Annotated in this window: 92 protein-coding genes and 4 pseudogenes (2 of these 96 running past the window's edge); 51 read left to right on the top strand and 45 right to left on the bottom strand. The window is 63.4% G+C overall.

Annotation, left to right across the window (positions count from 1 at the left end; translation table 11 throughout):
• A protein-coding gene (locus MU558_RS17015; RefSeq protein ID WP_246969586.1) for a hypothetical protein crosses the window boundary here: on the bottom strand, nt 1-94 show its 5' portion. 1,229 nt of this gene lie to the left of the window's left edge; the window shows 94 of its 1,323 coding nt (coding positions 1-94); its start codon is at nt 92-94; its stop codon lies off the left edge, out of view.
• Between the two features lie 340 nt (nt 95-434).
• Between MU558_RS17015 and MU558_RS17010 the strand changes: the two genes are divergently transcribed.
• The 3 genes from MU558_RS17010 to MU558_RS17000 all read left to right on the top strand — a co-directional run bounded on the left by MU558_RS17010 (nt 435) and on the right by MU558_RS17000 (nt 6,339).
• A complete protein-coding gene (locus tag MU558_RS17010) occupies nt 435-2,219 on the top strand; it encodes a hypothetical protein (RefSeq protein WP_246969583.1) in 1,785 nt (594 codons plus the stop codon).
• Nucleotides 2,220-3,145: 926 nt separating this feature from the next.
• Entirely contained in the window at nt 3,146-4,090 is a 945-nt protein-coding gene (locus tag MU558_RS17005) for a hypothetical protein (RefSeq protein ID WP_246969580.1), read from the top strand.
• Nucleotides 4,091-4,533: 443 nt separating this feature from the next.
• Nucleotides 4,534-6,339: a hypothetical protein gene (locus tag MU558_RS17000; protein ID WP_246969565.1), complete on the top strand. Its 1,806-nt coding sequence runs from the start codon at nt 4,534-4,536 to the stop codon at nt 6,337-6,339.
• 53 nt (nt 6,340-6,392) lie between these two features.
• Here MU558_RS17000 and MU558_RS16995 read toward each other — a convergent pair whose 3' ends face one another.
• A complete protein-coding gene (locus MU558_RS16995; protein ID WP_246969563.1) occupies nt 6,393-7,883 on the bottom strand; it encodes a flippase in 1,491 nt (496 codons plus the stop codon).
• 183 nt (nt 7,884-8,066) lie between these two features.
• Here MU558_RS16995 and MU558_RS16990 point away from each other — a divergent pair, with 183 nt between their 5' ends.
• Both MU558_RS16990 and MU558_RS16985 read left to right on the top strand, forming a co-directional pair.
• Entirely contained in the window at nt 8,067-9,038 is a 972-nt protein-coding gene (locus tag MU558_RS16990; protein WP_246969552.1) for a hypothetical protein, read from the top strand.
• A gap of 248 nt (nt 9,039-9,286) precedes the next feature.
• A complete protein-coding gene (locus tag MU558_RS16985) occupies nt 9,287-10,444 on the top strand; it encodes a glycosyltransferase family 4 protein (RefSeq protein ID WP_246969549.1) in 1,158 nt (385 codons plus the stop codon).
• A gap of 175 nt (nt 10,445-10,619) precedes the next feature.
• On the opposite strand, the gene MU558_RS16980 is transcribed toward MU558_RS16985, so the two are convergent.
• On the bottom strand, nt 10,620-11,213 hold the full coding sequence (locus MU558_RS16980; RefSeq protein WP_246969546.1) for a DUF7344 domain-containing protein: 594 nt from the start codon (nt 11,211-11,213) through the stop codon (nt 10,620-10,622).
• 791 nt (nt 11,214-12,004) lie between these two features.
• On the opposite strand from MU558_RS16980, the gene MU558_RS16975 reads away from it, so the two are divergent.
• Nucleotides 12,005-12,958 (top strand): transcription initiation factor IIB, encoded by a 954-nt coding sequence (locus MU558_RS16975; RefSeq protein WP_246969543.1) that lies wholly within the window; start codon nt 12,005-12,007, stop codon nt 12,956-12,958.
• On the opposite strand, the gene MU558_RS16970 is transcribed toward MU558_RS16975, so the two are convergent.
• Nucleotides 12,951-13,127, bottom strand: a complete 177-nt coding sequence (locus MU558_RS16970; protein WP_246969540.1) for a hypothetical protein — start codon at nt 13,125-13,127, stop codon at nt 12,951-12,953. The two genes, MU558_RS16975 and MU558_RS16970, sit on opposite strands and share 8 nt — an antisense overlap.
• Before the next feature lie 357 nt (nt 13,128-13,484).
• Here MU558_RS16970 and MU558_RS16965 point away from each other — a divergent pair, with 357 nt between their 5' ends.
• Complete coding sequence (locus MU558_RS16965; RefSeq protein ID WP_246969537.1) at nt 13,485-15,353, top strand: DEAD/DEAH box helicase; 1,869 nt, start codon at nt 13,485-13,487, stop codon at nt 15,351-15,353.
• A 38-nt stretch (nt 15,354-15,391) separates the two neighbouring features.
• Here MU558_RS16965 and MU558_RS16960 read toward each other — a convergent pair whose 3' ends face one another.
• The 3 genes from MU558_RS16960 to MU558_RS16950 all read right to left on the bottom strand — a co-directional run bounded on the left by MU558_RS16960 (nt 15,392) and on the right by MU558_RS16950 (nt 17,622).
• Nucleotides 15,392-16,210 carry a universal stress protein gene (locus MU558_RS16960; RefSeq protein WP_246969534.1) on the bottom strand — a complete coding sequence of 273 codons (819 nt, stop codon included), beginning with the start codon at nt 16,208-16,210 and terminating at the stop codon, nt 15,392-15,394.
• 40 nt (nt 16,211-16,250) lie between these two features.
• On the bottom strand, nt 16,251-16,577 hold the full coding sequence (locus tag MU558_RS16955) for a hypothetical protein (RefSeq protein ID WP_246969532.1): 327 nt from the start codon (nt 16,575-16,577) through the stop codon (nt 16,251-16,253).
• Between the two features lie 475 nt (nt 16,578-17,052).
• Complete coding sequence (locus MU558_RS16950) at nt 17,053-17,622, bottom strand: DUF2703 domain-containing protein (RefSeq protein WP_246969529.1); 570 nt, start codon at nt 17,620-17,622, stop codon at nt 17,053-17,055.
• A 128-nt stretch (nt 17,623-17,750) separates the two neighbouring features.
• Here MU558_RS16950 and MU558_RS16945 point away from each other — a divergent pair, with 128 nt between their 5' ends.
• The 5 genes from MU558_RS16945 (at nt 17,751) to MU558_RS16925 (ending at nt 23,456) form a co-directional block, all read left to right on the top strand.
• Nucleotides 17,751-18,134, top strand: a complete 384-nt coding sequence (locus tag MU558_RS16945) for a winged helix-turn-helix transcriptional regulator (protein WP_246969526.1) — start codon at nt 17,751-17,753, stop codon at nt 18,132-18,134.
• Between the two features lie 129 nt (nt 18,135-18,263).
• Entirely contained in the window at nt 18,264-19,967 is a 1,704-nt protein-coding gene (locus tag MU558_RS16940) for a helicase HerA domain-containing protein (protein WP_246969523.1), read from the top strand.
• A 97-nt stretch (nt 19,968-20,064) separates the two neighbouring features.
• A complete protein-coding gene (gene epsC, locus MU558_RS16935) occupies nt 20,065-20,625 on the top strand; it encodes a serine O-acetyltransferase EpsC (protein WP_246969520.1) in 561 nt (186 codons plus the stop codon).
• A 199-nt stretch (nt 20,626-20,824) separates the two neighbouring features.
• Nucleotides 20,825-22,444 (top strand): alkaline phosphatase family protein, encoded by a 1,620-nt coding sequence (locus MU558_RS16930; RefSeq protein ID WP_246969517.1) that lies wholly within the window; start codon nt 20,825-20,827, stop codon nt 22,442-22,444.
• Nucleotide 22,445: 1 nt separating this feature from the next.
• Nucleotides 22,446-23,456, top strand: a complete 1,011-nt coding sequence (locus MU558_RS16925) for a lipid II:glycine glycyltransferase FemX (protein ID WP_246969514.1) — start codon at nt 22,446-22,448, stop codon at nt 23,454-23,456.
• A gap of 106 nt (nt 23,457-23,562) precedes the next feature.
• Here the strand turns inward: MU558_RS16925 and MU558_RS16920 are convergent, their stop codons facing one another.
• Nucleotides 23,563-23,826, bottom strand: a complete 264-nt coding sequence (locus tag MU558_RS16920; protein WP_246969511.1) for a MarR family winged helix-turn-helix transcriptional regulator — start codon at nt 23,824-23,826, stop codon at nt 23,563-23,565.
• A gap of 6 nt (nt 23,827-23,832) precedes the next feature.
• The gene (locus tag MU558_RS16915) at nt 23,833-24,135 is read right to left on the bottom strand and encodes a PadR family transcriptional regulator (protein WP_246969508.1); all 303 of its coding nucleotides are present in this window, start codon (nt 24,133-24,135) and stop codon (nt 23,833-23,835) included.
• Between the two features lie 277 nt (nt 24,136-24,412).
• On the opposite strand from MU558_RS16915, the gene glmM reads away from it, so the two are divergent.
• The gene (gene glmM, locus MU558_RS16910) at nt 24,413-25,726 is read left to right on the top strand and encodes a phosphoglucosamine mutase (protein WP_246969504.1); all 1,314 of its coding nucleotides are present in this window, start codon (nt 24,413-24,415) and stop codon (nt 25,724-25,726) included.
• A gap of 92 nt (nt 25,727-25,818) precedes the next feature.
• Here glmM and MU558_RS16905 read toward each other — a convergent pair whose 3' ends face one another.
• Nucleotides 25,819-26,028 carry a DUF7563 family protein gene (locus MU558_RS16905; RefSeq protein WP_246969473.1) on the bottom strand — a complete coding sequence of 70 codons (210 nt, stop codon included), beginning with the start codon at nt 26,026-26,028 and terminating at the stop codon, nt 25,819-25,821.
• Between the two features lie 399 nt (nt 26,029-26,427).
• Between MU558_RS16905 and glmU the strand changes: the two genes are divergently transcribed.
• Nucleotides 26,428-27,609 (top strand): bifunctional sugar-1-phosphate nucleotidylyltransferase/acetyltransferase, encoded by a 1,182-nt coding sequence (gene glmU, locus MU558_RS16900; protein WP_246969470.1) that lies wholly within the window; start codon nt 26,428-26,430, stop codon nt 27,607-27,609.
• Nucleotides 27,610-27,661: 52 nt separating this feature from the next.
• Here glmU and glmS read toward each other — a convergent pair whose 3' ends face one another.
• Both glmS and MU558_RS16890 read right to left on the bottom strand, forming a co-directional pair.
• A complete protein-coding gene (gene glmS, locus MU558_RS16895; protein ID WP_246969467.1) occupies nt 27,662-29,476 on the bottom strand; it encodes a glutamine--fructose-6-phosphate transaminase (isomerizing) in 1,815 nt (604 codons plus the stop codon).
• A 498-nt stretch (nt 29,477-29,974) separates the two neighbouring features.
• A complete protein-coding gene (locus MU558_RS16890; protein WP_246969464.1) occupies nt 29,975-30,367 on the bottom strand; it encodes a DUF5518 domain-containing protein in 393 nt (130 codons plus the stop codon).
• Between the two features lie 116 nt (nt 30,368-30,483).
• Here MU558_RS16890 and MU558_RS16885 point away from each other — a divergent pair, with 116 nt between their 5' ends.
• Nucleotides 30,484-30,666 (top strand): DUF5786 family protein, encoded by a 183-nt coding sequence (locus MU558_RS16885; protein ID WP_246969461.1) that lies wholly within the window; start codon nt 30,484-30,486, stop codon nt 30,664-30,666.
• A gap of 19 nt (nt 30,667-30,685) precedes the next feature.
• On the opposite strand, the gene MU558_RS16880 is transcribed toward MU558_RS16885, so the two are convergent.
• The 6 genes from MU558_RS16880 to MU558_RS16855 all read right to left on the bottom strand — a co-directional run bounded on the left by MU558_RS16880 (nt 30,686) and on the right by MU558_RS16855 (nt 37,745).
• A complete protein-coding gene (locus MU558_RS16880) occupies nt 30,686-31,339 on the bottom strand; it encodes a DUF7504 family protein (RefSeq protein WP_246969458.1) in 654 nt (217 codons plus the stop codon).
• Between the two features lie 158 nt (nt 31,340-31,497).
• Nucleotides 31,498-32,193, bottom strand: a complete 696-nt coding sequence (locus tag MU558_RS16875; protein WP_377071353.1) for a helix-turn-helix domain-containing protein — start codon at nt 32,191-32,193, stop codon at nt 31,498-31,500.
• Nucleotides 32,194-32,432: 239 nt separating this feature from the next.
• On the bottom strand, nt 32,433-35,543 hold the full coding sequence (locus tag MU558_RS16870) for a bacterio-opsin activator domain-containing protein (protein WP_246969452.1): 3,111 nt from the start codon (nt 35,541-35,543) through the stop codon (nt 32,433-32,435).
• 224 nt (nt 35,544-35,767) lie between these two features.
• Entirely contained in the window at nt 35,768-36,442 is a 675-nt protein-coding gene (locus MU558_RS16865; RefSeq protein ID WP_246969449.1) for a cytochrome c biogenesis CcdA family protein, read from the bottom strand.
• 3 nt (nt 36,443-36,445) lie between these two features.
• A complete protein-coding gene (locus MU558_RS16860; protein ID WP_246969446.1) occupies nt 36,446-37,033 on the bottom strand; it encodes a TlpA family protein disulfide reductase in 588 nt (195 codons plus the stop codon).
• 1 nt (nt 37,034) lies between these two features.
• Nucleotides 37,035-37,745: an SCO family protein gene (locus MU558_RS16855; protein ID WP_246969443.1), complete on the bottom strand. Its 711-nt coding sequence runs from the start codon at nt 37,743-37,745 to the stop codon at nt 37,035-37,037.
• A gap of 184 nt (nt 37,746-37,929) precedes the next feature.
• Here MU558_RS16855 and MU558_RS16850 point away from each other — a divergent pair, with 184 nt between their 5' ends.
• The 3 genes from MU558_RS16850 to MU558_RS16840 all read left to right on the top strand — a co-directional run bounded on the left by MU558_RS16850 (nt 37,930) and on the right by MU558_RS16840 (nt 41,202).
• Nucleotides 37,930-39,360: a hypothetical protein gene (locus MU558_RS16850; protein WP_246969428.1), complete on the top strand. Its 1,431-nt coding sequence runs from the start codon at nt 37,930-37,932 to the stop codon at nt 39,358-39,360.
• Between the two features lie 145 nt (nt 39,361-39,505).
• Complete coding sequence (locus tag MU558_RS16845) at nt 39,506-40,636, top strand: DUF7350 domain-containing protein (RefSeq protein WP_246969425.1); 1,131 nt, start codon at nt 39,506-39,508, stop codon at nt 40,634-40,636.
• Nucleotides 40,637-41,019: 383 nt separating this feature from the next.
• Nucleotides 41,020-41,202, top strand: a complete 183-nt coding sequence (locus MU558_RS16840) for a hypothetical protein (protein ID WP_246969422.1) — start codon at nt 41,020-41,022, stop codon at nt 41,200-41,202.
• Nucleotides 41,203-41,423: 221 nt separating this feature from the next.
• Here MU558_RS16840 and MU558_RS16835 read toward each other — a convergent pair whose 3' ends face one another.
• Entirely contained in the window at nt 41,424-42,560 is a 1,137-nt protein-coding gene (locus MU558_RS16835; RefSeq protein ID WP_246969420.1) for a M24 family metallopeptidase, read from the bottom strand.
• A gap of 141 nt (nt 42,561-42,701) precedes the next feature.
• On the opposite strand from MU558_RS16835, the gene MU558_RS16830 reads away from it, so the two are divergent.
• Complete coding sequence (locus MU558_RS16830) at nt 42,702-43,316, top strand: nitrous oxide reductase accessory protein NosL (RefSeq protein WP_246969417.1); 615 nt, start codon at nt 42,702-42,704, stop codon at nt 43,314-43,316.
• A gap of 108 nt (nt 43,317-43,424) precedes the next feature.
• A complete protein-coding gene (locus MU558_RS16825; RefSeq protein ID WP_246969414.1) occupies nt 43,425-45,347 on the top strand; it encodes a NosD domain-containing protein in 1,923 nt (640 codons plus the stop codon).
• A 2-nt stretch (nt 45,348-45,349) separates the two neighbouring features.
• Here MU558_RS16825 and MU558_RS16820 read toward each other — a convergent pair whose 3' ends face one another.
• Nucleotides 45,350-45,946: a nitrous oxide reductase accessory protein NosL gene (locus MU558_RS16820; RefSeq protein ID WP_246969411.1), complete on the bottom strand. Its 597-nt coding sequence runs from the start codon at nt 45,944-45,946 to the stop codon at nt 45,350-45,352.
• Between the two features lie 87 nt (nt 45,947-46,033).
• The gene (locus MU558_RS16815; RefSeq protein WP_246969408.1) at nt 46,034-46,477 is read right to left on the bottom strand and encodes a hypothetical protein; all 444 of its coding nucleotides are present in this window, start codon (nt 46,475-46,477) and stop codon (nt 46,034-46,036) included.
• A 324-nt stretch (nt 46,478-46,801) separates the two neighbouring features.
• Between MU558_RS16815 and MU558_RS16810 the strand changes: the two genes are divergently transcribed.
• The 7 genes from MU558_RS16810 to MU558_RS16780 all read left to right on the top strand — a co-directional run bounded on the left by MU558_RS16810 (nt 46,802) and on the right by MU558_RS16780 (nt 54,861).
• Nucleotides 46,802-48,229 (top strand): nitrous oxide reductase accessory protein NosL, encoded by a 1,428-nt coding sequence (locus MU558_RS16810; protein ID WP_246969406.1) that lies wholly within the window; start codon nt 46,802-46,804, stop codon nt 48,227-48,229.
• An 81-nt stretch (nt 48,230-48,310) separates the two neighbouring features.
• Entirely contained in the window at nt 48,311-49,282 is a 972-nt protein-coding gene (locus MU558_RS16805; RefSeq protein ID WP_246969403.1) for a nitrous oxide reductase accessory protein NosL, read from the top strand.
• An 18-nt stretch (nt 49,283-49,300) separates the two neighbouring features.
• Complete coding sequence (locus MU558_RS16800; protein WP_246969400.1) at nt 49,301-50,443, top strand: signal peptidase I; 1,143 nt, start codon at nt 49,301-49,303, stop codon at nt 50,441-50,443.
• Nucleotides 50,440-51,603 (top strand): DUF5305 domain-containing protein, encoded by a 1,164-nt coding sequence (locus tag MU558_RS16795; protein WP_246969396.1) that lies wholly within the window; start codon nt 50,440-50,442, stop codon nt 51,601-51,603. The genes MU558_RS16800 and MU558_RS16795 overlap by 4 nt, the downstream gene beginning before the upstream one ends.
• Nucleotides 51,604-51,692: 89 nt before the next feature.
• Entirely contained in the window at nt 51,693-53,369 is a 1,677-nt protein-coding gene (locus MU558_RS16790; RefSeq protein WP_246969393.1) for an alpha,alpha-trehalose-phosphate synthase (UDP-forming), read from the top strand.
• Nucleotides 53,370-53,374: 5 nt separating this feature from the next.
• Nucleotides 53,375-54,223 (top strand): trehalose-phosphatase, encoded by an 849-nt coding sequence (otsB, locus tag MU558_RS16785; RefSeq protein WP_246969390.1) that lies wholly within the window; start codon nt 53,375-53,377, stop codon nt 54,221-54,223.
• Between the two features lie 290 nt (nt 54,224-54,513).
• Nucleotides 54,514-54,861, top strand: coding sequence for a winged helix-turn-helix domain-containing protein (locus MU558_RS16780; protein ID WP_246969376.1), 348 nt, complete (start codon nt 54,514-54,516; stop codon nt 54,859-54,861).
• A gap of 76 nt (nt 54,862-54,937) precedes the next feature.
• On the opposite strand, the gene MU558_RS16775 is transcribed toward MU558_RS16780, so the two are convergent.
• Both MU558_RS16775 and MU558_RS16770 read right to left on the bottom strand, forming a co-directional pair.
• Nucleotides 54,938-55,672, bottom strand: a complete 735-nt coding sequence (locus tag MU558_RS16775) for a zinc metalloprotease (RefSeq protein ID WP_246969373.1) — start codon at nt 55,670-55,672, stop codon at nt 54,938-54,940.
• 100 nt (nt 55,673-55,772) lie between these two features.
• Entirely contained in the window at nt 55,773-56,036 is a 264-nt protein-coding gene (locus MU558_RS16770; RefSeq protein WP_246969371.1) for a hypothetical protein, read from the bottom strand.
• Between the two features lie 444 nt (nt 56,037-56,480).
• Between MU558_RS16770 and hutU the strand changes: the two genes are divergently transcribed.
• The 4 genes from hutU (at nt 56,481) to hutH (ending at nt 62,211) form a co-directional block, all read left to right on the top strand.
• Nucleotides 56,481-58,226: a urocanate hydratase gene (gene hutU, locus MU558_RS16765; RefSeq protein ID WP_246969368.1), complete on the top strand. Its 1,746-nt coding sequence runs from the start codon at nt 56,481-56,483 to the stop codon at nt 58,224-58,226.
• On the top strand, nt 58,223-59,203 hold the full coding sequence (gene hutG / locus MU558_RS16760; RefSeq protein WP_246969364.1) for a formimidoylglutamase: 981 nt from the start codon (nt 58,223-58,225) through the stop codon (nt 59,201-59,203). Before hutU ends, hutG begins: the two co-directional genes overlap by 4 nt.
• Complete coding sequence (gene hutI / locus MU558_RS16755) at nt 59,200-60,453, top strand: imidazolonepropionase (RefSeq protein ID WP_246969361.1); 1,254 nt, start codon at nt 59,200-59,202, stop codon at nt 60,451-60,453. Before hutG ends, hutI begins: the two co-directional genes overlap by 4 nt.
• Nucleotides 60,454-60,582: 129 nt before the next feature.
• Nucleotides 60,583-62,211 (top strand): histidine ammonia-lyase, encoded by a 1,629-nt coding sequence (gene hutH, locus MU558_RS16750; RefSeq protein ID WP_246969358.1) that lies wholly within the window; start codon nt 60,583-60,585, stop codon nt 62,209-62,211.
• Between the two features lie 319 nt (nt 62,212-62,530).
• On the opposite strand, the gene MU558_RS16745 is transcribed toward hutH, so the two are convergent.
• A complete protein-coding gene (locus MU558_RS16745) occupies nt 62,531-64,573 on the bottom strand; it encodes a bacterio-opsin activator domain-containing protein (protein WP_246969355.1) in 2,043 nt (680 codons plus the stop codon).
• A 532-nt stretch (nt 64,574-65,105) separates the two neighbouring features.
• Here MU558_RS16745 and MU558_RS16740 point away from each other — a divergent pair.
• From MU558_RS16740 to MU558_RS16730, 3 genes are all read left to right on the top strand, one after another.
• Complete coding sequence (locus tag MU558_RS16740) at nt 65,106-66,635, top strand: transposase (RefSeq protein ID WP_246969338.1); 1,530 nt, start codon at nt 65,106-65,108, stop codon at nt 66,633-66,635.
• A gap of 1,349 nt (nt 66,636-67,984) precedes the next feature.
• Entirely contained in the window at nt 67,985-68,371 is a 387-nt protein-coding gene (locus tag MU558_RS16735; protein WP_246969335.1) for a DUF5805 domain-containing protein, read from the top strand.
• Entirely contained in the window at nt 68,364-69,365 is a 1,002-nt protein-coding gene (locus tag MU558_RS16730; protein WP_246969332.1) for a tyrosine-type recombinase/integrase, read from the top strand. Before MU558_RS16735 ends, MU558_RS16730 begins: the two co-directional genes overlap by 8 nt.
• Before the next feature lie 327 nt (nt 69,366-69,692).
• On the opposite strand, the gene MU558_RS16725 is transcribed toward MU558_RS16730, so the two are convergent.
• From MU558_RS16725 to MU558_RS16715, 3 genes are all read right to left on the bottom strand, one after another.
• A complete protein-coding gene (locus tag MU558_RS16725) occupies nt 69,693-71,315 on the bottom strand; it encodes an alkaline phosphatase family protein (RefSeq protein ID WP_246969329.1) in 1,623 nt (540 codons plus the stop codon).
• A gap of 91 nt (nt 71,316-71,406) precedes the next feature.
• The gene (locus MU558_RS16720) at nt 71,407-72,417 is read right to left on the bottom strand and encodes a lipid II:glycine glycyltransferase FemX (protein ID WP_246969325.1); all 1,011 of its coding nucleotides are present in this window, start codon (nt 72,415-72,417) and stop codon (nt 71,407-71,409) included.
• Nucleotides 72,418-72,643: 226 nt separating this feature from the next.
• Nucleotides 72,644-73,261 (bottom strand): metal-dependent hydrolase, encoded by a 618-nt coding sequence (locus tag MU558_RS16715; RefSeq protein WP_246969323.1) that lies wholly within the window; start codon nt 73,259-73,261, stop codon nt 72,644-72,646.
• Between the two features lie 116 nt (nt 73,262-73,377).
• Here MU558_RS16715 and MU558_RS16710 point away from each other — a divergent pair, with 116 nt between their 5' ends.
• From MU558_RS16710 to MU558_RS16690, 5 genes and pseudogenes are all read left to right on the top strand, one after another.
• Nucleotides 73,378-74,559, top strand: a complete 1,182-nt coding sequence (locus MU558_RS16710) for a DUF1616 domain-containing protein (RefSeq protein WP_246969319.1) — start codon at nt 73,378-73,380, stop codon at nt 74,557-74,559.
• A 117-nt stretch (nt 74,560-74,676) separates the two neighbouring features.
• The gene (locus MU558_RS16705; RefSeq protein WP_246969316.1) at nt 74,677-76,488 is read left to right on the top strand and encodes an MFS transporter; all 1,812 of its coding nucleotides are present in this window, start codon (nt 74,677-74,679) and stop codon (nt 76,486-76,488) included.
• Nucleotides 76,489-76,807: 319 nt separating this feature from the next.
• Nucleotides 76,808-78,445, top strand: coding sequence for an alkaline phosphatase family protein (locus MU558_RS16700; protein ID WP_246969313.1), 1,638 nt, complete (start codon nt 76,808-76,810; stop codon nt 78,443-78,445).
• Nucleotides 78,445-79,995, top strand: coding sequence for a flippase (locus MU558_RS16695; RefSeq protein ID WP_246969310.1), 1,551 nt, complete (start codon nt 78,445-78,447; stop codon nt 79,993-79,995). The genes MU558_RS16700 and MU558_RS16695 overlap by 1 nt, the downstream gene beginning before the upstream one ends.
• A 178-nt stretch (nt 79,996-80,173) precedes the next feature.
• A pseudogene (locus MU558_RS16690) lies at nt 80,174-80,618 on the top strand (IS5/IS1182 family transposase); the annotation flags it as partial.
• A 305-nt stretch (nt 80,619-80,923) separates the two neighbouring features.
• On the opposite strand, the gene MU558_RS16685 reads toward MU558_RS16690, so the two are convergent.
• Nucleotides 80,924-82,096, bottom strand: coding sequence for an ISH3 family transposase (locus tag MU558_RS16685; RefSeq protein WP_246969307.1), 1,173 nt, complete (start codon nt 82,094-82,096; stop codon nt 80,924-80,926).
• Nucleotides 82,097-82,264: 168 nt separating this feature from the next.
• Between MU558_RS16685 and MU558_RS16680 the strand changes: the two are divergent.
• The 4 genes and pseudogenes from MU558_RS16680 to MU558_RS16665 all read left to right on the top strand — a co-directional run.
• Nucleotides 82,265-82,381 (top strand): annotated as a pseudogene (locus MU558_RS16680) (IS5/IS1182 family transposase); the annotation flags it as partial.
• 271 nt (nt 82,382-82,652) lie between these two features.
• On the top strand, nt 82,653-83,855 hold the full coding sequence (locus MU558_RS16675; protein WP_246969304.1) for a sulfatase-like hydrolase/transferase: 1,203 nt from the start codon (nt 82,653-82,655) through the stop codon (nt 83,853-83,855).
• 23 nt (nt 83,856-83,878) lie between these two features.
• Nucleotides 83,879-84,436, top strand: a pseudogene (locus tag MU558_RS16670) (IS6 family transposase); the annotation flags it as partial.
• A 174-nt stretch (nt 84,437-84,610) separates the two neighbouring features.
• A complete protein-coding gene (locus MU558_RS16665) occupies nt 84,611-86,206 on the top strand; it encodes a hypothetical protein (RefSeq protein ID WP_246969301.1) in 1,596 nt (531 codons plus the stop codon).
• Between the two features lie 82 nt (nt 86,207-86,288).
• Here the strand turns inward: MU558_RS16665 and MU558_RS16660 are convergent, their stop codons facing one another.
• A complete protein-coding gene (locus MU558_RS16660) occupies nt 86,289-87,458 on the bottom strand; it encodes a glycosyltransferase family 61 protein (protein WP_246969298.1) in 1,170 nt (389 codons plus the stop codon).
• Nucleotides 87,459-87,996: 538 nt separating this feature from the next.
• Between MU558_RS16660 and MU558_RS16655 the strand changes: the two genes are divergently transcribed.
• Nucleotides 87,997-89,595 (top strand): alkaline phosphatase family protein, encoded by a 1,599-nt coding sequence (locus MU558_RS16655; RefSeq protein WP_246969295.1) that lies wholly within the window; start codon nt 87,997-87,999, stop codon nt 89,593-89,595.
• Nucleotides 89,596-89,762: 167 nt separating this feature from the next.
• Here MU558_RS16655 and MU558_RS16650 read toward each other — a convergent pair whose 3' ends face one another.
• The 4 genes from MU558_RS16650 to MU558_RS16635 all read right to left on the bottom strand — a co-directional run bounded on the left by MU558_RS16650 (nt 89,763) and on the right by MU558_RS16635 (nt 95,102).
• A complete protein-coding gene (locus MU558_RS16650; protein ID WP_246969292.1) occupies nt 89,763-90,977 on the bottom strand; it encodes a carboxylate--amine ligase in 1,215 nt (404 codons plus the stop codon).
• 445 nt (nt 90,978-91,422) lie between these two features.
• The gene (locus tag MU558_RS16645) at nt 91,423-92,457 is read right to left on the bottom strand and encodes a GNAT family N-acetyltransferase (RefSeq protein ID WP_246969289.1); all 1,035 of its coding nucleotides are present in this window, start codon (nt 92,455-92,457) and stop codon (nt 91,423-91,425) included.
• A gap of 123 nt (nt 92,458-92,580) precedes the next feature.
• Nucleotides 92,581-93,747: a glycosyltransferase gene (locus MU558_RS16640; RefSeq protein ID WP_246969286.1), complete on the bottom strand. Its 1,167-nt coding sequence runs from the start codon at nt 93,745-93,747 to the stop codon at nt 92,581-92,583.
• Nucleotides 93,744-95,102: a prenyltransferase/squalene oxidase repeat-containing protein gene (locus tag MU558_RS16635; protein WP_246969283.1), complete on the bottom strand. Its 1,359-nt coding sequence runs from the start codon at nt 95,100-95,102 to the stop codon at nt 93,744-93,746. The genes MU558_RS16640 and MU558_RS16635 overlap by 4 nt, the downstream gene beginning before the upstream one ends.
• Nucleotides 95,103-95,252: 150 nt before the next feature.
• Here MU558_RS16635 and MU558_RS16630 point away from each other — a divergent pair, with 150 nt between their 5' ends.
• Complete coding sequence (locus MU558_RS16630; RefSeq protein WP_246969280.1) at nt 95,253-96,410, top strand: DUF354 domain-containing protein; 1,158 nt, start codon at nt 95,253-95,255, stop codon at nt 96,408-96,410.
• Nucleotides 96,411-96,419: 9 nt separating this feature from the next.
• Here the strand turns inward: MU558_RS16630 and MU558_RS16625 are convergent, their stop codons facing one another.
• The 10 genes and pseudogenes from MU558_RS16625 to dph2 form a co-directional block, all read right to left on the bottom strand.
• Nucleotides 96,420-97,763: a PGF-pre-PGF domain-containing protein gene (locus tag MU558_RS16625; RefSeq protein WP_246969277.1), complete on the bottom strand. Its 1,344-nt coding sequence runs from the start codon at nt 97,761-97,763 to the stop codon at nt 96,420-96,422.
• Between the two features lie 4 nt (nt 97,764-97,767).
• A complete protein-coding gene (locus tag MU558_RS16620; RefSeq protein ID WP_246969274.1) occupies nt 97,768-98,772 on the bottom strand; it encodes a polysaccharide deacetylase family protein in 1,005 nt (334 codons plus the stop codon).
• A gap of 2 nt (nt 98,773-98,774) precedes the next feature.
• Nucleotides 98,775-99,833: a non-hydrolyzing UDP-N-acetylglucosamine 2-epimerase gene (gene wecB / locus MU558_RS16615; RefSeq protein WP_246969271.1), complete on the bottom strand. Its 1,059-nt coding sequence runs from the start codon at nt 99,831-99,833 to the stop codon at nt 98,775-98,777.
• Nucleotides 99,830-100,861, bottom strand: coding sequence for a glycosyltransferase family 2 protein (locus tag MU558_RS16610; RefSeq protein WP_246969268.1), 1,032 nt, complete (start codon nt 100,859-100,861; stop codon nt 99,830-99,832). The genes wecB and MU558_RS16610 overlap by 4 nt, the downstream gene beginning before the upstream one ends.
• Before the next feature lie 145 nt (nt 100,862-101,006).
• Nucleotides 101,007-102,290: a polysaccharide deacetylase family protein gene (locus MU558_RS16605; protein WP_246969265.1), complete on the bottom strand. Its 1,284-nt coding sequence runs from the start codon at nt 102,288-102,290 to the stop codon at nt 101,007-101,009.
• 442 nt (nt 102,291-102,732) lie between these two features.
• Nucleotides 102,733-103,656, bottom strand: coding sequence for a phosphoribosyltransferase HisG-related protein (locus MU558_RS16600; RefSeq protein ID WP_246969262.1), 924 nt, complete (start codon nt 103,654-103,656; stop codon nt 102,733-102,735).
• Between the two features lie 127 nt (nt 103,657-103,783).
• The gene (locus MU558_RS16595; protein WP_246969259.1) at nt 103,784-105,568 is read right to left on the bottom strand and encodes an AAA family ATPase; all 1,785 of its coding nucleotides are present in this window, start codon (nt 105,566-105,568) and stop codon (nt 103,784-103,786) included.
• Nucleotides 105,569-105,641: 73 nt separating this feature from the next.
• Nucleotides 105,642-106,475 (bottom strand): MBL fold metallo-hydrolase, encoded by an 834-nt coding sequence (locus MU558_RS16590; RefSeq protein WP_246969248.1) that lies wholly within the window; start codon nt 106,473-106,475, stop codon nt 105,642-105,644.
• A 212-nt stretch (nt 106,476-106,687) separates the two neighbouring features.
• Nucleotides 106,688-107,737 (bottom strand): annotated as a pseudogene (locus MU558_RS16585) (NAD(P)/FAD-dependent oxidoreductase); the annotation flags it as partial.
• A 108-nt stretch (nt 107,738-107,845) separates the two neighbouring features.
• Complete coding sequence (gene dph2 / locus MU558_RS16580) at nt 107,846-108,895, bottom strand: diphthamide biosynthesis enzyme Dph2 (protein WP_246969245.1); 1,050 nt, start codon at nt 108,893-108,895, stop codon at nt 107,846-107,848.
• Nucleotides 108,896-109,015: 120 nt separating this feature from the next.
• Between dph2 and MU558_RS16575 the strand changes: the two genes are divergently transcribed.
• The 3 genes from MU558_RS16575 to MU558_RS16565 all read left to right on the top strand — a co-directional run bounded on the left by MU558_RS16575 (nt 109,016) and on the right by MU558_RS16565 (nt 111,568).
• Nucleotides 109,016-109,390: a YlbF/YmcA family competence regulator gene (locus MU558_RS16575; RefSeq protein WP_246969242.1), complete on the top strand. Its 375-nt coding sequence runs from the start codon at nt 109,016-109,018 to the stop codon at nt 109,388-109,390.
• Nucleotides 109,391-109,487: 97 nt separating this feature from the next.
• A complete protein-coding gene (locus MU558_RS16570; protein WP_246969239.1) occupies nt 109,488-110,414 on the top strand; it encodes a cell division protein CdpA domain-containing protein in 927 nt (308 codons plus the stop codon).
• Nucleotides 110,415-110,539: 125 nt separating this feature from the next.
• A complete protein-coding gene (locus tag MU558_RS16565) occupies nt 110,540-111,568 on the top strand; it encodes a disk-shape morphogenesis protein volactin (RefSeq protein ID WP_246969236.1) in 1,029 nt (342 codons plus the stop codon).
• Between the two features lie 61 nt (nt 111,569-111,629).
• On the opposite strand, the gene MU558_RS16560 is transcribed toward MU558_RS16565, so the two are convergent.
• The gene (locus MU558_RS16560; protein ID WP_246969234.1) at nt 111,630-111,812 is read right to left on the bottom strand and encodes a zf-TFIIB domain-containing protein; all 183 of its coding nucleotides are present in this window, start codon (nt 111,810-111,812) and stop codon (nt 111,630-111,632) included.
• A gap of 193 nt (nt 111,813-112,005) precedes the next feature.
• Here MU558_RS16560 and MU558_RS16555 point away from each other — a divergent pair, with 193 nt between their 5' ends.
• Both MU558_RS16555 and MU558_RS16550 read left to right on the top strand, forming a co-directional pair.
• Entirely contained in the window at nt 112,006-112,407 is a 402-nt protein-coding gene (locus MU558_RS16555; RefSeq protein ID WP_246969231.1) for a DUF7961 family protein, read from the top strand.
• A gap of 10 nt (nt 112,408-112,417) precedes the next feature.
• Nucleotides 112,418-113,038 (top strand): METTL5 family protein, encoded by a 621-nt coding sequence (locus tag MU558_RS16550; protein WP_246969228.1) that lies wholly within the window; start codon nt 112,418-112,420, stop codon nt 113,036-113,038.
• 386 nt (nt 113,039-113,424) lie between these two features.
• Here MU558_RS16550 and MU558_RS16545 read toward each other — a convergent pair whose 3' ends face one another.
• Nucleotides 113,425-115,233, bottom strand: coding sequence for a rhomboid family intramembrane serine protease (locus tag MU558_RS16545; protein ID WP_246969225.1), 1,809 nt, complete (start codon nt 115,231-115,233; stop codon nt 113,425-113,427).
• Nucleotides 115,234-115,334: 101 nt separating this feature from the next.
• Here MU558_RS16545 and MU558_RS16540 point away from each other — a divergent pair, with 101 nt between their 5' ends.
• Nucleotides 115,335-115,343, top strand: the 5' end (the start) of a protein-coding gene (locus MU558_RS16540; protein WP_246969209.1) for a DNA-directed RNA polymerase subunit L. It continues 276 nt past the right edge of the window; only the first 9 of its 285 coding nucleotides appear in the window; the start codon lies at nt 115,335-115,337; its stop codon lies beyond the right edge, outside the window.

Genomic DNA, 115,343 nt, shown 5'->3' with positions numbered 1-115,343 from the left:
GCTGCAGGTCGGGTGTACACCGGACCTCACACTCGAGGTCCGTCCCGTCCGCGTCGATTCGGTCGATGAGTATCGATGGCGAGGAAGGTCGCATGCGTGAATTGGTCTGTCGATCGATCGGTTGTCGATCCGGTACGTCGTGTGCCGTGCATCACGAACTGGTACAAAAAGTGTCCGAATCGTTAGATCGAGCACATCGACGGTAACGTGTTCGAACACCGCACTGACAGCCGTTTGGACACGTACCGGACGAGCAGCGATCGGTACGTGAAGTCGCACGCGGATCGTCGTCCGTCACGTCAGAGACCGAGAACGAACAGCGAGACGAGCCTCGAGGATAAGGAGCCGTATAACAAACTCCGATATCGCCGACCGAGACGACATATGACGCTCGATAGCCTGCCGGCCAGGGACGCCAGACGGGGGAACACGAGATGAGGCGCTCCGCGCTGAACGTCGTTCTCGCCGTCGGCTTTCTGGCCCTCTCGGTGGCAGTTCTGCTGGCGAGAGCGACGCCGGCGACCGGATACGAGGCGTCGATCTACGCCGCGACGCCGACGGGAACGTGGGTCGCGCTCGCGGTCGCGTTCGCGGTCGCGATCGGCGTGACGCTCGTCGCTCGCGGACGCTATCAGGCGCTCGGGATCGTCCTCGGTTCGACCGCGGTGACGACTGTCGTCGCCCTCCCAGTGATCCGGAACTACCGATATATGGGCATGGGTGACGCCCTCACTCACCTCGGCTGGACGAAAGACTTTCTCAGCGGGGCGATGTTGCCCCACGAACTGCTCTACCCCGGGATGCACAGCCTCGCCACGCTCCTCCATCTCACCGGCGGCGTCTCGCCCGACCGAGGGCTTTTGCTGGCTGTCGTGTTCGTCTTCGTGCCGTTCGTCGTGTTCGTCCCGCTCATCGTCCGCGACGTGACCGGCAATGCGACCGCGGTCGGGTTCGCAGCGATCGTTTCGTGGTTCGTCCTTCCGGTCAACAAAGTCGCGACGCATATGGGTATCCACACGAACTCGAACGCGCTGTTTTTCGTTCCCGTCGTCGTCTTCGCAGTCGTCGCGTACACGCGGCGGCGGGCCGCCCTCGAGGCGCTGCCCGTCGGCCTCTCGCCGTACACCGTGCTCGTGATCGTCGGCGGGGCCGGGTTGCTACTCATCCATCCCCAGCAGATGGTCAACGTCGTCATCGTCCTCGCGGTGATCTCGCTCGTCCAGTACGCCGCTCGACGGCGACTCGACGACCACCCGATCCTCGAGCATCCGACGACGTACGCCCACACGTTCGTTCTCGGGACGCTCTTCGTCGTCTGGGTCGCGAGCAACGAGCGGTTCCGAAACGCGTTCCTCGGGTTGATCTACGGGCTTTTCGCACGAGATATCGGGGCCGGGGGGGAGGTCGACCAGCGTGGCTCGTCGCTCACGGAGATCGGCGGCAGTCTGACGGAACTGTTCGCGAAGATGTTTCTCGTGAGCGCGGTCGTCGGACTCGTCGTCGGGCTGTTCGTCCTGTTTACCTGGCTCGGCTGGACGAGTCTCGACCGCGAGACGAAGGCCTTCGTCACCTACTTCGGCGTCGCTCTGTTCCCCCTGACGGCGATGTTCGTGGTCTACTTCGTCGGAACGCCGACCATGGCGTTCCGACAGGTCGGGTTCGTTTACGTGCTGATCACGATTCTCGCGGGCGTCGCACTCGCCCACCTCTTCGGCTGGCTCTCGGGGCCGATCACGACGCCGGGAGCGAACGCGCTCGCGGCGGTGTTCCTCGGGGCCTGTCTCGTTCTCGGCCTGCTGACGATCTTCACGTCGCCGTTCATCTACTCGCCGACACAACACGTCACGGATCAGAAGATGAGCGGATACGAGTCGGCGTTCGATCGCACCGACGGGCGAGCCTACGCCGGGTTCGGCTTCGGCGTCGAACGGTACGGTGACGGGATAAACGGCGTCGAAGGGGCAGAAAACGTAACGTACGCCGGTGAAGGCGAGGGTGTCGTCGACGTCGACGAGTTCGAAAACGAGAGTTACGGCAGCGCCTACGACGGCGAATACTACTTTGTCGCTACCGAGTACGACGTCGAGCGAGAGATCGAGGTGTACCGGGAACTCCACCACAGCGAATCTGCTCTCCGGGGGATCGACACGTACCCCGGTGCGAACAAGGTCATCTCGAACGACGAGTTCCGTATGTACTCCGTCGAGAGTGCCGCCTGATCCGTTCCTGCGTCAGAGTCGTTGCAGCAGCGTACTTCGAGGAGGCCACTGCGCGTCGCTGTACACCTCCCACCTCCGAAACGGCGGCCGAGATCGGCGATCATTCTTCCGACTACCGCCAACGCCGGGTTCGCAACTGCGTCTCGGCTCTCGAACGATCCTGGTCTGTCGGCCACTTCCGCGCAGTCTGTGCAATCTCGACTCGAGCGGACGCCCTCCTACGATCGCAGGCGTTCTCCCGCTGTGGAACTGCGCGTCTGAAGTCAGGAGATCACCGGCGGGACGGCACGACTCGGGACCTGCCCTCGAGTGGTTCGACGCGCTCGTGGGCGCGTGCGTCGTCACCTGACGACTGCACGACTCCAGCGACGCAGTCGAGTCTGATCTCGGCGTCCAGCCCGGCGCAGCCGCCGTCGAGTCACGGTGCCGATTCGAGTGTGGGCTACGGCCCCGGGTAGCCCGTCATGGACCGTGTGACCGCCGACCCGACGAACGAGATCGAGGGAGACGCCGAGGTGACATGGAGTGTACACTCGCGTGCGACACTGCCATCCAGCAGTAATACGTTGTTCACAGCGTAGTCACGACGTCCGCCTCTGTTTCTCGAGCGGTAACAGACTGTTTCCCGGCACTCCATCACCGTCAACACAGGCGTGTCAACTGAAACCGTCACGCTTCGACCAGGCGCACGCTCGCTCGAGTGCACAAAATTAGCCACTGTCACGCCGCTTCTCGCGGTGTTCGACGGGTAATACCTACTTTTCGTCACAGTTGGCGCGTGAGTCGACTCTGTGTGACAGTCTTGTATTCGTTATATATTGCTGAAAATATCCTACTAATTCAGTGGTGTTATATTTAAACTCAGTAAATTTAATCGGCGGTGATAAGGAAAAGTTTATGCTGACAACTCCGGGTTAACCGAATGCATGGCGCAGAATCCCCGCACTACCGAGAACGATACCGCACCCGAAACGCGACGTAATTCCCGGTTAACGCGCCGGAACTACGTTAGATCACTCGCTGCGGTCGCCACTGCGGCGACCTCCGCGGCGGCGATCGGTACGGCGACGGCCGACGAGTCCTACGAGACGATCGAGATCTCGTCCGGCGAGGACCGTACGATCGAGGTCGGGAGCGGTGAGACGTTCGAGAACAAGCTCATCGACTGCACCGCGTCCGGTGCCCGCGCGACCGTTACCGCGTACGGGTCCGACTGGACCATCCGGAACGTGGCAGTCAAAGGCCGACTCGACGTCGGCAAGCCGGGGGCCGTCTTCGGCCTCGGCGACACCGGCAACGGCTCGAGTACGTTCGAGAACGTCTATCTCGGTGACGGCAGTACGAACGCCGGTCACGCGACCGCCGAGACTGCCGTCTGGGTCACGCCCGAACACAACGGCCACATCGACTTCAAGCACGTGAACGTCCAGGAGTTCTCCGACAACGCGATCTACGCGTCGGCCCCCGCCGGAAAGGGCGGTGGGACGATCCACATCGACGAGTGTTTCGCGGCAAACTGCCGCGTCTCTCACTTCCGGATCGGCTCGGCCGGCAGCAAGGTCACGAACTCGAGTGTCCTCCTCGACGACAACGGCTACGACGGCCGCGCGGTCTGGGTCTGGTCACCCGGTCCGTGTGAGATCGAGAACTGCCAGATCGAGACGAACGGTCGCCATTACGCGATCAACGCGGGCGCAAACGGCAGCGGCTCGACGGCGAACGTCTCGAACACCGACTACGACACCGGCTTCCACGGCGGGATCAAGAAGCTCCCCGGCGCCGAGGTCAACGAGAACGACGTCGGCAACGACCCCGAGGCGTTCGTCCCAGACGGTGTCCCGACGAGCGCCGAAGACGCCGTCTCGAACTAAACGACCCAGTCCGTATCCGCTGACGGCGGCCCTCCCCGCCGCCGGCGCGTCGTCGCCGGTCGGCGGTGCCCTCCACACCTGCCCTCCACCACGATTTTTACTGACTTCGGTTCGACGCACTCTCGATCGGTAGACAGCGCCGGCGAGACGTCGGCGGGTCACAGCTGACCCGCATCGACGTGACATTCGATCGAACATAGTGGCACGAACGGAGTGAAACGGTCACGAGCTGCAGACTGTCGGGACCTATTGTCAATTTATTCGGTGCTCGAGTTTGGTAATATTCTATTAACCCAGCGACGGCGGCGAGGTCGAATATATAAATTCGTGTACGAACGTAGAAGATTGACTGATAGAGAATACAGTAACAATTTAAACTCCGTAAATTTAACTGATGATAGAGGAGAAAGGTTTATGGAGGTATCGTCAGATTACCCGAACGCATGGCACGCGACTCTTCGGTACTGGACGACGACGAAACGGTTTACTCTGCGGACGAGACGACAGGAGACGATCGTAATAACGGATTACTCCACCGACGATCGTACCTGAAGATGGCGAGCGCGGCCGCGGCCGCGGCCACGGGTACGGCGGCGGCGACCGGCACCGCGCTGGCGGACGACTACGACGTGATCAAGCTCAAGGCCAACGAGCGGCGCGTGATCACGGTCGGCAGCGGTGAGACGTTCGAGAACAAGCTTATCGACTGTACGGCGCCCGGCGCGCGAGCGGTCATCGACGCCAAAGGGACGAACTGGACCGTTCGTAACATCGGTTTCAAGGGCGCAGTCGGCGACGACGCCTACTTCGGCGTGGCCGACACGGGTGGTAACACGAGTACGATCGAGAACGTTTACCTCGGCGATGGAGCCGAGCGCGGGTATCGATCCGGACTGGGCATCTGGGTCGCGCCCAAACACAACGGCCACCTCGACATCAAGCGGGTCAACATCCAGGAGATGGGCGACAACTCGTTTTACTGCTCTGCACCCGGCACCGGCGGTGGTGGCACGGTCCACATCGACAGGTGCTACTCGAAGAACTCCTGGGTCACGCACTTCCGGCTTGCAGAGGGGAAGGTGACGAACTCCGTCGCGGTCAACGACGCCGAGTTCCAGAAGGACGGCCGCGGTCTCTGGGCGTGGTCGCCCGGCCCGATCGAGGTCGATAACTGCCATTTCGACATGAACGGACGGCACTACTCGATCGCCGCCGGCGCGAACGGCCGCGGCTCGAGAGTTACCGTCACCAACACGCAGTACAACACCGGCTACCACAGCGGCGTCAGGAGAGCCAACGGTAGCACCGTTAATTTCCGCAGCGGAAACGGAACGAACCCGAAAGATTTCGTCCCCGACGGCTGTCCGACGTCGGCCGAAGAGGCCGCCGCAGGGAAGCGTCAGTCGAACGGCAACGCGAGTGGCTCTGGTAATGGAGACGAGGGCGACAACGAACTCGAGAACGTCATCCTGTTCGACGGCGACGGTGCCGAGCAGGCGACGCGCTACGAGTTTTCGGTCGACGGTGCCGTCGAGCAGGCGACCTACGAGGGTGCCTCGATCGACGGCGAAGAGGAAATCGACGGCGGTAACGCCCACGGCGTCGTCGCGAACTGGCGCGACGCCTTCCGGTTCAGCGGCAACCTGGAGCAGCTGACCGTCGACGGTCCGGCGACGGTCTCGGTCAACGGCGAGGAGATCGACCCCGCCGACTACGGCGAGCAGTTGCCACACGTCCTCGAGGTCGTCGGCCAGGGGACGCCCTCGAGTTTCGAGGTTACGGTCGACGGTGAGATCGAGTTCGCTGACGGCGACGCACCGACGGACGACGCGACGATCGTCTCGGGGACGACCGTCGAGAGTTCGATCACGGACGGCACACAGCAGTTCCGCTTTGCCGGGACGATCGCTGACGTGACGTTCACCGATGGAAGCGCCCGCGTCTCCGTCGACGGCGAGGAGATCGACCCCGACGAGTACGGCGACGCCGAACTCCTCCCGCACGCGCTCGTGATCGACGGGACGGAGTCGTCCGACCCCAGTTCCTACTCGTTTACCGTCGACGGCAAGGTCGTCAAGTCCGACTACAGCGGTGCCTCGATCGACGAGGGTGACGTCATCGAGGGCTCGGCCGTTCGCGGGACCGTCGCAGGCTGGCTCGACGCCTACTGGTTCGACGGCGACATCACCGACTTCAAACTGCTCGGCGACGCGAGCGTCGACGTCGAGTACAACGCACGCGACCAGTAACCACGACTGCCGATCGCATTCTGCGCCTTTCGTTCGAGTCCGATAGCGACGGCTTACGACATCAACTCGAGGTAGTCGCCCGCAAGTTCGACGTCCCGTTGTGCGAGCCCGAACTGGTAGAGGCTGGCGAGAAACGCGAGCGCACCGGCAGCGCTGCCGACGACGAACAGTACGTATCCGTCGAGGTACAGCCCCAGAACGACCATCGTGGTGGCGGCGACCGTGGCGGCGGCCAGCGGCTTCCAGAGGGCCGTCGAGTAGGCGAACAGGCCCTCGAGGTACCAGACCTCGACGACACGGACGACGTTCAGCGACGCCAGCACGCCGGCAGTCGCGAGTGCCGCGCCGATCAGCCCGAACTCGAGAATGAAGAGGTAGTTCAGGACGACGTTCACGACGCCGAAACAGAAGTGATTCGCCATGACGAGGTACTGGTGGTCGGTCATCGTCAGGAGGTCGTTCGCCGGGCCAGCAGCGGCGTTGAACAGCTGGCCGGCGATGAACAGCGCGACGACGCCCGTTCCGACGACGAACTCCGGGCCGAACAGCGAGAGCACCTCTGCCCGGTAGACGAAAAGCGGCAGTGCGAGCAGCAGCGAGGCCGTGATCGACCACCGCGTCACCGTCGCGTAGACGTCCTCGAGTTCGTCGCGGTCGCCGTTGGCGTGGAGTCGGGAGGCGACCGGGGGAAACAGCTGGTTGATCCCGCCGAGTGGCATCGCGATAACCGTCGCGAGCAAGACGGCGACGTTGTAGACGCCGACGCTCGCGGAGGCGAGGAAGATCCCGACCATCAGCACGTCGACGCGTTTGAACAGGAACGAGGCGGCCTTCGACAGCGTCAGCGGGGCCGAGTAGTCGTAAAATGCCGTCACCTCCTCGCGGCGGAGGTCCCACTCGGGACGGAGGTCGGTTCTCGCCAGCGCATACGAGAGTGCAGCCAGAAACGCCAGCAGGCAGGCGACGGCGTAGGCGGCCGCGACGCCGAGCAACGAGTAGCCCACGAGTATCGCAGAGACGACGACGAGCAACCGGAGGACGGGTCCGAGCACCAGGACGACGGTCTTCCCGACCGCCCGCTCGAGGCCCCGGAACGTACTCGAGACGACGCGAGTTAGTGCCTGAAACGGGAGCGCGATCGCGAAAATTCGCAACGCGGGCGTAAACAGCGGCTCCTCGAGCGTGTAGGCGTTGATCGCCGGCGCGGCGAGGTAGAGGGCGGTCGCAGCGAGCAGGCTGACGACGGCCGTCGTGAGATACGAGAGGCCGAGAACGCGGTTCTGGTAGGCCTGATCGTTACGGTTCGCCGACAGGTACCGCGTCGTCGAGACGTCGGAACCGAGGTTCGCGAACGTAAGCGCCGAGGAGATCACCAGCGTCCCGTAGGCGTAGATGCCGTAGACGCTGGCACCGAGTGTTCTCGTCAGCGCGAGGTTCAACAGGAAGCCGACGGCGTTGACGACGACAGTGCCGACGTAGTGAAGCGTCGCCCCGTCGGCGACGGACCTGAGAGAGGAGAGTTTCGACGAACTGTCCGTTGCCATCCACGGCGACGTTCTAGTGGCCGCCATTTAGTAGTCCGTCGATTACTCGAGTCGACCGACTGGGTCGCGTCGGCCTGCCGCGACCGGATCGAGCGTCGACTGCTGCGCGTCTCGGAGTAGGGCGGTGATATCGTCCGTTTTCGCGCGTATAACAACGTCACCGCCTCGAGAGCGTCCCTCCACATGAATCCGCTGGCTCTCCTGCCGGACAGGTACTCCGCCGAGAACGTCCGCCGGGTGCTCCGGAATCCCCGACTGCTCCGGCGAGAACTGTTCACCGTCGCGCTGACCGCCAACTCGAGAACCCGGGACGTCCTGAACGCACTCGAGAGAACGGACGACGGGATCGACGTGATCGCCGCCGACTGGGACAACCTCCTGATCCTCGACGCCTGTCGCTACGACCTCTTCGCGGCGCGGGCGACGCTCGAAGGCGACCTCCGCGAGGTCCGATCGAAAGGCAGCGACAGCGGCGAGTTCATGCAACGGAACTTCGCGGGACGGACGCTCCACGACACCGTCTACGTCACGGCCAACCCCCACGTCCACCACCTCGAGGACGGCGTGTTCCACGCGGTCGTGGACCTCCTCGAGGATCGGTGGGACGAGGCAGCCGAGACGGTTCGACCCGAAGCCGTCGTCGAGGAGGCCATCGCTGCACACGAACGGTTCCCGGAGAAACGTCTGATCGTCCACTTCATGCAACCGCACTTCCCGTTTCTGGGACCGACGGGACAGACATTCGCCCACCAGGGGATCGACGCCGACCTCGAGAATCGAGACCCAGGGAAGGCGAACCCGTGGTTCCGGCTGATCTACGACGACGACGTCGACGTCGCGACCGTCCGCCGGGCCTACCGGGAGAACCTCGACCTCGTCTTACCGCACGTAGAGGACCTTCTCGAGGCCTTGTCGGGCAAGAGCGTGGTGACGGCCGACCACGGCAACCTGATCGGCGAGCGAGGGTTCCCGGTCCCCGTCCCGATGTACGGCCACCCGCGCGGCCTGCACCGTGACGACCTCCTCGCCGTCCCCTGGCTCGAGGTGGCGTCTACGGACCGTCGTCGGGTCCTCCCGGAACCGCCTGTCGACGGTCGAGACAACCCGGACGAGGACGTCCTCGAGCGACGACTGACCGCTCTGGGGTACGCGTAGTCGCGTTCGACCGGCGAGTGAGTCAGTACCACGTCCGTACGATTCTGTTCGCACGCGCTATCTCTCGCGCGCAGTCGAACGTCGTCCGGTAGGGGGCGCACCGAACGGTGGATGAGAGCTGTTACCAGAAATTAAATTCACTTCGACCGTTTGAATCACTAATAGTCGCCGAGATCACGTCAGTTTCTCGAGGGTGAGAATCGCTAAGAGAAAAATAACGAAACCGATAGGTAGACGACCCTCGGCGTATGCGAATCGGGTTCTATCACGAGTCTGCGGGGACGCGGCACGCGGGTGGGATCGCCGTCTACACCCAGCACGTGGCCGCCGAACTCGCGAAGCGCCACGACGTGTACGTGTACACGCAGGCGGGTGACACGGCGGAACTGTTACGACGATCGGACGTGGAGGTGGTCGAAACGCCGTCGTTTGCTGATCGAATCCCGAACGGCGTCACGACGATCCTCCCGGTGAACACGCAAGATCTGGCGAAAGTGGCGATGACCGTCTGGTCGCGTCGCAACGGCGTCGTCGACCACATCGAAGAGCACACCGATCTCGTGTTCACGTTTCAGTTCCTCGACGATCTGCTACTGTCGAATCTCGTCGACGTGCCCACAGTGTACGGCTTTCACAGCCTGGCGAGCGTCGGACTCGGCGCACGGTTGCGCGAACGCTTTTCGCAGACCGACCTGATCATCGCCAACTCCCACGACACCGCACGCCAGGTGAGCGACGAGTTCGGCTACGAGGTCGACGACGTGGTGTATCCGGGCGTCGACGTGGACCGGTTCCAACCGGACGTTTCCCCCGCGTTCTCGAGTGAGGTCCCCGTGATCCTGTACGTCGGCCGGTTCGTCGACCGGAAGGGGATCGACGACCTGCTCGAGGCGTTCAGCAGACTCGACGAGCCAGCCGAGTTACGGCTCGTCGGGCGGGGAGACACCGATGCGATTCGGGAACGGTGTCGAGAACTCGACGTCGGCGAGTCGGTGACGGTAGACGGCGAGGTCCCCCACCTCGAGTTACCGGGGTACTACGTCGCCGCCGACGTCTTCTGTCTCCCGTCGTACACGGAAAGTTTCGGGATGGTCAACCTCGAGGCGATGGCCTGTGGGACGCCCGTGGTGACGAGCGACCTCGAGGCGATCGAGGCGTACGTGACGGACGGAGACGAGGGGCTGTTGATCTCACCCGGCGATTCCGACGCGCTCGCCGCCGCGCTCTCGAGGCTCGTCACCGCACCTACTCGTCGCGAGGCGATGGGCAAACGGGCACGCGAGCGGACGCGATCGTTCTCCTGGGAGGCACAGGGGAAGCGCCTGGAGGCGTTCTGTGCTGACGTTCTCGGCGAGTCACTAGAACGGGCGCGTCGCGGACGGCCGACGCAACTCCAGTATCCCTGAGACTGCTAGTTGACACTGGTTCCCGGAGCGCCACGGCTGAACGGATCGGTCGTATTCAAAAGGCGGCTCCCGCGCCGGGAGCAGGTTGCTGGCACGCGAACTACTCCGGTACTGGAGACGGTCGTCGGGAGCCACGTGATTCTAGGGAATCGATCGACAAAAACCCTTCTCTACGCTATTCAATGCGCGAAAGTTTCCCGTTGACGGTCTGTTGAAGCCGGTGGTTCACGAAAACGTGTGCGATCGACAGGCCGAGAAACGCGACGACGACGGCGGCGGCCACGGCGATCGTGGGAACGAGCGATACCGGCGGAACCTCGAGATACGCCGCGGTGACGGCCGCCACGCCGACGACGCTCAACAGCGCGTACCAGCGATCCCACCGGTCCGTCTGGTGCGTATCTGTATCGAGGTACATCATCAGCAGGTCCGCGTTGTCCGAGAGGCTAATCAGCCCGCGGTCCTGGTCGTACTCGATGATGCCCGCGTCGTCCATCTTGGGGAGATGCGTCTGGTAAAGAGCGACGTACACCCGCTTTCGTTGATCGGAACTCAACGCGTTGACGTCCGTGTCGTTCTCCCAGGCGGCGATCTGTTCGGCCAGTTCTCCCAGCGTCACCGTGTCCTCCGCCTCGAGCAAGTACGTGAGGACTTCTCGTCGCCGCCGGTTTTTCAGAAGTTCGAAGATGACGTCTTTCGAGAGTCGATCGTCCTCGTCCTCGGTGACGGACGTGATCTCTTCCGGGAGCGACGTATCGATCGACGACATCAGTGATAGACCCCGTCGTAAACGGTCGTTATCATTCGATTGCCGGCACCCTCCGATAGCTCTCCCCACGGTAGCATCGGCAGCGCCCGCTGTTTCGGCGAAAGGTAGCTCGCGGTCACGGTTGACACACCAGTTTGTAGGGCAACGTAGAAACTATTAAACACGGTCACGTTTCGCATAGGCTGCGAACCCGGTACGTGTTGGCTTCCATCGGCAGTACTGTGGTTATCAGACACTTCGCGTGACTGTCGGCCGGCGTCGATTACGGCCGGATCTCTGTAATGTGTGTGGGGATCGATACCGACCGGTTTCGTGTGCGTATCTGGGACGTACGGCGCGGGGGGGTGATACATACTGGCTGGGGGTGCTATTTTGGGGGGTCTGCCAGACGCTACGGCCGTCGGCTGGACGTCGTCCACGCTGACTGATACGTCACGTTCGACGGACTCAACATAAAGACAAACGACAGTTTGTGCGGCTAAGCTCTTTTTACGCACCGAATGTCGGCGTTTACTCCGACGGGTTGCTGTAACGGTACGCCAGTTTCATGTCCTACGTTCACATATAATATGTCGGGTCGGGGTGGCCCGACGTGGCCGCTTCGCCCACCGAAAGCGATGGGGCGCGGTACCGGCACAGTCGTCGTCCGCCACGGGACAGCGGCCGAAAACGCCAGTGTCGGCCTCTCTCTACTCTCCTTTAAGGAGTCGAACACGCGTCCGGTAAGATCCTCTTTCCGTCGAAACCATGTGAACACCTTACAGTGACGGCGGCGGTCCCTGCAGTCACCGATGACGCAGTCGATCACCAATCACGTCGAACAGGAATCACAGGCGGCCGAGACAGGTCGGTGTCCCGACTGCGAGACCGACACGATCGTCCACGATCCAGACCGCGGTGAACGGGTCTGTCGAGAGTGTGGGCTCGTCCTCAGCGAAGACCCGATCGACTACGGACCGGAGTGGCGGGCGTTCAACGCTCAGGAACACAAAGAGCTCTCGCGCGTCGGCGCCCCACTCACACAGTCGATGCACGACCGGGGACTGACGACGACGATCGACTGGCGAAACCGCGACGCCAACGGACACTCGATGTCTGCCGACAAACACGGCCAGCTTCACCGTCTTCGGGTCTGGCAGGAGCGAATTCGAACCAAAAACGCCGGCGAACGAAACCTGAAGTACGCGCTCTCGGAGATCGATCGAATGGCCAGCGCCCTCGGCGTTCCCACGCCAGTCAAAGAAACCGCGAGTGTCATCTACCGACAGGCTCTCGAGCAGGATCTCATTCGCGGCCGATCGATCGAAGGCGTCGCGACGAGTGCACTCTACACCGCCTGCAGGAAAGAGGGAATCCCACGCAGCCTGGAAGAAGTCACCGCCGTCGCTCGAGTCGACCAGCGCGAGATCGGCCGCACCTATCGCTACGTCGCCGACGAACTCGACATCAACCTCGAGCCGACCAACCCACGCCAGTTCGTCCCGCGATTCTGTTCGGAACTGGACGTGAGCAAAGACGTCGAGACGACCGCCGTCGAGATCATCGACGAGACCACTCGCCAGGGCCTCCACTCCGGAAAGTCACCGACTGGATACGCCGCTGCTGCTATCTACGCTGCAGGACTCCTCTGTGAGGAGACGGTCCCCCAGCGAGCGGTCGCCGAGACCGCACAGACGACCGTCGTCACCGTCAGAAACCGCTACCGCGAGCAACTCGAGGCGATCGACCGCTCGCCCGCTACATGATCGAGCGTTCGTCTGCGGCGTAGACGTCCTCGTTGAGCAGCGCGTGGAGGTTGTTGTACGGGACGAAGGCGATGAACTCGTCGTCAGCGTTGTAGAGTTCGAGCCCCTCGTCAGTATTCTCGTACCGATCACAGAGGATCTGACCTTCCGGAAGGATCGCACGGAACATGCAAAATCGTACGTCGGCCACCTGCATATAGTATACTGACAGACGAGACGGGACCGGCGTCTGTGACTCGAGTCGCCGCCAGCGAATCCGACGCCGGTCACGGGTACCCGTGCCGGGGTATATTTCGCGTCGCTACTGGTATCGACGTCGACTGGACCACGATAGACGTGACCATCATCCAAATTGTTATATTTGCCGACATCATAGCCGAGAGTGGCGCATACGTGCCACCACCTACCGACGTTGCGCCCGGTCGCCACCGCGCGACCGCACCACCATTCGATTTCTCGCCGACGTCTCGAGCGGTCGAGAGACCGAACGTAACCGGTTTATCCGCGACGGCGATACCTGTATCCAGTGACGGACGAGCGCTACTCTGACTCGAGTGACGATTCCGACGAGCGCCGCAACGCCGAGTCGACGGACGGGGACGGGCCGCTCTCGCTGTCGTCGTTCCACGACGTCTGCCAGCGGGAGGGCCGTCCCGTCGTCACCGCCGGTGCGGTCGCCCGCGCTCTCGACGTGACCCACGACGAGGCGAGCGACTACCTCGAGGAACTGTACGAGCGTGGTGAAGTCGAGCGGATGAGCGTCTCGACCGACCCCGTCGTCTGGTATCCGAGCGAACTCGAGGACCTCACCGAGCGCGAGCGCGTCGTCGTCTTCCCCAAGCGGCGCGAGATCGTCGTCGACCGGCCGAGTCAGTTCACCCGGGCCCAGCTCACCCAGTTTGCCCACCACGCGGACACGAACGGGGAGAGCGGCTACCGGTACGTCGTCAGACCGGAGGACGTCTGGCAGGCCCCACACGACACGTTCGAGGCGCTCGCGCGAACGATGCGACAGGCCCTCGGCCAGCGGTCGGCCGCCCTGGAGGAGTGGGTCGAGAGTCAGTTCGACCGTGCCCGTCAGTTCCGTCTCGTGACGCACCCGGACGGCTACACCGTTCTCGAGGCCCGCAGCCCGGAGGTGATGGGCAACGTCGCTCGCCAGAAACTCGACGAAGAACACGTCCACGCGCCGATCTCGGAGACCGAAGACTGGGTCCGCGAGGGCTCGGAGGCGGCGATCAAGCGGATCCTCTACGAGGCGGGCTACCCCGTCCGGGACGAGCGCGACCTCGAGTCCGGCGACGACCTCCCGATCGACCTTCGCGTGCGCCTGCGCGACTACCAGCAGACGTGGGTCGACAGGTTCGACGAGGCCGGCGAGGGCGTCTTCGTCGGCCCGCCGGGCAGCGGCAAGACGGTCGCCGCGATGGGCGCGATGGCCCGCGTCGAAGGCGAGACGCTCGTACTGGTACCCAGCCGCGACCTCGCCCGCCAGTGGGAGGAGAGTCTCCTCGAGTTCACGTCGCTCGAGGCGGACCAGATCGGCCAGTACCACGGCGGCATCAAGCAGGTTCGGCCCGTGACGATCGCGACCTACCAGATCGCCGGGATGGACCGCCACCGGTCGCTGTTCGACGACCGCGAGTGGGGACTGCTCGTCTTCGACGAGGTCCACCACGTCCCGAGCGACGTCTACTCGCGGAGCACCCGCCTCCAGTCGCGCCACCGCCTCGGGCTCTCGGCCAGCCCGATCCGGGAAGACGACCGCCAGGCCGAGATCTTCACGCTCGTCGGCCCGCCGATCGGCACCGACTGGGAGGCGCTGTTCGAGGCTGGCTTCGTCGCCGAACCCGAACTCGAGATCCGCTACGTCCCCTGGGGCGACGACGAGCAGCGAAACGCCTACGCCTCGGCGGAGGGCCGCGAGAAGTACCGGATCGCCGCCTCGAACCGGGGCAAAGTCGACGAGGTCCGCTACCTGCTCTCTGCACACCCGCAGTCGAAGGCGCTGATCTTCGTCGACTATCTCGAGCAGGGACGCGAACTCAGCGACGCGCTCGGCGTGCCGTTTCTGAGCGGCGAGACGCCCCACCACGAACGACGGCGACTGCTCGAGTCGTTCCGACGCGACGAGCGAGACCTGCTCGTCGTCTCTCGCGTCGGCGACGAGGGGATCGACCTGCCGACGGCGGATCTGGCGATCGTCGCCTCGGGACTCGGCGGGTCGCGTCGACAGGGAACCCAGCGGGCGGGACGGACGATGCGGCCGACCGGCGGCGCGCTGGTCTACGTGCTGGCGACGCGTGGCACGCGAGAGGAGGACTTCGCGCGGCGACAGCTCCAGCACCTCGGCCGGAAGGGGATGACCGTTCGAGAACGAACCGTCGAGCGGTAGCGGCGTCGGTCTCGATACTGCGCGACGGCAGCAGCCGGCTACTCCTCGAGCGTCCGGACAGTCAACACGGGCGTCGTGGCGTTCGGAACGACGCGCTGGGAGACGCTTCCGATCACCAGCCGCTCTATGGTGGACTTGCTCTCGGTGCCAATGACGAGCAGGTCGACGTCCTCCTCGTCGGCGTAGGCGAGGATCGTCTCGTGGGGTTCGCCCCGTTCGACCGTCCGCGTGGCCTCGATCCCGCGCTCTCTGGCGCGATCGACCACGTCCATCGTCGTCTGCTTGCCGTGTTCTTCGAACGACTCGAGGACGCCGTCCAGCGCTGGACTCACGTCGACCGCGTAGAGGGCGTGCAACCGGGCGTCGAACGTGTCGGCGAGCGCGAGTGCCTGTCCGGTCGCCGCGGCCGACCCCGACCAGCCGTCGGTCGCGACGAGCACGTCGTCGATCTCCCGGGGCACGTCGCTCGCGTCCGCACTGACCGTGAGCACCGGCAGACGTGCCTGGCGGATCACCTCGAGTGCGACGCTGCCGAGCAGGGTCTGTCGGATGCCCGTTCGGCCGTGGGTCCCCATGGCGAGCAGGTCGACGTCCTCCTCGTCGGCGTAGGCGAGGATCTCTCGCGCCGGTCGGCCTTCCCGGACGACCGATTCGACGGGGCAGCCGGCGTCGGCGGCGTCGCTCGCGACCGATTCGACGAACGCCTCGTGACGACTTCGGTCCGTGTCGCTTCGAGTGGCGACGACCGAGACGACGTGAACGGTCGCGCCGACGGCGTCCGCGATTGCGATACCCTGTGTCGCTGCAGTCGTTGCGACGTCGCTGCCGTCGGTGGCGACCAGAACGTCTTCGTACATGGTCGGCCGGTACGGCTGCCACCGTCTTGAAACGAGACGGTCACGCGGTCGCGCTTTCGCGTGCAGGCGGGGCATCGGGCTCGACCGCCTCCACGTCCTCGACGTCTCGAACGCCGACGCCGGCGGCGAGCGCTCGATCTGCGGCCGTCGCCGTCTCTCGCTCGCGAGCCAGCGTGAGGCGAACCTCGAGGTCGACGACCGTGTCGTTCAGACCCGGCGTCAGACCGCAGACGGTCAGCTCCTCGACCCGGTCGACCGCGTCTACTCGTTCGACGATGCGCGTCGCGCCGTCGGCGAGGCTGCCTGCAGCGTTCACGGGAACGCGCACGGCGAGCGTCGCCTCGACGGTTCGTATGTGCTGTGCCATGAGTCCCCCGCCGAGAGTCGAACTCGAGGGGCGGGACGTACCCGCGCGTCGGTGGCCAGTCACACCACGGGGGAACCCCCCGCGCCGGACGATCGCTTCCCCGCCGAGACGAACGACAGAGCCGTCCACGGGCTACGGAACGTGAAACGGCGAGAGAGTCCGTCCGGCCGAGAGAAGGGACCTATGCGGCGCGGACGGACGTGCCGACGTGAGTCGGCGACGGATACCGACTCGAGACCCGTCCACGCTCGATCGAACTCCCGGACCGATTGTCCGGTTTGGAGACTCCCGTCCCGGCGCGTGCGAACGACGGAGATGGAGTCGGATCGAGCGTGGTCGTGGTCATGGGTCGGATGCGGTCGCGTCGTGTCGCGACCTGTCGTTCACGTCATTCGGTCGAAATAACATAATCGTTTCCCACGTGTGCGATAGAGCGACACGGACCGGCGGCATCTCGAACCCGGAACCGGCTTCGCTAGCACCCACACCCGCAGTCGGTTTCGTCCGCCGAGTCGGGCGACGTCTCCGCGAAGAACCGCTCGAGGTTCTCCGGGAGTCGGTCGTCAGCCTCGGACTGCTCCGACTGCGTCGTCGCAGTGCCGACGGCAGCACGGAGGAGCCCCTCGAGCAGCAGTTCGACCGGCGGCGTCGTGTGCTCTCGGCCGTCGTACGTCCATATCCGACAGTCGACACCGCCCTCGCAGTCACAGAGATCGCCGCACGACTCGCAGGTGCTCTCGCGATAGGCCGGTTGCAGGTCGCGCCCGTCGACGCGGATCGTCGGCGACACCTCGAGTCCGACCCGCCGGGCGTCCGCCGCGCTCTGGACGTGGACCGTTCGGACGGCGACGTCGACGCCGAGGTCGGCCAGAAGGGGCGCGACGCGCTCGAGCGCGTCCCCGAGTGCCGCCTCGGTCCCCCGACAGCGCGAACAGACCTCGCGGTCGAGATAGAGGAAGTCGACCGTGAGGGTACGCTTCGCGTACTCGTCGGCCGACAGCGCTTCGACGGTGACGTTCGGATCCGAGACCGATAGTGCTGACATCGTACCGTTAGCTACGCCACGGGCACACTTGTACGTAGCAGTATTCTTATACGAAGGTGGTTTCGGCGCTGAAAGTACCGTCGTCTACCGACAGCGTTTCACAGGCACCGGGCGTAGGCGGCCACGAGATGAGCGACACCGACTGGCAGGCGACGTGGCACTCGCTCCGGGAACTTCTGGGTTCGAAGTGGTCGTTTCACGTCCTCAGACTGCTACGCGGCGGCAGCTACGGGTTCAACGAGATGCAACGGGAACTCGACGGCCTGACCGCCGCAGTGCTCTCCCGCCGGTTGAAAGAACTCGAGTGTCACGGACTCGTCGACCGGTCCGTCGAGGCGACGACGCCGCCGACGACGACCTACCGGCTGACCGACAGCGGGCAGGAGGTCACGCGGCTGCTCTCGGAACTGGAAGACCTCGTCGACGTGCGAGACTGCGAGCGCGACGAGGCGAGTCCGTGCCGGGGAGTGCGCGAGGACGCCTGCGTCACGGTCGCCGACTGCTGTGACTGACCCATTCCTCGAGCAGCGACCGACGAACGCCACCCGCCGCGTCGACGCCAATATTCAAGTTCTCCTGCCGAAAGTACCAGATAGGATGATCGTATCGCGAGCGGACGAGTCGAACCGGGTGAACGATCCGTGAGCGAGCAACGCGAGATCGTCGTCGGCGAGACGGAAGACGGCCACGACGTGACGCTGCCAGTCATCGAGATTCTCACCGGACGCGGCTTCGCGACCGGCAAGAGTGGGAGCGGAAAGTCGAACACTGCGTCCGTCGTCGCCGAGGAACTCCTCGAGGCCGGCTACCCCCTGCTCGTCGTCGACACCGACGGCGAGTACTACGGGTTAAAAGAGGAGTACGAGATGCTCCACGCGGGGGCCGACGAGGAGTGTGACATCCAGATCGGGCCCGAACACGCAGAGCAGATGGCCTCGATCGCCCTCGAGGAGAACGTCCCCGTGATCCTCGACGTCTCGGGCTACCTCGACGAGGACGTCGCGGACGAACTGCTGCGCGAGACGGCGCGACAGCTGTTCGTCAAGGAAAAGAAGCTCAAAAAGCCCTTCCTGCTCGTCGTCGAGGAGGTCCACGAGTACATTCCCGAGGGCGGCGGCGTCGGCGAGACGGGGAAGATGCTGATCAAGATCAGCAAGCGCGGGCGCAAACACGGCCTCGGCATCCTCGGGATCAGCCAGCGGCCCGCCGACGTCAAGAAAGATTTCATCACGCAGGCGAACTGGCTCGTCTGGCACCGGCTGACCTGGGACAACGACACGAAGGTCGTCGGCCGGATCATCGACTCCGAGTACGCAGAACGGGTCTCCGAACTCGACGACGGACAGGCGTACGTCCAGACCGACTGGACCGACGTCGGCGTCCGCAAGGTCCAGTTCCGTCGCAAACGCACCTTCGACGCCGGCGCGACGCCCGGTCTCGACGACTTCGAGCGGCCCGAACTCAAGTCCGTCTCGGACGCCCTCGTCGGCGACCTCCAGGAGATCAGTGAACGAAAACAGCGAGAAGAAAGCCAGATCGAGCAACTCGAGGCCGAACTCGAGAAACGCGACTCGCGTATCGAGGACCTGAAAGACGAACTCGCCTCGGCCCGGGACGTCTCCGACGCGGCCAGACAGATGGCCGAAGCGCTCAGTGAACCGGAGACGGTCCAGTCGCAACTGCCGGGCTCGAACGAGGAACTGCGACGGCTCCACGACGAGGTCGTCTCCCTCGAGGACGAACGGGACGAACTCCGGGCGAAACTGGACGAGCGCGACGACGAGATCGCCGATCTCGAGCGTCAACTCGCCGACCTCGAATCCGAACTCGCCGACCGCGAGGAGCGAATCGAGACGCTCGAGGGCGAACTCGAGTGGCTCCGACAGTCGTTCCGTGAACCCGAGAGCGAGCCTGGAGAGCGCGGAGCGAACGCGGAGTCGACCGAGATCCTGCAGGCCGGCGGCGACGAACTCGAGTTCGGCTACACGCCCGTCGACGACGGCTCGGCAGCGGACGGCAAGGAGGGCGAGCTGGTCGTCGCCGACGAGCAGCAGTCGCTCGAGGAGTTACTCGAGATGCCGGGGGTTCGCGAGTCCGTCGAACGGGCGGCGGCGGATTCGCGCTGTTCGGAGGCGACCGCACGGGAGGTGATCGCCGTGCTGGTACGCGAGGGGCCGTTGCGGACGGACGCGGTCGCCGCTCGCGTCGATCGGTCCGCAGTCGCCGTCCAGAGTCTGCTCTCGGAACTCCGGACCGAGGCGATCCTGGATCGCCCCGACGAGCGGACGTACGCGGTTGGCGACGACGTGCTGTCGGCGCTGGCGATCGACGACGAGCGAGCCTGATAGCGGGCGAGCAGCCGCCACGAGCGGGGTGGTTCGGCCGGCCGTTCGAACGCTGCGCCACCTTCTTGGTAACGGAACCCATACCGTCGGTACGAGAATGTTGAACCGGCTCAGAGAGGACGTCAGGACCGCGATGAAGAACGATCCCGCCGCACGGCATCCGCTCGAGGTCGTCCTGTGTTACCCGGGACTGCACGCGATCTGGTTCCACCGGATCGCCCACGCCGTCTGGCACAGCGGTCACTACATCGTCGCCCGCGTGCTCTCGCACCTCTCGCGGTTTCTCACGGGGATCGAGATCCACCCTGGCGCGGAGATCGGCCGCCGGTTCTTCGTCGACCACGGCAACGGCGTCGTCATCGGCGAGACCGCCGAGATCGGCGACGACGTGATGATGTACCACGGCGTGACCCTCGGTGGCGACACGATGAAACGCGAGAAACGCCACCCGACGGTCGAGGACGGTGCGACGATCGGAGCCGGCGCGACGGTCCTCGGCCCGATCACGATCGGGAAGGAGGCGAAAGTTGGCGCAGGTTCCGTCGTCCTCGAGTCGGTTCCACCCCACTGCACCGCGATCGGCAATCCGGCTGAACTCGTCGGTGAGTGCGAACAGACCACCGGCGAGTGGGAAGAACAGCTCGGCGAAGACGACTGATACTGTCTGACGACACGGTCCACACGCCAATCGCACGCGAGATACCCTCGCCGGCTGTGGCAGGTGTGGCTTACAGCCAGTGGCGACGATCGCCGACAGCCGTCGCCGTGTCGGACGGTCGGCACCACCGCGATGAAACTGTTGGCTACAGGCAGACAGACCTCGCATAACAAAGCCTGGAACGACCGATTCCACGTTCATGAACTGTTCGGACGACGACTTACAGCTCCTCGTCGTCGGTCTCGACGCTGGTTGTCTTCCGATTCTCGAGCCGCTGTTCGAGTCCGGCGAGACGCCAACGTTGCGCCGGCTGTTCGATATCGGCGCGAGCGGGCCACTGGAGTCACAGATCCCGCCGTGGACGGCGAGCGCCTGGCCGTCGCTGTACACCGGGAAGAACCCCGGCAAACACGGCGTCTTCGACTTCCTCTCGTTCGACGGCTACGACTGGGACGTGGTGAACTCGACGCACGTCCGGGAACGGGCCATCTGGGAACTGTTGAGCGATCACGGACTCTCGAGCGTCGTCGTGAACGTGCCGGTCACGCACCCGCCGCGGGAGTTCGACGGCGCGTTGATTCCAGGGCTGACCGCGCCGGAGGACCCGGACTGTCATCCCGAGGGAATCCTCGAGGAGATCGAGGCGAACTGCGGCGGCTACCGGGTCTATCCCCAGGCCGGGCCGGAGCCGTATCGGTCGATCGAGGGTTACGAGCGGACGATCGAACTCCGGGGGAAGGCGTTCCGGTACCTGCTCGAGCGATTCGCACCCGAGTTCGGGTTCGTCCAGTTCCAGCTGACGGATTCGGTCTTCCACGAGCGGCCGGGTGACAAGAAGGCCATCGAGGCGGTCTACCGCGCGGTCGACCGCGAGGTCGCGGCGACGATCGAGGCGTTCGATCCCGAGAACCTCCTCGTGGTGAGTGATCACGGGATGGGCAAGGTCCGAGGACGGGAGTTCCGGGTCAACGAGTTCCTCCGGGATCGGGGCTACCTCGCCGCACAGAGCGGCGGCGAGGGAATGCCGACCTGGTCGCGCGCCTACCAGAACGACCTGCTCGAGGGCGACGACGCGGGCGACCACGAACCCGGCGCGCTCGAGCGCGCGATCGAGGTCGCGGCGGCGTTCGGCATCACGACCCAGCGCGTCGCGAGCGCGCTCGATCTCGTCGGACTGAAAGAGCCGATCGGGCGACGCGTCCCGAACGACGTGATCCGAGCGGGCAGCGAGCAGGTGGACTTCCCCGAATCGACGGCGTACGTCCGTTCGAAGAGCGAACTCGGCGTCCGCATCAACCTCGAGGGACGAGAGCCGAACGGGCAGGTGTCCGAAGACGAGTACGAGGCGTTCCGGTCGGAACTCATCGAGGAACTCTCGGCCGTTCGGACGCCGGAAGGCGATCCAATGTTCGACGCGGTCGAGCCCCGGGAACGATACTTCGAGGGGCAGGAGGTAGAGCGCGCGCCCGACGTGGTGACGGTTCCGGCGGCGTTCGACAACGCGATCGTCGCGGAACTGACCGGGGAGCGGTTCGGCGATCCGGTCGAACCGTGGAACCACAAACGCATGGGCGTCGTCGCCGCCGCCGGCACGGACGTCGACGAGAGCGCGTCGCTCTCGGGTGCGACGATCTTCGACGTCGCGCCGACGATCTGTGCCCTGTTCGACGTTCCGGTCGACGAGGCGATGGACGGCGAGGAACTCCCGATCGTCGCACCGAGCGAGAGACGCCAGTATCCCGCGTACGATCCCGAACCGATCACGGCGACCGACGACGCCGGCGTCGAAGATCGGCTCTCGGATCTGGGTTATCTCTAACATGGGGATCGACGTCACCGAACTCGACCGCCACGCAGACGAGGACGAGTGGGATCGCTACGTCGAACGAGGCCGACACACGAACCCCTTCTATCGAGCGGCCGCACTCGAGTTGCAGGCCGAAGACACCGGCACGACGCCACACCTGCTCGCCGGGTTCAAAGGACAGGAGGTCGCCGGTCTCTTCCCGATCTTCGAGTACCGGAAGGGACCGATCGTCGGGGCGTTCTCGCCTGCCCCGTACTCGTGGTCCGTCTACCTCGGTCCCACGATGGTGAACGTCGAGAAACTCAAGCAACGAAAGGCCGACCGTCGCACTCGCCAGTTCGTCGAGGGCTGTCTCGAGTGGGTCGAGACGGAGCTGTCACCACACTACACCAAGTTCGTCGCCGCCGAGTTCGACGACGTGCGGCCGTTCACCTGGAACGACTACGAGGTCACGCCCGGATACACCTACGTCGTCGACCTCGAGGGGTCCGAGGAGGAGTTGCTAAACCGGTTCAGCAGCGACGCCCGGAGCAACGTTCGCAACGCGAGCGAAGCGGACTACGTCGTCGCCGAGGGTGACGGCGACGACGTCGAACGGATCGTCGACCAGGTGCGAGCGCGCTACGAGAACCAGGATCGACCGTTCCAGCTGTCGACGGCGTTCGCCCGCAGAATGTACGAGACGCTTCCCGAGGGGGCGATCCGACCGTACACCTGCCGCGTCGACGGCGAGTTCGTCGGGGGCATTCTGGTCGTCGAGTCGGACACGACCCGGTACCGGTGGCAGGGTGGCGTCAAGCCCGACGCCGACGTCGACCTCTCGATCAACGATTTGCTCGACTGGCACGTCATGCGCGATGGCCTCCGCGACGGCCTCGAGCGTTACGACCTCGTCGGCGCGGGCGTCCCGAGCATCAACCGCTACAAGGCGAAGTTCAACCCTCGCCTCGAGACCCACTACACGATCACGTCCGGTGCGTTCGGGCTCGACGTACTCATCGATCAGTATCGGAAAGTCCGGTGAACGGCGACGGTGGCCACCGGTCGGCAGACGGACCGCTGTACGTCAGTTCGAGAGTAACCGCGAGCCGTCTGGCGGTCACCCTGGAAAACAGCCACAGCAGACCGTATCAGTCGACGAGTCGGTAGATCGACTGTCGTGCGTCCTCGAGGTTGACGCGACTGGTCACCGTTCCGTGGTGCTCGAGTTTTCCGAGTGCGTACCTGACGGTCCGGGGACAGAGCCGCGATTCGGCGGCGATCTCCTCCTGGGTCATCGGCCCCTCGTACTCGAGGACCTTGTAGACGAGTTTTGCACTCGGCGAGAGGTCGTCGACGCCGACGTCCGTCTCGGGTGCCGTGGTCGCGTCCGACTGCTGGTCTGTCGCGTGCATGGTGGGCTAGAGCTTCGCAGGGTGCGTATTCGGCCTGACGTACTCCGTCTGCCAGTCGTACCTGGTGGCGATCGCTTCTTTGCCCCGTTCGGTGATCGTATACTGGTTCGTGCGGCCGTCTTCCTCTCCTTTCTCGACGTAGTCGTCTTCGACGAGCGTGTCGAGGTTCGCGTACAGGCGGCCGTGGAGTATCTCCCGCTCCTGTGAGTTTTCGAGTTCCGTCTTGATCTCCTGGCCGTTCGGCGACTCGAGCCCGGCGATGACGAACAGCAGATCGCGCTGGAAGCCGGTCAGATCGTGTACTGGCATCTCTTCACCTCCGGTGTCGAGGGGACCATATAAGTACGTCACAGACCGTTTAGAAATATAGGGAGTTATTAACTCGTTACATTGGCGGAAACGACAGTCTCGAGATCCGCCGTCTCTCCCGCGATCGAGGTCGAAACCGCCGATTCGACGAAAATCGGTTCGATCGGTCGTCCGATCGACGGGGTCGTCTCGCATCGCTCGCTCGAACGGCGTGAATCGGCAGTGATCGACGTTTAATACAGACATAATAACCGTCTCTCTCGTAACACGCTAGTGTATGTTTGGAACGAGTGGCATCCGTGGTGCGGTGGGGAGGGATGTAACTGCCGAACTCGCGCTGTCTGTCGGCCGTGCCGTCGCCTCGGACGGGTACGACCGGGTCGTCGTCGGCCGCGACGTCCGCGAGAGTGGCGTCGTGTTACTCGACGCACTGACCGCGGGGCTACGAGAGTGTGGAGCGGACGTCCTCGAAATCGGCGTCGCGTCGACGCCGACGATCGCCCGTGCCGTCGGGCGGTTCGAGGCCGACGCCGGCGTCGTGGTGACGGCGTCGCACAACCCCGCGACGGACAACGGGATCAAACTCTGGACGCCCTCCGGAAAGGCGTTCGGCCCCGACCGACGAGCGGCGATCACGGAACGCGTACAGAGCGACGACTACGACCTGCAACCCTGGGACGGCCTCGGCTCGCGCCACCGCCGCGAGGGTGCGATCGACCACCACGCGACGGCGTTGCGGGAGGCGGTGTCGATCGACGACCCGCCGAGCGTCGTCGTCGACGTCGGCAACGGTGCAGGCGGGGTCACCGCGCGTGTGCTGCACGATCTCGGCTGTGAAGTCAAGACGTTAAACGGCCAGCAAGACGGGAGTTTTCCCGGCCGGCCGAGCGAACCGAACGAGGAGACGCTCGAGACGCTCGCGACCGTCCTCGAGAGCACCGACGCGGCGGTGGGGATCGCTCACGACGGCGACGCGGACCGGATGATGGCCGTCGACGAGACCGGCACGTTCGTCCCGAAAGACGTCCTGCTGGCGCTGTTCGCGCGAAACGCCGCGGACGACGGCGATCGAGTCGCTGCGCCCGTCGACACGAGTCTCGCCGTCGACGACGCACTGGCAGAGGTGGGCGCGTCGCTGACCAGAACTCGAGTCGGCGACGTCTACGTCGCCGAACGCGCCACCGACGACGACGTCGTCTTTGGCGGCGAACCCAGCGGCGCGTGGATCTGGCCGGACGAGACGCTCTGTCCCGACGGACCGCTCGCGGCGTGTAAACTCGTCGAACTGGTCGCCGACCGCGGTCCGCTCTCGGAACTCGCCGCGAGCGTCGAGACGTACCCGATCCGACGTAACTCGGTCGAGGTCGCGGACAAGGACGCCGTCATGGATCGGGTTCGCGAGGCCGTGGCGGACCGATACGACGACGTCGACACCTTGGACGGCGTCCGCGTCGACGCCGGCGACGGCTGGTTCCTCGTTCGAAAGAGCGGGACCCAGCCGCTCGTACGGATCACGGCGGAGGCCCGCGACGAAGGCCGGACCGAACAACTGTACGCCGACGCGACGGAGATCGTCACCGACGCGACGTGAGACGACTGGACAGTACACCGATCGCGACTCGACGCCTGTCGCCTGGCGAACCGCCGGCAGAAAGAGAAGAAGTGGTCGACGAGAGTCCGCGTCTAGCGGACTTCCTCGGGGATGTAGTCGGACGTCTTCATCTCGCGGTAGGTCGAACACTCGGGACAGGCGTGGACGACGTCGCGATTGTCGCCGAAGACGCGGGCGAACTGTCGGGTGACCTGATGGCCGCAGTTGACACAGCGAGGGGCGGTCGTCTGGGAACGGGACGTCATCGGCGTCCACTTCGTGTCGGATGATTCCGTCGACATCGTCAACTGGTTGCGATAGAACACTATTTACTATAGACTGCATAACGCCGAACGCGAAAGTGAAAAACGCTGTTCTGTGATCGTGCTCGAGCATGTGTCCTCACTCACAAGGCAACAGCTACCACAGTCACGTCCGGTAGAAATTCACGATTTCCGTAGCGTAACGATTCGTTTAGACGGCGTGTCGCGATCGAGGCGGCGACAGTTCGCCCGTACTCGGTTCCGGACGCAGACGAACGGGACGACCGTCCGCTCCAGGAGGAATCGAACGCGAGTGGCTCGAGCCGAGCGAGCAGCGGTCAATCACGAACACGACTCGGGTACGGAACGCGAACACGGGGTCGAACGACATTATCATCCGTATATTTATCCACGGGGTTTCGCTACTGTGAAGTATCGATGAAAGCCGTGGTTCTCGCAGCAGGCGAAGGGACGCGTATCCGACCGCTGTCTGCGTCTCTTCCGAAGCCGATGCTTCCCGTCGCCGATCGACCGCTCGTCGCACACACTGTCGACGCGGCGATCGACGCCGGTGCAGACGAGATCGTCCTCGTGATCGGGTACGAGGCAGCGACCGTCCGGGAGTACTTCGGTGAGACGTACCGGGACGTCCCGATCAGCTACGCCGTCCAGGACGAACAGGCCGGGACGGCACACGCGGTCAACGCCGCGAGCGGCCGCCTCGACGGCCCCTTCGCGGTGCTCAACGGAGACAACCTCTACGATCCTGACGCGATCGCCCGGCTCTTCGAGGAAGCGCCGGCCGTCTGCGCGATCGAGGTCGACGACCCGAGCAATTACGGCGTCCTCAGCACTACCGACGGCACCGTCACGGACATCGTCGAGAAACCTGCCGACCCGCCGACGAACCTCGCCAACGCCGGCGCGTACGCCTTCCCCGAACGCGCTCGCGAGTGGCTCGAGGTTCCCCAGAGCGAACGCGGCGAACACGAGATCACCGACGTCCTCGCGAAAGTGATCGACCAGTACGCCGTCACGCCGATCACGCTCGAGCGCTGGCTCGACGTCGGCCGACCGTGGGAGTTGCTCGAGGCCAACGAGTGGAAACTCGGCGACCTCGAGCGCCGCATCGACGGCGACGTCAGCGACGAGGCGACCCTCGAGGGCGACGTCGTCGTCGAGGAGGGCGCGACGGTGCGATCGGGCGTCGTGATCGAGGGGCCGGCACTGATCCGCTCGGGTGCGACCGTCGGGCCGAACGCCTACGTTCGGAGTGCGACCCTGATCGACGAGGGGGCGAAGGTCGGCCACGCGGTCGAGGTGAAAAACAGCGTCCTCTCGCCGGGTGCGACCGTCAGCCACCTCTCGTACGTGGGCGACAGCGTCCTCGGTCGAGACGTCAACTTCGGCGCGGGGACGACCGTCGCGAACCTCCGTCACGACGATGCGAGCGTGAAGTTCACCGTCAAAGGCGAGCGAGTCTCGACCGGCCGGCGCAAGTTCGGCGTCGTCGCCGGCGACGGCGTCAAGACGGGGATCAACACGAGCCTGACGCCGGGGCTGAAACTCGAGGCCGACGCCCGGACGCGACCCGGCGAGACGGTCGACCGGGACCGCTGACGGGTCCGGGCTGGACGGCGAGCAGAACGAACGCAAAAGCCGACGGAGCCGGCTACTCGACGGTGACGCTTTTCGCCAGGTTCCGCGGCTTGTCGATCGGCCGTCCGAGCAGGTCGGCCGCGTGATACGAGACGAGCTGGAGCTGGACGTTCGCGAGCAGTCCGGCGAGTTCGGGATTGGTCGGGGGAATCTCGAGGTGGGCGTCGGCGACCTCGGTCGCCCTGTGGTCGTCCGGACAGACGGCGACGACGGGCGCACCCCGGGTCTGGGCTTCCTCTGCGTTTTTCAGCGTCTTCTCGTCCTCCTGTCCGGTGAACACCGCGAACACCGGCGTCTCCGGCGTCACGAGCGCGAGCGGGCCGTGTTTGAGTTCGCCCGAGGCGAAGCCCTCGGCGTGCTCGTAGGTGATCTCCTTGAACTTCAGCGCGCCCTCGAGTGCGACCGGGTAGCCGAGTCCGCGGCCGATGAAGAAGTACGACTGACTCCCCTGGTATCGCCGGGCGATCGCTCTCGCGTCGGTGGACTCGAGGAGCCCCTCGAGTCGGCCGGGGAGCCGATCGAGTTCCGGCAGGAACGACTCGAGATCGAACGGCGAGGTGCCGAGCACGTCACACGTGAGACGGTGTGCGAGCAGTTCGAGGACGACCGCCTGCGAGGAGAACGTCTTCGTCGCGGCGACGCCGATCTCCGGTCCGGCGCGGATGAGCAGCGAGTCGTCGGCCTCACGGGCCGCCGTCGAACCCATGACGTTCGTGACTGTCAACGTCTGTGCACCCTCGGCCGTCGCTTCCCGGAGCGCAGAGAGCGTGTCGGCGGTCTCGCCGCTCTGGCTGACCGCGACGACCAGCGTCTCCTCGTCGACCGGCGGGGCACAGACACTGTACTCGTTCGCCAGCAGCGCTCGCGAGGGGATGCCGGCCTGGTTCAACACGAGCGAGCCGTAGAGGGCGGCGTGATACGAGGTGCCACAGGCGATCAACTGGACGGTCTCGACGCCGTCGAACGTCCCAGGGCCGAACCCCTCGAGGTGGACCGCCTCCGTCTCCGGGTCGGTTCGTCCCTCGATGGCCTGGGCGAGCGAGGTCGGCTGTTCGAAAATTTCCTTGAGCATGAAGTGGTCGTACTCGCCCTTGCCGGTCTGTTCGGGGTCCCAGTTGACCGTCTCCAGGTCCCGACTCACCGGGTTGCCGCCGAGGTCCGTGAACTCGACGCCGTCTGGACGGACGATCGCGACGTCACCGTCCTCGAGATAGACCACCTCGTCGGTGTACTCGAGGAACGCAGGGACGTCGCTGGCCAGGAAGAACTCGTCGTCTTCCACGCCGACGACCAGCGGCGACCCCCGCCGAGCGGCGTAGAGGGCGTGTTCGCCCGACACCATCACTGCGACGGCGTAACTCCCCTCGAGTTCGTCGATCGCTCGCCGGAAGGCGGTCTCGTTCTCGACGCCCTCGTCGAGGTACTGCTGGATGAGATGCGGGATCACTTCGGTGTCGGTGTCGCTGGTGAACTCGTGGCCCTTCCGTTCGAGACGTGCCTTGAGTTCGGCGTAGTTCTCGATGATCCCGTTGTGGACGACGGCGACGTCCGTAGTCGAGTTCGTGTGTGGGTGGGCGTTCTCGTCGGTCGGCGGGCCGTGCGTGCTCCAGCGGGTGTGCCCGATCCCGACCCGCCCCTTGAGCGGTCTGTCCTCGATCGACTCTTTCAGTTCCGAGACCCGTCCGGAGCGTTTCTGTATCGCGATTCCGGAGCCGTTCTGGACGGCGACGCCGGCGGAGTCGTAGCCGCGATACTCGAGGTTCTCGAGTCCGGTGATGAGCGTGTCTATCGCGTCACTGTCGCCAACGTGGCCGATGATACCGCACATCAGGGACTCACCCCCGTCACCGGTTCGAGCGCGTTCCAGTCGTCTCGAGAGACGGCAACGTCGATAGAGGGCGAAGCGACGGATACACCGGCAGCGGCTGGATCCCACGTCGTAGTCGGCCGACCGTCGGTGAACGTCGGTCGAGACGGCAAGCGGTGCACTGACATGATAGCATCCAGCGGTGCTCGACCCATTACTATAGACGGGCTAACACGGACGGTAGCATCGAAGTAATCTGGTTACATCATTCGTCGGACGTGTCCTCGAAAGCGTCGCGGATACGGTCGTTTGTCGGTCCGTAACGAAACGCGCGTTCACTTTCACGGCGCGAGGCCGACCGAGAGCGGACGGCTACTGTGAGACGACGGCGTACGTCGAGCGAACAGCCAGCCACTCGCAACGTAAGCGGAGCCAACTGGCCGGAAACCAGTACGAACGAGCCGTTGGGCAGCGCCTACGTCGTCTCGAGTGGCCCCAGCGGAGCCGGCGCAGACGACCTCACCTGCGATCGTGCGGGGAACGAGCGGACGGCCGATCCAGGTCGTCGCGGAACTCGTCGGCGAGATAGACACCGACGTAGCCACCGAGCGCACTCAGTCCGATCGAGTACAGCAACCCGAACGGAAGTGCGATCGCCGCGAAGAAGACGAAGAACCCTGGTGCACCGGTCGCGAAGAACCCGAAGAACCCGACGAACAGAAACGCCAGTGTCACCAGTGGAATCGCGGCGATTGCGCCCGAGATCGCACCCACGCGGAGACCGTCTCGCCGCTCGAGATAGCCCGCCACGGCACCGCCGACGATCGGCGAGAACGCCAGAAACGACAGGACGACGGTCACGACTGCGCCGACGACCGCGTTGACGAGTGTGTTCGAGGTATCGTCTGACATGCGTGTTTGTTTCAAATTGTCAGTGATATGTTTTTGCATCGTCACGGACAGTCGAGTGGGATCGGTCGTCCGTCAGCAATCGAAGCTTCTTTGTTCGCGTTCCCGCTAACTGGAGTATGGGTTTTGGTAGCTACGACGAATCCGAGCAGCAACAGCAGACCGCCACCGACGACGAGGACGTCGAAGCCGTCAACGTACACGAGAACGCACACGAGGGAGAGATGACCTTCGAGTCCAACGCGTCGACCGACGAACTGGTCTCACAGCTCGGCGCGATGAAAGATCGCGACGACGACTAACCCTCGGCGCACGCACACGTCACCGACGACTTCTCGCCGACCGATACTCGAGTGCGAGCCCGCCGTCCGGCTGTGGTTCCACCCAGACGACGCCGTCGACGACTGCCGAGAGCGAATCCATCGTCTCCGCGTCGTGGCGGGTGTACTCGAGGCCGACCGTCGCGACGCCATCGCCGCGGTCGATCGCCGTCAGAAACGACTCGAGGACGGCCGCAGCCGACCTGTCGACGTCTTCGACGATCGGCGAGAGCGACGTGATCGACAGGTGCAACCGGTCGGAACAGGGAAACGACTGCTGGAGTTCCGAGAGGGCGACCGTCGTCCGCTCGATGTCGCCCGGAACGGGCGTGTAAACCGTCGGCACCGGACGGTAGAGGGCGGTCAACCGTTCACCCGCCGTCGTGTCGACGACGCCCACGCCAGCAACGTGCTCGCGTGTGAGGTGCTCGATCGTCGGCTCGAGTGTAGCCGTCTCCCCCTGGCGGCTCGTCACACAGATCGCACAGTCCTCGGGTGCGGCGTACCGGGCGAGTAACTCGAGTGGGAGCGAGGGAAGCTCGATCGAGTCGGGGACGGCGACGAGTATCGTCGCTCCTGGCGGGAGATCGGCCGGAAGCGACCGGTCGTCGACTGTCGATTCACCCAGCGTCGGTCGATGGTTCGTGGAGGTCATGGTGGAAAGTGGTTCCAGCTGGCGCGAGGGGCCGTTCTCGTCGGCAGACGGCGAAAGGATCTGTCGATCGGCGATAGCCTCGAACGGAGACGAACGGGAGGAACCGGAAAGTCAGGTCGGTAGTTCGACCGCGCGGGTAAAGTACGTTTCGTTCGCGCCTACGTGAGCGTCTCGCGGCAGAGTTCGGCGAGCGCTCGGCGCAGGCGCTGGGAGATCGCGGACTTCGAGACGTCCAGTCGCTCCGCCAGTTCGCTCTGTGAGATCCCCCGCGGGACTTCGAAGTAGCCCTCCTCGTAGGCGACGGTGAGCAGCTCCTGTTGTTTCGTGGTGAGGCCGACGACGCCGTCTTCCCCGTCGTCGGCTTGCTGTAAGTGGTTGACCTGGAAGGTAACGTCCCGTTCCCGGCAGTACTCGTTGAACGCCACGAGCGCCTCCCTGTCCGGCAGCCGGAGCTGGACGATCCACCCGTCGCGACAGCTCGTACACTCGAGGACTCGGCCGCCGATCTCGGCCGTCTTCGGCGTGTACGTGATCGCGCGGTCGGTGAGTTCGACGCGGTAGACCCGCCGATCGGGGTAGCGGTCGAGCAAAACCGGATCGGTGACGGTCGGGTCGACGTCGACGGCCGCCTCGAAGTCGTCGAACGCGTTCCCGTAGGCGGTGACGTACAGCAGCGTCCGGTCCGGCTCGACGGCCGTCCGATACTCCGGCTCGATCGTGACGTCAGGTGCCCGGCGAATGGTCGGGCGGAGAAAGAGATCGGGGTGATCGAGACGGATTTCGGCGACGATCCCTCCCTCAGCACGCGACCGGAGGACTACTCGCTCGGAGCCAACGGCGTCAGTACTCACGATACCACCACCGCCCAGCCCGGGTGGCCGCGGTAATCACTACTTACAGGGGACACACGCATTCGTTTCTTCCCTTGTCATCCCCGGTATCTGGAACGTCACGCTACACACGTAAACTGTCGTCCGAACTGACGCTATATGTATTCACGAATCAACGATCGAGAACGTCGAAACGGCAGAGAAATACAGTATTTACCCGGACGACGTTGGCGCGATCCCGGAGTTCGTCGCGAAATATCGTCTTATTCCCGGTCGCTTCCGACGGTCCCCTCGTCGAACAGTAGCGTGTACAGCTTCCGTTCGGCCGTCCGAAAGTGCCGATTGAACGTCGGCTGCGAGACGCCGAGCGAGCTGGCTATCTCCTCGCCAGTGCTCTCGCGAGGCCACTCGAAGAAGCCGCCGTAGTACGCGGCCTCGAGCGCCTGCAGTTGCTGATCGGTGAGCCGATCCCGGAGTTCGTCGCGAAACGCGCGTCTCGTCCAGGTCGACCGGTCGCGTTCGTGCCGGACGAGCAGTTCCGTCGGCCGGTCGCGTCGAAGCCGCTGGACGAACGCCCGAACGTCCGCCCCGCGCGGGAGTTCGACGACGAGTCGCGTCCGCTCGGCGGCGGCCGACACCGACCGAACGACGCCGCCGTGGTCTGCGACCGTCGTCGCGATCGTCTCCGCCTCGAGCGTCAGTTCGAACAGCGACTCGTCGTCCCGCTCGGCGATCGACCGCACCGACGCGACCGACTCGAGGTCGACAGCGGCGTCGCGAACCGCGTCCGCCGGCGCGTCCGAAACGGTGGCGAAAACTGTCGCCCGGTTCGACGACAGGGGGACGACGGTCTCCAGCTCGAGCGTGCAATCTACACGCCGGGTGAGGGCGGCGAGCGGGTCGTCCTCGTCGTCTATCGCGAGTTCGAGTTCGGTGACGCCGTCGACCAGCAATGCCCGCCTGGTCTCGACGGCGTTGATCGCGTAGGCGATCGTCTCACCCAGCTCGACGAACGCATCTCGAGTGCCGTCGAACACGGCCGGCCGATCGGCGTACGCGGTGAGCGTGCCGTAGATCGACCCGTCGTACGCGAGCGGGACGCCGAGAACCGAGCCGAACTCGCGATCGAGCGCCGCTCGTCGCCACTCGAGGTTCCGATCCTCGCCAACGACGTTCTCGATCTCGATCACGTCCCGGGTGGCCGCAACGCGGCCTGCAGGTTCCCCATCCTGGTCGAGGTCGACAGTGATCGCCTCGAGGTAGTCGTCGGCCTCGCCCGCCCACGCACGCGGCGAGACCGTCTCGGTCGCGACGTCGACCTCGCCGATCCAGACCAGTGCGAGCCAGTCGATCGCGGCCAGTTCCTTGCAGACGAACCGTTCGATCTCCTCGCGCGTGTCGGCCCGGACGAGCCGACGCGTGATGGCACGCTTTCGCTCGTCGATCGCGGCGAGGCGATCGAGGCGCGCCGACTGCCGGGAGAGGTCGCGCTCGCGCTCGAGTCGCGTTACCGTGACGGCGGCAAGGACGGCGACCGTCTCGACGAACTCGACCTCGCGGTCGCCGAAGGCCGTCGGATCGGTCGTCGTCGCGATCACGACGCCGTCGTCACCGACAGGGACGACGAGGACGCGTTCGGCGCGGACCCCGACGCCGTCGAAGAGCGACTCGAGGGCCGATCGGTCGTGTACTGACGCGTCGCCAGTCTCGAATGCCTCGGCGAGGGCCGTCTCGCCGACCTCGAGGGTCGGAAGTTCGAGCGCCGACGACTCGTCGACGCCGGGGGTCGCGAACGTAGTCGGTTTGAGGCTGTCGTCGTCGCGCAGGTATCCGCCGACGACGTCCACCGCGAGCACCTCGGCGACGGCGTCGACGACCGCCTGGTAGATCTCCGGTCGGGATTCGGCGTCGACGAGGACGCCCCGGAACTCACGGATCGTCGACAGCGCCGCCCGGACGGCCACTCGGTCCGTCGCGTCGCGGATTACACAGACGGCCCGGTCGGCCTCCGGAAGCGGCGTCACCGAGATGGCGACAGGTCGCTCGTCGCTGATCGTCGTCTCGATCGGCTCTCCCAGCCGAACGGGCGAGAGAGCGCGCTCGTGGATCGACTCGGCGAGGTCGTCGTCGAACAGGTCGGCCAGGTCACGACCGACCACGGTGTCGGCGTCTACCAGATCGAAGACCGCCGCGTTCGCCAGCGAGATAGCCGTTCCCTCGACGACGAACACGCCGTCCTCGAGCGCGTCGACGACCGACTCGAACAGGTCGAGGCGATCCCGTCCCTCGCCTGCGGCCACCTCGCGCGCGGAGACCGTGACGCCCGACTCCGAGGGGTAGACCGTCACCTCGAGTCGCGTCTCGAGGGGCGGATACGCCGTCTCGAACTCGACGACGTCGTCGGTCGTCTGTGCCTCGTGGAATCGCTCGTAGAACGTCCCGGCGACCGACTCCGGCAGGAGTTCCCAGACGACAGTCCCGACGAGTTCGCCGACGGGCTGATCGAACAGCCGCCGCGCCACCTCGTTGACCTCCGTCAGTTCCCAGTTCGAACCGAGCGCGAAGAAGGGACGATCCAGCCGGTCGATCGCCGCCTGCAGCCGTTCGTCGGCTGCCTCCGTGAGTTCGGTCGGTGTGATCGTGACGACGACGCCCTCGACGGCCGGATCGTCGAGACGGTTCGTGACGGTCACGTCCGAGACGTACCAGGTGCCGTCGACGCGCGCGATTCTGGCGGTCGAGCGAGCGGTCGCGCCGAGCGACCCCGACGTCACCTCGGCGACCATCTCGCTGACGTCCTCGCGGTCGTTCGGGTGGACGAACCGCGAGAGGTCTCCGCGCTCGAGGTCGTCGGGCGTGTAGCCCGTCTCCGACTCGATCGACGGACTCGCGTACGCGACGTCGCCGTCTTCGTCGACGACGACCACGAGCGCGTTCGACGCGTCGAGCACCGCCCGGTACCGCCCTCCTTCGGTCGCTCTCGAAGACAGACGGAATCGTTCGACGGCGTGTCTGACTCGAGCGGCGACGACCGCCGGTGGATCGTCCGAGGACAGCACGTCGGTCGCACCCGCCTCGAGCGCGTCGGCAGCACCGTCGTCGACCAGCGCGAGGACAGGGAGGTCGGGAACCTGTTCCCGGATCGTCTCGACGGTCGCCGTCTCCGCCGCGTCCGACTCGAGGTCGCAGACGACGCAGTGGACGTCCTCGTCCGCGAGCCGATCCAGCGCGGTCGTCGTCGTTCGCGCGGTCAGAACCGACGGCCCTGAAAAGGCCGCCTCGAGTGTCGCCGTCGCGTCGTCGGTCCGCGTCGAGTCGCCGACCACGAGCACGCGGACGACGTCGCCGACGGCGACGGGGCGACTCCCGCTCACGGAGCGATCACCTCGGTCGCGAAGACGAGTCCGCGCCGGGCCGACCGTACTCGAGGCTGCGGCCGGACTCGAGAGGTCGTTCCCGTCGGCACCGCAACGGCGTGAGAAGTCACGTCGAGACGTGACTCACGTCGGCGAGCGGTTAAGTATCGACAGCGTATCGGCGAGTAGCGACCGATTGGAACTCGCCAGAGTCTCGAGCAGCGGACGAAAACCGGTCTGCTCTAGGCGGCCGCAGAGACGAAGAACGCGACGTAGAGCTGGCCGATGCCGGCGATCGCCATCACGACGCCGGCGATCCGCTTGATCGTCCCCGCGTACGCCGCGAGACTCCCGGCACTGGCGAGCAGGCCCATCCCGGTCGCGACCGTCACCGAGACCATCAACAGTGCCATCGCACCAGCGTACGTCGCCAGCACGAGCGTCGCCTCCGCCGTCGACAGCGAGATCGCCCGTCCGACGACCGCCAGAAACATCGGTGCGACGCAGGCCGCCGCCGCGAGCGCGTAGCCCGCCCCGAAGATGCCGAAGCCGGCCACGCTCGAGCGCCGTTTCGGGAGCGTCACGGAGAGCGAGGGGGCCCGGTCGACGGCGACGAGGACGCCGAAGACGACGAGGAAGCCGCCGACGATCGGCTCGAAGATGGCGACGTTCGAGAGCGTCGCGTGGCCGACCCAGAACGTCACGCCCGCAAGCAGCGTAAACGTCGCGAGCACGCCCGTCCCCGCGATCAGCCCACGCGAGACCGCACCCCCCAGCGACGCCTCCTCGCCGTCGGTCTGGCTCACGTAAAAGCCAACGTACCCCGGCAACAGCGGGTACGCACACGGCGAGAAGAACGTCGCGAGGCCGGCGGTGAACGCGAACGCCAGCGTCGGTGTGATCGACGCGTCGACCATCGGTTATGCCTCCGTCCCCGTTTCCGCGCGTGCGGTCTCGACGGCCTCGAGGAGGTCGTCGACGCTCTTTCGACCGGTGTTGTACCACCGGACCGCGCCGTCGGCGTCGATGATGATCGTCGTCGGGTACTGGAGGGCGTCGTAGCGTTCGGCGAGTTCGACCGTCGGATCGAGGCCGACCGGCCAGTTGCCGTCGTGTTCGACCCACCAGTCGGCGACGTCCTCGCGCGAGAGCGACCGACCGACCGGTTCGTTCGTCACCGACAGGAACGCGACGTCGTCGTCGACCTCCGCTCTCGCGTCGGCGAGGTGGGGCATCTGTGACTCACAGATCGTACACCAGGTCGCGAAGAAGTCGATCAGCATCAGCCCGTCGCCGGGGACGCGCATCGTCCCCGCCTCGCTCCCTGGCGCGTCGATCGTCTCGATCTCGAGTGGGTCGGCCGAGGCCGGGTCGGCGGACTCGTCTCCCGATCCTCCGTTGCCCTGATCGTCGACCTCGAGGGCGGACGGGCCGCGCGTGGCGAGGACGCCAGCGGCACCGATCACGCCCAGGCTGCCGACGCCAGCGAGGACGTCTCGGCGGCGCATACTACCCGTTCACCACCGTTTCGAGGTCGGAGACGAGTTCCGACGGCTCGACGCCCGAGGGAGCCGTCACGTTCTGGTAGGCACGCTCGACGATTCCGCGCTCGTTGACCAGCAAGATCAGACTGACGTGTGCGAACAGATACTCGAGGCTGCCGTGATTCTCGTGGCCCTCGACGTTCTCGGGGTCGACTTTCTCGACGACCACCCCGAACTTCTCCTCGAGCAGATCCCGTGCGGCCTCGTAGCTCTTCGGGCGCAGGAAGTGCCAGTTGTCCGCCTCGGGGTCGGCACCCCGTTCGTCGGCGTACGAACGAAGTACGTCTGCCGTGTCGCGTTCCGGATCGACTGTCATCGTGAGGAACGCGACGTCGTCGCCGTAGCCGCCCGCCGCGGCCGCTTCCTGTGCCCGGCGCAAGCGTAACAGCAGCGCCGAACACACGCCGTCGGGACACGACGTGTAGAGAAACGTCACCAGCAGCGATCGCTCGCCCTCGAACTGCTCCGAGGCGATTTCCTCGCCGGCGATCGGATCGGGCAGACTGAACGACGGCAACTCCTCGCCGTGGATCGGATAGACGGGATCGCCGCGAGTCTTCTCCGGCGGACCGAGAACCGTCTGGCTCCCGCCCGTCCCCGGGAGCGACTCGAGACAACCCGCCGCGGCGACAGCACCCGTCGCGCCCAGCGAACGAAGGTACGTACGCCTGTCCATGCCCGAATCGACGAAGTGAGCGGCCAAGTGTTCGTTGGTTCTATCGTCGAACGGACACCGGTGAAACGAGCGATGCCGGTGAAGCGAGCGACGCTGCGGACCGTCGATCGCGACCGCCGGTCGTCTCTCCGCCAGCGAAGCCACGGGATAGATAGACCACACTGGACGTCGTCGCTCGCAGTGAATGCGTCGCGACGGAATTTGCGTCTCGGTCGCGGTCGGTACGCTTGGAGCCGCCGTACTCGGCGCAGTCGCGTTCGCGGACACCGCAACCGCGTCGAACGTCGCGGCAGGCCTCGGCGACCAGCGCGACCTCGAGGTGCCGACGTGGCTCTACCTCCTCACCGGCGGCACTGCGATCGGCGCGTCCGGACTCCTCGCCGCCCTCGTGACCGATCGGACGTTCGTCGACGCGATCCACGAGTGGTCGGTTCCTCTGTTCGGCCCTCGCGAGACGCGCTCGACTCGCCGATTCAGCGCGCTTCTCGGCAGGACGGGCGGCGTCGCTCTCTTCGCGGCCGTCGTCTTCGTCGGACTGGTCGGCCCGCCGGTACCGACCGCGAACCTCGCCGTTCTCGTGACGTTCGTCGGCGTCCGATCGCTGCTCCCGATCGTCGCCGTCCTCGTCGTCGATCCCTGGCCGACGGTCGATCCGTTCCGGACGGTCGCGACTGCAGCGGATGCCGTCGTTCCCGATCGACTCTCCGACGCGCTCGAGTATCCCGATCGGCTCCGTACCTGGCCCGCAGTGGCCGGGCTGTTCGCGCTCGTCTGGCTCGAACTCGTCCTCCCGATCACGACAGACCCCGAGGCGCTCGCGCTGTTCGCGCTCTGTTACGCCGGTTACGCGGTCGCCGGGGCGCTCGCGTTCTCGCCCGAGGCGTGGTTTCGTCACGGCGATCCGCTGGCCGTCCTCTTTCGACTCTACGGTTCGGTCGCGCCGATCCAGCGCGACGACGGCGGATACCGACTCGTCCTGCCCGGATCGTGGCTTCGCCGACCGGACGTCGTCGCCGACTCGAGCGAGGTCGCGTTCGTCCTGCTGATCGTCTGGGAGCTGACGTTCAGCGGGTTCGTCGTCACGCCGCCGGGAGCGCGGACGATCGAGGCGGTCGTGTTCGCGGGCGTGCCACCGCGCAGCGCGTACCTCCTCGTTTTGTGCGTCGGCTACGCGCTCTTTCTCGGAGGATACCTGTTCGCGGCCGTCGCCACCAGGCGGACGGCACCGACCTACCTCACCGGTCGCGTCCTCGCGGTTCGGTTCGCGCCGCCGCTGCTCGCGATCGCCGCTGGATACCACCTCGCCCACTACGTCGCGTTCTCGCTCAACCTCGCTCCCGCGCTCGTCGCCACTGCGGCGAACCCGCTCGCGCCACCGGTCAATCCGACTACGCTCGCGCTCCCCGCGTGGGTCGGCGCGCTCGAGGTAGCCACCGTCGTCTGCGGGCACCTGCTCGCGATCTGGACGGCCCACGCGACCGCCTTCGACCGGTTTCCCGGCCGCCTCCAGGCGATCCGGAGCCAGTACCCGTTCGTCGTCGTCATGATCTGGTACACGGTCTGTAGCCTGTGGATCCTCTCGCTGCCCGCGTCGTCGCCGCCGTTCGTCGCCTGACGATGGCAGTCGTGACTGGTTCCGACCCACCAGACGGTTCGCGGTTGCATCGCTACCGACTCACGACAGCAGTCACGAGAGGCTCGAACGCACGGGCGGGCAAACGACCGGAAAGCGTTTTTGCGATACGTTCGTACTGCCGTCAATGGATCGCCGTGCGTTTCTCCGGTCGACTGGGGCCGTCGCTGCCCTCGGTCTCGCCGGCTGTCTCGAGCGACTCGGCTTCGAAGAGCAGTCGGCCTGGCGCGATCCGCCGCTCGTCGAGGACCGACCGGACGCGGTCTACGTGCCGGCCTCGAGCGAGGAGATGGGCGTCTACGGCCGGGCGACCGACTGGGAATATGGGGTCGAACTCTCCTACACGTTCCCCCACCGGTTCTGGACCGTCTCGGGGACCGACCGCAACCGCGTCGTCGTCGGTGCCGACGACACGATGCACCTCATGGTCACGCCCTGGGACGCCGAGACAGACACCGTCCTCCCCCTCGAGATGCGCGTCGACCTCCTCCAGGACGGCGAGCGCGTCGCAAGCGAATTCAGCCCGCCCTGGCCGATGATCTCTCAGCGGATGGGGTTTCACTACGGCAACAACGTCGTCCTCCCCGAGGAAGGCGAGTACACCGCGCGAATCTCGGTCGGTCCGGTCTCCGTCCGTCGAACCGGCGAACTCGAGGATCGGTTCGACTCGTCGGCGACGCTCGAGATCGAGTTCGTCTACGACCGTTCGGACGTCCACGACCTCGAGTTCGTACAGATCGAACCAGATCGTCACGGCGAGCGGGACGCGCTGTCGCTGATGGACCACGACACCCACGATCACGGCGGCCAGACCGACCCCGACTCTCACGTCGCGATGGAACTCGGTCCCACACCCACGTCCCAGGGACCGCCGGTCGAGGACCTCCCGGGGACCGTGCTCGGAACGGAACGCAGCGGCGACGCGATGGTTTCGGCGATCGAAACCGACCGCGACCGCTTTACGGACGGCGACGGCACCTACCTCGCCGTCACACTACGGACGCCGTACAACGGCGTCGTCCTCCCGTTTACGGCCCTGACGGCGACGGTCGAACGCGGTGGGGACGCGATCCTCGACGCGGAACCACTCGTCGAGACCGTCGACCACGCGTTCGGCCACCACTACGGCGTCGGCGTCGACGCGCTCGAGGGCGGCGACAAAGTGACGGTCTCCGTCGACGTCCCACCCGGCGTCGCGCGACACGACGGCTACGAGACGGCGTTTTTCGAGTTCGACGACGTCGAATTCACCATCTAACCCGCCGCTAAGCGGTTTTTCTCGCAATTCTACGCTACCCTCGAAAAGAACCGTGACCGTCGCTCGCGCAACCACATTTAGTATATCATTATAAAATTTATACGGCCGGTATGCGACACGTACGACGGTGACCACGTGACGACAGACTGATGTGATTCGGCTCGATTTCAAGGAATCGCCGACGAACGTTGGCGTGACTCGAGGGCGTCGATCCCCGACTGGCCCCAGCATCGTAGCGCGGGCGTACCGCCGGTGGGCACGCAGTCAACCCGTGACGAACGCGCGAAAACGTCGTTCAACGCCGTACTGTTTGCGGGACATACTGCGTTTCCGGACGCTTATGACTGTGATAACTATCCAGTGTGCTGGACTACGGAGAGCGCATGTCACAATCGAGCCACCCAGACGTCAGTATCGGCTGCCCGCGGTGTGACGCGACGGTGAGCGCGTCCGTTCCGCCGGGACCCGGCATCGCCGACACCGACCTGGGCGAGACGAACCGCCTCCAGGGGAAGGAAACGCGATGTCGAAACTGCGGGCACGAACTCGAGTTATACTACTACTGATACTGCCGGACAACACGGTGCAGCCGTCGATCGCACTCGAGACGCTGTCGTCGCTGACGACAGCCGTCGAGACGCGATCGGGCAGTCACTGACTGTTGTCCGGTAGTATGACCCGCTCGAGTCCGTCTCGACAGCGTCGCGTTGTTTCTCGGTTCAGCGGGTTCGCCTCGTCGGGAGAATCGGATCGGAGCCACGAGAGCGAACGCCAGAACGACGCCGAATTACGTTTCGCTTTGCCAGCCACGCGGCGAGTCGTTGAGCGGCTCTGCCCCGTCGTCGGTGACGACGACGAGGTCTTCGATCCGGACGCCGAACTGCCCCTCGAGGTAGATCCCCGGTTCGACGGAGAAGACCATGCCGGGCTCGAGTTCGCGGTCGTTGCCGTCGACGATGTACGGCGGTTCGTGGACCTCGAGGCCGACGCCGTGGCCGGTCCGGTGGACGAACGCGTCGCCGTAGCCCGCGTCCTCGATCACCGACCGGGCCGCGCGATCGATCTCGCCGGCAGTGACGCCCGGTTCGACGGCCTCGACGGCTGTCTCCTGTGCCTCTCGAACGACCTCGTGGACCTCGCGGTACTCAGCGGAGGGCTCGCCGCCGAAGACGATCGTTCGCGTCTGATCGCCCGGATAGCGTGCGGTTCCCGACTCGAGGTCGGCGTCGACGAACGCGCCGAAGTCGAGTACGACCGGATCGCCGGCCTCGATCTCGCGGTCGCCGCTGTGGTGGTGTGGACGTGCGCCGTTCGGCCCCGAGGCGACGATGGTCTCGAAGGCGGGATCGCCGCCGTCGGACGCGGCGAGCAGCCGCTCGATCTCGGCGGCGAGGTCCGCCTCGGTCGTTCCGATGACGTCTTCTCCCCGTGTCCGGATCTTGGCCGAGACCCGGTCTGCGATGTCGCCAGCGCGGCGAAGCGCCTCGAGTTCGGTCTCGTCCTTTCGCAGCCGGAGGTCCTCGAAGACGACGCTCGCGAGGTCAAACTCGGCGTCGGGGAGAACCGACCGGAGGTTTTGGGTGAACAGCGCCCACATCCTGTCGTCGACGAGCACGCGGCCGCCGTCGACGTCCAGATCGGAGAGCGTCTCCGCGACGAGCGAGACCGGGTCGTCACCGTCGTCCCAGAGTCGGACGTCGTCGATCGGCGTCGCCGCGAGTTGGTCGGCGTACATCGCGGGGGCGACGAACGCCGGCTCGCCCGCTCGCGGGACGAACAGCAACAGGTGGCGTTCGGACGGCGACTCCTCGAACCCGGTCAGGTAGGTGAGATTCGGACTCGGGAACAGGACGGCGGCTTCGGCCGCTGTGTCCTCGAGTCGCCGTCGGCAGTCGTCGATGCGCTGGTCGAACGGGTCGGTCATGTGAGCGCGTTCTCGCCAGGGGCGCATAGTCGTGGCGACGAGTCGTTCGTGAGGAGTCATCGAGGCACCGCTCGGGTGGTGTCGGCCGAAGTTCGGATATCGTACCAGAGCGAATATATTAGCTAGCGATCACGTTCGAATATGGATCGACACGACGTAACGGAGAGGTTGCATCGAGATCCACGGTGGGCGACGAGGAGGTCGTTTCTCGCGACGACGGGCGTCGCCAGTGCCGGCGTCCTCGCTGGCTGCGTCGGCAGTGGCGACGACAGCGTTCCGGAACCGGCCGCGATCGAAGACGGTCACAGCTGCTGGGTCTGTAACATGATCGTCGTCAACCACCCCGGCCCGTCGGGACACGCGATCTACCCCGAGGGCGAAGACGTTCCGGGCGAGCAAGACGGCATCGTTCCCTACTGTAGCAGCGCCTGTGCCTACGAGTACTACTTCGAGCAGAAGGAAGCCGGCGTCGAACCGCTCGTGATCTACCTGACCGATTACTCGACGGTCGACTGGGAAGTGTACGAAGAACATGGTACCCAGTTCATCACTGCACACTTCGGCGCGGACGCACACACCGACTCGAGGGACCTCGACCTCGTCGTCGACAGCGACGTCCTCGGTGCGATGGGCGAATCGCTGATCGGGTTCTCTGACTCCACCGACGCCGAGGAGTTCGCCGACCAGTACGGTGGCGACCTCTACGACCACGATTCGGTCACGAGGGAACTCGTCGAGTCGCTCGGGTTCGTCTGACCGGCCAGTTCGTCGCGAACGTCGCCAGCAAATATTTTCAAAACCCACTACCGTCGATTTGATGAATGAACCAGACGAAATATTTCCCGGTGCCGTCAACCAGGAGACATGAGTGACAGGCGGAGAGTCGTCTGGATTTCGTTGCTCATCGGAGCGATACTGATCGCGGGTCTCGGTCCGTTCGTCGTCGAGACGGGGTCGACTGCGCCGGACCCGGTTCCGTTCGACGACACCGTCGCGATGGGTATCACGCCCGAAGAACAGTTGGAAGAACCGGACCGAATCGACCTGCCGAAAGCCCAGGTCTTTTACTCCCAGTATCGCTACGTCGTCGGCTACCACGGCATCGACCGGTTCGTCGACACTCGACGGCAAGCGGGACACGAACAGCGTTTTGGCTACCCGCTCGCGGTGTACGTCACCGACTACAGTGACACGAGCGTCGACCTGTCCGACGAGGGCTACCCGAGTGCGGACGGCCCCGTCGGCTGGACCGACGCCGAGACGGCTACCTACGTCGTCGAGAGCGACGCACGGACGCTCCGCAGCGACGCCGTTCTCCCGTTTTCGAGCCGCAGCGACGCCGAGGCGTACGCATCGACACACGGCGGGAGCCTCCTGACGTGGCAGGAGTTACTCGAGTACCCCTTCGAGATCGACGACGCCACCACCGTCCGCGAACGCGTCGACGAGAAACGGGCGGCCGCGGACACTCTCGTCGCCAGCTCGCGGACGTTTCTCGAGCGGCCGACGTCCGTCGTCGTCGGCGAGGACGTGGCCACTATCCAGGAGGCAGTCGACGCTGCCCCGGCAGAGACGACGGTCGTCGTGCCGGACGGGACCTACGAGGAACTCGTCGAGATCGACCGGCCGATCACGCTGGCCGGCGAGGGGAACGTGACGATCCGGGGTGACGACGAGAACACGGTCGTCCAGGTTACGGCCGAACGGGCCGCGGTGAGAAACGTCCGGATAACCGGCGTCGGCAACACGACGCGTGCCGAGGACGACGAATCGATCGAAGGTCAGGATACGGTCCTCGAGATGGCCTACGGACGGGGAGATGCTGGCGTCGAGATCGACGACGCATCGCGAGTGCTGGTCGAGGACGTGGCGATCGAGACGCCGGCGAACGGCATCTTGATCCGCGACAGCCCGGAGACCGTCGTTCGGAACGTGACCGTCGACGGCGGCGACGAGTGGACCGACGCGTACATGGGCGTCATGACCATGCGGTCGGAAGACGGGGTCGTCGAAAACTCGCGGTTCCGCGACGGTCGGGATGGCATCTACACCCACCGATCACACGGCCTCGTCTACCGGAACAACACCCTCGAGCGAAACCGAATCGGCGTGCACCTGATGTACACCTCGCGAACCGTCATCGCCGACAACGAGATCAGGGACGCGAGAGCGACGGGGATCCACGTCATGACGAATCCGGAGCAAAACGCGGTCGTCGGCAACGACGTTCGGAACGGGCCCCAGGGGATTCGAACCGGCGGGTGGAACTCCTACTTCGCCCGGAACGTCGTCGCGAACAACGACCTCGGAATGACGACCGAGGCCGGAAACTCGATCTACGAAGACAACGTCATCGCGAACAACGAGGAGGGTCTTCGGGCGAGTCACATCCTGCCGACAAACCGGGTTGTGGGCAACGACTTCGTCGGCAACGACAGACACGCGACCGCGCGCGAAGGACCGCTCCGGATCTGGACGCGAGACGGCGCGGGGAACTTCTGGCACGGTGCGTTCGGCGAGAGCGACGGCGAGGTCCTCGATCGTTCCTACGCGCCGACCGGCCCGACCGATCGGCGACTCCACCGCGTCGACGGCACGCCAGCGCTGGCACGAGCACCGCTGCTCGACGCGCTCTCCGGACTCGAGGGAACCGTCCCCGGGATGCGAACGGGAAGTATCGTCGACCTGGCACCGCTTTGCGAACCGTCGAATCCCGATCTGCTCGAGTCCGTCGAGTGGTCCGGACTCGAACGAGACTGCGACGCGGCCCAGTCGACTGACAGATGAGACTACATGTCGAGGCTGTCGATCAACTGCCGTGAGACGTCGCCGTGCTGGTATCGCTCGCCGCCGTGGTCGGCGACGAACGCGTCGACGTCGTCGGCGTCGGTAAACCCGATCAGCGACTTCCCCATCGCCCCCTCGACGTCGCTGGCGACGACGTACTCGAGCGACTCGACGAGTTCGAACGCGTCGGCCTGGAGGTGGGCGCTGATGACGGTCGTTCCGTCGTCCGTCCTGAGTTCCCAGTCGACCGTCGAGTAGTCGGTCGCGTACGCACCGGCCGGATCGTAGCCGGCGTTTGACTGCTCGAGGACGTAGGTGTACAGACACTGTCCGCTGCAGAACCATGCCGGGCCGTCGCGACCCGGCGGGAGTGCCTCGTCGTCGGCGTAGTATGCCTGTCCCACGGGTCCGGGATGCATCGCGATCTCCATATCACAGACGTCGCAGAACTGCCCTTCCTCGAGTGCGATCGGATCCGGAGCCGCTTCGTCGGCACCGAGACAGCCCGCGAGCGTCCCGAGCGTGGCGAGGCCGACGCCGGCGAGGACGGTTCGACGAGACGAGACAGTCGACCGATCGACGTGTTCGTCAAAGCACATGTCTGGGTTGCCGTCCCGAGAATGTATATGACATCTGGTCCGATACTCGAAGATCCGTCTCCGGTTCAGGCTCACAGGTGTCTCCGTTCACACTGACTCGTCGACGCCGTCGACGAACAGGCGGCGTTCGACGCCAGTACGGACGGCCGGTCCCTCGACGACGGCGACGATCGCGTCGGCGACGACCCCGTCCGTCGGGATACGCGTGCGCACGTCGACCGTCACTGGCTCTGTGAGGTCGAGTGGGCCGTCGATCGCCGGATCCGGATCGAACGCGAACGTTCCCTCCCGAGACTCGAGTCGCGTGACTGCCGTCGCCTCGAGTCGCGATCTGACGGTGATCGTCGCCCGGGGTTCGTCGACCGGCGTTTCGAACGCCTCGCTCTCGAGGCGGACGGCAGCGTCGTCCGTCGCGACGTCGACCGTGGGTGCGTGGCCGACGCCAGCGCGAGTAAACCCGGCGGTGTCCGCGACGAAAGCGAGTGACGAACCGGCCGCGAGAAGCGCCAGAACGTTACGCCGAGTCGTCATCGTTCTCGATGTCGCGCCGTCCAGATTCCCGTCGCTCGCTCGAGTGGCGTCGACACCGTCCGTCGATCATCACGCTCATTACGGACCAGAAGCGTTCGCCGAGTCAATCTGTATTCTGGTTTGATACTAGAATCAATGTGTAAAGTGGTGTATGGTGTTCAGTGTACAATATTATTGTTTGACGAATGTACCAGAATCAATTAATTGAGTCAATTTCTTGTTGAGAATGTATGACGTCGAGCACGGATGCGGCGGCAGCGCAGTGGTATCGACCGTCGACTACGGCCACCGCTCACGCGACCACACGCGGGGTGAAGCGGTAGTATGGAGCGTCGGAATTTCCTCATCGGCTCGGCTGCCACCGGCGTCGGGTTGTTTTTCGGGACGGGTGCGTTCAGTGCGGCCGGTGCCGGTCACGGGGTCTCGATCGGGACCGGCGACGGCTACATTCACGTCGAACCGAACGACGATTACGCCGGCGACGTCGGCGAGTACGTCGACGATCCGGCAAACGGGCCGCTCGAGGTCATCATCGACGACGTCGACGAGAACGGGTGGGTGCAGTTCGACGACCTGCTTCTGGTGACGAACACGGGGACGCAGGCGGTCGACCTCTACGTCGAAGAGCAAGACTGGCTCGGGGACGACGACGCTGCCATCCTGGATTATCGGATCGGCGGCGAATCGATCGTCGGCGAGACGAACGCCGTCTCGCTCGGTTCGGTCGAGGACGGCGACAACAGCGAGACGATCACGCTCCGGGCCGACCTGACCGACCACGACGACGTCGAGGCTGCGCTGCCGAGCGGCGACGAGTCGACTGTCATGTTCGTCGCCGACAGTTCGGCGACCGACGGCGGTGACGACACCGGAGATGAGGACGACGAGGGGAGCGACGACGAGCAAAGCAGCGGAGAGTTCCTCGAGGTCGCCGCACCGAGCAGCGTCGACGTCCGCGAGGTGGCCGAAATCACCGCGACGGTGACGAACGAGACCGGCGGCCAGCAGGAGGCGACGGTGGCCCTCGACGTGGAGGGCGTCGATCCCAGCACCCACTACGGCACGTTCGAAGAGACGGTGACGGTCGCCGACGGCAGTAGCGAGGACGTGGTCTTCGAGATTCCAACGGAGTACGAAGACGTCGAAAAGGGCGGCCTGACGCTCCAGGACAACGAGTGGGCGGTCTCAGCCGAGATCGACGCCGACACCGACGAGCTGACCGGATCGCTTTCGGTCAACGATGCGGCAGTCCAGTGGTACCAGCCCGACGGCGACAAGATCTGTCCGGTCTGTAATATGCTGACCGAGACCTACGAGGCGTGGCACGCCCAGGCGACACACGTCGACGGCAGCCGGATCGAGTTCTGTTCGCTCGGCTGTGCCGTCGAGTACTGGGTCAATCCCACTTCCCACGACGGGTCGGGCTACGACGGCAAACACGACGGAACGGTCGAAGACGAACTCGTGACCATCTGGGCACCCGACTTCACCGACGTCGAGACCGGCGAGTACACCGACTCACACCCCGGCTGGGAGGCGTTCATCGACATGCGCGAGGGCTACTTCGTCCTCGACGAGAACACCGCGACCAAGTTCAATACGCCGATGAGTGGGAGCCCGGTCTGTTTCGCCAGCCACGACGACGCCGTGGCGTACGTCGACGAGTGGGACGACGTCACCGAAGACGACATCGTCGAACTCGAGGACCTCGTCGACGAGCACGGCCTGATGTACAGGGCGAACTATCGGTAACGACGTCTCCCTTCCCCCTTCGCGTTCCGTCGCGTGGCGGCAAGGTCGCACAGCTAACAAGCGAATCCAGACGAGTTCGACATGCACAGGAGAACGTTCGTCCGCGGGAGTAGTATCGCACTGACAGGGGTCGTCGCCGGCTGTCTCGGCGCCGGCGACGACGGCGACGGTGACGGTGACGGTAGCGACGGTGACGGCGACAGCAGCCTGCCCACCGTCGCCGGCTCGCTCTCGGTCGTCGACAGTCCGACGGCGGTGACAGTTCGCGACACCGTCGAGTTCGACCTCGAGTTGACGAACGACGGTGACGACGATCACGACGTGGCCGTCAGCGTCGACGTCGGCGACGAGCGCCGGGAGGAGGTCGTTACCGTCGCCGCTGGCGACAGCGAGACGGCGACCGTCGGCGTCGATACCGACTACGAGAGCGTCGAGCGAGGCGGCATTTCCCTCGGGGAGAACGAATGGACGGTGACGGCGAACCTCGAGGACGGCACGGAGAGCGGGACGCTGGCGGTCCAGGACGCGCCGGTGGAGTGGTACCAGCCCGACGAGGAGAAAATCTGCCCGGTCTGTAACATGCTGACCGAGATGTACGAGGGCTGGCACGCCCAGGCGACACACGCGGACGGGAGTCGGATCGAGTTCTGTTCGCTCGGCTGTGCCGTCGAGTACTGGATCCACCCCACAGACCACGACGCGACGGATTACGACGGTAAACACGAGGGAACGATCGAGGACGAACTCGTGACCATCTGGGCGCCCGACTTCACCGACGTCGACACCGATCCTGACGACGGATCGTCCGCTGCACACCCCGGCTGGGAGGCGTTCATCGACATGCGCGAGGGCTACTTCGTCCTCGATAGCCGGACGTTCCAGAAGTACACGACTCCGATGCCGGGCGGCAGTCCCGTCTGTTTCGCCGAGTACGACGACGCCGTGGCGTACGTCGACGAGTGGGACGAACTTACCGAAGATGACATCGTCGAACTCGAGGACCTCGCCGACGTCGAGGCCGGGAAACGCTACCGGGCGAACTATCAGGCCTGATCGACGGATGGGGGGACCATGAGCGTTCGCTACGTCGCCCGGTTCGTTCGGATCGCACTGCTGGTGACGGTACTCGCAGCGATAGCCGGACAGGCACTCGGCCAGCCGCTTTTGCTGGGGTACGTCTCGAGTGACAGCATGGAGCCGGCGATGGACGCTGGTGACGGCTTCGTCGCAGTGCCGACCCTCCTGGTGGGCGACGTCGAACCGGGCGACGTGATCGTCTACGAGTCAGGCGACGGCGTCGACGACGAACTGGTAACCCATCGCGTCGTCCGCGCGACCGACGACGGCTACGTCACCCGTGGCGACGCGAACCCGGTAACCGACCAGCAGGATGGCGAACCACACGTACGAGAGGAACAGATCGTCGCGACGGCACTGCAGATCGACGGCACGGTCGTCAGGATACCCGGTCTGGGAGTCGCGGTCACGACGACTGGAACCGTCTTCGGCGTCGTGCAGGCGGGAATCGCCGACGTCACCGGAACTGGTGGGGACCAGAGCGGAAGGGCAGTGGCGTCGTTGCTCCTGGTACTGTCGCTCGCCGGCTACATGATCGAAACGGTTCGCGAACGGCGTCGGTGGCGTCTCGACCGCCGGATCGACGACGGGACGACGGAACCCCGTCGCGTCGCCGTCGCGGTCGCACTCGTCGTGGCGGTCGCTGCGACGGCGGCGATGGTCGTCCCGGCGGGGGCCGAGTCGATCGCGTTCGTCAGCACCGACCCGGCACCGGACGGTGAGTTACTGGCCGAGCCCGGCGGGATCGTCGAGACGTCCTACCGGGTCTCGAACGCCGGCTTCGCTCCGATCGTCGCGTATCTGGAACCCAGAGACGAAGGCGTCACACTCGAGCGGCACGCCGCAATCGTGCCAGGACGCGACAGCGAAGACGTCACGGTCTCGATCACGGCCCCCGAATCAGAGGGCCACTACGAACGCACCGTGGTCGAGCACCGCTACCTGTATCTGCTCCCCCGGCCAGTCATCGACGCCCTCTACGACCGTCACCCGTGGCTCCCGCTGGGCGCGATCGTCGCGCTGCTGGGCGCGATCGCGTACGTGCTCTGTCGACGTCTAATCGACTCGGGTGGGAGTCGACCGGCACGAAAAGGAGGATACTGCACCCGCAACCAGCGGTTCCGACTCGAGCGATGACCGGGGCGCGACTCGAGGAACCGGACGGCGAGCCGACGAACGAGACCGTCTTGCGCTGGCGCGTCCGTCTCGTCGACCACCGGCAGCTCGCGGTCCTCGTCGTCGTCGCCCTCCTGTGTGTCGGTGGCTGGCTGTCCTACACCGCCTACGTCGATCCGGGTGAGCGGCGCGAAACGCGACAGACCGAGTCGTGGTCGATGACGGGAACGTTCTCACACGGCGCGACCGTCGTCGAACCGAATCCGATCTACGACACCGGGAGCGAACTGCGCGACGAACCGGTGTACTACACGCGACTCTCGCCGACTGCAGTCGGGACGGTCACCGCCGGCTACGAGGCGAGCAGCGGCGAGAACGTCACGACGAGACTCGAGGTCGACCTCGTCGCCCGGTCGGTCGACGGCGACGTGGTCTACTGGGAACAGCGAGAGCAACTTGCAACCAGAGAGCGCACGGCGGTCGACCCCGGCGAGGAGGTCGTCGCCGACTTCGAGGTGAACGTCTCCCGTCTCGAGTCGCGACTCGAGGAGATCGACCGACGGCTGGGAGCACGCCCGGGCGACGTCGAGACAGTCGTCGACGTCACGACGACGGTCGACGGGACGATCGACGGCCAGCAGCGAACTGCGACGCGACGACGACAGATCGATCTCACGCACGACGGAGCCACGTACGCGTTCGACGCCGACCCGTTCGAAGAGCCGATCTCCGCGACGGAGGCCGTTACCGTCACTCGGTCGTACGGCCCGGTCTGGACGGTCGGTGGGCTACTGCTCGTCGCCGCTGCCCTCGTCGGCGGCGGACTGTTGATCGTCGCCAGCTATCACGAACCGTCCGCACTCGAGCGGGCGTGGCTCGCCTATCGTGACGATCGGGCGGAGTTCGCGGAGTTGATCGTCAGGGCTGAACTTCCAGCCGCGATGGCGGATCGACCGCGTGTCGACGTCCAGACGCTCGGGGAACTCGCCCGGGTGGCGATCCAGACCGATGCGGTGATACTCGCGCGGACGGCACACGGGAACAGTCACTACGTCGTGTGTGAGGGAGACGTCCTGTACGTCTACGAACCGCCCGCGCCGCCGTCGGCTGAGGTGGCGGAACCCGTCGGGGACGTTCCTGAAATGCAGAAATCGCTGCCGAGAGGGCCGGTCGACGAATAAGCAGCGAGGTTCGCTCCGATACGCCACTAAACGACCATGAGACTGCAGGCCGGCAACGAACCAGTGGGGGCGGTGTTCTATCGGGGCGAATGTGTCACAACGAGGAGCGACAGTCGTCGGCGGACGGCGGTACCGAAGGCTATCGACGGACGGCGGAGCGCGATGGCACGTCGACGGCGGTTCCAGGCTCGTTGATCGCCGTCTCGAACCGACAACCGTACCGACACGAGTACGCGGACGACGACTCGAGCGAATCCAGCGATAGCGGCGGGCAAGCGACCGTCGACGGTGGAACGACCGGCGGCCCCTCGCTCGTCGCCGATACGAACGGAGACGACGAGCGACCGATCACGGTCGACCGACCGACGGGCGGGCTGACCGCGGGGCTCGACCCGGTACTCCGTCGGTCCGGCGGCACGTGGATCGCCTGGGGCGACGGCGACGCCGACCGCGACGTCACGGGCGACGACGGCTGCGTTCAGGTCCCGCCGGAAGACGAGGAAGGGGCGTACACGCTCCAGCGTGTGTGGCTCTCTGACGAGGCGGTCGACGCCTACTACCGCGGGTTCAGCAACCGCGTCCTCTGGCCGCTGTGCCACGGGTTCCCCGATATAGTCGAGTACCGGCCGAACGACCTCGAGTGGTACAGGGCGGTCAACCGGCAGTTCGCCGACGCGGTCGCCGACCACGCAACCGACGACGCCGTCGTCTGGCTGCAAGACTACCACTTCGGTCTCGCCCCGGCGATGATCCGCGAGAGCGTCCCACGGTCCGTGACGATCGCCCAGTTCTGGCACATCCCGTGGCCAGCACCCGCGGTCTTCCACCGTTGTCCGGCCAGACGGGAACTGCTCGAGGGACTGCTCGGCAACGACCTCCTCGGATTCCACGTCGACCGGTACTGCGAGCACTTCCTCGAGTGCGTCGACGCGTTCGTTCCGGGGGCGATCGTCGACTCACGCAGGCGAGTCGTCCACTATCGCGGTCGCGAGATCCGGATCGTCGCGACGCCGATGGGCGTCGACGCGGCGGCGTACGACCAGCAGAGCCGGTCGATCGACGTCACCAGGTGGGACGACGTTCGCGAGAACCACGGTATCCCGAAGGGGAACGCGATCGGACTCGGCGTCGACCGACTCGATTACACGAAGGGGATTCCCGAGCGCCTCGCGGCGGTCGAGCGGTTCTTCGAGCGCAACCCCGCGTGGCGAGGCGAGTTCACGTTCGTCCAGAAGTCGATGCCGAGCCGAACCGAAATCCCGACCTACCAGCGACACGGCGAGTACGTCCGCAGCGAGGTCGATCGGATCAACGCGCGCTTCGAGCAGGACGGGTGGCGACCGATCGTCTACGTCGAAGAGTACCTGCCGCGTGCGGACCTCTGTGCGCTCTACCGTCGGGCGGACGTCATGGTCGTCAGCCCGCTCGTCGACGGGATGAACCTCGTCGCCCAGGAGTACGTCGCAGCGAGCGTCGACGGCGACGGCTCGCTGGTCCTGAGCAGCACCGTCGGGGCGCACGAGACGCTCGGCGAGTTCGTGTACACCATCGAGCCGCGACGTCGAGAGGAGTTCGCGACGACGATCGAGGCTGCCCTCACGGCACCGCCGTCGGAACGACGTCGACGGATGGACGGCCTTCGCCGGCGCGTCTTCGAACGCGACCTCGAGTCGTGGATGCACGCCCAGTTCGGCGAACTGCGACGGCTTCACGAGGCAGGACACTCCGCGAATCGCAACCGGAGTCGGAGACCGCGATCGACGTGAAACCGATGTCCGAGACACGCCCACGGCCGATCGACGAGCACCTGCCACGGTTGCGACGGGAACTCGATCTGGTGTCGGAACTGCTTGTCTGTCTCGACTTCGACGGGACGCTCGCGCCGATCGTCGACGACCCCGACGAGGCGTCGCTGACGCCGGCAACCGAGGCTGCTGTCGAGTCGCTCGCGTCTGCGACGAACGTGTCGACGGCGATCGTCAGCGGCCGCAGACTGGCCGACGTGCGCTCGCGCGTTGACGCGGTGTCGACCTGCGCGGGCAACCACGGTCTCGAACTCGTTCGCGACGGATCGAGGCTCGTCCACCCGGTCGCTCGCGAGCGTACGGAACTCGTCGAACGAACCTGTCGCGCACTCGAGACGGCCGTCGATCCGATTGCTGGCTGTCGCGTCGAGAACAAGCGCCTGACGGGGACCGTCCACGTCAGATCGGTGCCGTCGGCGGCCCGTCCCGTCGTGCGGCGGCTCGCTCACGACGTGGTCGACCGGATCGGCGGCGGTGACCTCGAGTCGTCGACGGGAAAACGCGTGATCGAGTTCGCGCCCGCGATCTCCTGGGGGAAAGGCGACGCCGTCTCCCTCCTCGAGTCGGTCCATCCCGAGGGGACGTTCGTGGTCTACGTCGGCGACGACGTCACAGACGAGTCGGCGTTTCGCGCCGTCGAACCCGACGGGCTCGGCGTCCGCGTCGGCGACGATCGACCGTCGGCCGCGTCCTGTCGCGTTCGATCGCCGTCTGCGGTCGCGTCGCTTCTAGGCTGGCTCGCGACCGTCGGCGACGGCCTGGTGGGTGAATCCGGCGATCGTTCGACGCGAGAGATAGCGTCGAAAACCGAGTGAAATGGGAAAACTGATCGGCAGCCCCGCCTGGTGCGGCGGGGTGGGGGATGGGGGGATGGGGGTGGGGGAGAGTGCAACCAGTGGGTGGGGGAACCCGTCTGGCAACGACAGTTGGGGGGATTCGGTCGTGTCAGCCTGGTTTGCAAGGGCCTCCGTCCACGCCCATCTGCCAGTTGTTCCCGGACCATATTAAAAATTTCCGTGAGCTATGTCCTACGGCAACATCGAGGTCGGAGCCGAAAGTATTAGTTACCATCGGAAATATACTCTCACAATGAGAGGGAACACCTGTGAAACTTAGACAACCCACTGACTTTCTGATCCTCGAGGCACTCGAAGACAAGGGGCGAAACGTCGCGACGAACCTCGCTGCCCACACTGGCAAGAGTCGGAAGAACATCAACACGCGCCTGCCAGTACTCGAAGACTACGGTCTCGTTCAGAAGATCGGTCCGGCAGAACGATCTGGGCTCTACGAGATTACTGCGCTGGGCAAAGCGGCGCTCGTCTACCAAGACCAGTACGACGAAGTCGACGACTTCGAAGCGCTGATCGAAGGGCCAAACACCGGCGCGACCGGGGACGCGGCCGAAGCGTTCGCACGCGGCGGCGAGGAGTCGACCGACGAAGACGAATAATTCTGTCCAGCGATCGACGCGGTACGCGCCGGTCGCGTGCGACCGGCCGCCAACTGGGTTGACTGTCCACCGACTGTCAGAGGGGCAGTCCACCGTCGTACGTCTCGAGTTCGCGCCGGGCACATTCGGAGAACGCACACGCGAGTCGCCGGTCGTCACCCGTCCGTTCGGAAGCGATCGAGCCACACCTCGGCCGGCCGTCGTAGTCGGGGTCCCAGGCGTAGGTACTGAGCATCGGCGTCGCGACGACTGTGTCTCCGCGCCGGTAGGCGACGCCGTGGTCGTGATCGAGGCCGAGCGCGTGGCCGACCTCGTGGACGAGCACCTGTGCAACCCGATTCGGCGTCGTATACGGGAGCGGATCTGGCTGTCGATCGGGCGCAGACGCCGCGGCGAGGTGGCGCGCACCGCCGACGGACGCGACGTGGGGCAGGCCGTAGCCCGTCGGCGCGGTCTGCATCTCCCCGTCGGTGACGAGGAGGTTGACGTCGGCGACCGGATCGACGTCGCCACGACCGACCGATCCCGCGATCACGCGCGAGGGCCACTCGCCGCCCGTCGTCACCGCGGCACCGTCCTCGGTCGAGACGGAAACCACGCCGCCGAACGAAACCTCGAGTGACCACCACTCGAGGTCGAGCGCAGTCGCGAGATACGCATCGACCGTCTCGACGACGCCGTCGTAGGTGGCGGCCCGCTCGGAGAGCCAGAAGCGGACGTCGATCCGATTTACCGGATCACGACTCGCGTACGCGAGCGCACCGACCGACAGCAGTGACCCGACCGAACCGAGTACCGTCCGTCGTTTCACGTCGACGTTTCGTGTGCCGTGGCTCGAGAACGCTCGGCTGAACCTGGACAGTCATTATATCCGGAACGAATCGTGACGCCCTCTCGAGTGCGTCGTTTCGTCAGGGGACCGTTCGTCGGGCGTCGACGACGCGCGGTCCGGCCTGATCCAGGCGAATCCGGACCCAGCCGGGGCAGTCGCTCACTGTTCTCGCCACGAGCATCACGAGGTCGCCGTCCGCCTCGACCAGCCGGCGACCGGTCTCGAGGTCGTGCAGGCAGGGTCGCCATTCCCCGGTGTCCAGTCGGTGGTCGACCTGCCAGGCGGTGTAGTATCGACCGTTCGATCCCTCGTAGATCGGTTCGACGTCTGCACCTTCGATCACCGGCGGTTCACCCCTCGACGTCGAACGACGACACACGTCGCACGAACGGACCTCCGTCTCATCGTCTCTGGATCAGCGTACCCGGTCCGGTGGCATCGGCGATTGGGTTTACATATGGTTGTTTTATCACGAAGCCGTGACTGTCACGCAAACCAATCAGTCCAGATCGTTCCTCGAGGCTGTGGAGTTCCGGTCGGTGTGGTACTGCAGGCCGAGACGCGACCGCTTCCATGCGGCCATCCCGGCAGTACGTCCCTGAGAGGTCGACGGCGGTCGGAAGTAGGGTCGGTGGTGGTGAACGGACGATCGACCCGTCAAGGACAGGTACGATATCGAAACGGCATTTGAAAAACATGTATGATCGTGCAACATCGTCCGAGAGCGTCCACCCTCGCCACCGGGGAGAGGGTAGTTCCATTACCGCCCGTCACGAATGGTAACGACATGCACGTGCCACGGCGAGACGGCGGTCACGACGTGGGCGAACCGAGTGCACAGTGGCGAGAGTACCAGGGTTCGCCGACCGGAACCGACCTCGAGTGTCGAGGGTGGCGACAGGAGGCTGCCCTGCGACTGCTGAACAACAATCTCGATCCGGAGGTGGCCGAGAAGCCCGAAGAGCTGGTCGTCTACGGCGGAACCGGTCGTGCAGCCCGGTCGTGGGACGCCTACGACGCGATCTGCGAGGAACTCCGAACGCTTGCCGACGACGAGACGCTGCTCGTCCAGAGCGGCAAGCCGGTCGGGCGCTTCCGTACGCACGAACGCGCGCCACGCGTCCTGATCGCCAACTCGAACCTGGTCGGCAAATGGGACGACTGGGAACACTTCCACGAACTCGAGGCGAAGGGCCTGATCACGTACGGCCAGATGACGGCGGGGTCGTGGGCGTACATCGGCACGCAGGGGATCATCCAGGGGACCTACGAGACGCTGGCCGAGTGTGCGACCCAGCACTTCCCCGAGACGGAGGGGCTCCGGGGGAAGATCGTCGTCACCGGCGGTCTCGGCGGGATGGGCGGTGCACAGCCGCTCGCGGTGACGATGAACCACGGGGTCTGCATCGCCGCCGAGGTCGACGAGCAGCGGATCGATCGCCGTCTCGAGACCGGCTACTGCCAGGAGAAAGCCGACGACCTCGAGGAGGCACTCGACCGCGCAAAGGAAGCCGCCGACGCTGGCGAGCCCTACAGCGTCGGCGTCCACACGAACGCCGCTGACGCGCTCGAGGCGCTGCTCGAGCGGGGGTTCGTCCCCGACGTCGTCACCGACCAGACTGCCGCCCACGACGAACTCGAGGGGTACTACCCCTCCGGCTACACGGTCGCCGAGGCCGACGAGTTGCGCGCAGACGACCCCGAAGCGTACGTCGAGGAGAGTCTCGACACGATGGAACGACACGTCGACGCGATCCTCGACCTCCAGGCGGCGGGCGCGGTCGCCTTCGAGTACGGAAACAACATCCGCGGGCAGGTGCGAGACCACCGCGATCACGACCGGGCGTTCGAGTTCCCGGGATTCGTCCCGGCGTACGTCCGACCGCTGTTCTGCCGCGGGAAGGGGCCGTTCCGCTGGGTGGCGCTCTCCGGCGACCCCGAGGACATCTACCGAACCGACGAGGCCGTCACGGACCTGTTCCCCGAGAAAGACCACCTGCGTCGCTGGATCGATCTCGCCCAGGAGGAGGTCGCGTTCCAGGGCTTGCCCGCACGCGTCTGCTGGCTGGGCTACCAGGCTGGCGACGATCCCGACGGCCTCACCGAACGCGCTCGCTTCGCCCTCGAGATCAACGACCTCGTCGCCGCGGGCGAACTCGCCGCGCCGATCGTCGTCACCCGCGACCACCTCGACGCCGGCTCCGTCGCGAGCCCGAACCGCGAGACGGAGGCCATGCGAGACGACTCTGACGCGATCGCCGACTGGCCGATCCTCAACGCGTTGCTCAACTGCGCGGCGGGCGCGGACGTCGTCTCGGTCCACGACGGCGGCGGCGTCGGGATCGGCAACGCCATCCACGCGAACAACCACGTCGTCCTCGACGGCTCGGACCTCGCTGCCGAAAAGGCCAAACGCGTGTTCACGACCGATCCGGGGATGGGCGTGGTTCGCCACGCCGACGCCGGCTACGAGGAGGCGCTGGCGGAAGCCCGCGAGTCGAACGTCGACGTCCCGATGCGAGGTGACGAATGAGCGACTTCGGAACGCACCCCGACTGGCAGGACGCTGGCGGGTGGCTCGAGGCCGCACACACCGACGACCCCACCGACGAACTGTTCGGACACGTGATCGAGGAGACGACGACGACAACTGCCGACGCGTACGACGCCGTGCTCGTCGGCGAACCGTTCGACCGTGGCGTCGTCGGCCGACCCGGTGCGGCGGCGGGACCGACCGAGATCCGTCGCTCGCTCGCGCGCACGAAAACACATCACTTCGACTGTGGTCCCGTCGGATCGATCGGCGACCTGGGTGACGTCGCCACGTTGCTCGACGAACTCGAGCGCGACGCCGGGCACGTGAGGTCGGTCGAGGCCGTCCAGCATCGGCTCCGGGAGACGACCGCCGCGGTTCACGACCTCGATTCCCTCCCCGTGTTTCTCGGCGGCGACAACTCGCTTACGTACCCGAACGTCGCCCCGCTGTGTCGCGAGGGGGCGGTCGGCTGTGTCAACCTGGACGCACACCTCGACGTCCGAGAGGTCCGCGACGACGCCACGAGCGGGACGCCCTACCGACAGCTCTACGAGGAGGGACTCGACGCCTACGCCTGCGTCGGCGCGCGCCACTTCGAGACGTCGACGGCCTACCACGAGTTCGTTCGCGAACGCGGCGGGGAGGTTGTCACGGCCGAGGAGGTCGGCGACGATCCGATCGACGCAGCACGAGTCGCCCTCGAGGCGATGGTCGACGTCGACCGGCTGTACGTCAGCGTCGATCTGGACGTGCTCGACGCGAGCGCGGCCCCGGGCGTGAGCGCACCCACGCCGGGCGGGCTCACGACCCGTGAACTCTTTCGAGTCTTGCGATTTCTCGCGGCCGACGAGCGCGTCGTGGGTTTCGAGGTCGTCGAGTGTGCCCCGCCGCTCGACCGTGACAGACAGACCAGCGACGCGGCCGCACGCGCCGTCGCACACTTCCTCGCGGGCTACGCGGAGGCGCGACGATGAGCGGCGCGTCGACCACGGTCGTCGTCGCCGACGCCGCCGAACTCGTCGTCGGCCCCGCCACGGGCGCAAGCGACGACACCGAGCCCGGCGAGGGGCCGCTCGAGGTCCTCGAGGACGCCGCGTTCGCCGCGATCGACGGGGAGGTCGCGGCCGTCGGGCCGACGAACGAAGTCGTACGCGAGTACCCACCGGAGAACGCCGACGAGGCGATCGACGCCAGCGGGAAGGCGGTCGTGCCGGGGTTCGTCGATCCACACACCCACGCCGTCTTCGCGGGCGACCGCTCCGACGAGTTCGAGGCCAGACTGCGCGGGAAGACCTACCAGGAGATTCTCGCTGACGGTGGCGGTATCCTTCGGACCGTCCAGGCCACCCGCGAGGCGAGCGACGAGGAACTGCTCGAGACCCTGCTCGCTCACCTCGACGTGATGCTCGCACGCGGCTCGACGACGGTCGAGGTGAAGTCGGGGTACGGCCTCGAGACCGAGACCGAACTGCGGCTGCTCGAGGTGATCGACCGCGCCGACGACGAACACCCGGTCGATCTGGTGGCGACGTACCTCGGCGCACACGCGGTTCCCGAGAGCAGAGACGACGAGGAGTACGTCGACGAGGTCGTCGAGGAACACCTCCCTGCCGTCGCCGATCAGGGGATCGCCGAGTTCTGCGACGTCTTCTGTGAGGAGGGCGTCTTCGACGTCGAGGCGTCACGACGCGTCCTCGAGGCCGGGACGGCCGCCGGCCTGACGCCCAAAGTCCATGCCGAGGAGTTCACCCGGCACGGCGGGGCGCAACTGGCGGCCGAGGTCGAAGCGGCGAGCGCGGACCACCTGCTGTACGCGACGGCCGAGGACGTCGAAGCGCTCGTCGACGCCGGAACCGTCCCTGTCCTCCTCCCCGGAACCGCGTTCGGCCTCGGCGAGCGGTACGCCGACGCGCGCGAGTTCCTCGAGGCGGGTGCGCCGGTCGCGCTCGCGACCGACTTCAACCCCAACTGTCACGCACGGAGCATGGCGTTCGTCCAGACGCTCTCGTGTCTCGAGATAGGGACGACGCCCGCCGAAGCCCTGCTCGGGGCGACGCGAAACGCCGCGCTGGCAGTCGACCGCGACGACGGGACGGGGACACTTCGCGAGGGAGCGCCGGCGGACGCGCTCGTACTCGAGGTCCCGTCGTACGTTCACGTCGCCTACCGATTCGACACGCCGGCGATCGAGACGGTGATCAAGAATGGACGGCAGGTGTGGTGACGTACTGGTGACTCGAGCGCCCACGGGAGATCCGGCGAGCCGCCGTTGGTCGCCCGCTGACTCCACTAACCGACGGCCCGGGGACAGAAACGAGGCCGAACGGCGAACCGAATCGGGCGGTGATCGCCCGTGACCGTCGAACTGGACGGCGAGACGCTGACGCCCGACGATGTCGTCGCGGTCGCGCGAGACGACGAGCGAGTCTCGGTCGCCCCGGCGGCACGCGAGCGAGTTCGCGACGCTCGCGACCGCGTCAGGGATGTCCTCGAGAGCGGCGAACCCGTCTACGGGCTGAACACGGGATTCGGCGAACTCGTCGACCAGCGGATCCCACCGGATCGCCTCGAGCAACTCCAGACGAACCTGATCCGGAGTCACGCCGCCGGTGCGGGCCGAGAGCTCACCCGGGAGGAGGTCCGTGCGATGATGGTCACACGCGTCAACGCGCTCGTGAAAGGCTACTCCGGGATTCGGGAGGTCGTGATCGACCACCTCCTGGCGATGCTCAACGAGGGCGTTCACCCCGTCGTGAAGTCCCGGGGGAGTCTCGGCGCGAGCGGAGACCTGGCACCGCTCGCGCACATGTCGCTCGTCCTCCTCGGCGAGGGTGAGGCGATCGTCGACGAGCCGGCGGACGATCCGCAGGCAACGCGTCGGGTCGCCGGCGACGACGCGCTCGCTGCGATCGACCTCGAGCCGCTGGCGCTCGCGCCGAAGGAGGGGCTCGCGCTGGTTAACGGGACCCAGTTGACTGTCGGACTGGCCGCGCTGGCCGTCGTCGACGCCGACGGGCTGCTCGAGGCGGCCGACGTCGCGGGCGCGCTCACGACCGAGGTGACGCTCGGGACGACGGCGAGTTCGGACCCGGCGATCCACGACGTGCGACCCCACGCCGGCCAGCAGACGAGCGCCGAGAACGTGCGCCAACTCACCGCGGGGAGCGACGTCGTCGAGGCCCACCGGAACTGCGATCGTGTCCAGGACGCCTACTCGCTGCGCTGTCTCCCGCAGGTCCACGGGGCCGTCCGCGACGCGGTCGCCCACCTGCGCGAGGCCGTCGAGGTCGAACTCAACAGTGCGACGGACAACCCGCTCGTCTTCGACGCGACGGGCGTCGACGACCGTGCGTCGGGGACCGACCGAACTGCAGTGCTCTCCGGCGGCAACTTCCACGGCGAACCGCTCGCGCTCAGACTCGAGTACGCCCGCATCGCGCTGACGGAACTCGCGACGATCTCCGAGCGTCGAATCGACCGACTGGTGAACCCGAACGTCCAGGAGTCACACCTGCCGCCGTTTCTCGCGCCCGACGGCGGGGTACAGTCGGGGTACATGATCACCCAGTACACGGCTGCCGCCATGATAAACGAGATGCGCTCGCTCGGAGCAGCGGCGACCGACAACACGCCCGTCAGCGGCGGACAGGAAGACCACGTGAGCATGAGCGCCCAGTCGGCGACGAACCTCCGGCGCGCGCTCGAGAACGCGTTCGCAGTCGTCGCCGCGGAACTCGTCTGCGGGGCACAGGCCGCCGAGTTCGTCGGCGACGCGTTCGACGGCGAGACCGACCTCGACCTCGGCGACGGGACGGGCGCGGCCTACGACCTCGTCCGAGAGGTCGTCCCACCACTCGAGGAAGACCGCCCGGTCCACGATGACGTCGAACGGGTGGTAACGCTGCTCGAAGCGGGTCTCCTCGAGGAGGCGGTGTCGAATCGGTGTGCGGGATTCGGCGTGGCAGCCGACGATGGTCAGTAGTGTACTCCTTCGTTCGTAGTAGGTCCTCGATGTATGAGTTTGTCCAATTCGTTGCCGCGAATATGAACAAGTAGCGGGTAACGTTATGGCACTCGAGTACGTAGCGGCAACCTGCCTTCTCTTGGAGGCAGTCTGTCTGGCGACGAGGGGAAACCATTCACGCATCCACCACCTACCGTACCCCCTCGCGCCTACGGACCATCCGCGGGACGACTAGGCTGCAATAAAGAGTGTGTCCTCTGTATATACAACAGTATGGCCTAAGTGATTAGGTTCCTTGCTGGAACGTAGATCACGTCAGCCGTCGGCGGCGCAGATGTCAGGTCGCTTTTCCGCTTCGCTCGTCGAAGAACTCGGTCAGGAGTTCGCGCTGGGCTTTCCGGAGGTGCTGGTGCATCGTCGGTGGCGAGACGCCCATCGCCTCGGCGATCTCCTCGCCGGTACTGCCACGCGGCCAGTCGAAGTACCCACCGTAATAGGCGAGTCGGAGCGCGGTCAGCTGTCGGTCGGTGAGCCGATCTGCGATCCGCTCTCGACGCTCGTCGGCTGTGTGGACCGATCGGTCGACCTCCCGCCGGGCGACGAGTTTCGCGTCGTCGTACACCATCTGTAACGCGTCGACGACCGCTCGAACGTCGGCGTCGGGTGGCACCTCCACGACCGTCCGTCCGACGCCGTCCGAGACCGTGACGTCCCGGATCGTCACGCCGTGGTCGACGAGCGTGCGGACGCCGGACTCGTGCAGGCGAACCTCGATCGTACACCGATCGCCGCCGTCGTGAATGAGCCGGCATTCCTCGACGGAGTCGTGGTCGGTTGCCTCTTCCATCACCGTCTCGCCGTCCACCCCGTCGACGGTCACGTACTGGTAGGTCCTTCCGCCCGCGGCGTCGCCCGCCCACTCGAGATAGCAGGTACAGTCGTACGACTCCGAGAGGTCGAACGAGAGCGAGTCGCCGCCGTCGATCTCGATCTCGAGTTCGACGACGGAGTCGGCAAAGAGCAGTCGACGGTTCTTCACGGCGTTGATGCTGAAGCCGATCGTCTCGCCGAGCAACTGAAACGCCGACTGTTCGCGCTGGCTGAACGCGTCGTCACGGCTCGCAAGAACGGTGAGGACGCCGTAGATGGTCTCCCCGTGGCGAATCGGAACGGCGATGGCAGAGCGGACGTCGTCTTCGCTGGCGGCGCGGTGAAACGGCTCGGCGATTCGCGGCTCTTCTTGCATGCGGTTGCTCGTCCGGATCTCCCCCGTCTCGAGCGTCTCGAGGATCGGCTGCTGTGGTTCGATCTCCGGGTCGCGGACCACCTCGAGGAACGTCGTCGCCTCTCCGGCGCTGGTTCGAACGGTGACCCCGCCGTTTCCGTCTGGTTCGCCGATCCACGAGCAACAGTAGAGGTCGGACTCGACGAACTGTTCACAGACCTCTCGCTCGATGTCCTCTCGCGTGGGCGCTTCCACGAGCGTCCGGATCACCTGCCGGACGACGCTGTTGATCCCGTTGAGCGTCTCGAGTTGGTCGCGCCGCTGGCGGAGTTCTCGCTCGCGTTCGGCCCGTTCCGTGATGTCTCGTGCCAGCCAGACGACCGCCCGTCGGCCGTCGATCGGCTCGTCGATCGGGACGACGCGTGCCTCGTACTGTCGCGTCCCCTTCGTCGTCTCGGTTTCGTACTCGATCGATCGCACCTCGTCGGTCTCGAGCGTTCGGTCGATACACGACAGCAAATCGCCCGTGACGTCGTCCGGAAACGCGTCCTCGAGGTGTCGCCCGACCAGTTCGTCGGCGGGAACGGTGTAGAGATCGCCGGCCTCGGAGCGGACCTTCGCCTCGAGGTAGTAGCCGTCCTCGTCGATGACGAACGCTTCGTCCGGAAGTGCGTTCGCGAGGACTCGATGGAGGCGTTCGTCTCCGGTGGGGCCGTCGCGGCCGGTAGCCTCGTCGATCGCCGTCGCGACGCGGGCGACGAGTTCCTCGTCGTTCGAACGGGAAACGTAGTCGGCGACGCCGTTTCGGAGCGCCACCGTCGCGAGCCGTTCGCTCCCCTCTCGTGGCGCGACGACGATCGGGACGGATAACTCGAGGTCACGAAGATGCTCGAGCAGGTCCCTCGCACGGTCCGGAGCGTCGACACCGACGACGAGACAACTCGTCTCTTCCCGATCAACTGACTGCGCGATTGCGTCGGGGTCAGCGATGTGAACGTCGAACCGATCTTCGCGGCGCAGGCTGTCGGCCAGACGAGTCGGCTGGTCGTCGGTGAGAACGGCGACAATGTCGCGTCGATCGGCCCCCGCTTGCTTTGCCGGGTACGTTTCGTCTCCGCCGTCCCACGTGGGTCGAGTACCAGACGGACCGTGCATTCTCTCTGTTCGTTCCGCCTGTAACGAGAAAAGGTTAGTGACCGACCGATATATTGGCTGGTATCCACGATCGGCGTCGCGTTACCGACTGACGCTGGCTCTGACGAACGTCGTGTGCGTGGATGCCAGTGCCCCCGCCACACGGCACACCCGCGATGGCGGGACGTTCCCGGCAAGACGTGAACCGACCTCCCGTCGAGAACGGGCGCTGTAGCTACGAATGACAGAACCCGTGCACGGAATCTCAACATCGATTAACTGACCGGTGGGGGACGATTCGTCCCCCACTGTGACAAACAACTGGTCAGATCATGTTGCGGCTGCTGATGACAGCCGCACTCAACGATCAGTTGACGAGCGCCTACAAGATATCGGTCCACTCTCAGGCGGGTGGCTGCCTCTAACCAAGCAAGCCGCCGAGGTCGTCGACAAGACGACCTCTGCGGCCGAGTTGGTCACTCACCTCGACGTCAGCCAATACTGCCGTGCTGATCCCATTCCCCATTGGCACGACTCTAAACCGTTCGAACCGATGCTCCGGGCGATCCTCCTGAAGGAACTCGAAGACGCGTCCGATGGCTGGCTCCATCGGACGCTCGACAGTGACCCTCAACTTGCTGACGCTCTTGGCTTCAATCCCGATGACACACCTTCACGAAGCACGATCTCTCGGGCACAGACTAACCGGTTTGCGGACCTCCAATCGACGATCGAGACCGCTACTCGTCAGATCCAAGCGTTGGCCGCTGAACGCGGCAGTCCCATCGGGACACCGTACGAAGACAGCGCTTCGGAGGAGCCGATAGGCTCCTCGAAGCGCACAGTCAACCGTCTCATTCGGGGAAAAACACGTGACCTCCTCGACGAACTCCAGACAGTCGTGTTGCCCGCCTTCGAGTTTGATCGGCCTGATGACCCGGTTTACGACGACGAGGAACTCCTGATGCTTGAGGCCTGTCTCGGGGTGACAGGCACCGCCGCTAACGGCGGTGCCGAAACCTACGGCGATTTCGTCAATCCTGACCCGGATCTCGACGATCCCTTCTACGAGGATGGACCGAGTGGAGAGACGCTTCTGGAAGCGATCAAGGACCTTTCACCGACACAAATCGCGGAGATGGTCAACCGGGGCGCGGCCCGCGTCTTGACGCGGGCCAAGCCTCGCTTGGAGTTCGAGACGCCTGTCATGCTGTCGATCGACATAACCTACGTCGCTTTCTACGGGGAGCGTGAGGAACTCGTACGTGTCCAGGGTGCGCCAAAGGACAAGTCCTACGACTGGTGCTACAAGTTCGCAACCGCGAACGTTGTTGGAGACAACGTTCACTTCGCAGCTGCGATGCTTCCAGTTGGGCACGCCGATTATCACGATCCAGAGAGCTATCCTGGCGAGGACAAGAGTTACCGAGTCGGCGACGTTGTTCGCCGACTCGTCGACCACGTCAGCGACGTCTGTCGGGTTCATACGCGGCGCCTCTACGCTGATCGGGAATTCTACGCCACGGACGTATTTTCGGTGCTCGAACAGCGAGACCTTTTCTACGTGATCCCGGCACCGCGCGATGACCGCGTCAAGCGGTTCATCGCGCGCATGGACGAAGATGTGGAGGGACAAAAGCAAGTGACAGTCAAATCCGAGCACGCGGTGTACGGGCCGGTAAAACACTGTGTCCCCAACACCAGAGCCGAGACAACGCTGGTCGGACTCCCGCCAGACGAGGACCGCGACGAGGTGCAGGTATTTGCGACCAATCTCGACGTAAACGACGAGATTGGTCTTGACCGGCGCTTGACGAAAAAGCAGATCAATCGCTACAGACGCCGAGGCGGGATTGAAACAGCTTATAGCAAGATCAAGGAGTTCGCACCGTGGACGACGTCGACTAACTTCTCTGTCCGGTTGTTCCACTTCGGCTTTGCAGTCCTGTTGTACGATCTGTGGCTGCTCGTGGACTTCCTCGTCCAGACGTTGATTGATGTCATCGAGTTTCGCACGAAACCGCGGGTGACCGCCCCGCGGTTTCGTGCGTTCCTCCGGAGGGAGGTGAGCGCATTGCTGTAGATCCCGCTCTGTGCTTGCCCTTCCCAAGAGGTATCACTGTCTAAATCGACTGATTATACCGTTCTCGCCCACCAGACCGCCACTCACGGGTGGTGAGTGGCGGTCGTGATTCCTTGGTCGGCCTGTATTCTGGACCGATTCCAACCGACAGACGCGAATCTCGTGCACGGATTTCGGGGTATTCGCAGCAGCACACGGGCGTACTTCATATAGCGCTATCTGATTTATCAGTTCATACTCGGACGTCGCCACCCTCGAGAACGTCGCCGCTGCTGACCCGACCGTACGCTCGTCGCCACAGACGGCGTGCTGCTTGAACGGGCGTCGTCCCATCCCCGACGTGGTGGTTGTGAGCACCGTTGGAACGTGGTGGTCGCCACGAAATCGCCACAGATACCCGACCGCGAAGACACGTCGGGCGGCGCGTCAGAAACGGCGTGGCGTCACGTTCTTTGCCGACGGGTATCTCGGCTGCGACACCGCGCGTGACTCGCCGGTTGGCTACCACAGGGAACCACCAGCCGAACACGGCACTCACCGTGCTCGTCTCACCGCGCCGACTTCCGTCGACGCACGCCGATCCGAGCGGTTCCTCGAGGGAGCGTCGGTAGCTCGGTCGACGAGCCGATTTACTCCGATCGACGCTGACGTCGCCGACCGTGTGCGCGTTCACGTCTCGAGCGCGTGACGTCGTCCTCGAGGGTGAAACCGCTGCGACCGACCACACGCCTTCGACGGCTTTCCCGTCTCGACCTCGCCTTCCTCCTTGCGTCGTCTCGCGTGGAGTGACGTTCTACTGCCAGAACGATCGGCTGGCAGGTGGCGTCCAACTCACTCGTGCGGCGTCGACAGCGTACCAATTCGACCTCGACAGTGCGAGGACGGATCACCCTGTCGACGAGTGCGATCGACCCTGGAGTTCGTCACGGTGGCCGAACTCGAGAACACCGGGCCGTCTTGGCTTATCGGCGTCTGTTGGTCGTCGAGAGGGCGGGGAAGTGATGGCCTGACGATGATTGTGCGACCGTGTTTCGAGGCCGTTACCCCAGGGGTTTGCGTCTCGAAGACGGGGTTGAACTCAGCGGCCGATATAATAGATCAGTGATAGAAATTCTTGTGAAACGTCTGGTGTGACTCGACGCCCCCTGTGCCACGATCGCCTGTCGACCATCGACCGCAGCCATAGCTCTTGTATTTGTGAGTATCGGACTGTCAAGGCTGGAGTTGCAGTACTGGATGCACAGCTAAGTCGCTACTCGGCGTGGTATTGGGGGTCTACACTCACGGATAAATACACTTATTTGTGAATGTGGGATAGATTGAAGTGACCGGGATTCCAGAACGAGCGTATGGACGACGACCGAGCCGTGGTAAAAACGTACGTCCCGCAGTACCAGAAAGAGGAGTGGGCGGACCACGCCGACGACTTCGAGATGAGTCAAAGCGAGTTCGTCCGAACGATGGTCCAGGCCGGTAGACGTGACTTCGAGATTCCGTCGACGGCTGGCGTCGAGTCGACCGGCGATCAGCCGACACAGCCCGACGGCGACGGCTTCGAAGAGCGGATCGTCACCGTCCTCGAGCAAGAGGGCGTCCTCGACTGGGACGGTCTCGTCGAGCGGCTGATCGAGGACGTCGAGGCAGACCTCGACGACGCGCTCGGCCGACTCCAGGAGGATAACCGCGTTCAGTACCGTGGACGGGAGGGGGGCTACGTCCTGACCGATCATGAGTGAATCAGTCGAGTACTTCCTCGAAGACATCGAGTACCACGGACGCAACGAGCGGACCGCGTCGGCCTATCGCCGGGTGCTCTCGGAGTTCGAAACGTTCCTCGAAGAACGGTTCGACAAGACGCCGACGGAGGCCGAGTACCGGGACTGTATGGCCTTCACGCACGAACTCCGGTCTGCCCACGCCGAGAGTACGGTCGCGACGTACGCGTCGTATCTCAACCGGTTCTACGGCTACCTCGAGCGGGTCGGACGACACGATGACAACCCGATGGAGCTCGTCTTGGAGGAGATGAGCGAGTCGATCGAATCGAACCCGTCACGCCGAGACGTCTCGCTCGAGGAGATGCGCAACTTCGTCGCGACCGTTCGTCACCCGCTCCACGAGGCGATCGTCCTCACGCTCCTGAAGACCGGGATCAGGGCCGGCGAGCTGTGTAATCTCGACCTGATTGATCTGAACCTCGACCACGAGGTCCAGTCGTGGTACCCGCGGGCACAGATTGGCGAACGACCGAACTCGCTGTACGTCTCGGCCGAACACACGTACGGCCGGGAGTCGGGCGGCGAACTCCGAACGGCTTCGAACAAACGCAAGCGCGAGACGGTGATCCCCGTCGACGACGAACTCGAGCGCGCGCTGCTCCGGTGGCTCGCGATTCGCCCGGACGTCGAGTCGGCGACCGAGCCGCTTTTCACCGGAACCGTCGAGCGGTGGGGCGAACGACTCACGCCGGACGTCGTCCACCACGTCGTCGAGACGTACGCGAGAGAGTACGGCTGGTACCGGACCGGCGGCGGTGCCGACGAGAACGTGACACCCCACTACTTCCGGCACTTCTTCACGACGCACCTGCGCGATCGGACGGGTGATCGCGGGGTCGTCAAGTACCTCCGCGGCGACGTCGCGAGCGACGTTATCGACACCTACACCCACAACTGGGGCGACCGCGTCCGGGACACCTACCTCGAGCACATCTACACGGTCACTACCTGACGGCCACGGGACCGTGGGGCCCGTTCCGGTCGCTCGCCAGCTCGTCGACCCGAGACCCGAGGCTCGAGGTTTCGTCGGTCTTCCCTTTCCGAGTACCGGTTGGAAGTGAGACGCTACGGCGGGATCCGTTCAGACGGGGTACCGCGATATCTAGGAGGCGTCGTCGATCGTCACACGGGATGGTGAGCCAAACCGGCAGTGTCGGTGGCGATTTTCGTGTAGGGCCAACGGGGGTCGACGAGGTTACTGCGTGTGAGGCCGACATCGGATCCTGGGATCGTCTGATTTCGCCCTTATGAATCGCATGTCGCTATATACAATAGAGAGTCACTCGAGGTAGCCGAGGTCGGCGAGTCGCCGCTCGACGTCTTCGTCGGCGGTCTCGACCGACCGGTCGCCGTCGAACCGCGGGTACTGTCGGGTTCCCGCCGACTCGACACAGGGGAGGACGTCGCCGTCCATCCGCTCGTCGGCGGGCACGCCGAGCGACGCCAGCACGGTCGGTGCGACGTCGAAGAGGTGGGCGTTCCCGGCGCCGGAGGCGGGATCGACGCCGTCGCCGGCCACGGCGACGACTCCCTCGAGTTTGTGATTCCACGGCTCGCTCGGCTGGCCGAACTGGTCGCCTCGGAGCGTCGCGGAGAGGAAGTGGTCGAACGCCGCCGGGACGGTGACGACGTCGACCGCCCGGTCGCTCTCGGGGCCGTGGAAGTACTCCTCGCGCGGGGCGACCGTTTCGAACACCGGCTCGCCGTCGGGCGTGGTGACCGACCGCAGCGCGTCGACGAGTTCCGACCGAACGGACTCGTACGCAGCGGGCGGGACGACGCCGTCGGGTTCGCGACCCTCCAGGTTGATCCTGACGCCGAGTTCGATCCGGGAGCGGACGTACGCCGTCGATTCGGGGAAGTCCACCTGCTCGGCCCCCGCACTGACGAGCTCGGCGGGCACGCGTTCGGCCACGAACTCCGCGAGTCCGACCCGCTCGAGGACGCCACCCAGGCGCTGGCTCGTCAGGCCGACGGACGCCGCGGCCGCCATCGCGTGCTCGAGCGGAGTGCGTTCGCCGCCGTCACGCGTCGCCTCTTCGCCCTCCTTGAGGTTGCGATCGCGAAGCGTCGCCCACGTCGGCATTCCACGGCCGCCGCTCTGAGTCTCGACGTATCCCCTCTCGCGAAGGAAGTCGTTGACGCGGAACTCGTAGCCGTCGTACGGGCCCATGCCGTGGTCGCTGGCGACGATCACGGTGTCGGGGTCACACGCGTCGAGGGTTCGCTCGATCTGCCGATCCACTTCGCGGTAGATCGTCCGGATCGCCACGTCGTCGTCCGGTCGTCGGTGGAAGATCGAGTCGGTCGCCTGGAACTGAACGAACCCGAACGATGGATCGAACCGATCAGCGAGGTATCGAAACGCCTCCCCTCGAGTTCGCACGCACGAGCGGTACGCGTCCGCGAGGTCGACGCCGTCCTCGCGGGAGGGGTAGACGCGATACTCCCCGATCGCGTCCCGGACCTCCTCGAGCAGGCCGTCGGGGTGGCAGTCGGGGTCCTCCGGTGCGGTGTAGCCCGGAATCAGCGCGCCGTCGAACGTGCGTGGCGGGTGGGTCACCGGCACGTTGACGACGACGCTCGTCTCCCCGTGGCGGTCGAGCAGTTCCCAGACCGTCCGTTCGCGGACGTCCGTCGCGTTGACCACGTCCCAGTCGTAGCCGTCGAACGAGAGGAAGCTGAAGACGCCGTGTTTGCCCGGGTTCGTTCCGGTGTACAGCGACGGCCACGCCGACGCCGTCCACGGCGGGATCTGGGACTCGAGCGGACCGCTCGCCCCCGTTTCGAATATCGATGCCAGTGTCGGCAACTCGTCGGCGTCGAACAGCGGCTCGAGGACGCGCTCGCAGGCAGCGTCGATCCCGATCAAGAGCGTCTGCAGGTCGGAGTGAGAGCCCATCGTCGTTCGGTCTCTCGTGAATTCCCTTCGTTATGATACGTGTTCGTGGACGTTTCGGGAGGGTACGGACGCGTTACAGGACCCAAAGCGGTCACTTCACGGAGTTGTACAGCTGTGCGAACGTCTGCATCCCCCACGTTCCGTACTCGATGCTGTAGTACGTTCGCAGCGACGGGTTGAACTTCGCCTTGTAGGAGTTGATCCGCGGCGTGTCGGCACCGACCAGGTCGTACGCCGCGAGGCCCCGCTCGAGACCGTCGCTCATCACCGCCCAGTCGAGGAGGTCGTTCGTCGGGAGGTCGACGTCGACGTCGGTTCGGACGCCGCCGAGCCACCGGGCGGCCGTGTCGTCGTGCTCGTAGGCGAGGATGCCACCGACGAACTCGCCGTCGTGGGAGAGCGTGTACGGCCGAACGTGACCGTTTTCCGACCGTTCGTAGAGGTCGATCACGAACTCGGCCGGCACGTCGAATCTGATTCCCTGCGATTCGTACCGGTGTCGTACCTGCGTCGTGATGTCGCGGATGGCGTCGATGCCTCCCTCCTCGATTTCGTAACTGTCCTCGGGCGTGTTCGTGATATTGCGCCGGGCGTCGCTGCTGAACGTCATCAGCAGTTCCTCTCGTGACCCCTCGAGGTCGACGACGTAGGTGTACTCCGGCGTGACGTCGTACTCGTGCCACTTGAACTGCCGCGAGTCCGTGTACGTCGTCCCCGTCCTGACGTGGGCGTACTTCGGCCCCAGTTCCGTCTCGATCCAGTCGAAACAGCCGTCCATGAACTGCTGGCGTCGCCGCTCGCGTTTTCGCTGTTTCAGCTTGTCCATATTCAGAAACGCCGGGCCGAGGTAGGGGATCCGGAGGTGCGGCGGCGGCGAGAACGCCGTCGTGACGAACTGCTTTCTGATCTCGAAGACGGGGAAGAGCCCGACCGGTTCCTGTCCCTTGTACCCGATCAACGGGTGCAACGTCGCACCGGAGTGCTCCGCTTGCACTCGCAGCGCCTCGTACTCGTGGAACAGCGTCCCGTGTGGCGATCGGTCGACGTACCCGTTCCACCGCGATACGTCGTCGTCCGTCGCGACGCGAACGTCGACGCTCATGTGCGCGTTTCGACCTCCACGTCCACGTCTGCTGCTTCGTCTGCTGCTCGTCGGCTGTTACTGGCTCTCACCGTCCCACAGTGGCTGAAACGCGGCCGATCGATCATAGATCACGGATCGACCGACGTACTCTTTGTAATCGCCCTGTTTCCGCCACGGGACGTGATCAGGCGTCGCCACCCCGGCGAAGGGCGACCGGGTAGTCACCAGTTACTGACTGTTTCGTTCAGTTACGTGAACCTGGCTCGAGTGGTCCGTATCGCTCGAGAATCGCGTACGACGCGGCCATCACCGTCTGAAACGGCCGCAGGCCGGGCCTGCCGTCGACGTGCCAGAGCAGCATCGTCCCCGCGAGCGCGCCAGCCCGGATCGACAGGGCTGGCGTCGGCTCGAGCGCGAGAACCGTCTCGAGGTACGGAATCAGGTTGGTCCTGACGCCAGTGACGAACCCGTCGTGTCCCGTACCCTCGACGACGACGACCGGCCAGTAGAGGTGCCGGATCGTCCACACGCCCGCCGAGAGGTAGATCGGAACGACGTCGCCGACGAGGTGAAAGCTGTATCCGATCGCGAACGCCACGCCGACTCGAGTGCGTCCGTATTGGCGGGCGATCGCACCTGCGGCGACCGCGAGCGGGACGGTAAAGAAGATCGAGTGACCGAGCGCGTAGCCGGACTGGAACACCTCGAACTGCCAGGCGAGGGGCTTGTCGACCACGTCGGGGAGGACGGACGCGACGGCGACGACGAGTGCCTCGAGTTCGCCCGGCCGCTCGCGGTAGTAGCCGTGACAGAACAGTGAATACACCAGGTAGCCGACGAGCGCGTGCTCCCAGGGCCACATCGGTCACACGAGCCCGCCGAGCGGGATTGTAACGGTGGGAGTATACCCGTGGAACGCCTAGTTACGCGACTATTAACAAACGTTCGACCAGTCGAGCAGGCGATAACTAGAGACGAATGAGAGACGTTCCAATTCGAACGATCGTCGCCCGCCCGTTCACCACCGTTCGGCAGTGGAGCGAGCACGTCCCGACCGACCTGCTCGGCGTCGCCGGGTTCACCGTCGTCGCCGTCACGCTACTGGCGGTCGGCGACCTCGAGTCGTCGCTCGTCCGGGTCGCAATCGGGTTCCCGCTGTTGTTCCTCGCACCCGGCTACGCGACCGTCTCGGTGCTGTTTCCCCGGTCGTCACCGCTCGAAGCTGGCGAGACGTCGCTCGTCCAGCAGACCAGAGACGTCAGCGACGTCGAACGAGCGGCGCTTTCCTTCGGGATGAGCGTCGCACTGATCCCGCTTCTGGGGCTGACCATCGCTACGACGCCCTGGGGATTCACACAGCGGACGGTCGTCGGTGCCGTGGGCTGTTTCGTCCTGGTCGGCGTCGCCCTCGCCAGCGTTCGACGGCTTCGCGTCCCTCCCTCCGATCGGTACCGGCTCGACGTCGCCGGACGCATCGCCGCAGTTCGGGCCGTGATATTCGAGACCGATTCGTCGGCCCAGACGACCGTCAACGTGATCCTCGCGCTCAGCATGGTGCTCGCACTGACGACCGTCGGCTACGCGCTCGCCACACCCCAGGAGGGCGAACGGTACACGAGCCTGCAACTACTCACGGAGGACGACTCGGGCGAATTCGTTGCATCGGGCTACCAGTCGTCGATCGAACCGGGCGAGTCGATCCCGCTCGTCGTCGCCCTCGAGAACGAAGAAAATCGGGAGACGTCCTACACCGTCGTGATTCAGGAGCAGCGCCTCGAGGACGGCGAGGTGGTCGAACGGACCGAGCTACAGCGACTCGAGTACACGCTCGGCGACGGCGAGACGGTACGTGACGAACGGAACGTCACGCCCACGGCCGAGGACGGGACCGTTCGCATCTCGGTGTTGCTGTACGCCGACGGCGTTCCCGAGACTCCGACCAACGAGAACGCGTATCGACACGCGTATCTCTGGACCGACGTGCTCGAGGAGAGTGACGTGGAGAGCGAGGAAGCCGTGGGTAGCGACGATGACGACAGTGCAGAAGAGGAGGATGATGAGGACGAAGACGACGAAGAAGACGAAGACGACGAAGAAGACGAAGACGACGAAGACGAAGACGACGAAGACGAAGACGACGAAGACGAAGACGACGAGTGACCGATCCGACTCGAGTTTCAGCCAGCTACACTGACGGCCGTCGAGGTAGTAGGGCGCTAACTGCCATCACAGAGAGAATAACAATTCGGCATTTTCCGGTCTTCGAACTCGAGTGGAATGTCACAGCAACCAGTATCCAGGAGACGACTTCGACTGAAGATCGCGCTCTCGATCGGCTTTCTCTCGGTCGCCGCTGCTGCGCTCGTGGCACACGCGAATCCGGCCACGGGGTACGAGATCTCGATCTACTCGATGACGCCCGACCGGGTCTGGGCGGGGTTGATCGTCGCGTTCGTCGTCGCGCTGTCCGTTGCGCTTGCGTCTACGACTGGCCGGGATCGAGGCGTGCGATCCGCCGCACTCGTGCTTGGCGGCACGGCGGCGACCGTCTTCGCCGGCTTGCCGATCGTCCGCGGCTATCACTTCTACGGGCAACACGACGCGCTGACCCACCTCGGGTGGGCTCGAGCGATCAGCGAGGGGACGATCACGCCGTTCGACCTGTTCTATCCCGGGATCCACACGGTGACGGTCGTGATCAACGCCGCACTCGGGATTCCGCTCTCGCGATCGATGCTGTTCGTCGTGTTGCTGGCGTCGCTCGTGTTCTTCGTCTTCGTGCCCCTCTGTGTCGGGGCGATCGTTCCGAAACGACTGGCGGTCGTCGTCGCCACGTTCTCCGCGTTCTTGCTGTTGCCGATCACGACGATCTCGATGTACATGTCCGCCCACGCGATGTCGCAGGCGGTGTTGTTCTCCGCGCTGTTCGTGTACCTGTTCGCGAAGTACGTCGACGCCGGTCGGGACGTGACGACGGTCTCGGCAATCGGCGTCCTGTTCGCGCTCGTGTCGATCGCGATCGTCACGTACCACCCACAGCTCGCCGCCCACCTGATCGTCGTCTTCCTCGGGATCGCCACCGTCCAGTACCTCGCTCGACGGGTAGCGAGTAGCGGGCAGATCGCCGGCCAGACGCCCGTGTACAGTCAACTGCTCTTCCTGATCGCGGTCTTCTTGCTGTGGGTTTCGAACCACGGCTTCGTCTCCGACACGATCACCTACTTCTTCGGATCCGTCGTCGAGGTCGTCTTCGGGGACGGCGTGGGCGCAGGGTCGTCCGTCACCACGCAAGGGGCGTCGCTCCAGGCGATCGGCGGCAGTCTGCTCGAGATCTTCGTCAAGCTCTTTTTCCCACAGCTCGTGTTCACGCTACTCGCGGGCCTGCTCGTCCTCGGCGTCCTCGTCCGCTGGAACCGACTCGAGAGCGTTCGCGCCGAGACGACGTACTTCGTCGTCGGCCTGTCGGGTCTGGGCTGTCTGTTCGTGATCTACTTCCTCACGCCGGGCTCGAAGATGTACTTTCGCGCGTTCGGGCTGATGATGCTGTTCGTCACGATTCTCGGTTCGATTTCGCTCTCTGTGATTCTGGCGGGGCTTCGTCGGCGACGTTCCGGCGTTGCGGGCCGATCCGGCCACGCGCTGTTCACCGTGGGCTTTAGCGTTCTGGTAATCCTGTCGCTCGCAGCCGTATTCCCCTCGCCGTATATCTATAATGCGTCACCACACGTTTCCGAAGGGGAGATCAGCGGGTATGAAACGGCTTTCACGAACCAAGACGAAGGTGTCGGTATTGTCGGTTTGCGGGGCACTGCCAACCGGTACGACGATGCGGTAAATGGGAACGCAGAACGGATGCGACTGCACGAGAGCGCATCTGAAACGGCATTCGACGATGGGCTCGTTACACATTACGAATCGGATCGGTATCTCGTACTCACATCTACGGATTACCAGCGAGAACAGCGAGCCTATCAGGGACTTCGACACACTGAAGAAGGGCTGAATTCTGCAACAAACAAACCTGGAATTCACCAGATCCAATCGAACGGTGAATTTAATCTTTACTACATAAATTCAGATTCAGAGTGAGATCCTACTATGTTTTGGTGGTATTTCAAGTTCTGATATTTGGTGTCGCAGATTGTTCTAGTTTATCGATGAAGGAGGGCCTTACATATAATATATTTTATATTAGTGATAATATACATAATTTCGTATTCATTTTGAATATGGAAGGGCACTGCTAAATAGATCAATTTTGATGATGTATAGCAGAAACCGATCGATAACAAAGTCAGAAAGTGTCATCGGCCGAAATGATGAATTGGATAAACCGAGCTCTATCCGCACTCTTCGATTTCGAGCAGTCCAGAACCGAAATTAAATTTTGTTGCTGGAACCGATAACAATGAAAACCATCGTTCTTGGATTTGACGCCCTTGACTTCCGGTATCTCGACAAGTTTGAGGAAGCGCTTCCAAACATTAGTGCTCTCCGTGAACGCGGAGTCGAAGCGCCGCTAAAATCCACTCATCCCCCGTGGACAGGAAGTGCTTGGCCATCGATGTACACTGGAAGTGATCCGAGCTATCACGGTGTGTACGGATTTTTTAGCTACGATGATTATCCAGATGAACGGAATCATGTATCGCGAAGCGATGTTCGCCAGCCAGCGATCTGGGACTACCTTTCTAGTCAGGGACAGGAGGTAATTGTTATGAATGTTCCTGTCACCCATCCTGTAGAACCGATCAATGGGATTTTGATACCTGGATACCTTGCACCGGAGGATGAACCAGGTCATCCTAGAGGGATTCGGAAAGAACTAACAGAAGCTATCGGTGAGAAGTATACTATTTACTCGAATGATGAAATCAGCTCCAATCTTGACGACAAGTTCAATGGGTACCTCGATCTTATCGATCAACGACGACGAGCGGCTGTTACGCTACTCGAGCAGTACAAGTGGGAGCTAGCTATCATTCAGGTGCAAAAAACTGATGCAGTGTTTCATCATTACGAAAAAAAGGACCGTTTTCGAGAAATTTATCAGGCTGCAGATAAACTCGTTGGAGACGTTCTCGATAGCGTAAGCGAAGATGTAAACGTTGTACTCTGTTCGGATCATGGAATAGGTCCTGTTACAGGATATCAGGTCCACGTCAACGAAATACTTCGAGAAAATAACTATATTGAAACAATAGACGATGGGGGTCAGTCGATGCCATTGATTGATAAAGCGGCCCTCACCAGTAGTGAGGGTCAAGTTGAGGATTCAGGAAAAGAGCATGGCAAAATTGAGAAGGCGCTACTCTTGGGACAAGAGATAGCATCTCAACTCGGCATAGAGCCGGTAGACATCTATGCCACCGCAGAACGTGTCGGGCTTGGAACCGCGCTTGTGAAACTCGCTCCAGATTCCCTCAGAAAGACAGCAGCAAGCGAAAGTATCAATTGGCGCGAATCCCGGGCGTACTGTTCAAAAGGTTCCCGAATGGGTATCCGCATTAACTTAGCCGGACGCGAACCAAACGGTACTGTCTCACCGTCAGAATACGAAGCCGTCCGGGACGAGCTCATTGCACTCCTCTCAAAAATCGAAACGCCTGACGGGGAACGGGTCTTTGAGTTCGTTTGCCGTCGAGAGGACATTTATGACGGTCCATTCCTCGAAGATGCACCAGACATCTGTTTTTTACCGAACAAAATGAATCACACCGTTTCACACGCGCTCTATGGTCGAAAGTTCATCCCTGTTGAGAAGTACGATCATAAACTCGAAGGGACGTTCGTCGGTGCCGGTCCTGGGTTTTCAGCCGAAACTGCGTTAGGCCCTCTCTCACTCACAGATGTTGCTCCGATTATAATGGGACTACTTAACCAGTCGATTCCCTCTCGAATGACTGGATCACTCCCGGAGGATTTGCTCACCAATCAACCGGATAGGGCAGACTATGGCACTATCACCTATGGGACCAGAGTCTCTAAATCCCCGAACGACGACGAAAAAGTGACTGAGCGTCTTGAGGACCTGGGTTATCTCTAATGGCAACTCGAGAGAGCGAACTGTCGGCGTTGCTTTCGAGTGCAGCACTTGTGATGATTGGCGGGATTATCTCATCGGCGGCGAAGATGGGAGAACGGATTATAATCGGACGTCTACTCTCTCCAGACGCCTACGGGGAGGTGAGCATCGGTCTGGCATTGTTTACGATAACCTCAACTATCGCGCTTGCCGGATGCACGCAAGGTGTTTCACGCTTCATACCACGATACGACTCCATTGAGGATCAACGAGGGGTCTGGCTGAGTGGACTCCTTATTGCGACTCCTCTTTCGCTAGTCATTAGCATTCTAATGTTCGTCTTTGCTGAATCGATCGCAGCTCACTTCTTCGAGACTGACTACGCTGAGTCATTCATACGACTCCTCGCCCTCACGTTACCGTTCGTTGCTAACTTTCGTATTATTGTTGCTGCAATTCGCGGATTCGAAAATACAACTTATCCAATAACGATCCAGAACTTCTTCTATCCGTTCCTTCGCATAGGGCTAATTGCTGGATTGTTACTTGCAGGGATGTCTGCCATCACGGTGGGCATCGCGTACTTCTTCGCAGCGCTACTAACGTTCGTTATCGCTCATCTCCTGCTAAGACGCTTCATGAATTTACGGGGAGAATATCAGACGCACGTAAGCGAACTCCTTACCTTCTCTGCACCGTTAATAGTCTCAACAGTTGTCAGTGTTATGTTAACAAAGACAGATACGCTGATGCTCGGATATTTTCGCAGTTCTTCTGAGGTCGGTATGTACGACGCTGCATACTCGCTTGCCAGCGGACTAACCGTCGTTCTTGGGGCGTTTGGATTTCTCTATCTCCCACTTGCTTCTCGACTTGACGCTGACGGTGAACGTAAAATAGTCGACGATATCTACGCGACGACGACAAAGTGGGTGTATGTAATCACCTTTCCCGTGTTTCTTCTCTTCGTCATTTTCCCAAACAATCTAATTTTAATCTTCTTTGGCCCATCATACGCAGATGCGGCTTCAGTTTTACCTATTCTCGCCGTTGGGTTCTTTTTGAGTGCAGCTGCTGGAAGAAATCGTGAGACGCTGTCTGCGATTGGTCTCACAGCGTGGATCGCCATTGGAAATCTGATCGGGATCGTGTTGAATATACTTATTAATATCGTTCTTATTCCTCGGTTTGGATTTATGGGTGCTGGCGTCGCTTCCGTCGTTTCACTATTTTCTCTCCATACAACAATCTGTGGCGTTCTCGCAATTCGATATAATATAACCCCCTTCTCCTCGGAAGCGATCCGATGTTACGTTTTTCTCCCGGCTATTTTGCTGCCACTCGCGCATATTCTTTCGCCGTGGATTGTTATTTCTGCCATGACGTTAATCCCGATACTCATTGCGGTTAGTGTCGTATCCTTGGTCGTCGTCGTACTCATTGGCGGGCTTGAACCCGACGACATCGTTGTTATTACTGTCTTGGAAGACAAGATAGGCATATCAGTTCCGTTAGTTCGACGGTGGATTCCAGACGCTAATCAGGAAGTCGACCTGTTCTCTGCGGATTAATTCCTCTTGACAATGTCAAGTGAGACCATTTACACACAGGGTCTCAACCCGCCATTTTCATTTGAATAGTATGGGGGTGTCATGAAACAGTTGTTACACCAAAAAGCAGGGTGAACGCTATGATGGATGATCCCAGTGACCTGCAAGAGGTTCTTCGGTAGAGACGTTCTTCAATGTCGTGGAGACAGAGACGCGCGTTGTTTGAGCATCTATCTTTCAAGTTTCTCGAAGAGTTCGGTGTGTTCGCCCCGGCCGAGACGGGGGGAACACGAAACCACGAACCGCCGGAGATGATGCGTGGCTTTCTCCATTGTTACTAAAAGGATATCTATGACATCGGCCCCGTTGACCGAGAGCTTCAGAACACACTTGGTCGGCTCAGCTGTGGCTTCGATCGACCGCGTCTCTCGACGGCGGCCGATCGCTTTCTCACCGATCTTAAACATGTCGTTGATGAAATCTCCGACTACCTTGTCGAACAGGCCGCAGCAGGCGGGCTACTCGACCTGACCTACTGCATTGACCTGACCGACGTGAGAAGGATGCCAGCCGATCACGATGTGTCGAAATGCGATGATCCAACCGCTGAAGAATACTATTACGGCGACGGCTGCACGATCGTTTTAATTAATTCGGCTCTGGTGAATCACCATACAGCGACGGGTTCGTTTCGATGGCGTTATGAGAGCGTCCACCCGCTTCGTCACCGTTGGAAGTCTCAATGTCACAGTCAACTTCGGTACTTCCCGAACGTCGCTTCGTGAACTGTGCTGAGTCATGGACGAACAGAGCGAATGCCGGTGTGGTAACTGAGTGAACAGGAAATAGAATCCACGGATGAGGAGAAGTGAAGTAAGAAGGCTGAGATACGCTGTTCTAGGCGAATGCTGTTGCTCACCAGGAGCTTGCCCAAGGCCGCGGGCTGGCGTCAGCCCGCGGCCGGCGCGTATGCTTCTGGCACACCTGTTCCGTTCATCTCGATCTCCCAACTCCGCTCTAGCTCTTCCTCTAATGCATGTCTGATCCAGTCAGAGAAGGTCTTGAACGTGAATTCCTCGGGCAGGTCGCGCCCGCCCCGCTGGGGGCGGGCGACGACCGCCCATCGAAGCACAAGCCAGAGGTTCTCCAACAGGAATCCAACCAGGACGAACGAGAAGCGGATGATTGGGTCTTGTGTCGTCGTTACCACTCGTGCTTGGCGAAATACACGGTAGCTCGTTTCGATCGCTGACCGTTTCCGATAGAGCCGTTCGACTTGTTTCGGCGTGCGATCGGCCAGATCGCACGCCACATAGCCTCGAACGACCTCGCCGCTTTTCCCGCGATCTCCGGCGTGATATGACACAGAGACCGCGAGCGGGAATTCCAGTTCCCGCTCGCGGCCTTTGTACATCCGATAGGTTGTCATGTACGAGCAGTGCGTATCCAGCTTCTTCCTCATGCGCTTGCCCTTCTTTTGGACGGGAACGACAGTCGCAGCAATCTCCTGTGAGCGGCGCAGAATACGTTCGTTGTAGAAGCCACGATCAGCCAACAGAAGCTCTATCTCGAAGGGATAGGCTTCGACGCGGTCGAGGACGCGCTCGACCGCGTCGGCCTCTTTCTCATCACTACGGACGTACGTCATCGCCAGCGTCACTGGCTTTCCGTTTGAGACGAGATACGCCGTGCAGTACCGGTGGCACGTCGTTGTTCCGTCTTTCGCGTGCATGCGGCAGAGTTCACCTTCTTCATCGGCGTACGTTCCGTGGTAGGGGTTATCGACGAAGTCAATGGAGACGATCCTCGACCGATCAGGGTCGAGGATCGTCATCGCCACCTCCCTGAGAAGGCGGTTAGCAACCCGCTCAAGCCACTCCTGGTTGAGCGTATGTAGCCAGTCCATGGCAGTATCGTCACAGACAGCGTTGTCGTTGTCCTTGCACGTCTCCCAGATGGATGTCTTATTGACTGCTGCAAGAATGACAACAGCCCAGATATCGCCGGGATCGAGGGGCGAGCCCTCGATCCCTGGCAAGGGGAGCTGGCAGATGACGTCTTCCGCTAAATCTTTCACGTCCGAATACGAAAGAACACCGTCTGGCTGAGGGATACTGAACACATTCACTCAACCAGACATCTTCCACATGAGACCAACGCTTTAGCTCCAGCTCTCACACCAGTCGGGAAGTACCGAACTTCGTTCCAGTGTTACGCCTCGAACGACGTGATTTCTCACCGAAGGTCGCCGCCATCTAGCGATTCACCGGAGCCATTGATTCCAAAATCCATCGCAACGGGGTTTACGGAGAGCAACCAAGCGCCAGAAGAGACGGCGATGTGCGCCACGTGTGCCGCGCTCGCTGCCGAACAGCCTATCCGGACGATCGACGACAGTGCCTACGAGCTGCAGTACATTGGGTGAGGTATAAATGTTATCAAATTCATAACTATGCCTGGTAGTATGTGATTACAAGATAGATTCATGTTCGCAGCCACGACTGTACACCATTCCCTGACCCGAATAACGGATGTCCGGAAGTATCGATTACAGAGATATAATCTAAAATCGCATTCAAGAATATTCTATCGATCTAGACATTTAAACATCAACAATGGGATTCGAGGGATGGGAAATGTGAATATATTTACTAAGTGGAACTATGAGTGAACGAACTATGGAGCGAACCCAACCTCTTTGTGACCTAAATACTAGTTCAATCGAAAACATCTATATTTTTGTTGCAGATGCGGTCCGATATGATTTTGTACCAAAACGAATTACCGATCGTGGGCGGTTGTTTAAGACCGCTGCAGCGGCACTTTGTACACCTCAATCGATATCAAGTATTGTCACCGGCCGTCACGCACCACGACATGGAGTAACATGGTTTAACGACTCTCTTAATAATTCTGTTACGACACTATTTGACTTCGATGTGACGTCCGGATACAACGAAGTAGTCTGGGAAGGGCGCGCAGTCCGTGATATACTCAACGGGCCAGACAGAATTGATCTCGATACCGTCGGAGAACCGTTTATTGCTCTAGAACACGATAATGGCGGGCACTCACCGTATGTTGGTTTCGAGAACCAATCTACTGCAGAGATGTTTTCCCAAATCTCGGACGAAGAGGAGCTCCGTGAACTTTACCGCGAAACAATTAGGGAAAGTACCAAGCGGTTCGAGGAGCGCCTCGATATTCTCGAAGCACGTGGATTACTAGATGACACACTCGTAATTTATCTTGCAGACCACGGAGAACTGCTTGGCGAATACGGTGGGTTCATTGGGCACGGCTTACCGTCGACTCCTGAAGTCGCTTATGTTCCAACAGTTTTCATTCACGAATCACTATCAGATGACACCTCTGATACTTTCATCCATCACACCGATATTTTCCCAACTGTCAGAGAAATCATCGGCGATACAAGTCTAACAGCTGATGTCGATGGGGAGACACTCCTTGGTAGGGTAGATAGAGATCGGCCTGCCTACACGCAAGGAATCATGCGTCCACAGGCGAAATATCGGGAGACCATCATTGATCCGAATTACGACGCTCCGAGTGTCTGGACAAAAAATGGGGGGTTCGTGTTTAATAGAACTAATAAGCTTGCTCTTCCGCTTACGGCGACGTTTGATGCACTGTTTTCTGGGTATACAGGATCATTCAATTCAAGCAGATCATCTATCACAAGTTTATTAAATTCATTTGATCACTATTTATCTTCAGAACGTGCTTTCGGTGAACCATCTATTTCAAAAGAAAACGCTCGGAAGATAGTTGATCGAATCTCAAATATATCCGTAGAAACAGAAAGTAGATCACTCAACGATGAGACAAAAAAACACTTAGAACAACTCGGATACCGTTGATATCTGTATCTAATTCCGGTTGATCGCTTCGAGAGATACAAGCGATTCTTCACTTAATCGGCGTAGAACGCACTCATCAAGAAATCTGGCATTGGATACATCTGCTGGCAGACAGCATACAAGACCCGCCGACGGCAAAGCCGTTGCGGGTCGCCATTGATAAAACCGATGTCAAGATCAACGACGACTGGTCTTGGGTGTAAACTGCAATAGACCTCGACTCACGGTTGATTCTTGATGTCGCAGTCTTCGGACAACGAGGCACCGATCCAGCTGCTGCATTCGTTCACAGACTGACCGAGAAACACGATCTCTCCGAGGCTGTGTTTCTCGTCGATAGCTACGGGTATCTAACTACCCTCTCTCGATTCGGGTTGAGCAGTCAACTCGACTACGTCGATCGAAACTTAATCGAAAAATGGTTTCACACGCTCAAAATACGGATCGACCGCTTCCATACCTCGTGGGTGGGCAGTCGGGCTAGCGTCAGTGAGTGACTTGTGCAGTTCGTACACTACTATAACACGCAACGGCCTCACCAGTCAGTCAACAAACAAACACCAGCGGAGGTGCTAAACTAGACAGCGCCGTAGGCCATAATATATCAATTCTCCCATCTCATTGCCTATTTCTTTCGTACTAAATATATAGTTATATAATTATATGTATTTATCGGTCTTCTATTGGTGGCGTTATAAAGATAGAACTGGTTAATGGAATGTTAGACAACAGTGAATCTCTGACGAGAGAACTGCATGGATAAGAACCAGAGTGCTGATCCAAAGGATAGTACATCGTTAAATCGTCGAACATATCTTAAAGGGATTGGAACTGCAGCTGCATTCGTCGGTAGTCTATCTGGAAGTGCTGCTGCCGCACAGGATAGCAATAATGACTATGAAGTCATCAAAGTCTCACCAGGAGAGACGTGGACATACAATCTCGAGCCAGGCGAGACTTTCGAGAACTATCTGATTGACATCACAGCCAATAACGCAGATTGGCAAATCCGAATGCACGGAGACGATATGACCGTCCGGAACATTGGTGTTCGCGGCAACGTCAATTCTCCCAAGAAGCGGAACCAAATATCGGTGGCAAACACGTCACCATCGAGCGAGTCGCTTATTGAAAACGTCTACTTCGAAGGGTATACCCTTTCAGGCTTCAATAATGCCGTTGGAACCGGCGGGACAGCAACACCGGTCTTCGTCGCACCGAATCACGCGGGCGATCTCTTAATTCGGAACGTCAATTTCCAATCGACGCCGGATAACCACATCTACGGAAGCGCACCAGGAAACGGACCAGAGCACCCTGCCCCCGGTAATGGAGGGACTGTCCGTGTCGAAGACTCGTACTTCTTCCGGACTGGTGCTGGATCTGTCCGGCTTGGGACCGAGGGTTCGTATGCCAAGAATTGCATTATGGACGGCGACGTTCGTAACACTGCCGCGAATAACTCTCGGCCATTTTGGGGGTACTACGAAAAGACAAAACTCTACGACTGTGACTTGATGAATGGGTCACCCGGTGCAATCGTTGCTGGGGCCAGCGCCTGGAAGAAAGGGAGAAACGCAGAGGTGATTGCGGAAAACTGCTACTTCGAGGATACCGGGAAACACGCCGGTGGAGCTACTATCAACGGAACGTCTGCCGATCGTGAACCGCGTACTGATCCTAGCGAGATTGACGGCGTCCCGTTGTCACCCGAAGAAGCGGCATCTGGATCGACTTCTTCATCAGCGCCGACTTCGGATGGTCCATCCGAGAGTGAAGACGAAACCCAGGAGAACGTCCTCGTATTCGACGGTAGCGGTCAGGGCGACGACTGGAAAGCGACCGATTACCGATTTGCAGTGGAGGGAGAGATCGAACCGTCTGAACACGACGGCGCAGCGATCGATCCCGAACTCGAGCTCGACGACGGCGCGAATAGCGTCGAACATACCGTTGCCAACTGGAAGGACGCCTTCACGTTCGATGGCGATCTTCTCGAACTCGATGTGGACGGTCCCGCGACCGTCTACCTGAACGGTGAAGAGATCGATCCGGCGGAGTTCGGTGGAGAAGAAGTCAAGAGCGAAGAATCGACGCCATCTCACGCGCTGGTCATCGATGGAACCGACGCATCCGGTCTGACGTCCTACTCGTTCTCGGTGAGCGGTGAGGTCGTTAAAGCCAACCACAGGGACGCGTCGATCGACGACGGCGACGTGATCGACGGCCAGTCGGTCAGCGGTACTGTCGCGAACTGGCGCGACGCGTACTGGTTCAGCGGCGACATCACCGACTTCTGGATGTCGGGCGACGCGAACGTCGACCTCGAGTACAACGCTCGGGATCAGTGATCAGTCAGGAATCGTCGGGCTGATTACTAGATCAGCTACAGAAATCGCTCGGTCGAATTACAGCTATCGAATCGCACTCGAATTATACTGTCTGTGCAGTCTGATCACGGTCTATGGCAGCAGTGATGCTCCGCTCGAGTTGCTGAGGAGGGACAGTGATGTCAGAACCGTGAGTCTGACAGCCGATGTATCCATACCAGCCTCCGACCTGTTTTGCCAGCATATAGTAAACACCATTTACTCTATCCTCTGGCATGAACTCGATGAGTGCCACATCATCAGTGTAAATAAGATCCGCCAAACCGGCACCGTGTGGTGCCACGATACAGTCTGCCTGGGCGAACAGCGCTATCGTTTCTTCAACCGTCATCTTCGAAAGCTGGTAGGTTTCGAATCCGTACTTGTCGAGTACAGTTGCAAGATCCGACTCGTTTAGCACACGGCGGGTATCAGCATCGTTGCGGCTGATGTAAACGCGACTCGAAAACCGAGAAGTATCGATTTCATCGAGCGCCCGTCGACGAAGCGTATTTCGGAGCCACCAGTGTGAAAACGGAGATGGATTCGGTGGATCGATCTCTCGACGCATCGATGGGACGACGAGACGCTCGACCTCGCAGTACGCAGATTGCCAGTGAATCAGGTCGTCTCGATCGTAGCCGAGCAATGCCAACGACTCTGCCTGAAACGAGTTCAGGTCTGGACCGACGATTAGGTTCGGCTTTCGACCGGTTCTCTCGATGTACTTTTCAACACCCTCCAATCGAGTTAACGTTTCGGCAACCCAGTGGAAGTAACCACCATGCCAACTGTTGTGTAATAGGACGCCCTCTTCGATGGGTTCCCGCTTACCGTTGCCCGAGACGATCCGCTTTGGGGTACGGGGAATCGACTTGATCACATTGAGCGTTTGAACGTTAGGGCTGACGGAGGCGTCTGCGATATAGTTCGAGCCAGAGATTGCTAACGGAGGGGAGCCGACGATTCGTGCATCGTTTACGACACCCACGAAAGGTTTCGATATCGTATACGTCCCCTGCCACCGATTCATTTCTGGCAGTTCTTCGACGACGGCGTCGGGCTCCGATACCGTCACTGACTCGGGTTCGCCGTAGTCGATTAGCGAACCGTTCTTCACGAATAAGTCGTACAACTCCTCTCGAGTGACCTGATTTCGGTCGAGGGTGACGAGCGTATTGGCGTACGAGAAGCCCTTCTCCTCGATATTCCGTATGAGTGCCTCTAATGTCATCTGTGACAGACACTCGCAGCGATATAGTTAATTATGATCACACTTCCGGATGAGCGACTCGAGGTGGTGAAACCGTCGTGAAAACGGAAGGGTGTTGAGACTACCGGTCGACGATGTCCCACCCGCAGCTAGACCCACCATCGTAGTTTAGGTACGACTTTCCGGTGGCGGAGTCGCACTCACGACGGCAAACGGGCGACCGACGGCGCACTCGAGGTGAATCTGTAAACTCGAGCGTTTACAGGTGTGTAAAACTGGTACCGAGATCGTCAGTGCAGTTGTGAGCTGCTTGTGGGTTCGAGAGTTATCGACACTAACCAACGGTTCGTCGAACCCGTTCGTGGACAGCTTACAGCCAATTGAGGGACGAAGCTAACTCGCCTGGTTATAATCTGGCTGATCCACTACGATATGATCGACCTTTCGGTGCGAACTCCTACGCGTGGCATTCTTCCCTATAATGTGAAATTGTCCGGTGGAATACATTGTATAACAATAGAAGCGGAATGGATTCAAATCAATATCGACGTATAAACATATGGTAGATACGCATACTAGCTCCGCCGGTGCCGAACGGGCCTTCGTTCTTGGGATCGACGGCGTCCCGTGGGACCTCATCCGAAAATGGATCGAGGTCGGGGAGTTGCCGCATTTTGAGACACTCTTCGAAGACGGCGCAGTAGGGCCGTTAGAAAGCACAGTGCCGCCGATGACGCCGACTGCGTGGCCATCGATTGCAACTGGCGTCTGGCCCGACAAGCACGGAATCTATGGCTTTCAACGGCTGGAGTCAGATCACACACAGCGGATGAATACGAGTGAAGATCTGAGACAACCACCGCTGTGGCAACAGCTGTCTCCTGCAGTCGTGGGTAACGTTCCGATGACGTACCCCGCAGGTGACGTCGACGGCAGGATGGTCGCCGGAATGGTCTCGCCACAAATGGCTGAAGGATTCACGCATCCGCCCGAGTTCGCCGACGAGATCCGCGAGGAGATTCCAGACTACAAAATAGGACTCAACTGGTACGATTACCACGGGAACGAAACGGCGTTCAAAAGCGACCTCGCGTCACTCGTCGCGGCGCGTCGAAAGCTGATGAATCGGCTCATGGATATCGAGGATTGGCAATTATTTTTCTTCGTCTACACGGCTCCCGATCGGCTTCAGCACCTAATCTGGGACGAAAAGGTCATTCTCGAGCACTACAAACAACTCGACGACATTCTGGGTGATGTGATCGAGTACGTTAGTGGTCGAAACGCTAATCTGTTCGTCGTATCGGACCACGGATTCGGACCAGTATCGACACTCGTTCATCTCAATGCCGTGCTGGCGAACGGCGGCTATCTCGCGCGGAAGCGCCAGGATGGTACGCGAAGTTCGCTCGCCAGGCTCGGTATCACGAAGTCGAACGTCCTCGAGACGCTGAAACGGTTTGGAGTCGACAACGGTCGGTTCGTCAACTCCCTCCCAAAGCCGCTCGTGGACCGCATCGCGGAACGCGTACCCGGCGATCACGGCCTGTACGACGTGGATTTCTCGGAAACCGTCGCATTCGCTCACGGACCGAGCTACATCTACGTCAACGATTCGAATCGCTTCGGCCACGGCATCGTCCCCCCAGAAGACGTTCCGGAGCTGAAGCGGGAACTGGCATCACTTTTTTCAGATTTGACTGACCCGGAAACGGGAGAAGAGGTGGTGACCGTCTCCGACGGAGACGACCTGTTCCCGACAGATACCGCGTCGCCGGATCTAGTCGTCGTCGGGAACGACGGATACGAGGAGAAGACGAACGTAACAGACTCCGTGTTCAGCGCGGCCGAGACCGAGATGGCCGGTCACCGGAGCCGTGGTGTGTTCTTCGCGTGGGGCCCGAACGTCAAAGACTGTGATCCAGTCGCGGATCTCTCCGTCGTGGACGTCGCTCCGACGGTGTTACACAGTATCGGTGAACCAATACCGGAAAACGTCGACGGAGCCGTACAGAACGAACTCCTCGAGACGAGTCGTGATTTAGCGGTTCGATCGGTCGAAGTTCGACAAAATGCCAACGAAACAACCGATACACAGCGAGACGACGACTTCGATGGTGTCGAAGAGCGGTTACGCGGCCTCGGTTACATGGAGTAACACAGTCACCGCGAGACAAGAGCCGCTCGAAAACGTTCGATGGGCCGGTAAAACGAAGTAGTCGACCGGACCTCGAACGGCGTCCAGAAGTGTTGCGGGACGTCCTCGAGAAACCAGTGGGACGGACCGGCGAGATGACCTGGTGATACGTTCTGCGCCGACAGCCGTCACTTGACGGAGTCGCGATTCTTGTAGTAGTCGTACGCGTCCTGTAAGTCCTGGACGAACGGCCAGACGTCGTCGGTGCTCGCGTAGTCGAACCGTGGATGTTCGACGATCGACCACAGGACGTCCGTCAGGGCGCTCGAGAACGACGGCTTCTCTGTGAGTTCGTAGTCTTCGAACAGGATCGAACGCAAGTAGAGCAGTTCGCCGCGCAGCAGGTGGCCGGCGATTCCGGCCTCGTACTCGTGGTCGATGCGCTCTTTCTCGCCGTTGGCCAGCAGCCAGTAGTAGTACGGGAAGTCGGCGCCGGCCTGGACGGAGAAGGGCAACGACGACCAGAATCGCGGATTGACCTCCATGAGCCTGAACTCGCCGTCGTCGTCTCGCAGGAACTCGACCATCGCGAGTCCGTGCCACTCGAGTTGGTCGAGCAGGTCCCGGCCAGCGTTCTCGAGAGCCGGGATGCGGACCGATTCGCGAAACGAACTCGGGCCGCCCGCGTAGCTGTAGGCGCGAATCTGCCGGTGCTGGAACGTGGCGACCGGTTCGCCGTGATCGTAGAGTGCGAAGAACCCGTACTCGTCGGTGGAGGGGACGTACTCCTGGAGCAAGGGGACGTGGTGCATCTCCCGTCGGAAGACGTCGACATCCGGTTCGACGCCCGGGCGGAGGTACTCGGTCGTCGGTGGATCGACGAACTGTGACGGCGAGTAGTGATCGACGTACTCGTCGGCGAGGACTGCGTACCGCGCCTTGACGATCCACTCGCGATCCCAGTCTCTGGATTCGTCGAGCAGCCCGGTCTCCGGCATGGGGACGTCCGCTTTTTCGGCGGCCTCGAAGAGCTGGACGCGGTCGTGTGTCTTCGCGAGCGTCTCCATGTCCGGCCAGGGCGTCGCGACGTAGTCTCGAAACTCGGAGCGGTACTTCGAGAGGACGTAGACGTCGACGTCTCGAACGGGGATGATCGTGGCGACGTCGGGTCGCATGGCGATTGATCGCAAGGCGTCCTTGTACGCGAGCAGGTCGTCGTGTGGATCGGGGACTGGAACGGTCTCGTCGCAGTACTTCGAGCGGGCCGCCGGAGAGCGTTCGTGTTCCGAAACTGCAATCGTTCGAATGCCCCGGCGACCGAGCGACCGGAGACACGCGACGCTACTCGGTGCACTGATCGTCGGGACGGCGACCGACCGATCGGCCCACGCGTCACTGCTCATCGAGACCACCCGCCGGGAACGGAGTCGACTGCTCGCTGCGCGAATCGGTGTCGGTGAACGGGAACGTCTGTCTCGTATCGCCGATCGGACTGACCGTCCTGGTGTCGACGTGGCGCTTCGAACCCGCTGAAAGAGCCCGCGGTCCCACGACGGAGATAGCCATGGTATCAGTCACCGAATTCTGAACGTTAGTTAAGAACAGTGTACTCTCTTCAGTTTCGAATCACCAGCGTTCGATTCTGGTAGCGACTCGTCCACTGTTTCGCCGACAACACGCGCGCATTTTACCGCCTTCGTCACCGCCCGTTGCCGGGCAAAACGCCTCACGTTCTCCGCGTCTTCGGTGTTACAGGGGATCCCTACCGCGAGAAGGCTGTCGTAACTGTACTGGTAGGGATCAGATGGAACGTACGATCGACGTGACGAATCCTCGAGACACTACCGCTCACTTGAGCGAGCCGACAACTCGCCGATAGGCCGATTTCGCCAGCGTCATCTCGAGGCCGGACGACTCGATCACGTAGTACGGCCGGAGGTCGCCGTTGAACTTCCCTTTGTACTCACAGAGTCGCTCGGTGTTCGCACCGACGAGGTCGTATCCCGTCACCGACTCGAGGTCGGGGTCGGTGACGAGGTCCTCGAGGATGACGCGGTGGAGGAGGTTGTTGACGCTAACGTTCTCGTAGGACGCGGTGACGCCGCCCTGCCAGTAGTACGCCAGGTCGTCGGAAAAGAGCGTGACGATTCCGCTTTTGTAGGTGCCGTCGGGGGTCCGGGCGACGTACACGCGCCACCGATCGTCGTCGAGCGCCGAAAGCAGGTCCCGCAGGAAGAGGCGGGACATGGGCGCAGTGTCGCCGTACTCCTCGTACTGGGCGACGACGTCGTCGTAGATCCGGAGTGCGGATTCGATCCCCTCCGTCTCGATCGAGAGATCGAGATCGTCGTACCGGCGCATCTCGTTTCTGAGGCTCTTGCTGAACCCTGCCATGGCGTCCTCGAGGTCGGTACAGCCCTCGAGGTCGACGACGTACGTGAACTCCGGCGTCACCGCGAAGTCGTTCCAGCCGTAGGGTCGCGGATCGGCGTAGCCAAGCGGACAGGTCATTCGGAACAGCGTCGACCGCCTGTCGACCTCGAGTTCGTCGACGACCGTCTCGGCCAGTCGGCTGTTGATCCGCTCGCGTTTGCGCCGTTTCGGACTGTTGGGGGTGACGATCGGCCCGAGACGGGGAACGCCGAGCGAGACGGGTGGCGAGAAGACCGTTCGCCCGATCGGTTTCTCGCCGACCGACTTCTCGTCGACGAACACCGGCAGCAGGCCGACCGCCTGCTGTCCCTTGTACGCGCCGTACAGGCGCAACTCGGCGTCGGTGTGCCTGTCGAGGACGGCGAGTGCGTCGGGGTCGTGAAACACCTCGACTCCAGATCTCGGCAGTACGTCGCCCCACTCCTCGAGATCCAGTCGTTCGATTTCCATGTGAGTCATCGTGCAGTGACGATTCGTTTTGTTATCACGTCGTTACCGCCTCGTAATCGCCTCCCTATTCGAGCGTCGTCGACGAGTGCCGACTGCGTGCTCTCGAGACACGGCTCGGGCCGCTTATCGCGCGAGCGTCGTCAGAATACGCCGCCAGTCGTCGCTCGCCTGCTCGAGCGAGAACGACGATCGAACGGCGGTCGCGTTCGCTGCGACGGATCGTCGATAGTCGGGGTCGTCCAGGAACCGCTCCATCGCCGCGGCGAAGGTCGCAGGCTCGCGGTCGGGGACGACGATGCCGTCGTCGCCGTCGGTGACGACGTCCGGAATCGAACCGACCGAGGGAACGATCGGTGCGAGGCCGGTCGCCATCGCCTCGAGCATCACCAGCGGGAGCGCGTCCCGACGCGAGGTGAGGACGAAGGCGTTCGATCGTCGGTAGTACCGGACGGGGTCGTCGACCCAGCCGGGGAGGTCGACACAGTCGTCTAGCCCACGTGCGACGATGGCGTCTGCGGCGTCCGCCCGAAGCGGTCCGTCGCCGACCATGGCGGCCCGGAACCCGGCTCCGGTCGCCTCGAGTTCGGCGAGCGCCTCGACGAATCGTATCGGGTCTTTCTCCGCGCTGAACCGCCCGACCCAGACGAAGTCGTACTCGGTCTCGACGTCCGCGTCCGTGGGGGCGTAGGTGTCGACGTCGATCGCGTTCGTCAGGATCTCGATGCGATCCCGCGACACGCCGAGGCGAGCGAGTCGTTCGGCGTGAGAGGGGCCGGGAACGGAGACGGCGTCGAAGCGACGGAACGCCCACCGCGGAATCCCGCCGTACCACTGGTGGGCGTGGTGGTCGAGGTCGATGCCGATGATGCCGAGGTGGGCGGGGTAGCCGTAGACGGCTTTCAGCGCGAGCGCGTAGAGTCCGTACGGGAAAAGCGAGATCGACGCGATCGCGTCGTACTCGTTTCTGTACCCCTCGTAGAGCGCGACGAAAAAGAGGGCGACGACGCGAACGAGTCGCGGGCCGACCTGCGGCGTCGGGACACAGTTCGCGTCGTCGACGTCGACCGTCGGATCGAGACACACGAGCGTCGTCCGGTCGGCGACGTCCGCGAGCGGCCCGTAGTGGCGGTCGTTCTTCTGTGACAGTCCCGTGACGACGAGCACGCGAGCGTCCTCGGGGTCGGGACTGGTCCCTCGAGCGTGCCGACGCCGACTCGCGGCCGTCGACGCGCTCGCCTCGCCGTCCGGGTCGAGTGACGTCCGGGTCGCCTGCGTGCTCGAGCGGCTCATGATCGTGTTGCCGTCTGCAATCTGTCGCCGTTCGAACCCGACCGTTCCGTAGCGGCCAGCAGGAACTCCGACAGCGCGTAGGCCATCCAGGCCTGACACCACCGCATCAGCGTCACCCGTTTCGTGTGGTACCGGTACTGTCGGTAGTAGAACCGTCCCTCCTCGACCTGCAGGTTCGCGAGCACCCACCGGAGGATCCGCTCGGCGAACTCGAGGTCGCCCTCGCGGGTGAACACCAGCAGTCCCTGCGTGCTGGCGTGGATATCGCGTGGATAGGCGTTCTCCTCGTCGAAGTTCGGGGCCCCGTTGGGCTCGAACAGCTCGTGGCGGTAGAACTCGAGGGCGTCGGCGAGCGTGTCGGCGTACCGATCCGCGTCGACGACGTCGCGATATCGCTGGAAGGACTCGACGACGAACCCGTTGTGGTGGTTGTCCATCGACAGGTGCGACGACGACGCGGGAATCCGGTAGGGCCAGCCGCCGAGGTCGGTCTGGTGGGCGGCGACGTGATCCAGGATCTTCGTCGCCCGCTCGCGGAGGTCGTCGTCCCCGAACCGTTCGTACAGGTCGACGAGCATCTGTGCGCCGAGTGCGGCCGCGTTGATGGTGTAGGAGTCCGACGGGTGGTTCATGTGGTAGTCGATCTTCGCCCCCGCCGGAACCTCCCGGTAGTTCAGGTCCTCGACCAGAAACGAGGTCGCCGTCCGAGCGAGCTCGGCGTACTCCTCGTCGAGGTGGGCGGCACGCAAGAGGGCTTTGACCGCGTACGTGGTCGAGACGATGTCGGCGTCGTTCGGTACTCCTTTGGTGTGGAGGTGCTGGATCTCGTGGCGGTGACCGCCGCAGAATCCGCTGTACCCGGTGCATCGCTCGTCGACGAGCCAGTCCGCGAGTCGCTTTGCCTCCGCTGTGGGGTCGAACCCGACGTCGACCGACGAGTGGCGACCGGCCGTCAGCGCGTGGTAGTTCAGGTTCGCCATCGTAAACAGCGCGGCGCCCTTGTAGTTGCGACGCTCCTCGACGAGAAAGAGCGGCCGAATATCGACCGGGGCGCGCTTTACGGTCTCCTGGACGGCCAGGTTGAGCCACCTGTTCTCGAACGGGAGGCCCTGAAGGAGTCGACTACTCAACCCATCCCCGTAATCCGGACCGACGTAGTCTCGCCGACGGGCGTACTCGAGCGTCGCGTCGAGCACCTCGAGGTACCGGTCAGATGCCTCCTCTCGACGTCGCCGTGGCGTGCCGGTAGCCGCCCCCTTCGCCGGCGATCGGGCGTCTCGTAGCGACTCGAGCGGAGCGAGCCCGTTCAGAAGGCTCTGTACGGCAGGTTCCGGAGGTCGTCGTCGCACGTTCATCTACGGACACCTCGAAATCGATTCACATTACTATACGCTCGTTACCGATCGTCCCCGGTTCACTAGCGGCCAGGTTATCGACGCCCGCTCGGCGGGTGGTGTGGACATGAGCGCCATAACAAAACGACCGATCGTGTACTCTGCACCCGGATGAGGTATTTGATTTTCGCGAACACGCCGGCGCACGTGCACCTGTACAAACACGCCGTGCAGTCGCTTCGCGAGCGGGGACACGAGGTGCTCGTGCTCGCCAGGGATTACGGCTGTACCGTCGACCTGGTCGAGTGGTACAACCTCCCACACGAGGTCTACGGCTACTGTGACACCTCCAAGGGGTCGCTGCTGGCTCGCCTGCCCGGTCACTACTTGCGAGCGATACGGTACGCACGACGGTTCGACCCCGACCTCGTGTTCGGGATGGGTGGATACGCGGCACACACCGGCGCGTTGCTGGGCGTGCCGACTGTCCTGATCATCGACTCGGAAACGACGACGATCGACCACGCGATCTCGACGCCCTTTGCCCGCGCCGTCCTCACGCCCGACACGATCCGGAAGGAGCTGGGTGACTCACACTACGTGTTCTCGGGGTTCAAAGAGTGTGCGTACCTCCACCCGGACGTGTACACGCCGGATCCGACGGTTCGCGATCGGCTTGACCTCGAGTCCGACGACCCGTACGTGATCCTCCGGCTGAACGCGTTCGGGTCGCACCACGACGTCGGACAGAAGGGGATCACGGACGCTCGCCGCCGTCGGCTGATCGAGACGGTAAGCGAGTACGCGACAGTCTTCGTCTCCGACGAGGGCGACGAGATGGCGTTCGACGACCTCCCGGCGCGGCCGTTCGATCTCCACCCGGCGCTGATGCACGACGCGCTCGCCGAGGCCGACCTCCTGATCGCCGACACGCAGACGATGGTCACGGAAGCTGCGCTCCTCGGGACGCCCGCGATTCGCTCGAACTCCTTCGTCGGCGACTCGGACATGGGCAACTTCCTCGAGCTCGAAGAGCAGGGACTGATCTACAACGTCGCGGCGTTCGACGAACTGCTCGAGCGGGCAGAGGTGTTGCTCCACGCGGACGGTGTCGAGGAGGAGTGGCGACGACGGCGCGACGAGTACGTCGCCCAGAAGAGCAACCTCACCGAGGTCATCGTCGACGTCGCGACGGCCCGCGGACGCGTCGCGGGACTCGAGTCGGTTCGCCCGTTCGGGCAGCCTCGAGAAGAGCCAGTCTCGGCCGACGCGGAAGAACGCGAGCGGCGACGTCGGCGGCGTCAGTCGCCGTCGCCGGAAAATCGATAGCCAGGTCGTCTACTCGCTGCTCCTTCTCGTCGTCCATAGCCAGACGATCGCCAGCAGCGCGCCGACGCTCCCGACGATCCCGAACCCTCGCATAGATTCGGGGTCGTCCTCGCCACCTGTCGAGCTCCCCCCCGTCCCGCCGCTCGATTCGAGGTTCTGTCGCTGTTCGGCGACGGCCAGCGACGAGACAGTCGAGCCCTCCGCGACGAACTGGTAGGACTCGTTCGATTCGTCGTGGACCGACGTCGGTACCTGTCGCCACTCGTCGCCCGCCCGTTCGTACAGTGCGAGGTCCTCCGGTTCGACGCCGCTCTCCTCGAGTCGGTCTTTCTCGACGCTGAAGACGATCGTCGTCTCGGTCTCCTCGGGTGTGCCGTCGCCGGTGACGGTCAGCGAGGAGAGCGTCTCGGCGTCGTCCGGGGCCGATTCCGTGTGGCGATCCGCGAACGTGACCGAGAACGGTTCGCCTTCGGTCGTCACGCCGACCTGCTCGAACCTGACGCCGTCGTCCGGCCCGGACGAGGGCCGGAGGAAGACCTGATCGCCGTCGTCGCCGTCACCGACGGTCGCAGTGAGTCCGTCGTCGGTCTGGTCGTACGTGATCGAGGGGTCGTCGCACGTTCCAGAGCGGATGGTCACCGGCTCCTCGAGCGACGGAAGCGACGTCCGGTCGGGGTTCTCGGCGCTGCCCGAGAGCACGTCCCAGTCGGTGATGTCGCCACCGACGACGGTATCGTCATCGGCGGGGTCGAACTCGGCGTCGTCGTTGAACGCTGGATGGATCGTCACGGCGAACTGGCCGTCGAGTCCACCACGGATCGCTCCGCCGTCGGTCCGGTGCTGCGTCCAGATCCACGACGCGGACGCCCAGCCGTCGCCGGCGTCGAACGTCGCCGTCGCGCCCGAGTAGTCGTCGTCCTGGACGACCCACTCGGCCTCTCGAGGCAGCCCGACGAACTCGAACGTGGCCGCACCGCCGCCGGTGTTGCCGTCGAGTCGATCGTTGACGACGACGAGACTCGTGCCGTTTGGCCCCTCGTGGAGGAAGAGCTGACTGGTGTCGTCCTCCTGGAGGTGGGTGGTGCCGTAGGAGCTGTACAGTCGGTCGACCGACGGCGGATGCGTCTCGTGGTTCCGGTAGTCGTAGAACTCCTCGACCGTCTCGCCGGACGACAGCGGTTCGATCGGTTCGCAGAACGATCCCTGTTCGACGACGTAGGAGTCGGCCGTCTGTGCGGCGGCGACGTCCGCGGAACCCGGCTCGGCGACTGCAGGGTGATGCGTTCCAGCGGCGATTCCACCGATCGTCGACGTGACGATCACTATCGCGACGATGAGTGCTGTTCCTCTCATGGCGTTATTCGGTCGAGTTTGTCTCGATTGGCGTGCGATCGTCTGCGTTCGCGTTCGTACCGACGGGCGTCGCTTCCGGTTCGGAAGCGAACTCCCGGTAGAGGTCCCGGGGTGGCCCGACCCACGCGTCGAGTTCGAGCGCCCGTTCGACGAGCCAGCGGTAGAGCTTCCGGTACCCCGGAAACTCCCGTTCGTTGAAATAGCGCGGGTGCCAGAGGGCCGTCACGACGGCGTCGTTGGCCGCTGCCTCGAGCATCAGTCGTTCACACGCGGCCCTGGCGTCGTCGAACTGCGTGCCGGGGTCCGGGAGTGCCTCCTCCATGATTGTCAGGGGAAACACGAGGAAGTCGTCGCCGAACGGACGGAGCGGTCGGTAGCCGTCGTGGAAACCGACGTCCGTACTCGAGCCGAGACTGGCGTCGTAGCGAAGCCCGACGGCCCGGTGGTGACGCCAGGTGTCGGGCACCGAGAGTCGGAGGTAGTGTTGTCGCCCGCCCACGACCGGGCGGCCGAGAACGGCCTCGAGTTGCGCTTTCTCTTCGCGGAGCCGGTTGCGGTCGTCCGGGGAGTGGTACGACCCGTGGAGGCCGACTTCCCACCCGCCGGCGTCGAGTTTCCGGACCGCGTCGACGATCTCGGGAGCGGTGATGTCGTACCGACCGAGGTGTTGGACCCAGTTCGTCGGGGAGAGCCAGTCGCCGACCGGCCGGTCGGAAAGCAGGTGCTGTTCGTTCAGGAAGTAGAAGGCGGACCGAACGCCCAGGCGATCCTCGAGCGCCGCGATCTCCTCGAACTGCCAGTAGGGGTTCGTCGACGAGAGCGCGGTCCGCAGGTGGTACGTCGGCCGTTCCTGGGTCGCGTAGTACAGCGACCGGATTCCTTTGTACGGCCGGTCGACGTCGTGAGTGAGACAGAGGGCGAACGACGCGTCCGACGGTAGCGGGGATCGCTCTCGCCGACACTCGTCGGGCAGATCGATCGTCGTCCGTGAGCGGGGCCCGTCGTCCATGTTCACTCGACCTCCCGCTCGAGTTCGGCGACGATTCGCTCCGCTGCGTTGCCGTTCCCGTAGAGGTCCGGCTTCGACGGTGGATCGGCAGCGGTGTAGACGGCGTCGACGATCCGTCCCGCGTCCGCGCCGACGAGGACGTTCCAGCCCGCCTCGACCGTCTCTCGCCACTCCGTCGTCTCGCGCAACGTGACACACGGCGTGTCCAGGTAGAACGCCTCCTTCTGGACGCCGCCGGAGTCCGTCGCGACGCAGTCGGCCTCGCTGACGAGTTGGACGAACGTCAGGTAGCCGGCGGGGTCGACGACGTCGATCCCCTCGGCCGCCCGCGCCCAGAGGCCGTGTTCGTGGAGGGCGTCGACCGTGCGCGGGTGGGCAGGGAAGACGACCGGTTGCGGGATCCGGCACAGGCCGTCGACGATCTCCGAGAGTCGGTCCGGATCGTCCGTGTTTCCAGCTCGATGGACCGTCGCGAGCACGTACTCGTCGGGAACGTCGATCCCGTCGGGGTCGACCGCGTCCAGTCGATCGCGGACCTCCAGGAGCGTGTCGTACATCACGTCACCGGGCACCGAGACGCCGTCGGCGATCCCCTCGCGCTCGAGGGTGCGCGCGGCGTCTCGACTGGGTGCAAAGAGGAGATCCGAACAGTGATCGGTGAGGATCCGGTTGACCTCCTCGGGCATCCTCATGTCGCCCGATCGGAGGCCGGCCTCGACGTGAGCGAGCGACGGCGACGTCTTCGCGGCCACGAGCGCACCCGCGAGCGTCGAGTTCGTGTCGCCGTAGACGAGCACGACGTCGGGACGCTCGTCGGTGACGATCCGCTCGAGTCTGGCCATCATCTCCGCGGTCTGGCGGGCGTGCGGGCCCGACCCGACCTCGAGATTGTAGTCCGGTTCGTCGAGTTCGAGTTCCTCGAAGAATACCCTCGAGAGTTCCGGATCGTAGTGTTGGCCGGTGTGGACGAGTGTCTCGTCGTGGCGCGGACGCAACCGCTGTGAGACCGCGGCGGCCTTGACGAACTGTGGCCGGGCACCGACGACAGAGAGGACGTTCATCGATCACCCCTCCCGACGGGCTCGTTCACGCGCGGTTGCAGTCGCTCGTTCGCGAGGCGGTCGAAGACCATCGCGAGCGTGACGAACAGGCCGCTGAGCAATATCACGATGACTGACAGCATTCCCTGAACTGAGACGACGCCGGCCGACGCCAGCGACCAACCGGCGAAGAAGACGCCGGCGCCCGCACCCGCAAGTCCCAGTGCGAGCAGGAAGACGAGCGGGTGGAAGTCGGCGACGACGTACTTGGTATTGTACCGCCAGATCGACCGCTGTAACAGCAGCCACGAGAGTTTCGGAACGAACGTCGAGTACCTGATGTGGCTGGTCTCGTCCCCGTACTGTGACTCCATCTCGACGTCCTCGATGCGCATATCGTGGACGTTCAGGTGGACCAGCAGATCGTTACAGAACCCGTACCCGTCGTAGAGGCGATCGACGTCGATCGTCTCGAGTGCGCGTGCGGAAATCGCGGTGTAGCCGTTCTGGGGATCGTTCATCCGCCAGTAACCGCTGACGAACTTCGTGAGGAAAGTGAGCACCGTGTTGCCGAACAGTCGCCAGGTTGACATTCCCTCGCGGTGTTCGCGACTCGACAGTCGGTTTCCTTTCGCGTACTCGGCCCGTCCCTCGACGACCGGATCGATGATCCGATCGAGGATCGACGGGTCCATCTGTCCGTCGCCGTTGATCACCGCGACGACGTCCATTCCGTCCTCACACGCCCGCGCGTACCCCGTCTTGATCGCGCCGCCGACGCCTCGATTTCGGTCGTGGCGAATCGCCTCGATTCGCGGCGAAAACACCTGGCCGCCGTCGGCGTGAATCTGGTTGGAGTAGACGGTCTCCGATCGATTGTTGACGCGATCCGCGGTCCGCTGGATCTCCTGCCACGTGTCGTCGGTCGATCGGTCGTCGACGACGTACGCTCGGTCGACGAACGGTGGAAGGGTTTCGATGACCTCGCCGACGAACCCTGCCTCGTTGTACGCAGGGACCACGACGCCGACTGTTTCACCTTTATACATGACTGTTTTGAACCCTTCAGATGCTTTTAGAAAGAAGGGTTTAGTAAATAGCAGCCTTCCGTACGTTCACCGTAAAAACGAGAGTTAGGGCGCTGTTACTTCGATGACGGCGCGACTGTCAGCTGTACACGACGAACGGCCCGGTTCAGGGAACGTACTCGTTGGCGATCTCGCCCGGCGTGATCAACTCGAGATCACCCGCAGACCGGTGTTCCGCGAGACGCGAGGCCATCGCCTCGAGCGCCGAGGCGTCTTCCTGGTCCATCTTGTAGAAGACGATCGTCGTGATACCGCCGTGTTCGGCCGTCCAGTCGAGGATGTCGACCAGCTGGTCAGCGTTGAGGTTTCGCTGGCCCGCATCCGCGGAGATGCGCGTGATGTTGAGCCGGTTGCTCGCCCATCCCTGTGACATGTACCGTCCCGCGAAGCCGAGATCGTAGTTCTCCCCGACGAGTTCGTACATCTCCGGGTCGTACCGGCCGCCGGGGAACGCGAAGTACTGCGCGTCGTCGTAGCCTTTGTCCTCGAACCACGCGAGGGGATCGAGGATATCCGATTCGACCTGGTCGGAGTCGACCCGGTGTAGCTGGAGACCTCGCGCACCGACGGTGCCGAGCGACCAGCCAGCGTCCACGAGTTCGGCCAGTTGGTCCTCGGTCATCCGATCGCCGCTCGCCTCGTCGGTGATGCGAATCCTCTCGGGAGCGACGAACGTCGCTCCAGTCAGGTCGTACTCTTCCATGATCGGGAACGCGTGCGTGTAATCCGACTCGAACCCGCCCTGGAACTGCACCATCACCCGGCCGTCTTCGACCCCGGGGACGAAGTGCAAGTCGTCGACCCAGAGGTGACTCTCGTTGTCGTCGCCACCCGAGAAGGTGATGTGGATCTCGGTGATCTCGTTGAGGTCGACGTCACCGGTGACCTCCGTGTGTCCGAAGTTTTGCCTGACGAACGGCTGTCCATCGTAGGTGTACTGAAGGAACTGGTGGAAGTCACCGCCGGCGTCCTGGAGCTGGATCACCACGTTCGTCGAACTGTCGGTCGAGAGCGCCAGGCCGGGGACGACGCCCTCGACGTCGATCGGCTCGGACAGTTCGCGGACGATTCTGGCCTGGGTCTCGGACTCGGCCATCGACAGGTGGGCCGACTGAGACCCCATCGACATGCGCTCGCTGTCCGCCTCGAGCGAACCGGCGACAGCCTCCCACGCGCTCAGGTCCTCGAAGTCGTCGAAGGTGCCGACCATCTCCGGCAGGTCGTCGTCACCGCTGGGATCGTCGCCGTCACCGTCGGTTTCGTTGCCGTCCGACTCGTTCGGTTCGTCGGGGTCGTCGGTGTCGTCCGTCGTTCCAATACCGCCCGCGCAGCCGGCGATCGCGATCGCGGCGGTCGTCGACGCAGTCGCGAGGTATGTACGTCGTTTCATGCGAGACCGTATCGACTCCGAATCCATCTCCCCTCATTGTTATGGGGGCCCGACCGTCCCACGGTCGACCGCGCGTGGAGACGTGACGTACACCTGCGACGATCCACACGTATAGCCCGCCCAGTTCGACCGAGGACCGACGTCAGCGTCGCTGCTCGTCGAGCGATCAGCCCCAGATCCGTCGTCAAGCCAGACTGTGCGGACAGTCTACGACGTGCCACGTTGGCTGTAAGAGTCAGTTTCGAGGAGATGAGACGTCGGCTACTCCCGGTACGATTGCCATACAGTGTCCGGTTCCAGCAGTGACGAACTGTGCCGTGAGACTCAGTAGTATGATGGAACGGGAAACCGGCCGCCGGTACGCCCAGGGTAGCACCGAGAGCGGGTCCTACTCGGCAGCGAGAAGCGACGCCAGGACAGACCGGGCAGCGGGGGCGATCGATTACTCGAGCGCCAGCGCCGTCTCCACCTCTGGCGTGGCGAGCAGCGACCGAACGCCGTCGACGACGCTCGAGCGCTCGACCGTATTCTCCATCAACACGGTCTCGCTTGGAAACAGGCGATCACCGAGAACCAGACCGTGCTCACGTGCGGTGGACCCCGTCACTGTCAGGTAGACGCCCAGTCCGGTCTCCGCGATCGCCGCCTCCTCCTCGACGTTCGTCGGAGGGTACTCGAACGTCACGCCGTCGAGCGCCCTCGTCCCGAGGACGGCCTGGACGAGCCGCTCGTATCGCGGCACGATACACAGCGGCCCGGTGTACTCCTCGAGGAAGTCACGATCGAGCGACGTCGAGGACGGTACGGTCTCCGGCGTCGCCATCAGTGTGTGATACACCGTATCGCCCAGACCCGTCACGACCCGGACGTCGGTCTCCGACGGATCGATCCGAGCGTTGAGGTCTGCGATCTGATCGAGCGGCTCCGGGCGGAGGTCGACGACCTCCTCCAGGATCAGGTCCGCACTGTCGAACGCGAGGGCGAACTCGTGGGTCCGGAGCGCGCGAAACGGCTCCTCTCTCCCGACGAGCTGTAACACGGTGCCATCCGGGACGCCGGGGATGCCGGCGATCGGCACGTTCACGCTGTCGAAGACGATTCGACGCGGCTTGCCGGCGCGGTCGTCGCGGACGAGGGTATACTCCGGTTCAGTCGGATCGTCGACGTTACTGTAGGTAGCGAGACGATGGTACACGTCGTCGGTCTCCGCCTCGAGCGTTCCTTTCGTGACGGCCTTCTCGTGTCGAAGCGTCGAAATGACGTCGTCCGCGAGCGACGCGACGTCGAGCCGGCGTGCCAGCCGATCGAACACCGACTCGAGCGGACGCCCTTTTCGTGGGACTGCTACTGGAATCGTCTCGCCCATCGGGCAGTAATCGAGGGCGTACGCCTAAACGCGTTGCGTTTCGGGCGTCTCCTGTCGGCCGTACGCGAGTCGCAAGTTACCGGGCCAGGCCCGGCAAACCGCACAACCAGTTACGCTCGGCGACCGCTCACCCTGAAAACATCGAGCCGAGTTCGTCCCGCCACTCGACGATGTCGGTGACGTCTTCGCGAACTTCCTCGAGATTCGACTCGAGGTCGTCGACGTCGTCCTCGAGGTCCTCGAACTCGTCTGTGAGATCGTCGACGTCGTCTCCGACCGCCACGAGGTCCTCGTCGACGGCGTCGATGCGCTCGTCGGTCGCCTCGAGGTCCGACTCGACGGCGTCGGTTCGTTCCTCGAGGTCGTCGACCTCCGATTCGGTCTCCTCGAGTCGGTCGTCCATCGACGCGAGGTCGGATTCGAACGATGCCAGTTCGTCTTTGAACTCCTGGATGAGCTGGTCGCCGGTCCCGTTCTCGTCGAGGAACCGTTCGATGGCGTCGGCGTAGGCGGCGACTTCCTCGATGCGAGACTGCAGGTGGTCGATCTTCGCGATCTCGCTCGGTGCCGGTCCGAGGTCGAGTTCGGACCGGAGCACCTCGAGGTCCTCGTCGTCGATTCGACCGTCGCGAATCTCCTCGGCGAGTCGAACGCCGACCGGTTCGGCCGGCGGCGTCGGCGTGGGTTCGGCTGCAGACGCTGCGTCGTCTTCGTCCGTCGTGTGCTCGTCGTCCGCGTCGTCGATCTCTGGCTCCTCTTCCTCGCTCTCGTCGTCGACGCCGAGGTCGATCTCCGGCTCCTTCTCCTCGCTCTTGTCGACGTCGAGGTCGATCTCTGGCTCCTCTTCCTCGCTTTCGTCGACGCCGAGGTCGATCTCTGGCTCCTCTTCCTCGCTTTCGTCGACGCCGAGGTCGATCTCTGGCTCCTCTTCCTCGCTTTCGTCGACGCCGAGGTCGATCTCTGGCTCCTCTTCCTCGCTTTCGTCGACGCCGAGGTCGATCTCTGGCTCCTCTTCCTCGCTTTCGTCGACGCCGAGGTCGATCTCTGGCTCCTCTTCCTCACTTTCGTCGACGTCGAGGTCGATCTCCGGCTCCTTCTCCTCGCTCTTGTCGACGTCGAGGTCGATCTCCGGCTCCTCTTCCTCGCTCTCGTCGACGTCGAGGTCGATCTCTGGCTCCTCTTCCTCGCTCTCGTCGTCGCTTTCCTCGTCTTCGAAGTCGACGTCCGGAATCTCGTCTTCGCCGAATCCGAGTTCGATGTCGGGGACGTCGTCCTCGTCATCGCTCTCCTCGTCGATGTCGACGGGGTCGGTGTCGATGCCATCCAGGTCGAGGTCGAGGTCCTCGGCGTCGTCGAACGATTCGTCTTCTGTGTCGTCAGCAGTCGATTCGTCCGTCGATTCGACGTCGAGGCCGGGAACCGAGTCGGACTCGCCGCTGAGCATGTCTTTGACGACCTGGTTTCGGTCGTCCGAGATGATGTCCTCGATCGTCGTGTCGTCGACCTCCTCGGCGTCCGACGCCGCGTCGGGTGAGACTTCGTCGTCCGTGTGGACGTCCTCGATGGTGGGTTCGGTCAGGAAGTCGCCCGCGTCGTCCTCGTCACCGAGGCGGATGCCGTAGACTGTCACGAGGGAGTCGTCGGGGTCGACCGTCCCGGTAAACTCCACGTGGTTGTCCTGGAAGGCCGTCCAGTCGTCGCTGTGATACTCCGGGTGAAACCCGACGTTGTCCATCGGGAACGACTCGGGGATCGGTTCGGACAGCCGAAAGGAAACCGGAACGTCGCGTTCTGAGTCGATCTCGAAGCGAATCGCGGGAACTGGAAACTCGTCCGCTACGAATGCTTTTCGAACGGTCAACCCGTCGTCGCTTACCTCCACGTCCTCGTCCGTGTCGGCGATGTTGCTCATGAAACACACGTTAAGAGAGCATTACCATAAATGGACCGGGCAGTATCAGTTTCGCGACTTACAGCCGAGCCGATCAGAGGTCGACACGGTCGCCGATCTCGACGAGCTCGAGCCGTCGCGGATAGGCGAAACTCTTCGCGTGGTGATACAACGCCTTCGGATCGGCGGTCAGACCGCGCCACATGTCCCAGTGACTCGGAAGGAGCCGATCGAACTCGAGGGCGGCGGCGGCCTCGACGGCCTGGTTCTCGTCGTTGTACCAGCGAGTGCGCTTGGGTTCGCGGGTCTGCTTGTCCGGGATCGTTCCGACGGTACCGAACGCGAGGATCCCGAGGTCGACGTCGTACTCGGAGCCGACGCGCTCGAACTCCTCGGTCGGCTTCGTGTCACCGCCGTGGAAGACCGTCCCGGCGTCGTGCTCGATGACGTAGCTCACCGGGTGCGTCGCGTCCGGGTCGTGGGCGACTTCGACGTGAACGGTGAACTCCCCGATCTCGACGGTATCGCCCTCGGCGACTTCCTGGAACTGGTCGGCGGAGACGTCCCACTCGTCGGTCCACGCCTCTTCGTCGCGTGCGACCGCGAGGCTGTCGTCCGGTGCGTAGAACGTCGCACCCGAGTTCTCGAGGATCGGGGCCTGGCTCGGCCCGTGGACGTGGTCGGTGTGTTCGTGGGTCGCGAGGACGGCGTCGGCATCGATGACGTCCGCGGGATCGAACGGGACGGGGATCATCCGCACCGTTCGTGGCGGGTCGCCGAGTCCGAGATACGGGTCGATGAAGATCGTCGTTCCCTCGCTGCCTTTCACCACGAAGCCGTTACAGCCAAGATACCAGACTGCGACGCCGTCCGGGTCGGCGTCTTCGACGGCGCGTACCAGCCAGTCGTCCCAGTCGCTCGCGATCATGCGGGATGATGGGCGAAGCTAGCTGGTAAGTGTTGTCGTTCGGTGTAAGCGAAAACTCGAGGGTACGGCCAGTCGGTCGTCGCCGTCGAGGTGAACGCGAGGGTATACTACTGGACGAACCGCGTTACCGTCGATCGTACTCGAACGGCCGTCACCAGCAGCGACGGGCCGTGAGACACGATCGAGTGTGCAGTGACTGTCGTCCGGCAGTATTAGTCGTCCGCGACGGCCTCCGCCTCGGCCTCGTCCGTCGTCCGCTCGAGGTCCTCGAGGTACTCGTCGGCGTCGATGGCGGCCTGTGCACCCATGCCGGCGGCGGTGACGGCCTGCTGGTAGTGGTAGTCGACGACGTCGCCAGCGCCGAAGATGCCGGGGACGTCGGTTTCGGTCTGGCCGCCGCCGGTGCCGCCCTGCGTGCGGAGGTAGCCGTCGTCGGTCGTCTCGACGCCGGTTCCCTCGAGGTACTCGGTGTTCGGGGTGTGGCCGATGGCGAGGAAGACGGCCCCGACGTCGAAGTCGAACTCGTCGGTCTCTGGGTCGTCTCGCTTTTCGGAGGGATAGCCTTCGTCGTTCTGGACGAGGGTGACGTGGTCGACGCCCTCCTCGGCGGAGCCGTGGATCTCGACGAGTTCGGTGTTTCTCATGATCTCGATCGCTCCCTCGTCGACGTTCTCCTGGACGCGGTCGATCCAGTAGTCTTCGGCGCGGAACTCCTCGCGCCGGTGGACGAGGTAGACGGTGTCGGCGAACTTGGTGAGGAAGGTCGCCTCTTCCATGGCGGCGTCCCCACCGCCGACGACGAGCATGTCCTCGTCGCGGAAGAACGCGCCGTCGCAGGTCGCACACGTCGAGACGCCGTACCCCATGAGTTCGTCCTCGCCGGGGACGCCGAGCGTCCGGGCGCTGGCACCCGAGGCGGCGATGACGGCGTCGGCCGTGTAGACGTCGCCGTTCGTGAGGCGGATCTCGAACGGCCGAGTGGAGGCGTCGACGCTCTCGATGACGCCGTTTTCGATCTCGGCGCCGAACTGCGTGGCCTGCTCTTTCATGTTGTTGACGAGGTCGGGTCCGCTGATCCCCTCGGGGAAGCCGGGATAGTTCGCGACGTCGGTCGTCAGTGTGAGCTGGCCGCCCGGTTCGTCGCCCTCCAGGACCAGTGGCTCGTTGTTCGACCGGGCCGCGTAGATCGCGGCGCTCAGGCCGGAGATCCCCGATCCGGCGACGACGACGTTCCGGTGTTCGACTGTCTCTGCCGACGTATCGGCCGTTTCTTCCGACATATCTACACCTAGTCGATAGGGACGTAAAATCAGTCCGCTTCGTCTCGAGTGCGACCAGGCGACGGCGGGTCGAGCGACCGATCGGCCCGCTTACCAGGTGCCGTGGAACGTGTCGAAACTGAGTTCCTCGAGGGGCTCGTTCCCGACGGCGATGTCGTACTCGCCGGGAGTGAGCATCGGCTTGTGGAACCGGGGACCGTCGTCGGTCGTGATCCGGGGACAGCCAGTGTTGACGAATGCGTCCATGTCGAAGTTACGCAGGCGGTCGGGCGTGACCTCGTCCATCGTGATGAGGTAGGCGTCGTCGTTGTCCGCGAGGATGTCCTGGGCGACCTCCCAGCGGCCCTGTCCGATCTTGGTACAGAAGATGACGCCCCACTTCTCGGCGTCCATCGCGCGGTGGACGGCCGCGTAGCGCTGTTTCAGGAACTTCTCCGTGTCGGCGACCGTCACGACGTTGTTGACGGGGTCGGCGATGACGACGTGCTTGTCGGGGTGTTCCATCGCCAGCCCGAGCGGGTGGAACTTGCCGCCGCCGACGTACAGCACCTGGTCGGCGGGGACGTCCGCGCTCGCGTAGTTACAGCCGAGCACCTGTCCTTCGTGGGTGAGCCGGTCGTCGCCGCGGCGAGTCTGGACCTCGTAGCCCCGCTTCTCTAAGAGTTCACACATCTCCTCGAATCGGTTCATGTGCTGGGCGGTCGTGACGAGGCCGACGTCGGGGGTTTCCGACGGATCTTCGAGCGTCTCGAGTGCCTCCTCCATGATCGGCGTCACCTCGACGTTCGAGAACAGCGGGACGTAGATCACCTTCTCCGTATTTTTCATCGGCGAGTGGCCGAAGTGGACGAAGACGTCGGTGCGTTTCATCAGGTACGTATCGAGGTCGCAGGCTCCGTAACACGGCTGCCCCGAGAGCATGAACGTGACGTCGTCGTCAGTGAGTTCGCGCAGATCGTCGGCGACGTTCGGGCCGCGGCGTTTCAGCCCTTCGGGGAACTGCAGACCGACTTTCTTCGCGTCGCGATCCTCGATGGCGTCGACGATTCGCTCGAGTTCGTAGTCCCATTCACGGTCGTGTTTGAGACTCATCCCGGTGTTTCGGAGGTCGCCCTCGCTGTACTCCGACTCCTGGCTCATTATACGTCGTTGCGGCCACGAACGTATAACGTCGGCGCTTTGGCAGTCGTTCGCCATCCGCTGTCGCGAGTCGAGTCGTCGATCCGGCAGGTTGAAACCACGTGACGCCCAAATCGATGTATGAGCATCGAGACGAGCCGCGTCGAGGAACTCGGTCGCGAACTGGGCGAGGCGATCACCGAACTGCCCGAGTACGAGACGTTCGAGCGGACCCAGAAAGCAGTCGAACAGTCCGAGGAGGCCCAGGAAAAGATCGACGAGTTCGAGGAGATCCGCCAGGAGTTCATGCTCGCCCGCCAGACGGGAGCTGCGACCCAGGAAGACCTCCAGGAACTCCAGCAGACCCAGGAGGAACTGCACTCGATTCCCGTCATGGCAGAGTACCTCGAGGCGAAAGACGAACTGGCCGCGCGACTCGCTGCGATCAACGACGTGATCTCGGAACCGCTCGCGGTCGACTTCGGCGGCGAAGCCGGCGGTTGCTGTCACGACTGAGCGGGTCGGGCATCTGCGCTTCGGTAGCCAACCTGTTTTTTTAATTACCAGTCTCCTGGCCCAAAAGTCATAGTACTGGAGGGTAAAGGGGGTGGCAATGACAGCCGAACAGGCTACGGATGGCTATCTGTTCGACCTCTATCGCCGATACATCGGCGAACCGGAGGATCGAACCGACGTCTACATTGGGTTCGGATTGTTCCTGGGCGGGATCGGCCTCGCAGTCGCAGCGTTGGCGCTTTTCGTCTGGAGCAGCACACTCGAGCCGCGGTCGGCGGAGTACTTCGCGTGGGTCCAGCCCGCGTACGCACTCGGGATGGTGTCGCTTCCGGCGACGATGCTCGCGATCGTCGTGTTACTGCCCGCCGAGCGGCGCGTGCTGTACGCTTCGGTCGGCGGCGTGGCGATCACGCTGGTCGCCGTTGCCGGGTTCGTGTCGCTGTACCCGTCCGACTGGAACTTCTACGAGAGCAGCGAGACCTACTTCAGCACGGTACACGTCGTGGCCGTCTACGCCGTCGGCCTGGCGGCGATCACCGCGTCGACCGGGGCCGCACTCATCGCACACTACCTCGACCTGGCTCGCTCCGTCGAGGCGGTCGAAGTCGGCGACGACGACGAAGAAGGCGAGTCGTACTCCGACGACGAGATCCAAAGCGACATCGACGAGGCGATGGATGGCGTCGAACTCTCCTGGGGCGGCGTCGAAAAGAGTGACAACAAACGGCTGACGTTCAGCGACCACGAGTTCGACGAGGCCAACATCGACGTCGAGGCGAAGACGACGCGCTCGACGGGTGTCGACGCACAGGTCGCCGGCCTGAAGGGGCTGAAAGGCGGCGAGAAGAAGACCACGACCTCGAGTTCGACCGTCGACGACCAGACGGCGAAACTGAAAGAACTGCGCGAGCAGCAACGAGCGGAGGAGGCCGCCGACGGCGACGACGGCCGGGCCGTGAGTTCGATTACGGGGCCGCTGGCCAGACTCAAAGAGCGACTCTTCGGCGACGACGGACTCATCTAGCGTTCTCTAACCGAACTGCGGACGATTAACTTCTCTGACGAGATATAAATAAAATATTGTTTCGAACGTTAACTGATGAAGGTAATTCACATAGATTTATAATGTGTCAGACGCCTTGGCCACACATGGCCAAAGGCCTAGACGTCGGAACGATGAACATCCTGTCTGCACAACAGGATGGTAACGACACGGTATTCGTGCAGCAGCGCAACTCCTTCGTAGAGATCGAGTACTCGGACATGGCCGAGCAGATGCTCTCGCGAAGCGAAGTGCTCCACATTCGAAAGGACGACAAGGTGTACGTCGTCGGTGACGATGCGCTGAACTTCGCGAACATCTTCAACAAGGAGACCCGACGGCCGATGTCCCAGGGGATCCTCTCGTCGGACGAGAAGAGCGCGATTCCGATGATGAAACTCATCATCGAGCAGGTCGTCGGCGAACCCGCCTATCCCGACGAGAAACTGTACTTCTCGACGCCCGCCGACCCGATCGACTCGGATCTCTCGACGCTGTATCACCAGAAGACGATCGAGTCGTTCCTGAACGACATGGGCTACGACGCCGAACCCATCAACGAGGGGATGGCCGTCATCTACAGCGAACTCGCGGACAACAACTTCACCGGTCTCGGCATCAGCTTCGGTGCCGGCATGACCAACGTCTGTCTCTCCTACTACGCAGTTCCCGTCATGAAGTTCTCCGTCGCCCGCGGTGGCGACTGGATCGACGAACAGGCCGCCCGTGCGACCGGGACGCCCGTCGACAAGGTCACCTCGATCAAGGAAGACGACTTCGAACTCGACTTCACGACCGACGTCGGCGGCGTCGAGGGTGCGCTGTCGATCTACTACGAGAACCTGCTCGACTACGTCATCGAGAACATCGTCACGGAAGTCGACGACGAAGACGTCGAAGAAGGGCTGGACGTGCCCGTCGTCGTCACCGGCGGCACCTCGAGTCCCAGCGGCTTCGAGGCGCTGTTCCGCGACCACCTCGAGGACGCCAACATTCCGTTCTCGATCAGCGGCGTCTCCCACGCCGACGAACCGCTGTACAGCGTCGCACGCGGTGGCCTCGTCGCGGCTCGCTCGGACGAAGACGTCGACTACGACGACGAGCAGGAGACCGAAGCGGCGCCGGCGAACGAGTAACCGATTTTTCTCTCTTCGCTGTTCGGTTTGCCCGGAGACTGGCGAGGAGTCACGGTCGATCCTACGCGGTGTCCGACTGTTCGTAGAACCGTTCGAGCGCGTCTCGCCAGGACTCGAGATCGCGCTCCTCGCTCTCGTGGTCGACTGGAACGTCGGCGAACCCACACCGGTTGCAGGCGATGGTCTCGACGTCGCCCAGCGACAGACGCTCGAGCGGTGACCCACACCGAGGGCACTCGTCCATACGTTCTTCTATTTCTAGACGTTCTTAATTCTATGCGATTCTGGTATGTCGACCAGTGGCACAGTCGCGTGGCGGCCGTGTCACGAGACGATCGGACGACGACGACGACGGTATCGTCGGCTCGCTCACCGCAGTGTAATTACCATCAAGCATTTGCTAAGGTTTTTGTATGCGGCCAATGTATTCCTCGTCGATGAGCGCCACCCCGTCGATCGACGTCGAACGAACGATCGAACGCTGTCGGCCCGAAGACGTCACCCCCGTCAGCCTCGAGGCGGACGCACTCGAGTCGACGGCACCGACGTACCTGCGGGATCTCAAACGTGAACTCAATCGCGAGGGACTGTTCCCCGCCAGAGTGACCGTTCGAGCGCAGTTCGACGAGGACTGCTCGCTGCAGACCCAGGAGGAGGCCGACCGGATCCGCAGTTACGTCCGCGCAGCCTCGTTTCTCGGTGCCGGTGCGATCACGGTCGAGTGCGAGACGATCGCCAACCCCGAGAAGGTCCGCCCCGCGCTCGCCGCCTGTGCCGAACGCGCAGACAGGGAGGGGCTGACGTTCGATCTCGACGCACCCATTACGCTCGAGGCGTAAGCGTCGGGCGATGGCGTCACGGCGCACCCTCGCCCGCCGACTCGAGTCCGTCGCCGACTTCGACGACCCTTCGGTCGACCTCGAGCAGTATCTCACGCCGCCGGAGGTCGCCGCCCACGTCCTCCACGTCGCGTCCCTGCAGGGTGACCTGACAGACCGCGTCATCGTCGACCTGGGGACGGGAACCGGGATGCTCGCGATCGGCGCGTCGTTTGCCGCGCCCGAGCGCGTCGTCGGGCTCGACGTCGATGCGGACGCGCTCGCACGCGCCCGCGAAAACGCAGCACGCGTCGGCGTCGAAGTCCCGATCGACTGGGTGCGCGGCGACGCGACGCGGCCGCCGCTGTCGCTCTCGTCGACAACCGTCGTCTCGAACCCACCCTTCGGTGCCCAGCGCGGCCAGCGGGGTGCAGACCGTGCGTTTCTCGAGGCGGCGAGCGACCTCGCCGCAGTCTCGTACACGATACACAACGAGGGCAGCCAGGAGTTCGTCGACTCCTTCACTGCGGATCACGGCGGCACCGTCACCCACGCGTTCCGCGCGACGTTCGATCTCGAGCGTCGATTCCCGTTCCACGAGGAGGCGTCGCGGGAACTCGAGGCGGAGGTCTTCCGGATCGAGTGGGCCTGATTCGTACACGGGACGGTTTTCGCGTGCGTACTCGAGGACAGCTGTGCTCGAAGACCGGGAACGGAGACGTGCCAGAAGGCCGGGAACGAAGACGAGCCAGAAAGTCCCCGACGTGCTCGAGTCGGGGCCCGCTGTGGTCCTCTGCCTCCGGCCTGTGGTCCTTGCTCTGCGAGACCCGATGCGTCTCGCTACTCCCTCGCCCACTTCGTTCGAGAGGGCGTCGCCCGCCGTCCTCGACCGCGTCGGCCCCTTTCTCCCACCCACTCCTCGAGCCTCCCCAGCCGACTCGCACGAGGTCGTCGCGTCACCTCACGATCGCTCGGCGACGCGACCGCGTGCGCCGCGTGGCCAGAACGGTACGTCGAGACGCGCCCTCGAGGTCGCGATCAGTAGTCGCCGCGTCCTTCCTCGCTCGCGACCTGGACGTACGTGCCGTCCGAGGCGGCGTAGATCGCGTCGCCGTCGCGCTCGAAGGAGATACCTCCCGCCTCGACCGTCTCGTTTTCGGCCGGGAGCGCGACGTCGGAGACCGCGTCGTCGTCCTCGACTTCGATCGAGAACGATCCCTCGTCGGGGACGAGCGTCACGCGTTTGCCGTCGATGCGGACCTCCGACCGGACGGGGTCGGACGTGTACGCGAGCTGGCGGTCGTCGCCGTCGGCCCACAGCCAGATCTGGTAGGCGCTGTCGTTGCCGACGGCGGACCACCCCTCCCGCTGAACGTGGACGGTCTCCCGCCAGCCGGGACCGCCGACGTCGACGGTCACGTTCCGTTCGAAGGCGAGACGGTTGGCCGACACCGCCTCAAGCCAGATGTTACGCGACGAACTCGAGACGACGACGCCGCTCGATTCGATCGTCGTGTTCTCGCCGAACGCCGAGATATCGACGACGCCGACGAGTTCGTTCTCCTCGCCTTCGACGTAGCGGACGGTGTAGTCCTCGACGGTGACGGACGCGTTCGCCGCCGTCGACTCCTGGTCGACCACGAACAGGTTCACTGGAATCGCCGGCCCGGAGATGAGCGCGACGACGACGAGGACGACGGCGAGTGCGGACTGGCGACGGGTGACGTTCGAGAGTTTGCTTGCCGTACGCGATCGGGGTCCGCGCGCGAGATCCCGGATACGGGTTCGAATCGACCCGGACAGCGAGTCGTCGTTCGCCAGTCCGAGTTCGAGGATCCGCTCGAGGCGCGTTCGATCGGCGGTCGACCGGGCGAGAAGCGGCAGGCGGTCGACCAGCGCGTCGGGCAGCAGTGGGCGGTCGGAGGCGGTCACGGCGAGGGTGACCAGGAGCGTGGTCGCGACGACGACGACGACGCCGGGGCCGCGATACAGGACGAACGAGTTCGCACCGCGAAACCAGTAGATCGCCCACAGCGCCTTCGAGAAGCCGAAAAAGAGGACTGCAAGCCAGAAGCGAAGCGGGTCGGGCCGGTAGCCGCGACGGCTGAAGACGACGGCGGCGAGCAGAAGGCCGACGAAGAAGCCGAGAGCGTGACCCTGGATGGCGATCGACGCCCACCACGGCGGTGAGGGTGGACTCGGCGTCGCCACGTAGACGTTGATCGGCGATCGCAGGGCCCTGTAGACGGTCATCACCGCCCCCTGCGCACCGATCGCTGCGACGAGGGTCGCGACGGGATACCGGACGAGCGCGAATCCGGCGAACGCGAAGACGACCCCCGAGAAGCCGATCACTGGACCGATCGAAAACAGGCTCGTCAGGAGGCCAACGACGACGACGACCAGCGGAAAGACGACGAACGCCCGGAACCAGGGACTGGTTCGCCACGATCCGTTCGACTCGGCTCCGTCACGCGGGTAGTGGCCCCAGGCGAACTCGACGATGGGTGCGAGCACGGCCGTCCCGACGAGGTTGCCGACCAGGTGACTCGAGCTGGCGTGCGAGAACGACGCCGTCGCTATCCCGAGCGGGTAGAGATACGACCAGGCCCGGTAGGGTATCGTCACCGGATCGTGGAAGTCGCTGATGCCGTCCTGGACGAACAGGTACACCGCGAGGACGAACGCGATCACGACGATCGTCCCCCACGGAACGCCGCCGAGCAGCCGCGAGCGGAGCACGTCGTCCCACCGCCGGCTCGAGCGCTCGAGGAGCCTGACGGTTCCGATCGACGCGAGTAGCGTGCCGACGACGAGCACTCCGAGGACCCACTCGAGCGAGAGCATGTGGTCGAGCCTTCGCGCGGATCCGTATAGTGGTTAACATCCGTCGGCACGACACCACCGGCTTCGAAAGGTACAAGCGGCTGACGGACGGACGACTCGCTATGGAACTG

It is taken from the genome of Natribaculum luteum, assembly GCF_023008545.1.
Lineage (GTDB): Archaea > Halobacteriota > Halobacteria > Halobacteriales > Natrialbaceae > Natribaculum > Natribaculum luteum.
The sequence above is the reverse complement of the archived record's forward strand: the minus strand, read 5'-3'. Positions and strand labels throughout refer to the sequence as shown.

What these genes read in the sequence shown, in the direction of transcription:
- MU558_RS17010 (WP_246969583.1), top strand. Translation starts at nt 435, where the DNA reads ATGAGGCGCTCCGCGCTGAACGTCGTTCTCGCCGTCGGCTTTCTGGCC.
- MU558_RS17005 (WP_246969580.1), top strand. Translation starts at nt 3,146, where the DNA reads ATGGCGCAGAATCCCCGCACTACCGAGAACGATACCGCACCCGAAACG.
- MU558_RS17000 (WP_246969565.1), top strand. Translation starts at nt 4,534, where the DNA reads ATGGCACGCGACTCTTCGGTACTGGACGACGACGAAACGGTTTACTCT.
- MU558_RS16995 (WP_246969563.1), bottom strand. Translation starts at nt 7,883, where the DNA reads ATGGCAACGGACAGTTCGTCGAAACTCTCCTCTCTCAGGTCCGTCGCC.
- MU558_RS16990 (WP_246969552.1), top strand. Translation starts at nt 8,067, where the DNA reads ATGAATCCGCTGGCTCTCCTGCCGGACAGGTACTCCGCCGAGAACGTC.
- MU558_RS16985 (WP_246969549.1), top strand. Translation starts at nt 9,287, where the DNA reads ATGCGAATCGGGTTCTATCACGAGTCTGCGGGGACGCGGCACGCGGGT.
- MU558_RS16980 (WP_246969546.1), bottom strand. Translation starts at nt 11,213, where the DNA reads ATGTCGTCGATCGATACGTCGCTCCCGGAAGAGATCACGTCCGTCACC.
- MU558_RS16975 (WP_246969543.1), top strand. Translation starts at nt 12,005, where the DNA reads ATGACGCAGTCGATCACCAATCACGTCGAACAGGAATCACAGGCGGCC.
- MU558_RS16970 (WP_246969540.1), bottom strand. Translation starts at nt 13,127, where the DNA reads ATGTTCCGTGCGATCCTTCCGGAAGGTCAGATCCTCTGTGATCGGTAC.
- MU558_RS16960 (WP_246969534.1), bottom strand. Translation starts at nt 16,210, where the DNA reads ATGTACGAAGACGTTCTGGTCGCCACCGACGGCAGCGACGTCGCAACG.
- MU558_RS16955 (WP_246969532.1), bottom strand. Translation starts at nt 16,577, where the DNA reads ATGGCACAGCACATACGAACCGTCGAGGCGACGCTCGCCGTGCGCGTT.
- MU558_RS16950 (WP_246969529.1), bottom strand. Translation starts at nt 17,622, where the DNA reads ATGTCAGCACTATCGGTCTCGGATCCGAACGTCACCGTCGAAGCGCTG.
- MU558_RS16945 (WP_246969526.1), top strand. Translation starts at nt 17,751, where the DNA reads ATGAGCGACACCGACTGGCAGGCGACGTGGCACTCGCTCCGGGAACTT.
- epsC (WP_246969520.1), top strand. Translation starts at nt 20,065, where the DNA reads ATGTTGAACCGGCTCAGAGAGGACGTCAGGACCGCGATGAAGAACGAT.
- MU558_RS16930 (WP_246969517.1), top strand. Translation starts at nt 20,825, where the DNA reads ATGAACTGTTCGGACGACGACTTACAGCTCCTCGTCGTCGGTCTCGAC.
- MU558_RS16925 (WP_246969514.1), top strand. Translation starts at nt 22,446, where the DNA reads ATGGGGATCGACGTCACCGAACTCGACCGCCACGCAGACGAGGACGAG.
- MU558_RS16920 (WP_246969511.1), bottom strand. Translation starts at nt 23,826, where the DNA reads ATGCACGCGACAGACCAGCAGTCGGACGCGACCACGGCACCCGAGACG.
- MU558_RS16915 (WP_246969508.1), bottom strand. Translation starts at nt 24,135, where the DNA reads ATGCCAGTACACGATCTGACCGGCTTCCAGCGCGATCTGCTGTTCGTC.
- glmM (WP_246969504.1), top strand. Translation starts at nt 24,413, where the DNA reads ATGTTTGGAACGAGTGGCATCCGTGGTGCGGTGGGGAGGGATGTAACT.
- MU558_RS16905 (WP_246969473.1), bottom strand. Translation starts at nt 26,028, where the DNA reads ATGTCGACGGAATCATCCGACACGAAGTGGACGCCGATGACGTCCCGT.
- glmU (WP_246969470.1), top strand. Translation starts at nt 26,428, where the DNA reads ATGAAAGCCGTGGTTCTCGCAGCAGGCGAAGGGACGCGTATCCGACCG.
- glmS (WP_246969467.1), bottom strand. Translation starts at nt 29,476, where the DNA reads ATGTGCGGTATCATCGGCCACGTTGGCGACAGTGACGCGATAGACACG.
- MU558_RS16890 (WP_246969464.1), bottom strand. Translation starts at nt 30,367, where the DNA reads ATGTCAGACGATACCTCGAACACACTCGTCAACGCGGTCGTCGGCGCA.
- MU558_RS16885 (WP_246969461.1), top strand. Translation starts at nt 30,484, where the DNA reads ATGGGTTTTGGTAGCTACGACGAATCCGAGCAGCAACAGCAGACCGCC.
- MU558_RS16880 (WP_246969458.1), bottom strand. Translation starts at nt 31,339, where the DNA reads ATGACCTCCACGAACCATCGACCGACGCTGGGTGAATCGACAGTCGAC.
- MU558_RS16865 (WP_246969449.1), bottom strand. Translation starts at nt 36,442, where the DNA reads ATGGTCGACGCGTCGATCACACCGACGCTGGCGTTCGCGTTCACCGCC.
- MU558_RS16860 (WP_246969446.1), bottom strand. Translation starts at nt 37,033, where the DNA reads ATGCGCCGCCGAGACGTCCTCGCTGGCGTCGGCAGCCTGGGCGTGATC.
- MU558_RS16855 (WP_246969443.1), bottom strand. Translation starts at nt 37,745, where the DNA reads ATGGACAGGCGTACGTACCTTCGTTCGCTGGGCGCGACGGGTGCTGTC.
- MU558_RS16850 (WP_246969428.1), top strand. Translation starts at nt 37,930, where the DNA reads ATGCGTCGCGACGGAATTTGCGTCTCGGTCGCGGTCGGTACGCTTGGA.
- MU558_RS16845 (WP_246969425.1), top strand. Translation starts at nt 39,506, where the DNA reads ATGGATCGCCGTGCGTTTCTCCGGTCGACTGGGGCCGTCGCTGCCCTC.
- MU558_RS16840 (WP_246969422.1), top strand. Translation starts at nt 41,020, where the DNA reads ATGTCACAATCGAGCCACCCAGACGTCAGTATCGGCTGCCCGCGGTGT.
- MU558_RS16835 (WP_246969420.1), bottom strand. Translation starts at nt 42,560, where the DNA reads ATGACCGACCCGTTCGACCAGCGCATCGACGACTGCCGACGGCGACTC.
- MU558_RS16830 (WP_246969417.1), top strand. Translation starts at nt 42,702, where the DNA reads ATGGATCGACACGACGTAACGGAGAGGTTGCATCGAGATCCACGGTGG.
- MU558_RS16825 (WP_246969414.1), top strand. Translation starts at nt 43,425, where the DNA reads ATGAGTGACAGGCGGAGAGTCGTCTGGATTTCGTTGCTCATCGGAGCG.
- MU558_RS16820 (WP_246969411.1), bottom strand. Translation starts at nt 45,946, where the DNA reads ATGTGCTTTGACGAACACGTCGATCGGTCGACTGTCTCGTCTCGTCGA.
- MU558_RS16815 (WP_246969408.1), bottom strand. Translation starts at nt 46,477, where the DNA reads ATGACGACTCGGCGTAACGTTCTGGCGCTTCTCGCGGCCGGTTCGTCA.
- MU558_RS16810 (WP_246969406.1), top strand. Translation starts at nt 46,802, where the DNA reads ATGGAGCGTCGGAATTTCCTCATCGGCTCGGCTGCCACCGGCGTCGGG.
- MU558_RS16805 (WP_246969403.1), top strand. Translation starts at nt 48,311, where the DNA reads ATGCACAGGAGAACGTTCGTCCGCGGGAGTAGTATCGCACTGACAGGG.
- MU558_RS16800 (WP_246969400.1), top strand. Translation starts at nt 49,301, where the DNA reads ATGAGCGTTCGCTACGTCGCCCGGTTCGTTCGGATCGCACTGCTGGTG.
- MU558_RS16795 (WP_246969396.1), top strand. Translation starts at nt 50,440, where the DNA reads ATGACCGGGGCGCGACTCGAGGAACCGGACGGCGAGCCGACGAACGAG.
- MU558_RS16790 (WP_246969393.1), top strand. Translation starts at nt 51,693, where the DNA reads ATGTGTCACAACGAGGAGCGACAGTCGTCGGCGGACGGCGGTACCGAA.
- otsB (WP_246969390.1), top strand. Translation starts at nt 53,375, where the DNA reads ATGTCCGAGACACGCCCACGGCCGATCGACGAGCACCTGCCACGGTTG.
- hutU (WP_246969368.1), top strand. Translation starts at nt 56,481, where the DNA reads ATGCACGTGCCACGGCGAGACGGCGGTCACGACGTGGGCGAACCGAGT.
- hutG (WP_246969364.1), top strand. Translation starts at nt 58,223, where the DNA reads ATGAGCGACTTCGGAACGCACCCCGACTGGCAGGACGCTGGCGGGTGG.
- hutI (WP_246969361.1), top strand. Translation starts at nt 59,200, where the DNA reads ATGAGCGGCGCGTCGACCACGGTCGTCGTCGCCGACGCCGCCGAACTC.
- MU558_RS16745 (WP_246969355.1), bottom strand. Translation starts at nt 64,573, where the DNA reads ATGCACGGTCCGTCTGGTACTCGACCCACGTGGGACGGCGGAGACGAA.
- MU558_RS16740 (WP_246969338.1), top strand. Translation starts at nt 65,106, where the DNA reads ATGCTCCGGGCGATCCTCCTGAAGGAACTCGAAGACGCGTCCGATGGC.
- MU558_RS16735 (WP_246969335.1), top strand. Translation starts at nt 67,985, where the DNA reads ATGGACGACGACCGAGCCGTGGTAAAAACGTACGTCCCGCAGTACCAG.
- MU558_RS16730 (WP_246969332.1), top strand. Translation starts at nt 68,364, where the DNA reads ATGAGTGAATCAGTCGAGTACTTCCTCGAAGACATCGAGTACCACGGA.
- MU558_RS16725 (WP_246969329.1), bottom strand. Translation starts at nt 71,315, where the DNA reads ATGGGCTCTCACTCCGACCTGCAGACGCTCTTGATCGGGATCGACGCT.
- MU558_RS16720 (WP_246969325.1), bottom strand. Translation starts at nt 72,417, where the DNA reads ATGAGCGTCGACGTTCGCGTCGCGACGGACGACGACGTATCGCGGTGG.
- MU558_RS16715 (WP_246969323.1), bottom strand. Translation starts at nt 73,261, where the DNA reads ATGTGGCCCTGGGAGCACGCGCTCGTCGGCTACCTGGTGTATTCACTG.
- MU558_RS16710 (WP_246969319.1), top strand. Translation starts at nt 73,378, where the DNA reads ATGAGAGACGTTCCAATTCGAACGATCGTCGCCCGCCCGTTCACCACC.
- MU558_RS16705 (WP_246969316.1), top strand. Translation starts at nt 74,677, where the DNA reads ATGTCACAGCAACCAGTATCCAGGAGACGACTTCGACTGAAGATCGCG.
- MU558_RS16700 (WP_246969313.1), top strand. Translation starts at nt 76,808, where the DNA reads ATGAAAACCATCGTTCTTGGATTTGACGCCCTTGACTTCCGGTATCTC.
- MU558_RS16695 (WP_246969310.1), top strand. Translation starts at nt 78,445, where the DNA reads ATGGCAACTCGAGAGAGCGAACTGTCGGCGTTGCTTTCGAGTGCAGCA.
- MU558_RS16675 (WP_246969304.1), top strand. Translation starts at nt 82,653, where the DNA reads ATGGAGCGAACCCAACCTCTTTGTGACCTAAATACTAGTTCAATCGAA.
- MU558_RS16665 (WP_246969301.1), top strand. Translation starts at nt 84,611, where the DNA reads ATGGATAAGAACCAGAGTGCTGATCCAAAGGATAGTACATCGTTAAAT.
- MU558_RS16660 (WP_246969298.1), bottom strand. Translation starts at nt 87,458, where the DNA reads ATGACATTAGAGGCACTCATACGGAATATCGAGGAGAAGGGCTTCTCG.
- MU558_RS16655 (WP_246969295.1), top strand. Translation starts at nt 87,997, where the DNA reads ATGGTAGATACGCATACTAGCTCCGCCGGTGCCGAACGGGCCTTCGTT.
- MU558_RS16650 (WP_246969292.1), bottom strand. Translation starts at nt 90,977, where the DNA reads ATGAGCAGTGACGCGTGGGCCGATCGGTCGGTCGCCGTCCCGACGATC.
- MU558_RS16645 (WP_246969289.1), bottom strand. Translation starts at nt 92,457, where the DNA reads ATGGAAATCGAACGACTGGATCTCGAGGAGTGGGGCGACGTACTGCCG.
- MU558_RS16640 (WP_246969286.1), bottom strand. Translation starts at nt 93,747, where the DNA reads ATGAGCCGCTCGAGCACGCAGGCGACCCGGACGTCACTCGACCCGGAC.
- MU558_RS16635 (WP_246969283.1), bottom strand. Translation starts at nt 95,102, where the DNA reads ATGAACGTGCGACGACGACCTCCGGAACCTGCCGTACAGAGCCTTCTG.
- MU558_RS16630 (WP_246969280.1), top strand. Translation starts at nt 95,253, where the DNA reads ATGAGGTATTTGATTTTCGCGAACACGCCGGCGCACGTGCACCTGTAC.
- MU558_RS16625 (WP_246969277.1), bottom strand. Translation starts at nt 97,763, where the DNA reads ATGAGAGGAACAGCACTCATCGTCGCGATAGTGATCGTCACGTCGACG.
- MU558_RS16620 (WP_246969274.1), bottom strand. Translation starts at nt 98,772, where the DNA reads ATGGACGACGGGCCCCGCTCACGGACGACGATCGATCTGCCCGACGAG.
- wecB (WP_246969271.1), bottom strand. Translation starts at nt 99,833, where the DNA reads ATGAACGTCCTCTCTGTCGTCGGTGCCCGGCCACAGTTCGTCAAGGCC.
- MU558_RS16610 (WP_246969268.1), bottom strand. Translation starts at nt 100,861, where the DNA reads ATGTATAAAGGTGAAACAGTCGGCGTCGTGGTCCCTGCGTACAACGAG.
- MU558_RS16605 (WP_246969265.1), bottom strand. Translation starts at nt 102,290, where the DNA reads ATGAAACGACGTACATACCTCGCGACTGCGTCGACGACCGCCGCGATC.
- MU558_RS16600 (WP_246969262.1), bottom strand. Translation starts at nt 103,656, where the DNA reads ATGGGCGAGACGATTCCAGTAGCAGTCCCACGAAAAGGGCGTCCGCTC.
- MU558_RS16595 (WP_246969259.1), bottom strand. Translation starts at nt 105,568, where the DNA reads ATGAGCAACATCGCCGACACGGACGAGGACGTGGAGGTAAGCGACGAC.
- MU558_RS16590 (WP_246969248.1), bottom strand. Translation starts at nt 106,475, where the DNA reads ATGATCGCGAGCGACTGGGACGACTGGCTGGTACGCGCCGTCGAAGAC.
- dph2 (WP_246969245.1), bottom strand. Translation starts at nt 108,895, where the DNA reads ATGAGCCAGGAGTCGGAGTACAGCGAGGGCGACCTCCGAAACACCGGG.
- MU558_RS16575 (WP_246969242.1), top strand. Translation starts at nt 109,016, where the DNA reads ATGAGCATCGAGACGAGCCGCGTCGAGGAACTCGGTCGCGAACTGGGC.
- MU558_RS16570 (WP_246969239.1), top strand. Translation starts at nt 109,488, where the DNA reads ATGACAGCCGAACAGGCTACGGATGGCTATCTGTTCGACCTCTATCGC.
- MU558_RS16565 (WP_246969236.1), top strand. Translation starts at nt 110,540, where the DNA reads ATGGCCAAAGGCCTAGACGTCGGAACGATGAACATCCTGTCTGCACAA.
- MU558_RS16560 (WP_246969234.1), bottom strand. Translation starts at nt 111,812, where the DNA reads ATGGACGAGTGCCCTCGGTGTGGGTCACCGCTCGAGCGTCTGTCGCTG.
- MU558_RS16555 (WP_246969231.1), top strand. Translation starts at nt 112,006, where the DNA reads ATGAGCGCCACCCCGTCGATCGACGTCGAACGAACGATCGAACGCTGT.
- MU558_RS16550 (WP_246969228.1), top strand. Translation starts at nt 112,418, where the DNA reads ATGGCGTCACGGCGCACCCTCGCCCGCCGACTCGAGTCCGTCGCCGAC.
- MU558_RS16545 (WP_246969225.1), bottom strand. Translation starts at nt 115,233, where the DNA reads ATGCTCTCGCTCGAGTGGGTCCTCGGAGTGCTCGTCGTCGGCACGCTA.